The sequence below is a fragment of the Azospirillum sp. VT-I1 genome, from assembly GCF_055698305.1.
In genome coordinates this window covers 2370001-2484762 of sequence record NZ_CP168800.1, presented here as the reverse complement: position 1 = coordinate 2484762, position 114762 = coordinate 2370001, and the positions used below count along the sequence as shown (strand labels likewise).

The window sequence follows — 114762 nt, the reverse complement described above, 5'->3', positions numbered from 1 at the left end:
ATGTTCTCGGCGATGAGGCGAGCGTCGATCTCCGGCTTGCGGATCTCGACGATGTTCAGGCTCACCTCGCTGCCGGTCATCTTCGACAGCTCTTGACGCAGCTTCTCGATGTCCGCGCCCTTCTTGCCGATCACCACGCCCGGACGAGCCGAGTGGATGGTGACGCGGGCCTTCTTGGCCGGACGTTCGATCACGACGCGCGAGCAACCGGCCTGCTGCAGGCGGCCCTGCAGGTAGCCGCGCAGCTTCAGGTCCTGGTGCAGCAGGTTGGCGTAGTCGCGCTTGGCGAACCAACGGCTGTCCCAGGTCCGGTTGATGCCGAGGCGCAGCCCGATCGGATTGATTTTCTGACCCATTACTCGGCCCCCTCGGCAACGGCGGCGTCACGCTCGCGGACGATGATCGTCAGGTTGCTGAACAGCTTCTCGACCCGGGCGCCGCGACCGCGGGCACGGGCGTGGAAGCGCTTCATCACCAGAGCGCGACCGACCGTCGCCGACGACACGTACAGACGGTCGACGTCGAGCTGGTGGTTGTTCTCGGCGTTCGCGATCGCGGCCTGCAGGACCTTCTTCACCTCGCCGGCGATGCGGCGCTTGGAGAAGGTCAGCTCGGCCACGGCGCGGCTGGCATCCATGTTCCGGATGAGCTGGGCGACGAGGTTGAGCTTCCGCGGGCTGGTGCGGATCATCGGATTGCGGGCCAGAGCCTCGTTCTCCGCGACCCGGCTGGGGTTGGCAGGCTTGCCCATGGCTTACTTCCTCTTCGCCTTCTTGTCCGCCGCGTGGCCGTAGAAGGTGCGCGTCGGAGCGAACTCGCCGAACTTGTGACCGATCATGTGCTCGGTAACCAGAACCGGCAGGAACTTGTGGCCGTTGTAGACGCCGAACGTCAGACCGACGAACTGCGGCAGGATGGTCGAACGACGCGACCAGATCTTGATGATCTCGTTGCGGCCCGAAGCCCGGCTCTTGTCCGCCTTCTTCAGCAGATAGCCGTCGACGAACGGGCCCTTCCAAACGGAGCGTGCCATCGTTCGACCTCCTTACTTCGAATGACGGCGGCGCAGGATCAGGCCATCCGTCTTCTTGTTGTGACGAGTCTTCTTGCCCTTGGTCGGCTTGCCCCACGGCGTGACCGGATGACGGCCGCCCGAGGTGCGACCCTCACCACCACCGTGCGGGTGGTCGATCGGGTTCATGGCGACGCCACGGACCGACGGACGCTTGCCCAGCCAGCGGTTGCGGCCGGCCTTGCCCAGGTTGGTGTTCATCTGGTCCGGGTTGGACACGGCACCGAGGGTGGCCATGCACTCGCCACGGACCATGCGCAGCTCGCCCGAGGGGAGCTTCAGCTGGGCGTAGCCACCGTCGCGGCCGACCAGCTGCAGGTAGGTGCCGGCGGAACGAGCCACCTGACCACCCTTGCCGGCCTTCAGCTCGACGTTGTGCACGATCGAACCGACGGGGATGTTCTTCAGCGGCATGGCGTTGCCGGGCTTCACGTCGACGCGCTCGCCCGAGATCACCGTGTCGCCAACCTTCAGGCGCTGCGGCGCCAGGATGTAGGACAGGGTCCCATCCTGGTACTTGATCAGCGCGATGAAGGCCGTGCGGTTCGGATCATATTCCAGCCGCTCGACGGTGGCCGGAACGTCGAACTTGCGACGCTTGAAGTCCACCAGACGGTAGACGCGCTTGTGACCGCCACCCATGCGGCGCGCAGTGATGCGGCCGGTGTTGTTGCGGCCACCAGACTTGGTCAGGCCCTCGGTGAGGGTCTTGACCGGCTTGCCCTTCCACAGCTCCGAGCGGTCGACGATGACCAGCTGGCGGAGCGACGGCGTAATCGGGCGGTATTGCTTCAGAGCCATCGGATCACACTCCCGCTCAGATGCCCGTGGTCACGTCGATCTTGTTACCCTCGGCGAGGGTGACGACGGCCTTCTTGAAGTCCGAGCGACGGCCGATGGTGCCGCGGAACCGCTTGGTCTTGCCCTTGGAAACCAGGGTGTTGACCGCGGTCACCTTGACGTTGAAGAGGCCTTCAACGGCGGCCTTGATCTCCGGCTTGGAGGCCGTGAGCGGCACGCGGAACGTGACCTGGTTATGCTCCGACACCAACGTCGACTTCTCGGTGATGACGGGAGCGAGGATCAGGTCGTACATCCGCTCCTGGCTCACCGCAGGTTTCGACTGCTTGCTCATTTCAGGCGAGCCTCCAGTTGCTCGACCGCGTTGCGGGTCAGGACCAGCGTGTCGCGGCGGAGAATGTCGTAGACGTTGGCGCCCTGCTCCGGCAGCACGTCGATCAGCGGGATGTTGCGCGAAGCCTTGGCGAAGTTCTCGTCCAGGTTCGAGCCATCGATGATCAGCGCGGACGTCAGGCCGAGGGTGGCGAGGCGGGCCGCCAGCTCCTTGGTCTTGTGCGTCTCGGCAGCGGCAGCCTCGAGAACGATCAGCTTGCCCTCGGCGGCCTTGGCCGACAGGGCGGTCTTGAGCGCCAGCTTGCGGACCTTCTTCGTCAGCTCATGGGCGTGCGAACGCACGACCGGGCCGAAGATGGTCGCACCGCCGCGGAACTGCGGCGAACGGATGGAGCCCTGACGAGCGCGACCGGTGCCCTTCTGAGAGTAGGGCTTCTTGGTCGTGCCGCTGATCTCGCTGATGCCCTTGGTCTTGTGGTTACCGGAGCGGCGCTTGGCCAGCTGCCAGTTGACCATGCGGGCCAGCAGGTCGGTGCGGGTCGGCAGGCCGAACACGGCATCCGACAGCTCGATCTCGCCGACGGCTTCGTTGTTCAGGTTCTTGATCGTGGCCTTCATGGCGCTCACTCCTGCGTCTCGGCCGGGGCTTCCGCCGCCGGAGCAGACTTGATGCCGGCCGGGAAGGGCAGGCCTTCCGGAGCCTTCTTCTTGACGGCGTCACGGATGCGCAGCCAACCGCCCTCGGCGCCGGGGACGGCACCCTTGAGCATGATCAGACCACGGGCTTCGTCGACGGCAACGACCTGGAGGTTCAGGACCGTGACCTTCTCGTCACCGAGATGACCGGCCATCTTCTTGTTCTTGAAGACCTTGCCGGGGTCCTGACGGTTACCCGTCGAACCGTGCGAGCGGTGCGACACCGACACGCCGTGCGTGGCGCGCAGACCACCGAAGTTCCAGCGCTTCATCGGACCGGCGAAGCCCTTACCGATGGAGGTGCCGGTGACGTCGACGTACTGGCCGGCGACGAAGTGGGCGGCCGACAGCTCGGCGCCGACTTCGATCAGGGCATCGGCATCGACGCGGAACTCGACCAGCTTGCGCTTCGGTTCCACGCGCGCCTTGGCGAAATGCCCACGCTCAGGCTTGTTGACGTTCTTGACCTTGATGGCGCCCGCGCCGAGCTGGACGGCGGTGTAGCCATCCTTCTCCTCGGTGCGAACGGCGACGACCTGGCAGCTGTCGACTTTCAGCACAGTGACCGGAACATGCTGGCCGTCGTCCGTGAAGACGCGGGTCATGCCGACCTTCTGCGCGATCAAACCGGATCGCATTGTTCTTTATCTCCTGACCAGGGACATCCGTGATTGGAGAGGTCCCTTACCAACCAAAATCAGAGCTTGATCTCGACGTCGACGCCGGCGGCGAGGTCGAGCTTCATCAGCGCATCCACGGTCTGCGGCGTCGGATCGACGATGTCGAGCAGGCGCTTGTGGGTGCGGATCTCGAACTGCTCACGCGACTTCTTGTCGATGTGCGGCGAGCGGTTCACGGTGAACTTTTCGATGTGCGTCGGCAGGGGGATCGGGCCCCGCACGCGCGCGCCGGTCCGCTTGGCGGTGTTGACGATCTCGCTGGTCGACTGGTCGAGCACGCGATGATCGAACGCCTTCAGACGGATGCGGATGTTCTGGCTGTCCATGTCCAAACGTCCCTTGCACCTTCTAGCGATGACGCGGACGCGTCACCGGAACTCCACGAGCTGCTTTGGGGCTTCGCCGACAGCGCAAGGCCGCGCGCCGAACCACCGAAGCGGGGCCGACGGGCGACACTGTGACCGATGCGACGGGCCGATACGAAAAAGAACATCCCCCGCGCACAAGGCGCGAAGGGGATGTTCCGTTCAGCAGACGACGCGCCCCCCGTGGAGGCGCGCCGTGCCGTTCGTCTCGGGCTGCGTCTAGGCCGAAGCTGCCTACCACCAACCCAAAATCCAGAGGGCGTAATCTCTAGGCGTTCAGTGCCCGCGTGTCAATCCTGAATCGTCCCCCGGATCGGAGGAAGCCGGATCGACAGGCGGACGGTCCCGAACGCCGACGCCCGATGGCTAGAACCGGGCGGGCCGCCCTTCCTGCTTTCGCGGGGAAGACGGCCCGTCTCTTACAACCGGCGGCGGGATGCGTCCCGCCGCCCTACCCTTCCCTTCCGGCCTTCACCTTGCGGCGGCGGCCGGACCGGTCATCACTCGATGATCTTGGCAACGACGCCGGCGCCGACGGTGCGGCCGCCTTCGCGGATGGCGAAGCGCAGGCCTTCGTCCATGGCGATCGGGGCGATCAGAGCCACGTCCATGGCGACGTTGTCGCCCGGCATCACCATCTCGACGCCTTCCGGCAGCGAGACCATGCCCGTCACGTCCGTCGTACGGAAGTAGAACTGCGGACGGTAGTTGGTGAAGAACGGGGTGTGGCGGCCGCCCTCTTCCTTCGTCAGGATGTAGGCTTCGGCCTTGAACTTGGTGTGCGGGGTGATCGAACCCGGCTTGGCCAGAACCTGGCCGCGCTCGACGTCCTCGCGCTTCGTGCCGCGCAGCAGCGCGCCGATGTTGTCGCCGGCCTCACCCGAGTCGAGCAGCTTGCGGAACATCTCGACGCCGGTCACCGTGGTCTTCACCGTCGCCTTCAGGCCGACGATCTCGACTTCGTCACCAACCTTCACGATGCCGCGCTCGACACGGCCGGTCACCACGGTGCCGCGGCCCGAGATCGAGAACACGTCTTCGATCGGCATCAGGAACGGACGGTCCTTCGGACGCTCCGGCTGCGGGATGTAGGCGTCGACCTCGGCCATCAGCTTCAGAACGGCGTCACGGCCGATCTCCGGCTGACGGTCTTCCAGCGCGCACAGCGCCGAGCCCTTGACGATCGGAATGTCGTCGCCCGGGAACTGGTAGGAGGACAGCAGCTCGCGAACTTCCAGCTCGACCAGCTCCAGCAGCTCCGGATCGTCGACCATGTCGACCTTGTTCATGAACACCACCAGCGCCGGAACGCCGACCTGGCGAGCCAGCAGGATGTGCTCGCGGGTCTGCGGCATCGGGCCGTCGGCGGCCGACACGACCAGGATCGCGCCGTCCATCTGGGCGGCACCCGTGATCATGTTCTTCACGTAGTCGGCGTGGCCCGGGCAGTCGACGTGCGCGTAGTGGCGGTTGTTCGTCTCGTACTCCACGTGGGCGGTCGAGATCGTGATGCCGCGCGCCTTCTCTTCCGGCGCCTTGTCGATCTGGTCGTAAGCGGTGAAGGTGGCGCCGCCGGACTCCGCCAGCACCTTCGTGATCGCCGCCGTCAGCGACGTCTTGCCGTGGTCGACGTGGCCGATCGTGCCAACGTTGCAGTGCGGCTTGTTCCGCTCGAACTTTGCCTTGGCCATGGGTTGGTCTCTCCGTTTCTCAATCGTTCCAGCGGTCTTCAGGCCACCTTGGCGCGGACGCCGTCCGCGATGGCCTGTGGCACCGGCTCATAATGGTCGAACTGCATGCTGTACTGCGCGCGGCCCTGACTCATGGAGCGCAGGGAATTCACATAGCCGAACATGGCCGCCAAGGGAACCAGTCCCGTGACGATTCGCGCGTTGCCGCGCTGGTCCATGCCGGTGATCTGTCCACGGCGACCGTTCAGGTCGCCGATGACGTCGCCCATATAGTCGTCCGGCGTGATGATTTCGACCCGCATCAGCGGTTCCAACAGCGCCGGAGCGGCTTTTGTCATCGCCTCCCGGAAGGCGGTCCGCGCCGCCAGCTCGAATGCGAGCGGCGAGGAGTCGACGTCGTGGGTCTCGCCGCCGGCCAGCGTCACCTTGACGTCGACGACCGGGTAGCCGGCGACGACGCCGCTGTCCTTGGCGGCCTCCAGCCCGCGCTGCACACCGGCGACGAAGTCCCGCGGCAGGGCGGCCGCGCGGTTCTCGAACACGAAGCCGGCGCCGCGGTCCAGCGCCTCGACCTTCAGCGTCACCCGCGCGAACTGGGCGCGGTCGCCGGTCTGGCGGGCGTGGGTGTGATCCACCTCGGCGGCGCGCAGCACGGTCTCGCGATAGGCGACCTTCGGCGCGCCGACGGACGCGTCCACGCGGAACTCGCGCTTCATCCGGTCGACGACGATGTCCAGGTGCAGTTCGCCCATGCCGCGGATGACGGTCTGGCCGCTCTCGCGGTCGACTGACACGCGCATCGACGGGTCTTCGTGGCCCAACCGGTTCAGGGCCGCCGCCATCTTCTCCTGGTCGGCCTCGGTGCGCGGCTCGACCACGATCTCGATCACCGGTTCCGGAACGTCAAGCCGCTCCAGTACGATGGGCTTGGCGGGATCGCAGAGGGTATCGCCGGTCGCGGTGTGCTCCAGCCCAGCGAAAGCCACGATGTCGCCGGTGTGGGCGCGCTCGATGTCCTCGCGGCTGTTGGCATGCATCAGCAGCATGCGGCCGATCTTCTCGCGCTCACCCTTGACCGGGTTGAGCATCCAGTCGCCCACGGTGGCGGTGCCGGAATAGATGCGGCAGAAGGTGAGCGTCCCGACATAGGGATCATTCATCACCTTGAAGGCAAGACCCGAGAACGGCGCACTGTCGTTGGCCGCGCGCTCCTCCGAACGGTCGCCTCCGACCGCATGGCCCGTCACCGCGCCGATGTCGTTCGGCGCCGGCAGGTAGTGGACCACCGCGTCGAGCATCGGCTGGATGCCCTTGTTGCGGAAAGCGGAACCGCAGAGCACGGGCACGACGGCGCCGGCAATCGTGCCTTTGCGGATCAGTGCACGCAGGGCATCGGGCGCAGGCTCCTCGCCGCGCTCCAGATAGGCGGCCATCGCCGCCTCGTCGAGGTCCAGCACGGCTTCCAGCAGCGCCTGACGGGCGCTCGCTGCCGTATCGGCCAGTTCCTCGGGAATCTCAGTGTGTTCGAATTCGGCGCCGAGCGTCTCGGCCTTCCAGATCGTGGCGCGCATGGCGACCAGATCGACGATGCCGGAGAAGCCGGCTTCAACGCCGATGGGAAGCTGCAGGACCAGCGGCTTAACGCCCAGCCGGTCGGCCATCATGGACACGCAGCCAGCGAAATCCGCGCCGACGCGGTCCATCTTGTTGACGAAGGCCATGCGCGGCACGCCGTACTTGTCGGCCTGCCGCCACACGGTTTCCGTCTGGGGCTCGACCCCCGCAACAGCGTCAAAGATGGCGACGGCGCCATCCAGGACACGCAAGGACCGCTCGACCTCGATGGTGAAATCCACGTGGCCGGGCGTGTCGATGATGTTGATGCGGTGGTCGCGCCAGAAACAGGTCGTGGCTGCCGAGGTGATGGTGATGCCCCGCTCCTGCTCCTGCTCCATCCAGTCCATGACGGCGGTGCCGTCATTGACTTCGCCCATGCGATAGGACTTGCCGGTATAGAACAGGATGCGCTCGGTCGTCGTCGTCTTGCCGGCATCAATGTGAGCCATGATGCCGATGTTGCGGTAACGGTCGAGGGCGTGCGAACGGGGCATGCAAAATCACCAGGACAGGCGTGAACCTTACCAGCGGTAGTGCGAGAACGCCTTGTTGGCTTCCGCCATGCGGTGCGTGTCTTCGCGCTTCTTCACGGCGGTGCCGCGCTGGCTGGCGGCGTCGAGCAGCTCACCCGACAGACGCTCGGTCATGGTGTTTTCCGAGCGGGCGCGGGCGGCGCTGATCAGCCAGCGGATGGCGAGAGCCTGGGCGCGGTCCGAACGGACCTCGACCGGAACCTGGTAGGTCGCACCGCCGACACGGCGGCTGCGGACTTCCAGGTGCGGCTTCACGTTGGCGAGGGCATCGTGGAAGACCTGAACGGGATCGTTCTTGGTCTTGACCTCAATGCGGCCGAGCGCACCATAGACGATGCCTTCGGCGGCCGACTTCTTGCCGTCCAGCATCAGGCAGTTCATGAACTTCGTCAGGACGCGGTCGCCGTACTTGGCGTCCGGCAGGACTTCACGCTTCTCGGCGCGATGACGACGGGACATCGTGAGTTCTCCTTACTTCGGACGCTTCGCGCCGTACTTCGAACGACGCTGCTTACGATCCTTGACGCCCTGGGTATCCAGCGTGCCGCGAATGATGTGGTAGCGAACGCCGGGAAGATCCTTCACACGACCGCCGCGGATCATGACCACCGAGTGTTCCTGGAGGTTGTGGCCCTCACCAGGGATGTAGCTCGTCACCTCGAAGCCGTTCGTCAGACGAACGCGGGCAACCTTACGGAGCGCCGAGTTCGGCTTCTTCGGGGTGGTGGTGTAGACGCGAGTGCAGACGCCACGCTTCTGCGGGCAGGCCTCCATCGCGGGAACCTTGTTGCGCGCGGCCAACGGCTCGCGCGGCTTACGGATCAACTGGTTGATCGTCGGCATATCTGCCCTTCATCCCTTCAAGATCACTCGGCCGGACGAGCCGGACGAAGCAAAAGCCCGCCTGCGAAACGTCGCCGTTCCGAGCGGGCTGAATGAGCGAAAGCCGATCGGAGGACTCCGACCGGCGGGATCGGTGGATTCAAGCGGACGCACGGAGAGCCCCGAGGTCCTCTGAAGTGGCCGGACTTTAGGGAAAGGCCGCGGGAGAGTCAAGGACGGTATTTCACCCTGGAGACGGTGCCGCAGCGCCCCGGCAGGGCCGAAAGGAAAAGGGCGCGTCCCTCGCGGAACGCGCCCCTCCCCTACCCGATCGACCCGAAGGATCAGGCCGCGGAGCTTTCCTCGCCCGGGGTCGGCAGGGCCGGAGTTTCCTCCGGCGCGCCGGCTTCCAGGGCCGCCTCGCGGTCACGCTCGGCGGCGATCAGCTTCAGGCGGTTCACCACGGAGCCCGTGCCGGCCGGGATCAGACGGCCGACGATGACGTTCTCCTTCAGGCCTTCCAGGTTGTCGACCTTGCCGCCGACGGCCGCTTCCGTGAGGACGCGGGTGGTTTCCTGGAACGACGCGGCCGAGATGAAGGAACGCGTCTGCAGGCTGGCCTTGGTGATGCCCTGGAGAACCGGATGGCCGTGGGCCGGCTGCAGGCCCTCCGCAACGGTCTTCTCGTTCTCCTCATCGAACTCCTGACGGTCGACCTGCTCGCCCACCAGGAAGGTGGTCTCGCCGGCGTCGGTGATCTCGACCTTCTGCAGCATCTGGCGAACGATCACCTCGATGTGCTTGTCGTTGATCTTCACGCCCTGCAGTCGATAGACGTCCTGGATCTCGTTGATCAGGTAGTCGGCCAAGGCCTCCACACCCATCACCGCCAGGATGTCGTGCGGCACCGGGTTGCCGTCCATCAGCAGATCGCCGCGCTCGACGTAATCGCCTTCCTGCACGGAGATGTGCTTGCCCTTCGGGATCAGATACTCCTTCTCGTCGCCGGTCTCGTCGTTGCGGACGACGATGCGGCGCTTGGTCTTGTAGTCCTTACCGAATTCGACGCGGCCGCTCATCTCCGAGATGATGGCGAAGTCCTTCGGACGACGCGCCTCGAACAGTTCGGCCACGCGCGGCAGACCGCCGGTGATGTCGCGGGTCTTCGACGACTCGCGCGGGATACGCGCCAGCACGTCGCCGGCCTTCACCTCGGCACCGTTCTCCACCGACAGGATGGCGTCCACCGACATGAAGTAGCGGGCTTCCAGGCCATTCGGCAGGGTGATCAGGTCGCCCCGCTCGTCCACCAGCGCGATGCGCGGCTTCAGATCGGCACCGCGCGGCTGCTGGCGCCAGTCGACCACCACCTTGGAGCTGATGCCCGTCGCCTCGTCCATCACCTCGCGCATGGAGATGCCTTCCACGAGGTCGATGTAGCGGGCGGTACCGGCGCGCTCGGTGATGATCGGCAGGGTGTAGGGGTCCCACTCCGCCAGCTTGGCGCCGCGTTCGACCTTCACGCCCTCGTCGGCCAGCAGCTTGGCGCCGTACGGCACGCGGTGACGCGCACGCTCGCGGCCCTGGTCGTCGAGCAGGACGACTTCGGTGCTGCGGCCCATGACGACCGGGATGCCCGACGAGTTCATGACGACGTTGCGGTTGTTGATCCGCACCGTCGCGTCGAACGCCGCCTCGATCTGGCTCTGCTCGGCACCGCGCTGCGCCGCGCCGCCGATGTGGAAGGTACGCATCGTCAGCTGGGTGCCCGGCTCGCCGATCGACTGCGCCGCGATGACGCCGACCGCCTCGCCGGTGTTCACCAGCGTGCCGCGGGCCAGGTCACGGCCGTAGCACTTGGCGCAGACGCCGTCGCGGGTCTCGCAGGTCAGGACCGAGCGGATCTTGACCGAGTCGATGCCCGACCGCTCGATGCGGTCGACCGTCGGCTCGTCGATCAGGCCGCCGTCCTCAATGATCAGCTCGCCGTTCAGCGGGTCGATCACGTCGCCGACCGCGGTGCGGCCGAGGATGCGGTCGCCCAGCGGGCTGATGACCTCGCCGCCGTCGATCACGGCCTTCACCGTGATGCCGCGCTCGGTGCCGCAATCATGCTCGACGATGATGGCGTCCTGCGCCACGTCGACCAGACGGCGGGTGAGGTAACCCGAGTTGGCGGTCTTCAAGGCGGTGTCGGCCAGACCCTTGCGGGCGCCGTGGGTGGAGTTGAAGTACTCCAGCACGGTCAGGCCTTCCTTGAAGTTCGAGATGATCGGCGTCTCGATGATCTCGCCCGACGGCTTGGCCATCAGGCCGCGCATGCCGGCCAGCTGACGGATCTGCGCGGCGGAACCGCGCGCACCGGAGTGGGCCATCATGTACACGGAGTTGACCGGCTTGCCGGCCTCGGTGGTCGAGATCGACTTCATCATCTCGGAGGCGACCTTTTCGGTGCACTCCGACCACACGTCGACGACCTTGTTGTACTTCTCGCCCTGGGTGATCAGACCGTCGAGATACTGCTGCTCGAACTCCTTCACCCGCTCCTTCGACTCGTTGACCAGCTTCTCCTTGGCGGCGGGGATGACCATGTCGTCCTTGCCGAAGGAGATGCCTGCGCGGCAGGCGTGGCCGAAGCCCAGCTTCATCAGGCGGTCGGCGAAGATCACCGTCTCCTTCTGACCGCAATGGCGGTAGACGGCGTCGATGACGTTGCCGACGTCCTTCTTGGTCAGGACGCGGTTGATCAGCGAGAAGGGCACCTTCGGGTGACGCGGCAGGATCTCCGACAGGAGCATGCGGCCGGGCGTCGTCTCGACGATGGTGATCTTCTCGTTGCCCTCGTCGTCCACGCCGACGTAGCGCGCCTTGATCTTCGCATGGATCGACAGAACCTTGGCGTTCAGCGCCTGCTCGATCTCCGAGACGTTGGCGAACACCATGTTCTCGCCCTTCTCACCGGGGCGATCCATGGAGATGTAGTAGATGCCCAGCACGATGTCCTGCGACGGGACGATGATCGGCTTGCCGTTGGCGGGCGACAGGATGTTGTTGGTCGACATCATCAGGACGCGCGCTTCCAGCTGGGCCTCGAGGCTCAGGGGAACGTGCACGGCCATCTGGTCGCCGTCGAAGTCAGCGTTGAAGGCGGTGCAGACCAGCGGGTGCAGCTGGATCGCCTTGCCTTCGATCAGCGTCGGCTCGAACGCCTGGATGCCGAGACGGTGCAGCGTCGGCGCACGGTTCAGCATCACCGGATGCTCGCGGATGACCTCTTCCAGGATGTCCCACACCTCGGGACGCTCCTTTTCCACCATCCGCTTGGCGGCCTTGATGGTGGAGGCGAGGCCATACAGCTCCAGCTTGGCGTAGATGAAGGGCTTGAACAGCTCCAGCGCCATCTTCTTCGGCAGGCCGCACTGGTGCAGCTTCAGCTCCGGACCGACGACGATGACCGAACGGCCGGAATAGTCGACGCGCTTGCCGAGCAGGTTCTGACGGAAGCGGCCCTGCTTGCCCTTCAGCATGTCGGACAGCGACTTCAGCGGACGCTTGTTGGCGCCGGTGATGACGCGGCCGCGGCGGCCGTTGTCGAACAGGGCGTCGACGGCCTCCTGCAGCATGCGCTTCTCGTTGCGCACGATGATGTCCGGCGCCTTCAGCTCGATCAGCCGCTTCAGACGGTTGTTGCGGTTGATGACGCGGCGATACAGGTCGTTCAGGTCGGACGTGGCGAAGCGGCCGCCGTCCAGCGGGACCAGCGGACGCAGCTCGGGCGGGATCACCGGAATGACTTCCAGGATCATCCATTCGGGGCGCGACTGCGAGGCCAGGAAGGCGTCGATCAGCTTCAGGCGCTTGACCAGCTTCTTGCGCTTGGCTTCGGAGTTGGTGTCGCGCAGATCCTCACGGCAGCGCTTCTTCTCCTCGTCGAGGTCGAGCGCGGACAGCATGATGCGGAGCGCTTCGGCACCGATCGACGCGGTGAAGGCGTCCTCTCCGTACTCGTCCTGAGCGTTCATGTACTCTTCCTCGCTGAGCAGCGAATGCAGCTTCAGCGGGGTGAGGCCCGGCTCGATGACGACGTAGTTTTCGAAATAGAGGATGCGCTCCAGATCCTTGAGCGTCATGTCGAGCAGCAGGCCGATGCGGCTCGGCAGCGACTTCAGGAACCAGATGTGCGCGACCGGGGACGCCAGCTCGATATGGCCCATGCGCTCGCGCCGGACCTTCGACAGCGTGACCTCGACGCCGCACTTCTCGCAGATGATGCCGCGATACTTCATGCGCTTGTACTTGCCGCACAAGCACTCGTAATCCTTGATCGGGCCGAAGATGCGGGCGCAGAACAGGCCGTCGCGCTCCGGCTTGAAGGTGCGGTAGTTGATGGTTTCCGGCTTCTTGATCTCGCCGTAGGACCAGGACCGGATCCGCTCGGGGCTCGCGATCTGGATGCGGATCTGATCGAAGCTCTGCGGCCCCTGGACCTGGCCGAAAATGTTCATCAACTCATTCATGACCGTCTCCCGCTGGCATCGCCGCGTTGTCGGTTAAGGGCAGTGCATGACCCCGGACCGGTGCACGCACCGTTCCGGGGTTTGGTCACGTCAAATCGGCTCAGTAGGACCGCTGGTTCAGTTCGACGTTCAGGCCGAGCGAGCGCAGCTCCTTGACCAGCACGTTGAACGACTCCGGAATGCCGGCCTCGAAGTTGTCGTCGCCGCGGACGATGGCCTCGTAGACCTTGGTGCGGCCGGACACGTCGTCCGACTTCACCGTCAGCATTTCCTGCAGCGTGTAGGCGGCGCCGTAGGCTTCCAGCGCCCAGACCTCCATCTCACCGAAGCGCTGACCGCCGAACTGGGCCTTGCCGCCCAGCGGCTGCTGCGTGACCAGCGAGTAGGGGCCGATCGACCGGGCGTGGATCTTGTCGTCCACCAGGTGGTGCAGCTTCAGCATGTAGATGTAGCCGACGGTCACCTTGCGGTCGAAGGTCTCGCCGGTGCGGCCGTCGATCAGCGTCGACTGGCCCGACCGGTCGAAGCCGGCGCGTTCCAGATGGACGCAGATGTCCTCCTCGCGGGCGCCATCGAAGACCGGCGTCGCGAAGGGCACGCCCTTGCGCAGGTTGCCGCCCAGCTCCAGCAGCTCGCCGTCGGTCATGTCGGCGATGTCCTCGTTGTAGGTCACCTCGCCGTACGCCGACTTCAGCGTGCTGCGCAGGGCCTCCAGCTGGGGAGCGCCTTCGGCCTTCTGGCGGATCGCCAGACGGTACTGGTCGACCGCCCGCCCGATCTGCTTGCCGAGACCCGAGGCCGCCCAACCGAGGTGGGTTTCCAGGATCTGACCGACATTCATGCGCGACGGCACACCCAGCGGGTTCAGCACCAGATCGACCGGGGTGCCGTCCTCCAGGTAGGGCATGTCCTCCTGCGGGATAATGCGCGAGACGACACCCTTGTTGCCGTGACGGCCAGCCATCTTGTCGCCCGGCTGCAGCTTGCGCTTCACCGCGACGAAGACCTTGACCATCTTCATGACGCCCGGCGGCAGCTCGTCACCGCGCTGCAGCTTGTCGACCTTGTTCTCGAAGCGGTCCTGCAGGGCCTTGATCGAGTCGTCGAACACCTTGCCCAGGTTCTCGACGGTCTCCATCACCTGCTCGTCGGCGATGGCGATCTGGCGCCACAGGCCCTTCGACAGGCCGGCCAGCACCTCGTCGGTCAGGACCGTCCCGCCCTTCATGCCCTTCGGGCCGGACTGGGCGGTCTGACCGATCAGCACTTCCTTCAGGCGGGTGTAGAAGCTGCGCTCCAGGATGCCGCGCTCGTCGTCGCGGTCCTTGGCCAGCTTCTCGATCTCGGCCCGTTCGATGGCGAGCGCGCGCTCGTCCTTGTCGACGCCGCGGCGGCTGAACACGCGGACCTCGACGATGGTGCCGACGACGCCCGGCGGCAGGCGCAGCGAGGTATCGCGGACGTCCGACGCCTTTTCGCCGAAGATGGCGCGCAGCAGCTTCTCTTCCGGCGTCATCGGGCTTTCGCCCTTCGGCGTCACCTTGCCGACCAGGATGTCGCCCGGACGGACTTCGGCGCCGATATAGACGATGCCGGCCTCGTCGAGGTTCTTCAGAGCTTCCTCACCCACGTTCGGAATGTCGCGGGTGATTTCCTCCTGGCCCAGCTTGGTGTCACGGGCCATGACCTCGAACTCCTCGATGTGGATCGAGGTGAAGACGTCGTCCTTGACGATGCGCTCGTTGATGAGGATCGAATCCTCGAAGTTGTAGCCGTTCCACGGCATGAACGCGACGAGCACGTTCCGGCCGAGCGCCAGCTCGCCCAGGTCGGTCGACGGACCGTCGGCCACGATGTCGCCGGCGTTCACCCGGTCGCCCACCTTCACCAGCGGACGCTGGGTGATGCAGGTGTTCTGGTTGGACCGCTGGAACTTCAGCAGGTTGTAGATGTCGACGCCCGGCGCCGTGCTGTCGGAGCTGTCGGTGGCTCGGACGACGATGCGGGTGGCGTCGACCTGGTCGACGACGCCCGAGCGCTTGGCGACGATGGTCACACCGCTGTCGCGGGCGACGGTCGCCTCCATGCCCGTGCCGACCAGCGGCGCGTCCGCCTTCACCAGCGGCACCGCCTGACGCTGCATGTTCGAGCCCATCAGCGCGCGGTTGGCGTCGTCGTTCTCCAGGAACGGGATCAGCGCCGCGGCGACGGACACCAGCTGCTTCGGCGACACGTCGATCAGGTCGATCGCCTCGGGCCGGAACATCAGGTATTCACCGCCCTGTCGGCACGACACCAGATCGGCGGCGAAGCTGTTGTCCGGGTTCAGCTCGGCGTTCGCCTGGGCGACGACGTAGCGGCCCTCCTCCATCGCCGACAGATAGACAACTTCGTTGGTGACCTTGCCGTCGATGACCTTGCGGTAGGGGCTCTCGATGAAGCCGTACTGGTTGACGCGGGCGTAGGTCGCCAGCGAGTTGATCAGACCGATGTTCGGGCCTTCCGGGGTCTCAATCGGGCAGATGCGGCCATAGTGCGTCGGGTGCACGTCGCGCACCTCGAAGCCGGCGCGCTCGCGGGTCAGACCGCCCGGGCCGAGAGCCGAGAGACGACGCTTGTGCGTGATCTCGGACAGCGGGTTGGTCTGGTCCATGAACTGCGACAGCTGCGAAGACCCGAAGAACTCGCGCACGGCGGCGGCCGCCGGCTTGGCGTTGATCAGGTCGTGCGGCATCACCGTGTCGATCTCGACCGAGCTCATGCGCTCGCGGATCGCACGCTCCATGCGCAGCAGGCCGACGCGGTACTGGTTCTCCATCAGCTCGCCGACCGAGCGGACGCGGCGGTTGCCGAGATGGTCGATGTCGTCGATCTCGCCGCGGCCGTCCTTCAGGTTCACCAGAACCTTCAGGATCTCCAGGATGTCCTCCTTGCGGAGAACACGCATCTGGTCGTCGGTCTGGAAGTTCAGGCGCGCGTTCATCTTCACGCGGCCGACGGCCGACAGGTCGTAGCGCTCGCTGTCGAAGAACAGGCCCGAGAACAGCGCCTCGGCCGACTCAAGGGTCGGCGGCTCGCCCGGACGCATGACGCGGTAGATGTCGATCAGCGCGTCTTCGCGGCTGGCGTTGCGGTCGGCCGACATGGTGTTGCGGATGTAGGCGCCGACGTTCAGATGGTCGATCGCCAGCACCGGCAGCTCGTCGACGCCGGTCTTCTCCAGCTTCTCCAGGTCGCTCGCCGACAGCTCGTCACCGGCTTCGAACAGGACTTCGCCCGTGCGCTCGTTGATGATGTCGACGGCGAGATAGCGGCCGGTCAGCTCCTCGGTGGAGACCTGCTGCTCGGTCAGGCCGGCCTCGACCAGCTTCTTGATGACGCGCGGGGTCATCTTCGTGCCGGCCTCAGCGACGATGGCGCCGGTGGCGGCATCGACCAGGTCCGACGCCAGCTTGACGCCCTTCATGCGCTCGGCGCTGAACGGGGTCTTCCAGCCGCCGGCGGAGCGGCTGTAGGTGATGGTGTCGTAGAAGTAGTTGAGGATCTCTTCCTTCGACATGCCCTGCGCCTCGTAGGGCAGCAGGTCCTTGCGGTTCGCCTTGCGCTCGGCGCGCAGAGCCTCGGTCTCCGCGCTGTCCAGGGCGAACAGCAGCGTGGTGGCCGGCAGCTTGCGGCGGCGGTCGATGCGCACATAGACGAGGTCCTTGGCATCGAACTCGAAGTCCAGCCAGGAACCGCGGTAGGGGATGACGCGCGCGGCGAACAGATACTTGCCCGACGCGTGGGTCTTGCCCTTGTCATGGTCGAAGAAGACACCCGGGCTGCGGTGCATCTGGGAGACGATGACGCGCTCGGTGCCGTTGATGATGAAGGTGCCGTTGGCCGTCATCAGGGGCATGTCGCCCATGTAGACGTCCTGCTCCTTGATGTCGCGGATCGAACGGAGGCCGGTGTCCTCCTCGACGTCGAACACGGACAGGCGCAGGGTCACCTTCAGCGGGGCCGCGAAGGTCATGCCGCGCTGCTGGCACTCCTCGACGTCGTACTTCGGCTGCTCAAGCTCGTACTTGACGAAATCCAGCACCGCGCGGTCGGAGAAGTCCTTGATCGGGAAGACCGACTTGAAGACTTCCTGCAGGCCCAGGTTCGCCCGCTTTTCCGGGGCGACGTCCATTTGCAGGAAGTGGTCGTAGGAGCTGCGCTGCACCTCGATGAGGTTGGGCATCTGGGTGACTTCCGGGATGCGCCCGAAGCTCTTCCGAACACGTTTACGACCCGTAAAGGATTTGGCCATGGATGTCCCCAAACGTCTGTACGTGATGCGCGTTATACCGACCGTTCAACCGACCGTAGGATCGAGCCGACTGGTGTCGACCGGTCCCGAGGGCGCCCGCGCGGGCCATCCCCATGATGGGGACGGAAAGAGCCGGGCCGGGCGAGCCCGGTCCGGCGGAAGGCAGAAAACGCCGTGCGGCGGCCGGCTCCCTGGGGAACCGACCGCCGTCCGGCTTGGTACTGTGTGATCCGTACGCAACAAGGTCTTACTTAATATCGACCTTGGCGCCGGCTTCTTCAAGCTGCTTCTTGATCTTGGCGGCCTCGTCCTTCGTGGCGCCTTCCTTGACGGTCTTCGGAGCGCCCTCGACCAGGTCCTTGGCCTCCTTCAGGCCCAGGCCGGTGATCGCACGGACTTCCTTAATCACGTTGATCTTCTTGTCGCCGGCGTCGGCGAGGATCACCGTGAACTCGGTCTGCTCTTCGGCCGGAGCGGCGGCGGCAGCGGCCGGGCCGGCGGCGGCGACGGCCACCGGAGCGGCGGCGGAGACGCCCCACTTCTCTTCGAGGAGCTTGGACAGCTCGGCGGCTTCCAGGACGGTCAGGGCCGACAGATCGTCGACGAGCTTCTGCAGATCAGCCATTTTACTACTCCAACGACTTGGATTCTGGGTTCAGATAAAACTGTGACAGAGCGGCTCAGGCCGCCTCGTCCTTCTTCGCGTAGGCCGCCAGAACGCGGGCGACCTGGCCGCCCGGAGCCTGGAGGACACCGGCGATACGGGTCGCCGGGGTCTGGATCATGCCCACGAGCTTGGCGCGCAGTTCGTCCAGCGACGGCAGGGTCGCCAGGGCCTTGACGCCTTCGGCGTCGAGAACCTGGTTGCCGAGGCCGGCGCCGATGATCTGGAGCTTGTCGTTCGCCTTCGAGAACTCGGCGACGACCTTGGCGGCCGCAACCGGATCCTTCGAATAGGCGATCGCCGTCGGGCCCTTGAAGAGACCGTCCAGACCCTCGAACTGCGTGCCCTGAAGGGCGCGGCGGGCGAGCCGGTTCTTCGTCACCTTGAAGCCGGCACCCGCGGCCCGCACCTTCGCACGCAGATCGGTGACTTCCTTCACCGTCAGGCCCAGGTGGTGAGCTACCACCACCAGGCCCGTGTCCGCGAGCTTCGAATGCAGGTCCGCGATCGTCGCTTCTTTTTGTGTACGATCCACGGATCGCCTCCTTGCACAGAGGTGTACATGGACCCCCATCCCCGAAAGGCCGGGGGTCCGGCGAACCTGTCCCAGAAGTTCAAGCCGTTCCTGAACCGGACCGACCGCGGGAATGCGGCGGGCCGGAGGGGTAAACGGTTCAACTCCCGTCTGCGCGGGTGAATTTTAAGCCCTCCCCTTCCCTTGCGGTCAGAGTCGGGCACCAGCGGTCTCGGACAGGGGTGGGTGGGCGCCCTCGGGGCTTCCCCTTCGGACAATCCACCCGGACGCCGCCGCCGGCCTGGGGCCGGGCGGCGGCGAAACGGGTCGTCAGGCGGCGGCCGGAGCCGACACGCTGGCGAGGTCGAGCTTCAGGCCCGGGCCCATGGTCGACGACAGCGACACCTTGAGCACATACTGGCCCTTGGCGCCGGTCGGCTTGGCACGGGTGATGGCATCGACGAAGGCGCGGATGTTCTGGACCAGCGCCTCTTCCGAGAAGCTGACCTTGCCGACGCCGGCATGGACGATACCGGTCTTCTCCGCACGGAACTCCACCGCGCCGGCCTTGGCGGCCTTGACGGCGCCGGCGACGTCGGGGGTCACGGTGCCCAGCTTCGGGTTCGGCATCAGGCCGCGCGGGCCGAGAACCTTACCGAGCTTGCCGACCACGCCCATCATGTCGGGCGAGGCGATGCAGCGGTCGAAGTTGATGTTGCCGGCCAGGATCTGTTCGGCCAGATCGTCGCCGCCGACAACGTCGGCGCCGGCGGCCAGAGCCTCGTCGACCTTGGCGCCGCGGGCGAACACCGCCACGCGGACGGTCTTGCCGGTGCCGTTCGGCAGGTTCACGACGCCGCGGACCATCTGGTCGGCGTGGCGCGGATCGATGCCGAGGTTCATCGCGATCTCGATGGTCTCGTCGAACTTGGCCTTGGCGGCACCCTTCACCAGGGTGACGGCCTCTTCCAGCGAGTAGAAGGAGTCGCGGTTAACGGTCTTGTAGGCGTCGGTCAGACGCTTGCCCAGCTTCGCCATAGGATCAGCCCTCCACCACTTCGAGGCCCATCGAGCGGGCGGAACCGGCGATCATGGTCGCGGCGGCTTCGACGTCGTGCGCGTTCAGGTCGACCATCTTCTTCTGGGCGATCTCGCGGATCTGCGAGGTCGTGACCTGGCCGACGAAACCACCCTTGCCGGGGGTCGTCGAACCCTTGTCCTTGCCCGAAGCCTTCTTGAGGAAGTAGCTGACCGGCGGGGTCTTGGTCACGAAGGTGAAGGTGCGGTCGCCATAGGCGGTGATGACCACCGGAATCGGCATGCCGACTTCCAGGTCCGCCGTCTTGGCGTTGAACGCCTTGCAGAACTCCATGATGTTCAGGCCGCGCTGACCCAGCGCCGGGCCGATGGGCGGCGACGGGTTGGCCTTGCCGGCCGGAACCTGCAGCTTGATGTAACCGACGATTTTCTTCGCCATCTCACAACCTCCTGGGACGGCGCCTCACGCTCTCGACCGGCTGGTCCGGCGCGGCGCCGCGGGGTTTTGCGGTTCGGCCATGGCGAGCCTCCCGCAACAGAATGGAGCCACCGATGCAAGCACCGGCAGCTCCGACACGAAAAACTTGGAACCTTGCGCTCAGATCTTTTCGACCTGCGTGTATTCCAACTCGACCGGCGTGGAGCGGCCGAAGATCGAAACCGCCACCTTGAGGCGGGACTTCTCTTCGTCGACTTCCTCGACGACGCCATTGAACGAGGTGAAGGGGCCGTCGCTCACTCGAACCTGCTCGCCCACCTCGAAGGTGATCGAGGGCTTGGGGCGCTCAAAGCCTTCCTGCACCTGATGAATGATCCGCTCGGCCTCGCGCTGGGAGATCGGCTGCGGCTTGCCGCCGCCGCCCAGGAAGTCCGTGACCTTCGGCGTGTTCTTCACCAGCGACCAGGATTCGTCGGTCAGGTCCATCTTGACGAGGACATAGCCGGGGAAGAACTTGCGTTCCGTATTGATCTTGGAACCCCGGCGCACTTCGACCACCTCTTCGGTCGGGACCAGGATTTCCTCGAACTTGTCTTCCAGACCCTTCTGAGCCGCCTTTTCGCGGATGGCCTGGGCGACCTTCTTTTCGAAACCGGAATAGACGTGAACGACGTACCAGCGCGCAGCCATGTCTTAGCCTCCCAGCCCAAGGATCAAGCGAACGGCAAACGCCAGCACCTGATCGACGACGAGGAAGAACAGGGCGGCGAGCACGACCATGACGAACACCATGGCGGTCGTGATGCCGGTTTCCTTGCGGGTCGGCCAGGTGACCCTGGCTACCTCGCGGCGGACCTCGCGCGCGAATTCTGCGGGATTGACTTTAGCCATCGTGCGAACCGTGCGAGCTCCGGAGCGACTGTGAGGGCGCCGCTTTTACCCTAAACCGTTATTGGGACGGGATGGCAGGAGTGGAGGGGCTCGAACCCCCAACCCCCGGTTTTGGAGACCGGTGCTCTACCAATTGAGCTACACTCCTATCTCCGTCCGGCCACACCTTTCGGCGTGGGACGCCGCTTAAAGCATTCTTTAGGCGGCGGCGTCAAGGCCTTTCGACCTGACTTTCGGAAGATTTTTTCAGACCGGCTTTCCGGAAGCCCAACCGTACTCTTTACGCAGATAAAACTCCCCCGCCGAACCGTGGCCCGGCGGGGGAGGCAGGCTTATAGCATCACTCGATGATCTTGGCAACGACGCCGGCGCCGACGGTGCGGCCGCCTTCGCGGATGGCGAAGCGCAGGCCTTCGTCCATGGCGATCGGGGCGATCAGAGCCACGTCCATGGCGACGTTGTCGCCCGGCATCACCATCTCGACGCCTTCCGGCAGCGAGACCATGCCCGTCACGTCCGTCGTACGGAAGTAGAACTGCGGACGGTAGTTGGTGAAGAACGGGGTGTGGCGGCCGCCCTCTTCCTTCGTCAGGATGTAGGCTTCGGCCTTGAACTTGGTGTGCGGGGTGATCGAACCCGGCTTGGCCAGAACCTGGCCGCGCTCGACGTCCTCACGCTTCGTGCCGCGCAGCAGCGCGCCGATGTTGTCGCCGGCCTCACCCGAGTCGAGCAGCTTGCGGAACATCTCGACGCCGGTCACGGTGGTCTTCACCGTCGCCTTCAGGCCGACGATCTCGACTTCGTCACCAACCTTCACGATGCCACGTTCGACACGGCCGGTCACCACGGTGCCGCGGCCCGAGATCGAGAACACGTCTTCGATCGGCATCAGGAACGGACGGTCCTTCGGACGCTCCGGCTGCGGGATGTAGGCGTCGACCTCGGCCATCAGCTTCAGAACGGCGTCACGGCCGATCTCCGGCTGACGGTCTTCCAGAGCGCACAGCGCCGAGCCCTTGACGATCGGAATGTCGTCGCCCGGGAACTGGTAGGAGGACAGCAGCTCGCGAACTTCCAGTTCGACCAGCTCCAGCAGCTCCGGATCGTCGACCATGTCGACCTTGTTCATGAACACGACCAGCGCCGGAACGCCGACCTGGCGAGCCAGCAGGATGTGCTCGCGGGTCTGCGGCATCGGGCCGTCGGCGGCCGACACGACCAGGATCGCGCCGTCCATCTGGGCGGCACCCGTGATCATGTTCTTCACGTAGTCGGCGTGGCCCGGGCAGTCGACGTGCGCGTAGTGGCGGTTGTTCGTCTCGTACTCCACGTGGGCGGTCGAGATCGTGATGCCGCGCGCCTTCTCTTCCGGCGCCTTGTCGATCTGGTCGTAAGCGGTGAAGGTGGCGCCGCCGGACTCCGCCAGCACCTTCGTGATCGCCGCCGTCAGCGACGTCTTGCCGTGGTCGACGTGGCCGATCGTGCCAACGTTGCAGTGCGGCTTGTTCCGCTCAAACTTTGCCTTCGCCATCGCTTTGGTCTTTCGTTCCCGACGTTCCGGACGCACACAATGGCCCGGCCGAGATCCGTTTTCCGTGGCGCACGCGGGATTGGAGCGGGTGAGGGGAATCGAACCCCCGTCGTAAGCTTGGAAGGCTTCTGCTCTACCATTGAGCTACACCCGCCTAAGCATCCCGCCGGCGCGACCGTCCGGGGCAAACGAGATCACGGACAAGCCGTGGAAAGTAGTGGTGGAAGGGGCTGGATTCGAACCAGCGTACGCGTACGCGGGCAGATTTACAGTCTGCTGCCTTTAACCACTCGGCCACCCTTCCAATCCGCAGCCTGGCAGTGCCCGCCGCGGAGTTCGGCAATATGCGAATTTTTCAGACCTTGTCAACACGGGTTAAGCGGTTCACACCAGAAAAAATTCGGCCGTCGTTCCCGGCGGCCCCCTCCCCTTCTTCGTGGGTACCATGACGCGCTCCAGACACACCGGTTCCGGCCGCCGCTCCGACCAGCACTCCGACCTGCATGCCGGCCAATCCGCCGCCGGCAATCCGCGCGGCGGCGCCCCGCGGAGGGACCAGGCGGACGACGCCGCGCGCTCCCGCCGCGGCGCACCGAAGGGCAACCGCCCGTCACCGGCGCGCGGCGTCCTCCTGTATGGCCTGCATCCCGTCGCCGCTGCCTGGACCAACGCCGAACGGCGCATCCACCGGCTGCTGGCGACCGACTCCGGCCGCGCCGCGCTGGAGCCTGTGATCGCCGCGGCCCGCGCCCAGGGACTTCAGCGCCCCGAGGCGTCGATCGTCGACCGGACGGAGCTGGAGCGCATGCTGCCGGCCGGGGCCGTGCACCAGGGCATGGTGATCGACGCCTCGCCCCTGCCGGAACTGGGGATCGAGGATCTGTGCAACGAGCTGGCGGCGGAACCCTCGGCGGTGATCGTCGCGCTGGATCAGGTGACCGATCCGCACAATGTCGGCGCCATCCTGCGCTCCGCCGCCGCGTTCGGCGCCCGCGCCGTGGTGGTGACCGAACGCCATGCGCCGGAGACCACCGGCGTGCTCGCCAAGAGCGCCTCGGGCGCGCTGGAGGCGGTGCCGCTGGTCCGCGTCACCAATCTGGCCCGTGCGCTGACGGACCTGCAGCAGAACGGCTTCTGGGCGGTGGGGCTCGCCGAATCGGGCAGTTCGACTTTGGCCAAGCTCGACCTGACCGGCAAGACCGTGCTGGTGATGGGGGCGGAGGGCAGCGGGCTGCGCCGCCTGACCATGGACCGCTGCGACACCATCGCCCGCCTGCCAACGGGCGGCCCGGTCGGCAGCCTGAACGTGTCCAATGCTGCCGCCGTAGCGCTGTACGAGGTCGCCCGCCTGCGCGAGTGACCGGCATCGTCACCGCTGGCATGGGCAAGTGCTTGTTTGCGCGGAAAAGGGACGCTAAGGTGTGCGTCCCGCAAGCGGCGGGTGCGCCGGATTAGCTCAGCTGGTAGAGCAGCTGATTTGTAATCAGAAGGTCACGGGTTCGATTCCTGTATCCGGCACCACCGCGCGGGCTATTCCTCTCCGGCGCCCCCTACCCTGCGCCGGCCGCTGCAGGCAAGCCCCAACAGACCGAGCAGAGCGCCGCAACATCCGGCGACCGCCAGCGTCAACGCCACGCCGAAGGCCGGCGGCATTTCGGCGATGATCGCGCCGTCGGTCCCGGTCATGGCGGGTGCGCAGCAGATGACGCTCGCCGTGCCAGCGCTTCCGACACCGATGAAAATCGCGCAGGCGGTCCAGTAGAGCCGCCGCACCCCACGCCTGCGCACCGCCATGACCGCCGCCACGACGAACAGGGCGGCGGCCAGGGCAGGCGTTGCAAGGGCGAGCATTGTCAGGCCGGTGTCCGGCATCCGGCATCCCCATGGCTTTCGTTACCGGGCCGGGATCGGCTCCGCTGGGGAACCTCGGCCGGGGGCGGCGGTTGGAGTCGGCATACGAACACCCCTCCCAGCAGCTTGCGCGAAAGGCCGACCATGACCAAGCCCCAGCATCCCGAGTCGAGTCGCGACACGCCCACCACGCCCAGCGCGGAGGCCAACCGTATGCGTGCGGACATCGACCGCGGACTGACCGGCGACAAGGTTCCGGCCACCGATCCTGCCGCGGCACCGCTCGGCACCGACGACGAGGCCGCCGGCACCACCCCGCCGCACGGCATCTCGCGCGATCCGGTGGTACCGCCGAACCAGCGCATGCCGGCGGGACAGAAGAAGGGTGGCGACACGCTGGACACCTGATCGCCGCCACCGGCACTCACCGGACAGCGAAAAGCCCGGCCGGGACATCCTCCCGGCCGGGCTTTTCGATGGTCGCGGCGACTTGCGGCCCGTTGCTCAGAAATAGCGCTCCGGCACGCGGACCACGTCGTCCGGCATCACCGAGGTGGTAATCGGCGCCCGGCGGATTTCCTTCTTCGGATCGCTGCCGCGGGTGATGAGGACGTAGTCCTCCTTGGCGCGGTAGGTGTAGCCGCCGGCCATCGCCACCGCCGACAGGGCGGTCATGCCGTTGACATACTGGTACTGGCCGGGGTTGCGTACCTCGCCCAGAATGAAGAACGGGCGGTGGTTCAGCACCTCGACGCTGACCTTCGGGTCCTTCACATAGCCGGCGGCGAGGCGGGTGGAGATCTCCTTCTCCAGGTCGCGGGTGCTGCGGTCCTTGGCCGAAACCTCGCCGATCAGCGGCATGGCGACCTTGCCCGTGCCGTCGACGCGGAATTCGCCGGACAGCTGCTCCTCGCCGAAGACGATGACGCGCAGCGCGTCGCCGGCACCCAGACGATACTCGCTGATCTGGCCGACATTGGCGGTTTCCAACGGCGCGTCGTTGCCGGCGCAGCCGACCATGGCGACGGCGAGCGCAGCCAATCCGATCCCCTGGCCCAGCGCACGGATCACATGACGTCGATTCATCCCTAAACCCTTTCCCTGGCTGGTGGATGCCTGCCGCAGCGCCCGGTCCGGCCCGATGGAACAGCTTCGAGAACCCGTTCCATTCGCCGGTCGCCTCGCGGCGGCGCCCTTTGGTCACGCACCTGAATTCGGGTGGAGACTAGCAACTCGCAAGCGCTTGGGAAAAAGTGGAGAGGAATTACCGCCTTCGGATCTCTCCAGTACATCGCCCTCGATAATAAATGCAGGCATAAGAAAAGGGCGTCCGTCATAGAACGGACGCCCTGTACTGTTCAGCAGAACCTTTAGGCCCTTCGGCCGGACTTTCCCGGTCGGCGGGGCTAGGACCGCCGGATTACATCTGCGCGCCGAGGCGCAGATAGATCAGGTTGTCGCTGTATTCGGCGGCACTCACGTTGGAGCTGCGCTTCTCATAGGTGTAGCCGCCGGTCATGAACAGATAGCGGTTCATCTGGTAGGTGCCGCCGACGCCGGCCGTATAGACCTTGTCGTTGCGGTCGTTGCCGTTGAAGTCGTCCTGGCGGTATTGCAGGCGCCCGTTCAGCACCAGGGTGCGCAGCAGCTCGTGATCGACGCCCAGCGCGAGCACGGTGCGGGTATAGCTGGACGCGGTGCCGAAGCCGGGGCTGGCCGTGGTTTCGCGCACCTGACGGCTGGCGGTGGCGCTGACGGAGGTCAGCTGCGTGACCGCCCAGTTCAGGCGCCCGCCGAAGGACAGGCCGCTGAAGTCCTCCAGCCGCGAATCCTTGTAGTTGCGGACCAGATAGCCGGCGAAGACCTCGCCGGTGATCAGGCCGGTCAGGTCGGTGGCGAGACCGCCCACCACCTCGTAGCCGTCCGAGTCGCGGTCCAGGCCGAAGGCGTCGCGGTCGTTCTTGTGGCGGGTCCAGGAATAGGTGCCTTGGACGAAGGCCTCGTAGCCCTCGATGAACTCGTAACCGACGCGGCCGACCGTGGCGTATTCCCAGCGGTCGCGGTCCTCCTGGCGGGCAATGCCGCCGCCGACCAGGCCGACGTCGTCATACTCGCTGTACTGGGCCGAACCCGACAGGCGGGCGCGCAGGCGGTTGAAGCGCTGGGTGTAGCCGGCCTCGCCGCCGCTGGTGCGGTAGACCACCGGCTCGGTGTAGCCGGACAGGCTGTTGATGTCGCCGCGGCCTTCGTGGTTGCGGCGATGGAACAACTGGCCGTCCAGCGCGCCGCCCTTGTTCACGTCGAACCGGCCGGTCGCCTGCAAGGCGTAGTCGGTGTAGTTCTCGCTGGAATTGTCCCTGTAGCGGCCGGCATCGGCGGAGGCCGAGAAGCTCAGCGCGTGGACCGCGAAATCCGACCGGATGTCGACCCGCGGACGGACGGTCCAGATGATGTCATCCTGGTGGTTGTCGCGGGTGGCGTAGACGTTGGTGTCGTAGGTGGCGCCGGCCTCCACCCGCGGCAGGAACAGGAAGGAGCCCGCGCGCAGGCCGAGCTGCTCGACCTCCGGCCGGCGACGCTCCAGCACGGTTTCGCCACGCTGCAGGTCGTCCTGGGCGGCGGCGGGAAGCGACGTCAGCCCGGTCGAGGCGAGAGCGAGGGCGAGAAGGGAAAGGGTGCTGGTCTTCATGGAGTCACCGCGCTTGGCTGGGTTCGGTCGGCTCACTGGGCCGGGGTTCCGGCTCCTTCGTGGGAGGCGCCCGGCCGCCGGCCCCACTGGGACCGGTTGCGGACACATCCTCGGCAAAGACACAACAAGGCGTGCTTGCCATGCAACAGTGAAGCCTGCGCCACCCCGCTTTTGCGGCGTCCTGTGGTGTGGCCGCAACAAAAGCTCGCAGTCCGCAGAGAAGTGCATTGGCAATGACCCGCTTGATTTCCCCGCCTTTTTCAAATCGTCCTAAGATGAAAGTCATAGATGGCGGCAGCTGGACTGGTCATACCGTGGCCCGCCTGTTTGGAACCCACCGCCCGGCGTCGGGTTGTTCATGGCGTTTCCTGATCAAGAATGGTGACCCATGACACGCCGACTCGACAGCCCGCCGCCGCCACGGCCGACCAGGCGCCCGCCCGACGCCACCACCCCGCCCTACACGCCGGGCGGCGTGACGCCCCCGACCGGCGAGGGCGCGGAGAGCCCCGACGAGAAGACCGCTCCCCCCGACAGCTATCCGCCCAAGCGGAAGCCCTGAGGAAGACAAACCCTCGATAAGACGAGGCTGTCGACGCCCTTCGCGGCGCCGAGGGCATGTTCCGGCATCGCAGCGGCCGGACATTGCCGCGTCATTGCCGTCAGGCTTCTTTTCGAACTGTTAGGCCTTGTTTTGTTGCTAACGTGGCAACGGCCGCATCACTGTGGCTCTATGCCGCATCCGCGAAGGTTGCTCTGCGGTCGTTGTCTTCCCTACGCTTTTCATGAGGAACGCATAATGGACGCAACGGGTGGCAACAGGCGGCAAACGCCGGGCCATCCCTGCCCACGCAGCCGGGAGCGGCGGTCCGTGCCCGCCCCAGCCTTCGCCCCGGACCGAAGGCGGGCGAGAACCACGGGCCCGCTGCCATGGACGACTTCGGACGACTGCCTCCCGACGACTACCAGTTGGCCGGCCAGGTTCACCACCGCCTGCGGCGTGCGCACCAGCGCGCGTCGGCCATCTTCATCGACCTGATCGGCGATGCGCTGCTGACCCCCACCCAATGGGCGGCGCTGGCCACCCTGCACGCCGAAGGCCCCTTGTCGCAGAATCAGCTCGGCCGGCTGACCTACATGGATCCGGCCACCACCCAGGGCGTGATCCTGCGGCTGGTGGAGCGCAATCTGGTTGAACGCCACCCGGACCCGCAGGACCGCCGCCGCACCAGCGTCAGCCTGACCCGGATCGGCCAGGCGCTGGTCATCGACCTGATGGCGAACGCCGCCGCCGCCCATGAACGCACGCTGGAGCCGTTGACGGAAGAGGAACGGGTGCAGTTCATGGCGCTGCTGGCGCGGCTGATGTAGGGCGGCGTCACCGGTCCGTTGCGGGTCGGCGCACCGGGAAAACGGCGGACCGGGAAAATCCCGATCAGGCGGTGACTTTTGCGCGGGGTTTGCTATGAACGCGGTGTGTTGCGTCGCGCCGCGATTCGGACACGCCGCTGGTCTCTCACGAACCGGGGTCCCCGCAGGATGAAGCACCGCCACCCGACCGCCTCGCCGCCGGCGAAGGCCCATTTCCCGGCCGCTCTCTTCGTTGCCGCGTTCGCCGCCCTGTCCGTCGCAACCCTGTCCGCCGCCGGCCCCGCCGCGGCACAGTCGGCGAAGGAACCGGTGAAATTCTCCGGCGCGCCGGTGCGGGTGGGCGAGATCAACAGCTACACCGGACTGCCCGCCTTCACCATCCCCTACCGCCAGGGCTGGCAGCTGGCGCTGGAGGAGATCAACGCCCAGGGCGGCGTGATCGGTTGCTGCGAGCTGCAGGTCGTCTCCCGCGACGATGCCGGCAAGCCCGACGACGCGGTGCGCGTCGCGCAGGAGCTGGTGACGAACGAGGCGGTGGACGTGCTGGCCGGCACCTATTTCTCCCACATCGGGCTGGCCGTCGCCGATTTCGCCGCGCGCAACAAGATGCCCTTCGTCGCGGCGGAACCGCTGACCGACGCCATCACCTGGTCGAAGGGCAACCGCTACACCTTCCGCCTGCGCCCCAGCACCTACATGCAGGCGGCCATGCTGGTGGAGGAGGCGGCAAAACTGCCGGCCAAGCGCTGGGCCACCGTGGCCCCCAACTACGAATACGGCCAGTCCGCGGTGGCGTGGTTCAAGCAGCTGCTGAAGGAAAAGCGCCCGGACGTGGAGTTCGTGGCCGAGCAATGGCCGGCGCAGGGCAAGCTGGAGGCCGGACCGACCGTGCAGGCGCTGGCAGCCGCCAAGCCCGACGCGATCTTCAACGTCACCTTCGGCGCCGATCTCGCCAAGCTGGTGCGTGAGGGCGAGGGGCGCGGCCTGTTCCGCAACCGCAAGGTCGTCAGCCTGCTGACCGGCGAGCCGGAGTATCTTGAGCCGATGAAGGACGAGGCGCCGGAAGGCTGGATCGTCACCGGCTATCCCTGGGACCAGATCGACACTCCCGCCCACAAGGCGTTCGTCGCCGCCTACACCGCGCGCTTCAAGGAAACGCCCAAGGCGGGTTCCATCGTCGGCTACATCACCATGAAGGCTGTCGCCGCTGCGATCACCAAGGCCGGGTCCGCCAATGCGGAGCCGATCGTCGATGCGCTGGCCGGCCTGACCATCGACAGCCCGGTCGGCCCGGTGACTTTCCGAGCGTCCGACCATCAGGCGACCATGGGCGCCTATGTCGGCACCACCACGGTGAAGGACGGCCGCGGCACCATGAAGGACTGGCGCTACGCCGACGGCGCCAACTACCTGCCGCCGGACGACGTCGTGCGCAAGATGCGGCCGGCGGAGTAAGGCGCCGGGCTTCGAGCGTCCCCTCCTTTGATTGCTCCCTCCCTAACCCTCCCCCACCTTCGGTGGGAGAGGGGACTGCCGCCGCCCTGCAACTGACTCCCTCTCCCTCGAAGAGGGGAGGGTTGGGGAGGGGGCAAGAGTCCGCACCGAAACGACGAATCCATGTCCTTCCTCCTCGTCCAGGCCCTCAGCGGGCTCGCGACCGCGGCGACGCTGTTCCTGGTGTCGTCGGGGCTGACCATCGTGTTCGGTGTGACGCGGATCGTGAATTTCGCGCACGGCTCCTTCTACATGGTCGGCGCCTATGCCGGCTGGTCGCTGATCGAGCGGTTCGGCGGCACGCCGGCCGGCTTCTGGGGCTCGGTCGCCGCCGCGGCCCTGATGATGGGCGTGCTCGGCGCCGCCATGGAGATCGGGCTGCTGCGCCGCCTCTACCGCTCGCCGGAGCTGTTCCAGCTTCTCGGCACCTTCGGCGTCGTTCTGGTGGTGCAGGATTTGACCGCCTGGGCCTGGGGGCCGGAGGATCTGCTAGGCCGCCGCGCGCCGGGGTTGAGAGGGTCCGTCGACATATTGGGCCAGCCTTTCCCGCTCTACGACCTCGTGCTGGTCGGGCTCGGGCCGCTGGTGCTGGGGCTGCTGTGGCTGCTGTTCAACCGCACCCGCTGGGGCACGCTGGTGCGCGCGGCGACGCAGGACCGCGAGATGACCAGCGCGCTCGGCGTCGATCCGTCGCGGCTGTTCACCGGGGTGCTGTTCCTCGGCTGCGCGCTGGCCGGGCTGGGCGGCGCCCTGCAGGTCCCGCGCGAGGCGGTGACCCTGCACATGGACATGGCCATCGTGGTGGAGGCCTTCGTCGTCGTCGTGGTCGGCGGCATGGGCAGCCTGACCGGCGCCTTCCTCGCCTCGCTGCTGATCGGGCAGTTGCAGGCCTTCGGCATCCTGGTCTTCCCGCAGATCACGCTGGTCCTGGTCTTCCTGTTCATGGCGGTGGTTCTGGTCCTGCGTCCGCACGGACTGCTCGGCCGGGCGGAGGAGGCGCCGCCGACGGCACCCGCCGCAGTGACCGTGCCGCTGTCCGCCGGGCGTCACTCCCGGGCCTGGGCGCTGTCCCTGCTGGCGGTTCTCGCCACCGCACCGCTGGTGGCCGGCGACTACGCCCTGATCCTGTTGACCGAGGTGGTGATCCTCGCCCTGTTCGCCGCCAGCCTGCATCTGCTGATCGGGCTGGGCGGGCTGGTGTCCTTCGGCCATGCGGCGTGGTTCGGGCTGGGCGCCTACGGCTCCGCCCTGCTGGTCAAGCATCTGGGCGCGCCGATGCCGCTGGCGCTGGCCGGCGCGCCGGTTCTGGCCGGGCTGGGAGCCCTGGTGGCGGGATGGTTCTGCGTCCGGCGATCGGGGCTCTATTTCGCCATGCTGACGCTGGCCTTCGCCCAGATCGTCTGGTCCATCGCCTTCCAATGGTACGCGGTGACCGGCGGCGACAACGGCATCCTCGGCGTCTGGCCGTCGGCCTGGGCGGCGGGCAAGGCGGTCTATTACTGGCTGACGCTGGCCCTATGCGCCGGTGCACTGTGGCTGCTGCGCCGGGCGGCCTTCGCCCCCTTCGGCTATGCGCTGCGGGCCGGGCGCGACTCAGGCCTGCGCGCCGAATCGGTGGGCATCGACGTGCGCCGCTTCCAATGGATGGCTTTCGTGCTGGCCGGCAGCGCGGCGGGATTGGCCGGCGGGCTCTATGCCTTCACCAAGGGCAGCGTCTTCCCCACCCTGCTGGCGGTGCCGCAGTCGGTCGACGCGCTGGTGATGGTGCTGATGGGCGGCATCCAGACCGTCGCCGGGCCGCTGGCCGGCGCCGTGGCCTTCCATCTGCTGGAAGCCAAGGTGATGAGCATGACCGACTGGTGGCGGCTGGTGCTTGGCCTCATCATCGTCGCGCTGGTGCTGGTCTTCCCCAAAGGGATCGTCGGCTTCCTGTCCGGTCTCAGGAGGCGGGCATGAGCGAACTGGTGGTACGCGACCTGCAGCGCTCCTTCGGCGGGGTGCAGGCGGTGGGCGGCGTGTCCTTCACCCTGCGCTCCGGTGACCTGCTGGCGCTGATCGGCCCGAACGGCGCCGGCAAGAGCACCTGTTTCAACCTGCTGAACGGCCAGCTGCGCCCAGATTCGGGATCGGTCAGGCTGGACGGCACCGAGCTGGTCGGGCTGCCGCCGCGACGCATCTGGGCGCTGGGGGTCGGCCGCACCTTCCAGATCACTGCGACCTTCGCCTCGATGACGGTGGCGGAGAATGTGCAGATGGTGCTGCTGTCGCGCGCCCGCCGGCTGTTCGGCCTGTGGCGCCCGGCCGCCGCCCAGTTCCGCGAGCCGGCGCTGGCCCTGCTGGAGCGGGTCGGCATGGCGGCACAAGCCGACCGTCCCTGCGGCGTGCTGGCCTATGGCGACGTGAAGCGGGTCGAGCTGGCCATGGCGCTGGCCAGCGAGCCCACCGTCCTGCTGATGGACGAACCCACCGCCGGCATGGCCCCCGCCGAACGCCTCGCCCTGATGGCGCTGACGGCGGAACTGGTGCGCGAGCGCGGCCTCGCCGTTCTGTTCACCGAGCATGACATGGACGCCGTCTTCGGCCACGCCACCCGCGTGCTGGTGCTCGACCGCGGGCGGCTGATCGCGGAGGGCTCGCCGGATCAGGTGCGCGCCGATCCCCGCGTGCAGTCCGTCTATCTGGGAGGCGAGGCGTGAGCGAAGCTCTGCTGACGGTGGACGGCCTTCAGGCCTGGTACGGCCGCGCCCATATCCTCGATGGCATTGCCCTGACCGTCGGCCGCGGCGAGGTGGTGGCGCTGATGGGCCGCAACGGCGCCGGCAAGACCACCACGCTGAAGGCGATCATGGGGCTGGTGGAGCGGCGCGCCACCACCCTGCGCTTCGACGGCCACGACCTGTCCGCCCTGCCCGCCCACCGCATCGCCCGGCTCGGCGTGGGGTACGTGCCGGAGGACCGCCGTATCTTTGCCGACCTGACGGTGGAGGAGAATCTGGAGGTCGGCCGCCAGCCGCCCCGCCCCGGCGCCCCCGCCTGGACGCCGGAGAAGCTGTTCGCCCTGTTCCCCAACCTTGCGGAGATGCGCGGCCGCCGCGGCACGCGGATGAGCGGCGGCGAGCAACAGATGCTGACGCTGGCCCGCACCCTGATGGGCAACCCGTCGCTGCTTCTGCTCGACGAGCCGTCGGAGGGGCTGGCGCCGCTGATCGTCAGGCAGATGGCCGACGCGGTGCGACGCCTGAAAGCGGAGGGGCTGTCGGTGCTGCTGTCCGAACAGAGCCTGTCCTTCGCCTCCGCGGTCGCCGACCGTGCTTGCGTCATCGAAACCGGCCGCCTGCGCTGGACCGGCACGATGACGGAGCTGATGGCGGACGATGGGGTGAGGGCGGCCTATCTGGCCCTATAAAGCCCTCTCCCGCCCCGGGAGAGGGAGGGGACCCGCGCCGCAAGGCGTGGGGAGGGTGAGGGTGAGGCAAAAATCCCGAACCGCATGGTTTCTTGGATCACCCCTCACCCTTCCCATGCTCCGCATGGGCCCCGAGGTCGCTCGCAAGTCTCGCGACCGCACTCCGCCTACGACTGCGTTGCAGTCGTCCGGCCTACGGCCGGCGGCTCCATGCCCTCTCCCGGGGCGGGAGAGGGAGAATCACTGCCCGGCGACGCTGAGGTCCATCACCGACTTCGGGTCCAGCGCCTTGTCGACCTGCCCTTCCGACTGCCAGAACTTCACCTGGTTGACGATGTCGTCCACCAGCAGGCGGGCCTGCGGGTCGACATAGGGCAGGCCGGCGGCGACGATTTCCGGCTTCTGCTTGGTGGCGTCGGCGATGATGGCCAGCAGCTCGCCATAGCCGGGACCCTTCACCAGAGCGCCCGAGGCGTCCTTGCCGTTGAAGGCGGCGTGGTATTCGACCAAGGCCGTCTTGTAGGCGCGGACGAACTTTTCCACCAGCGGACGGCGGTCCTTCATCGTCTTCGGCGCGGTGAACAGGGCGCCCAGCTGCCAGGGTGTCTCGTCGCCGACCCAGCCCAGGATCTTGCCGGCGCCGTCGGCCACCAGCTGCCGCGACACGGTGGACGGCGCGATGACGGCGTCGACCTGCCCGCCCTTGAAGGCGGCGACCATCTTCGGCACTTCCTGCAAGGGCACCATGGTCACGTCCTTGACCGTGAAGCCGTGCTTCTGCGCCAGCAGCCCGATCATGTAGTGGAAGGTGGAGCCGATGGTGGTGATGGCGACCCGCTTGCCCTTCAGGTCGGCCGGCGCCTTCAGCCCGGCGTCATAGGCGGCGTTCGTCGCCACATAGGCGCTGAGGGGGAAGCCCGGCTCGTCGCGGCTCTGCGCGGCGATGATGGTGACCGCACCCTTGGAGGCGAGATTGTAGAAGCCGGCGGTCAGGCCGGTGACGCCGAAATCGGCATCGCCCGAGGTCACCGCGACCGGCACCTGCTGGGCCGAGGTGAACATCTTCAGCTCGACGTCCAGCCCTTCCTTCTCGAAATAGCCCTTGGCCTTGGCGATGAAGATCGGCCCGGAGGAGGACAGCGCCAGCACGCCGACCGTCGCCTTCTCCAAGGGCTGCGCCAGTGCTGCGGACATCAGGGTACCGGCGGCGAAGGCGGCTCCGGCAGTGGCGATCACGGCGCGCCGGGTGAGGCGGGCCACGGTCATGGCGGCGGTCATGGACGCAAATCCTCCCGATGGATGGTTCAGGTTTCTTGGAATGATGCGGTCAGCGCCAGTTCAGCAGGCGCCGTTCAAGCTGCGACAGCACGGTGCCGATGGCGAGCCCCAGCAGCGACAGCACCAGCACGCCGGCCAGCAGCGTGTCGGTCTGCATCAGGTTGCCGGCCATCAGCACGAAGGCGCCGATGCCGTATTCGGCCCCGATCATCTCCGCCGCCACCACCAGGATCAGCGCGATGGAGGCGGTGATGCGGAAGCCGGCCAGGATGCCCGGCAGGGCGCCGGGCAGAACGATGGAGCGCAGGATCGACCGCCAGGGCAGGCCGAAGCTCTGCGCCATGCGGATCAGGTTGCGCGGCACCGAATCGATGGCGCTGTAGGTGGCGATGACGGTGGGAAAGAAGACGCCGAAGCCGATGGTGGCGAATTTCGACGGCTCGCCGATGCCGAACCACAGGATGAACAGCGGCAGCAGCGCGATCTTCGGGATCGGGAAGAAGGCCGACACCAGCGGCACCCCCACCGCGCGGGCGGTGGAGAAGATGCCCATGGCGAAACCGACCAGCATGCCGCCCGCCGTGCCCAGCACCCAGCCGACGGCGATGCGCGCCAGCGACGCCTTCAGGTTCAGCCACAGCGAGCCGTCCGACACCATGCCGGCCAGCGCGCGGCCGACCGCGCTCGGCGGCGGCAGGAACAGCGGGCTGGCAAGGCCGAGGCGGCTAGCCCCCTCCCAAACCGCGATCAGCAGGGCAAAGGCGGCCAGCGCCGCCCAGGGATGGCGTTTTACGGTGAAGCCGCCGCCGCGGAAGCGGACGGGCTGGCCCATTGCAGGCGTGACGGGCGCAGGCGTGACGGGCGCAGCGGTCGGGTTCAGGCTGTCAGGCACGGGCGATCTCCCGGTCGGCCATCTGGGCTTCGGCCTTCATCAGGTGCCACAGCCGGTCGCGCACTTCGGCCAGATGGGCTTGGGCCGACGGCTCCTGCCGGCGCTCCCGCGGCTCCTCGATGGTGACCAGTTCGCGGATGCGGCCGGGGCGGCGGCTCAGCACGCAGACACGGTCGGCCAGCCGCAGCGCCTCGTCCAGATTGTGGGTGACGTAGAGGGCGGTGGTCTTCTCCCGCCGCCACAGCTCCAGGAAATCGTCCATCAGCAGCTCGCGCGTCTGGGCGTCGAGCGCCGACAGCGGCTCGTCCAGCAGAAGCATCGCCGGACGCACCGCCAGCGCGCGGGCGATGCCGACGCGCTGGCGCATGCCGCCGGACAGCTGCTTGGGCAGCGCCTTGCGGAACTCCCACAGCCCCATGCGGCGCAGGCCGCTGTCGATCCGCTCCTGCCGCTCGGCGGATGAAAGCGGGTGATGCTCCAGCACCAGGGCGACGTTGTCCTCCACCGTGCGCCAGGGCAGCAGGGCGAAATCCTGGAAGATGAAGGTGATGGGGTTCAGGCAGCCGTCCGGCACCTCCCCCTCCACCCGGACGGAACCGGAGGTCGGGGCGACGATGCCGCCGGCGATGCCGAGCAGCGTCGATTTCCCGCAGCCGCTGGGGCCGATCACCGCCAGGATTTCGCCCTCCGCCAGCGTCAGGTCAATGCCGTCCAGGACGGTCAGATCCTCATAACGGTGGGTCAGATCGGAAACGAGAAGTCTCATCGCGCCCTTTTTGAAGCCTGCAGCCTTGTCGGCCGGGTCCGACTGTTCGTTGGGCCCGCCACTATAGCGCGGCGTTCCGGCGGCGGAGAGGGGAAAGCTTTTCCGCATCCCAGCCATACGGCAGTATGGCCTTGGCCGGAAGGCGTCAAGACGCTGTCGGCTTCGCGACAGTCTTCGTCAGGCGATTCCGCTGACCGGCCCGGAACCCGCCGGCATATCCAGCACCCGCAACGCGGCGGCACAGCGGCCAACCGCGGCCTCCGCCAGCGCATGACGCTCGCCGAGCCCCGCCTCGTCCACTTCGTCGGGGGTCATCGCCTGCAGCAGGACACGCAAGGTCCGGACATAGGTGCGCAGGAGCGTGGCCTCCTCGGCATAGTCGCCCAGCAGGCCGGCCTGCCCTGCCGTGCGCAAGGCCGCCAATTCGCCGTCCAGCGACGCCGCGGCCATCTCGATTGCCAGAAGCGCCCGCGTCAGGCGGACATGCTTGAGAACGACGATGTCGGCCATGCCCACCTCCCTTGCCAGCCGGAATGGCAGGGAGAAAGCAATGGCCGTGCCAGTGGGGTTGCTCAGCGCCGCCGCATCGACGGATGCCAGGCCGTCGTCGCACGCTCCAGCAGCGCCAGAGCGCCGTAGAGGCCGGAGCCGGTCAGTGCCGCCACGGCGATGGTCGCCCAGACGATGTCCAGGTTCATCCGCGCCACCTCCGTGGAGATGCGGAACCCCATGCCGACGACCGGCGTCCCGAAGAACTCCGCCACGATGGCGCCGATCAGCGCCAGGGTGGAGTTGATCTTCAAGCCGTTGAACAGGAAGGGAAGCGCGTTCGGCAGACGCAGCTTGACCAGCGTCCGGCCATATCCGGCGCCGTAGGACCGCATCAGGTCCAGCTGGATGCGCTCCGAATTGCCGAGGCCGGCCAGCGTGTTGATGAGCATCGGGAAGAAGGTCATGACGACGATCACCGCCGCCTTGGACTGCCAGTCGAAGCCGAACCACATCACCATGATCGGGGCGATGCCCACCACCGGAATGGCGCTGGCGAGATTGCCGAGCGGCAGCAATCCGCGGGCAAGAAAGGGCACGCGGTCGGCAAGGATTGCCACGAGGAAACCGGCGCCGCAGCCCATGACATAGCCGCGCAGGACGGAGGTCAGAACGGTCTGCCGGAAATCGTCCCACAGCACGGGCGCATGGGCGGCCAGCGCCGCGGCGATGCGGCTGGGCGGCGGCAGCAGGATCGCCGGCACCTGGAAGCCGCGGACCAGCACCTCCCACCCCACCAGCAGGCCGAGCCCGAACAGGCCGGGCACGACGACCGAACGGGTCCAGCCCGGTACCCCGGCCAGCACCCCCATCACCCGCCACAACAGCAGCGTCGCCGCCACCAGGAACAGCCACAGCCCCCAGCCGGCCGACAGGTCCAGCCCCTCGTTCATCAGATGCAGCGGCAGCAGCAAGGCCAGAGCCACGCCGGCCAGTTCGGCCCAGGCGCCCCAGACCCGCTTCGGCGCGGAGCGGCCGGCGGCAACCGCCAGCACCACCCCGATCAGGAACAGCGGCGCCAGCGTTCCGCCCGTCATGCCGCTGAACCAGCCGATGGAGGCGCCGTTCTGCGACCCGAGCGGCAGGACCAGCGCCGCCAGCGCCGGCAGCGCGATGGCGACCAAGCCCCAATCGGCGGCCGTGCGCAGGCTGGTGCGGTAGGTGTCCGTCGCCGTGTCGCTCATCGCGCACCCGCCCGGCCCAGCAGGACCAGTTCCAGCCCGCGCACCATGGCGATCAGCGCCACCGACAGCAGCGAGGCCATGACCAGCGCCGCCCAGATCTGCACGGTCTGGCCGTAATAGGACCCCGACAGCAGCCGCGCGCCCAGCCCGGCCTGCCCGCCGGTCGGCAACTCGCCGACGATGGCGCCGACCACGCTGATGGCGACCGACACCTTCAGGCTGGCGAACAGGAAGGGCATGGAGGCCGGAAGCCGCAACGACCAGAAGGCGCGCATCCCGCTCGCCGAATAGGTCCGCATCAGGTCGAGCCACAGCGGATCGGCGGAGCGCAACCCCTTCACCATGCCGACCGTGATGGGAAAGAAGCAGAGATACATGCAGATCACCGCCTTCGGCAGCAGACCGGTCAGCCCGATGTTGCCGAGGATGACGACGATCATGGGCGCGATGGCCAGGATCGGGATGGTCTGCGACGCGATCACCCAGGGCAGCAGGCTGGCCTCCAGCGTGCGGGTATAGACGATGCCGGCCGCCAGCAGGATGCCGAGCCCCAGCCCCATCGCCAGCCCGGTCAGCGCCGCTTCCGCCGTCACCCAGGCGTGGAACAGCAGGTTGCGCGGGCTGGTCGGCGCATAGCCGGTCAGGGAGTTCCACAGCTCCGCCACCACCTGATCGGGGGTGGGCAGGATCGGCCGCTTCATCGCATAGGCCTGGACCAGCACGTCGCCGAAGCCGGCGGGCTTGCCGGCGCGCGCCAGCGTCTCCGCCGCCTGCGGCCAGTTCAGCCACGCGGCACCCACGTACCAGGCCGCCAGCAACAGCAGCGTCATCACGGTGACGGGAAGCGCACGGTTAATCATCGTAGCTGTGCCCTTCCTTCAGCCCCTCGCGCACGCGGTGGGCGATGGCGGCGAATTCCGGCGATTCGCGGATGTCCAACGTGCGCTCGCGCGGCAGGCTGTTGCAGTCGATGACGTCCAGGATGCGTCCGGGCCGCGGGCTCATCACCACGATGCGGGTGGACAGGAACACCGCCTCGGCGATCGAATGGGTGACGAAGACGCAGGTCTTGCCGGTGGCCCGCCACAGCTGGGTCAGGTGCAGGTTCAGATGGTCGCGGGTGATCTCGTCCAGCGCGCCGAACGGCTCGTCCATCAGCAGAAGATCGGGCTGCAGCGCCAGCGCGCGGGCGATGGAGACGCGCTGCTGCATGCCGCCGGACAGCTGCCAGGGAAACTTGCGCTCGAAGCCGACCAAGCCGACGCGTTCCAGCTGCTCGCGGGCGCGGGCCTGCCGTTCGGCCTTCGGCAGCCCCATGATCTCCAGCGGCAGCATCACGTTGCGCTCCACCGTGCGCCAGGGATAGAGCGCCGGGGCCTGGAAGACATAGCCGTAGAGCCGCTTCAGCCGCGCCTGTTCCGGCGTCATGCCTTCGATGGCGATATGGCCGGAGGTCGGGCGCTCCAGGTCGGCGATGACGCGCAGAAGCGTGGTCTTGCCGCAGCCGCTGGGACCGATCAGCGAGACGAAGTCCCCCTTGGCGATGGAAAGATCCACCTCGCTCAACGCCGTCACCGGCTTGTCGGCGGTTGGATAGACCAGCGAGAGCTTCCGCGCCTCCACCACCACAGGCGGGACGGACTGTTCCGGGCCTTGCCGGGAAGCGGTCGCCTCCCCGGCGTCGAGTGGATTTGGGAAGGTCACTGGCGACGGTCCTTCGCAGCGCGGATTTTGGGGGCGGTCCTGTCGAATCGGCCAGAAATCACCGCATCCGCAGGCTAACACCGCGCCGGGTGCCACACCAGGGTTGCAAAAGCCCGGCCCTCTCCCCCGAGGAAACCCGAACGCAACTTTGAAGGAAATTTTCGCCGAAGCGACATTGGCATGCGGATGCATGTCCCTTATTCTCGCGCCGCCGGATGCGCATCACGCGCTAACGGCAACCGAAAGGAGGTGACGCGAGTGAAAAAATTCCTGAAGTGGTTCAATCACTTCTGGTTCAAGCTGAAGTTCGAGTTCGAAGCCGGCTTCAACAGGGACCAGGATAGGTAGAACCGGACGTGGCGGGGCCGGGAAACCGGTCCCGTCATTCAGGAAAGCGGCTCGCGTCACCTCCTGCCCCCGAGAGTACCATGCCTCCCGCCATTTTCAAGGTGGGGGCGAACGGCACCCCCGACCTCGGCACGCTCCGCGAGCAGGCACCTCCGGTTGGGGAGACGAGCGAAAGGACTGGACGGCCAAGGTTCCGGCGGAACAGGATCACGCCCCCTTCCCTGCTCCGATCCTGCCGACATGCCAGCCGCCAAGCCGCCGCCAAGCCTGGAGATCACCCGCGAAGACGGTGCGGCCGGCGCCGTCTTCGTGGCAAGGCCGGTGCTGACGCCGGTGATCCGCACGCGCTACCTGCTGATCGCCGGGCTGCTGGCAACGGGCTTCATCGCCGGAGCCGGGCTGGCGCCGGAACAGCTGTCGGACATGCTGCAGTGGATCGCCGTCTTCTGCGCAGTGCCGGTGCTGCTGCTGTGGGTGGTGACTCTGACCGACACGGTGCAGCGCCGGGCGGTGCGGCTGGGCGTAACGGCACGCGGCCTGACGGTGGACGGCGCCCGCATCCATCCGCACGAGACGATCCGGGATCTGGCGCTCTACCCCATGGTCGGCGGCAAGCCGCTGTTCGTCGCCTGGATCGATCCGGCGCACGATTACGGGCACAAGGCGGAATTGAAGCTGGTCGGCGGCGACGTGGCGCCCAACGACGCCGTCAGGGCGGAGCTGAAGGCCGCCGGCAGCCGCAACGTGCGGCTGGTCATGCACCGGCGCGGCGGGCGCAAGGCCATCGTCCTGGTGCGCGGACTGACCTTGTCGGGCGGGCAGACCCTGCTGGCCGCCCTGGCGGCGGAGCTTCGCGCTCACAGCCGCTAAGGCGCCAGTGGGAACCGTCAGGAAAAGACCGGGGATCAGCGGCGCGGAATGGCCGGCGGCTCCGGCAGGTCCTCTTCCAGGATGACGACGTTCAGGGCGTAGGACACCTCGCCCTCGTCCTCGTCACGGTTCAGCGTGCCGAAGAACTCGCCATCCACCGTCACCTCGGCCGACTGGCCGGCCTTGGCCGGCGGCTCGATCACGATCTTCTGATTGCCCAGCGTCTTGCGCAGGTACATCTGCACGCGGGCGATTTCGGTGTCGGACATCCGGACGGCGGACGGCTTTGCGGGCGGCATGGCGAACCTCGTTGTCTGCGAAGGAGCGTCATATAGGCGGCTTCGCGGCGAAGGGAAAGCGATACCTCGCGCCTGCGGCGAGCTTGTTCGGCGCGTCGGCCCCGGTCCCGCAACGCCGGTGCGGCGTCCGGCCCTCGTCCGCGCGGGGTAATGCCGCCACCGCCCGACGCCCCGAAAGAGCGGGGTTCCGCAACGGCGGAAAAGGCTATGCTCCCGGCGGCGGTACGCAGCCCGGCGGGCGGCGGCCTGAATGGCCGCGCCCTGCGGGAGGCCGCCGCGAAGACGGAGGACGGAACGCCTTGACCATGATCGCCCGACCGTGCAGCGCCGCATGCCTCACCACCCGGCCATGGAGACGGACCCTTGCGGCGACCGTCCTCACCTCGGCGCTGCTGGCCGCCCTGCCCTTCGGCGGTGCTGCGGCCGACAGCGGCAAGCGGGTGGCGCTGGTCATCGACAACGGCCGCTACGGCGGGCTCGACAGCCGGTCGGAACAGGCCGCCGCCAATGCCGGGGCGATGGTGTCCGCGCTGCGCAAGGCCGGCTTTTCGGTGACGCGGGCCGACAATGTCGGCCGGGTGGCGATGGAATCGGCGCTGGAGCGCTTCCGCGAGGCGCTGTCCGGCGCCGATCTGGGCTTTGTCTATTACACCGGCCTCGCCGTCGGACTGGGGGAGCGGGAGTATCTGCTGCCCGCCGATGCGGCACCCGCGGGGGCGGAGGATCTGCCGCGCACGGCGCTGGACCTTGACTCGGTGCTGGGCGACCTGCGGGACAGCGGGCGCAAGGCGGTGGTGGTGATCGATCCCGGCACCGCCGACGCCTTGGCCCAGCGGGTCGGCGGCGGCGCGCTGGGGACGCCGATGGAGGCGGACGGCCTGTTCGTCGTCTATGCCCACCGCCCGGGCGTGCCGCCGGTGCCGCCGCAATCGGCGAAAGGACCTGCCCCTTTCACCGCCGCGCTGGCGCGCGAGATGGTCAGGCCCGGCGTCACCTTCCGCGATTCGCTGGCCGAGGTGGCCCGCTCCGTCGCCGAGCGCAGCGGCGGACGCCAGCTGCCCTGGCTGCAGGACCGGCTCGGCACCACGCTGGTCCTGGTGCCGGCCGTCGCCGCGGCGCCCAAACCGCCGGCCGCCCCGCCTTCCCCCGAAGCCCCACCGCAGGATCAGGCCGCCCAGGCGAAGAAGGAACCGCCTTCAAAGGAGCCCCCCAGGGAGACGCCCGCGGTGACCACCCCCAGCCTGCCACCGGGCGAATATGAGATGGCCAGGACCGGCGTGCTGTTCGACCGTCCGGCGGTCGGCGCCCACGGCATCGCGCAGTTGCCGGCCGGCACGGTGGTGACGGTCCTGGAGGCGGTGCCGGAAGGAAGCTGGCTGCGCGTGCGCGATTCGGCGGGGCGGAACGGTTATGTCACCGCTGGGGTCCTCGCCGCCCGCTGGGCCGATCCGTCGCCGCTGGCCGCCGCGCGCGGAACCGTGGAGACCGGCCCCTCCTTCGGCGATCCGGCCGCAGCACCGCCGGCCACCGGCAGTTCCGACCCGATCCGGACGGAAGAGCCGCGCAGCTTCCCCACGCCGCCGCCCGGCACCGCATCGGCGCAACCCGACGGCCCGGCGGTGGCGGCGGAACAGCAGGCGATGCGCGCGCTGGGTGATGCCCGGACGGCGGCGGAGCGGGCCCGCAGCCGGCCGGACAGCCGCTACTGGGGCTACGGATTCTCGGCCGGCGACCGCTATGAAGGCGCGTGGGCACAGCCGTCGTCCGGCTCCGGGCTGGGCCGTCCGATCCGCCAGGGGGCGGGCGTCTACCGCTTCGCCAACGGGCAGACCTATGAGGGCGAGTGGTCCGGCGACCTGATGTCCGGCTATGGCGTGATGACCTTCACCGACGGCAGCCGCTTCGCCGGGCGTTTCAGCAACGGCCAGCCGGACGGGCCGGGGGTGTTCCACTACGCCAACGGCGGGCAGAGCGCCGGGATGTGGCGCGGCTCCGTCCGCCTCGACCAGTGACCGGCACGCCGGAGCCGCCCTGAAACCGTCCCGAAACCGCGCCGTTCAGCGCGGTTTCAGCGCCTCCACCACCTGCACATGGCCCTGCAGCGCGCCCAGCGTCAGGGCGGAGTTGCCGTTGGCGTCCATGCGGTAGGGGTTGGCGCCGTTGTCGAGCAGCAGCTTGGCAACGGCCTCGTGCCCGTTGTTGGCGGCATACATCAGCGCCGACCAGCCATAAGCGGTGGTGCGGTCCACCATCACCCCGCGCTGGATCAGCGTGCGCGCCACCTCCTGGTGGCCGCGGGCGGCGGCGGCCATCAGCGCAGTCTTGCCGTCGCTGTTGGTGGTGTCGAGATCCGCCCCGCCGTCGGCCAGCGCCCTGACCACCGCGTCATGACCGCCCCAGGCGGCATACATCACGGCGGTGGCGCCGTCGGAGGTGCGCAGGTCGCTGCGGGCGCGCCGCTCCAGCAGGACGCGCACCGCATCGGTCAGCCCCTGCTCGGCGGCGACCATCAGCAGGGTCTTTCCGCTGTCGAGCCGGGTGTCGGGGCTGGCGCCGCCCTGCAGGGTGCGCGACAGCTCCGCCGGATTGCGCAGCAGGGCCAGCACCGATTCGCGGTCCTGCAGGCCAGGAACGGCCTTGACCGGCGCCGCCGTGCTGCCGCCCGCCGTTCCGGTCGCAGGGCCTCCGGTGGCCGGACCGGTATAGGCGCGCTGCTCGCCCGCCGCGCGGATGCGCTCCGCAAGGTCCGTGCTGCCGGGAGAGACCATCTGCGCCCGTTCGTAGAAGCGCTTGGTTTCTGACCAGTCGCCGTCGCGCTCGGCCAGCATCGCCCAGCGGCGATAGATGTCCTCCATGCTGGTCAGCAGTTCGGTCGCCTCCGGCGCCGCGGGAGCGATCTGGCGGATGCGCTGGACCGTCTCGTAGGCATTGTCGCCGGGCGGCGTGGTCAGGCGCTTGCCGGCGATCTGCCGGCGGGCCTGATCGACCATCATGCGCACGCGTTGCGCGGCCTCCGCGTCGGGGATGGCCGACTGCGGCACCGGCGGGATCGGCGTGGCCGAAGGCTCCTCCAGCGGCGGCAGCGACGCGGCACCCGGCGCCGCTTCCGCATTGCCCGCGGCCGGGGCAGCTGCGGAGGGCGCGGCGGAAGGCGGCTGGATTTGGGGCTGGATCTGGGGCTGGGTCTGGGCCGGCGGCAAGGCAGCCGTCTGCACCGGAGCAGAGGCCGAAGGCTGGGCAACCGCCTGCTTGGTCACCGTCAGGGTGCCGGCCGGCTGGGTCGCGGCGGGTGGAGCGGCGTGGTTCTGCGCGGCCTGGACATCAGGCGGCAGGGCGGGCGAAACGGACGGTGCTGCGGCAGGCGGCGACGCGGGTGCGGCGGGCGGCAGGTCGGCGGCGGCATTCTGCCCGCCGGACGTCGGGACGTCATTGCCGATCAGCCCCTGCACGGTGCGCTCCACCGCATCGCGCGCACGGGTCCAGCTCTCGCCGATCATCGCCATCGCCCGGTCGGGAGAGGCGCCGGGCACGGCGGTGGCGATGGCCGCGCCGGCGGCACCCAGCAGCACCAGCGTGGTCAGCGCCGCCCCGGCATAGAGCCCGGTCCGGCGCGGCGCCCGCATCGCCCCGATGGGCATGCCGTCCGCCGGCATCGCTCCGCCCGGCATCGCGTCTGGACCGCGGGCGCTCCAGTCATGGTCGCCCGACCAGTCGTTCGCCGGCGGCGTGGCCGCGGGCGGGACCGGCGCCTGCTGTGCTGCGCGGCGGTCCATCCTGGGTAGATCGGGCCGGGCCAGATCGGAACGGGGCAGATCGGGCCAGCCGGCATCGGGTTCCGCCACCTGGGGCGGCACCGCCAGCATCGGCGCCGGGCGCGGAGCCGGCGGAACGGCGGAGATGGCCGGCATGTCGTCGGGAACGCCGCCGCCCGGCGCCATCCGGTAGATCACGCCCATGTCGCGCAGTTCGTCGGCCAGCCCGGCGCGCGCCAGCGTCCCTTCCAGCTCCGGCGTTCCGCAGAGAAGGACCTGGAGGAAGCGGCCGGCCGGCGTCTCCGCCCGCGTCAGATCGACCAGATCGGCCAGGACCGGCGGCGCCAGCACGGTGGCGTTGTCGACCGCCAGCAGGCCGGACCCGGCCAGCTCCAGCCGGTCTTCCAGCGCGGCGATGAGCGCGTCGAAATCGCCTTCGCCATCCTCGCCCGGCATCGCCAGATCGGGCAGCGCCCCGGCACCGGCGGCGGCGACCAGATCCTCCACCTCGGCGCCGACCGACGCCGTCACCGGCAGCGCCATGGCGCCGTCGGCCTCCACATGCTCCACAAGCTGCCGGAACAGAGCGGGACGCCCCGATCCGGCGTCGCCGACCAGCACCAGAAGCCTTTTGCGGGCCAGGAAGGCCAAAACCAGTCCATCGCGGATTTCGGCGGCCGATGCCGCGGCACCGGCGGAATCGTGAACGGGATCGTGGTGGCCCGGAGCGGCGCGCCGGGCGCGCGAGGTGTGTTTCGGGGCAGAACGGTCCATGGACATCTCGAAACGCCGATCAGTGAAGGAAGCGCTGATGAGACTCTAGTGATGCGCCCCCCAAGCCCCGACAGTGCAAAGGGCGGTAGCCCCTCTCTTCCGGGGTGGGTGGACTGACCCTTCCGGCGCGAACGCGCCGCTGGTCCGCCGGACGGGGGAGGGGTATAGGGTTGCCCACGGAATCCTCGACTGAATCCCCATCTGGACGGCGACAGCCATGCGAGTCGGAATCGATTTGGGCGGCACCAAGATCGCGGCCGTGGCGCTCGGCGCCGACGGCATCGAACTGGCCCGCCACCGCCGCCCCACCCCGCGCGATTACGACGCCACGCTGGACGCCCTGGCGGAGACGGTGGCTGCACTCGACCCGCCCGGCAGCGGCGGCATCGGCGGCGGCGTCGGCATCAGCCTGCCCGGCATCGTCGATCCCGCCGCCGGCCGGGTGCGCGCGGTGAACCTGCCCTGGCTGGCCGGCCGTCCCTTTGCCGAGGACGCGGCGCGGCGGATCGGCCGACCGGTGCGGATCGCCAACGACGCCAACTGCTTCACCCTATCGGAGGCGACGGACGGCGCCGCGGTCGGGGCGGCGGTGGTGTTCGGAGTCATCCTGGGCACCGGCGTCGGCGGCGGGATCGTGGTGGACGGGCGCATCCTGCCGGGAGCCAACGGGCTGGCCGGCGAATGGGGGCACGCCCCGCTGCCCTGGCGCGAGGCGGCCGACGGCCCGCCGGTTCCCTGCGGCTGCGGCAAGGCCGGCTGTTTGGAGACCGTGCTGTGCGGCGCCGGGCTGTCGCGCCTGCACCGGCACCTGACCGGCGGGAGCGGGGATGGCGAGGCGGCGGACCCGCAGGAGATCGCCGCCCGCGCCCTGGCCGGCGATCCGGCCGCGGCGGCGACGCTGGCGCGCCATGCCGATGCGCTGGCCCGCGCGCTGGCGCCGGTGCTGAACCTGCTGGACCCCGACATGGTGGTGGTCGGCGGCGGCCTGTCCGCCCTGCCCGGCCTCTGCGAAGCGGTGACGCGGCGCTGGGGCGTCTGGGCGTTGTCGGCCGCGCCGCGGACCCGGATGGCGGTCGCCCGCCATGGCGGGGAAAGCGGCATGCGCGGCGCCGCCCGTCTGTGGTCGGAATAGAGGCTCACCATTTTTGCGGGGGCGACCGCAACCAACGGTCACGCTGTGGCACGGGACTTGCGCATTCTCCGTTCAGACCGAACGGGGGTACGCCCATGATGCGGAAGAAATTTGGGACGCGGGCCATGGGGGCCGGTGTCCATTTGCATTTTGCAAACCGGAACGCGACGCGGGCCGGGAAACCGGCGGCGCGTTTGCATTTTGCGAATGATCCTGGGATCGGCCAGGGCACCGGCCGTCATCTGGAACATGCCTGCGCCAGCCTGCAGGACGCGGCGGTGGAGTTGGAGGCGGTGCTTGCCACGCTGCCCGGCGACGAGCAGGCCGACCTGCATGAGGCCATCGGCTCGATCATGGAGACGCTGCAGTTGATCGCGTCGGCCCATGCACGGCTGGAGCCGCCGATCGCTGCCGACTGAGAGGGCGGCCGGTCTCGAACCCCGGTCTCCAGGCAGCGACATGAAAAAGGCGGCCCGCCGGGACCGCCCTTTTTCCGTTCGTCGACTTTTGATTCGCCGACTCTTCGCCCACCAAGCTGTCTGCCCGGTCGGGTCGAAGCCGGCTCAGTCGGAGATGGTCTGCCAGAAGAAGAAAGCGACGGCGAGGACCATGATGGCGATGTCCATGGGAACGGCTCCTGTGGATTGCGGCGGATGGGCGTGTCGTCGGATTCTATACGACAGTTCCCGCCGCCGGTGCAGTGCTTCCGTGCGCCTGCGGCGGTTTTTCACCCCCGCGCCGCAGCAATGACGGCACCTGGCAGAAAAAAGCAGGAAAAATTCTCAGGCCCGGCAACCTCCCGCCATGCCGCCCGCGGCCTTCGCCCGGTCGGTTTCCTGGTTGGGCGCCCGATGGAACAAGGGCCCCGGGATCATGGCCGATACGGGAGATGCCCGCAACAATCCATTGTATTCAAATGGTTATCTGAGACCTTGCGACGCCCGACATCCTCCCGGAGCGGGGCGATGGATGCGGATCCGGCGGCGGAAATCGCCGCGGAAACCCTCCCTGTGCCCGTCCATCCCCCAAGGAAATCGCAGCGCTATGACTTTTGTCAGGGGTTGCCTTACCAGGGGGCTTTCTGGCAAGAAAAAGGCCGCTGAATGCAGCGGCCTTGAGTTTAGGGAGGAAACGCCCAAGAAGGGCGAAGCAGCAATCGCTTGCTGCACTGCAACAGTACCAGAACCCGGGGGCACCGCAACCCCCAAAGCCGGCCCCTGCGCGGGGCCGCAGCTTTTAGAGGGTTCTGTTGCAGATGGGCCACATTCAACCGGCCCTTTTGCCGGACCGCAAGCCGTCCAGCGATTCCGGCCGTTACCACAACAGTGGCGTGCCGGCCCCGGTCAGCCGCCGCATCCCTCAGGCAGCGGCGCGAGGTTCGTCCCTTGACCCCCTTTCCACCATCTGCATTGTCGGAATTCGATGCCTTCGCCTCGGCGATCGGCGACCGTACCCCTGCCCTGTTCCTGGATTACGACGGCACGCTCGCCGCGATTGCGCCGCGGCCGGAACTGGCGGTGATGCCGGAGGAGGCGCGCGCGGTGGTGCGGCGGCTGTCGGCCCTGTGTCCTGTCGCCTTCGTCAGCGGCCGCGACCTGGACGATCTGGCGGCGATGGTGGCACTGGACGATCTGGTCTATGCCGGCAGCCACGGTTTCGACCTGCGCGGACCGGACCTGCGCCGGCAGGTGGGGGTCGAGTATGTCCCCGATCTCGACGCCGCCGAACAGGCTCTGCACGACCGGCTGGGCGGAATCGCCGGCGCACTGGTGGAGCGCAAGCGCTTCGCCATCGCCATCCACACCCGTCAGGTCGCCCCGTCCGAAAAGCCCGTGGTGGCCGACACCGTCCGCGCGGTGGCGCAGGAGCAGGCGCGGCTGCGCGTGACCGGCGGTAAGGAACTGTTCGAGCTTCGCCCCAACCTGCCCTGGGACAAGGGCCGCGCCGTCCTTGCCCTGCTGGAGACGCTGGGGCTGGAGGGGGACGGCAGCGTGCCGGTCTATCTCGGCGACGACGAAACCGACGAGGACGCCTTCCGGGCGCTGGCCGGGCGCGGGATCGGCATCCGGGTGATGGACGGCCCGGCCGAGACGGCGGCGACCTGGAGCCTGCACGACCCGGCGGAGGCCGCGGCGTTCCTGGGCCGGCTGGCGGACTGGCTGGCGGCGAGGTGAGGTAGTTTCAGCGGGGGAGGTTAGGTGGGGGTCTGACTTTGCAAAGCCACCGACCCCATTCACCAACCCTAAACCCCCGCCGTCATATCCTGACCGCTCAACCAGCCGGACAGCCCGCCATGGATATCGGATCGGCCACCGCCGCCACGCCATACCGGCCGCAAGCCAGCGCCGTCGACGGCCTGCAGGACGCCCAGGCCCGCAGCGAGGCGGCGTCGGCGCAGATCGCGGCGGGCAACCTGGACCCGGCGGTGGTGCTGGACCTGACCGCCGCCCAGGTGGATTTCGCCGCGAACGCCAAGGTCCTGCAGGCGACGCAGGAGAACAGCAAAAGGCTGCTCGACATGCTGGCCTGAGGTCAGCGGCGCGCGCCGGGGCCGTAGATCTTCGGCTGGCTGAAGTTCAGATGGTCGAGAAGCCCCTGGGTGGCGCAGCCGTCCACCGGCAGCTTGGCGGCGCGCTGGTAGGCGCGGATCGCGGTGCGGGTGCGCGTTCCCATCTTGCCGTCCACCGGCCCGGCGTTGAAGCCGTGCTCGTTCAACGCCTCCTGCGCGCCGGAGATGAAGGCCAGACGCATCTCGTCCGGCAGATTGTCCGTTTCGCAGGCGGCAAAGGCCGGCGTCGCCAGCAGCATCGCGGCACCCATCACGGCGCCGCCCAGGGCCGGAAGAAGACGTCTGGTCATGGATCGGTTGCTCCAGTTCGTTGGAATGGCAGCCTGTTGAAACAGCCGCGCCCGGATTTCCATTCCAGGCCGGCCGTCCTGAAAACACCGCGATCGAAAAGGGCGGCCGCAAGCGACCGCCCTTCCCATGTTCCGACCCGTCAGCCGCCGGCGGCGTGCGCATCGTCGCTCTGCCCCTTGATCCGGGAGGCGAGCGCCGCCTCCAGGAAGGGATCGAGCGCGCCGTCCAGAACCGCCTGGCTCTGCGAGGTCTCCACCTCCGTCCGCAAATCCTTCACCATCTGGTAGGGGTGCAGGACATAGGAGCGGATCTGGTGGCCCCAGCCGATGTCGGTCTTTGTGGCTTCCAGCGCGGCCGCGGCATCCTCGCGGATCTTCAGCTCGCGTTCGTACAAGCGGGCGCGCAGCATGTCCCACGCCTTGGCGCGGTTCTTGTGCTGCGACCGTTCCTGCTGGCAGCTCACCACGATGTTCGTCGGGATGTGCGTGATGCGCACCGCCGAGTCGGTCTTGTTGATGTGCTGGCCGCCGGCGCCCGACGCCCGGTAGGTGTCGATGCGGCAGTCCTTCTCGTTGATCTCGATGTCGATCTTGTCGTCGATCACCGGAGAAATCGAGACAGCGGCGAAGCTGGTCTGGCGCCGCGCCTGGCTGTCGAACGGGCTGATGCGCACCAGACGGTGCACGCCGGCCTCGGTCTTCAGCCAGCCATAGGCGTTGTGGCCCTTGATCTGCACGGTGGCCGACTTGATGCCGGCCTCTTCGCCCGGCGTCTCGTCCAGCCATTCGGTCTTGTAGCCGTGTTGCTCCGCCCAGCGGGTGTACATGCGCATCAGCATCAGCGCCCAGTCCTGGGCCTCCGTGCCGCCGGCGCCGGCATTCACCTCGACGAAGCAGTCGTTGGCATCGGCCTCGCCCGACAGCAGGCTTTCGATCTGCAGCTTGTTGGCGCGGTCGCGCAGGCTGTAGAGCTGGGCCTCCGCGTCGGCGACGACGGTGGCGTCACCCTCCGCCTCGCCCATCTCGATCAGTTCCAGGCTGTCGGACAGGTCGCGTTCCAGCGCGCGGTAGCCGGACACGGAGGCGTCCAGCTGGGTGCGCTCGCGCATGATGGTCTGGGCCCGCGTCGGATCGTCCCAAAGCTTGGGATCCTCGGCGAGGTTGTTCAGTTCGTCGAGACGCCGCAGTGCATTGTCCCAGTCAAAGATGCCTCCTCAGCAGCGCCAGCGATTCTCTGATCTCGCCGGCGGCCGCTTCGATCTCGGCCCGCATGGCGGTGCCTCCTCGTCAGCCAGAGTTGAAAGGTATGTCGGCTGCATATGTAGCGGCTCGCTCCCCGGCTTGCACCCCCTTAATGACCGCGACGCGGCCGGCAACCGCCCCATCCGGGCGTCACGAACGGTACGGGCTTGCCACTTTGGTGTATGGCCCAGTCCCGGCTTGGCGGTCCTAACCGTTTGGAATCATCCGCCCGGCTCATTTCAGAGTACGTCCCATATCCGGGGGCACAACCCTACCGCGGCTGCGGGAAATCCCCGAAATCGTGGTTATCTTCGCCTCCGAACTTCGCCTTTCTTGCGCGGTTGCGCAAACGCGCGAGCATCTCTGCCGGGGGCACGATGAGCTTCACCAGCCTGAACTTCCTGCTGTTCATCACCGTGTTCAGCGCCGGCTTCATGGCGCTGGCGCGCACGCGCGCCTTCACGCCCTTCCTGCTTGTCGCCAGCTACGTCTTCTACGGCTACTGGGACTACCGGTTCTGCGCGCTGCTGGCGCTCAGCACCTTCATCGACTTCTACTGCGGATTGAAGATCGCCGACTCACCGGACCGCCAGACCAAGAAGCTGTACCTGTTCATCAGCCTGGGCGCCAATCTGGGCATGCTGTTCTTCTTCAAATACTTCAACTTCTTCGTCGACAGCGCGGAGATCGCGCTCGCGACCCTGGGCGTCGAGGTGGGACGGCGGACGCTGGACATCCTGCTGCCGGTCGGCATCTCCTTCTACACCTTCCAGAATCTCAGCTACGGCATCGACCTCTACACCGGCGAGGTGAAGCAGCCGGAACGGTCGCTGATGCGCTATGCCACCTTCGTCGCCTTCTTCCCGCAGCTGGTGGCCGGCCCGATCGTGCGGGCGCGCGACCTGTTGCCGCAAATCCAGCAGCGCCCGCGCGACATCCCGTTCGAGGAGCGCTTCGCCGGCCTGGAGAAGGTGATCTGGGGCTATTTCCTGAAGATCGGACTGGCCGATAACGCCGCCGTGGTGGTCGACGCCCGCTTCCACCAGCCGGAGTTCTTCAACGCGCTGCAGCATGTGATCGGGTTGGTCTGCTTCTCGTTGCAGATCTACGGCGACTTCGCAGGCTATTCGCTGATCGCCATCGGGTTGGCGCAGATCTTCGGCTACACCATGTGCGAGAATTTCGCCCGGCCCTATTTCGCCAGCGGCATGCGCGATTTCTGGCGGCGCTGGCACATCTCGCTGTCCACTTGGTTCCGCGACTACGTCTATGTGCCGATGGGCGGCAGCCGGACGCGCTGGCTGCGCATCCGCAACGTCGTCATCACCATGCTGATCTCCGGCCTGTGGCACGGCGCCAACTGGACCTTCGTCCTGTGGGGGGCGCTGCATGGCGGGCTGATGCTGGTCGAGGACGGGCTGCGCCGGCTGGCCGCCGTCAGCCCGGTGCGCCTCAGCGGCCCGGCCCTGGCCGCCGGGCGGCTGGTGATGGTTGGGCTGGTCTTCGCCGTGGTGACGCTGACCTGGCTGCCCTTCCGCGCCGACAGCCTGCAGACGGTCTGGACCATCCTGGGCATCATCGCCCACGGCGATTTCGGCCTCCAGCAGGGCAATTCGCAGGCGAGCGCGCTGCTGCGCGTCGCCGTCACCGGCCTGATCGTGCTGATGGTCGATGCGCTGGTCGAACGCGGGGCGGGCCGCCGCTATGCCGGGACCAACGTGGTGGCGCGGTCGATGGCCTGTTCCGCCCTGATCCTGGTGATGCTGCTGTTCGGCAGCTTCGCCAACCACGCCTTCATCTACTTCCAGTTCTGAAGACCGGACGGAGATCCTACCATGTACCGCCTTCTGGCTTGCATCGTGCTGATCCTCGCCACCGTCACGGCGATGGACCGGGTCCTGGCCTCGGCGCTGGGCGACCTGCTCCTGCGTTCCAGCGACCGCTTCATGGCGATCTACCGTCCCGCCGAGCCGGAGGAGGCGCCGGCCGCCAAGTCCGACCGGCAGCCGGAAGACCGGACACCGGACAACCGCATGGAGGAGAAGCCCGGCGTCCTGATGGTCAAGGCGACACTCGCCTCCGGCGCCGGTCAGGCCGTCCGTCCCGCCCACGGGCCGGCGGACGTGCTGGTGCTCGGCAACTCGCGGGCGGACAACCACTTCCCCGTCTCCACCCTGCAGGACATGACCTGCGGCCGGGCGCTGAACCTGGGCATGGGCGGGGCGCCGACCGTGCTGTCGGCCTTGCTGTGGGAGGATTACGTCGAGCGGCACGGCGCACCCCGCCTGCTGATCCTGGAGCCGACCGGTCTGGTGGACAACCCGCACGACCTGGCCGACCTGCCGCTGCTGGCCCATTACTCGCCACGCATCGACGCCTTCGTCCGGCAGGAAAACCAGGAACTGTGGATAGCCAACCACGCCTTCCACCTGATGACCTTCAACAACAACCAGACCATGCGGCTGATCGCCGGCCTGCTGAAGCCCGCTGCCGACCGCACGCTGGTGGGCGCCATCCCGGAACCGATGAAGGCCCAACTCGCCGCCGCACCGGAAGAGACGATGACCGCCGACGACGCCAACTGGCAGGCGATGGACCGCATCATCCGCAGCGCCCAGGCGCAGGGCACCCGGGTTGCGGTGGTCATCACCCCCTATTTCCCGACCTATGCCGGGAAGCTGAAGAATTTCGACGCCTTCTTCGCCGAGATGAAGAGCCGCCTGCCCGCCGGCGTGACCATGATCGACGCCCGCCGCGCGGTGGACAAGGACGAGCTGTTCATGGACGCCCTGCACGTCAACGAAGACGGCGTGCGCGCGATGTTCACGGCGCTGGAGCCGGAGCTTCGCCAACTCGGCAGCTGCCCGGTGGACGCCATCGCCTCGCTGACGGCGGCCGGCACCGCGACTGGGGCGGGGTCCACCCATTAAAAAGTGGGCCCATTGAAAAACGGACCCATTGAAAAAGGGGGCGCCCGCAAGGACGCCCCCTTCTTCTTTCCGCTTAGTAAAGCCCGCCGGTCCCCAGCGTCGCCGCGGACGGCGGCGCCGGGACGCCCGGCTGGGCGCCGTCGAAGCCCGCGTTCGGGTCGCCCATCATCGCGCCGGCCCCCTGGACCGAGCCGTCCAGCACCATCTGCGGCTGGTCCGGGTTGGGTTCGGTGCCGGGGAGGAAGGCTTCCCAGATGGCGCGGTTGTCGCCGGGCTGGGCCAGCTGGCCGTTGGCCGGGTTCACGCGGACGAGGCGCAGGCCGGGCGGGACGCGGAAGGGCGTCGCCGGCTTGTCCTTCAACGCCACCTGCATGACGTCCTTGAACACCGGCACCGCGGCGGAACCGCCTGTCTCGCGGCTGCCCAGCGAGCGCGGCTGGTCGAAGCCGATGTAGGTGCCGACCACCAGATCGGGCGAGAAGCCGACGAACCACGCGTCGTGGCTGTCGTTGGTGGTGCCGGTCTTGCCGGCCAGCGGCTTGCCCAGGGATTTCAGCGTGGCCGCCGTGCCGCGCTGGACCACGCCTTCCAGGATCGAGACGATCTGGTAGGTGGTGCGCGGGTCGTTCACCTGCTCGCGGGTGTCAGGCACCGCCGGCACGGCCAGCCCGTCCTTCCATGCGACGTTGGTGCAGCCTTCACAGGCGCGGTTGTCGTGACGGAACACGGTCTTGCCGTTGCGGTCCTGGACGCGGTCGATGAAGGTCGGCACCACCCGCTTGCCGCCATTGTCCAGCATGGCATAGGCGGTGGAGAGCCGCAGGACCGTCGTCTCGCCGGCACCCAGCGACATCGGCAGGTAGGGCTGCAGGTTGTCGACGATGCCGAACTTCTCCGACAGCGCCTTGACCTTGTCCATGCCGATCTGCTGGGCGAGGCGGACGGTCATGACGTTGCGCGACTTCTCGATGCCGACGCGCAGCGGGGTCGGACCATAGAATTCATGGCTGTAGTTTTCCGGCCGCCAGATCGGCTGCCCGCCGCCCGGATCGAAGGCGAAGGGCGCGTCCATCACCAGCGACGACGGGGTGAAGCCCTGGTTCAGCGCCGTCAGATAGACGAACGGCTTGAAGGAGGAGCCGGGCTGGCGCAGCGCCTGGGTGGCGCGGTTGAACACGCTCATGGCGGGGGAGAAGCCGCCGACCATCGCCAGCACGCGGCCGGTGTGCGGATCGAGCGCCACCAGCCCGCCCTGCACCTGCGGGATCTGGCGCAGCGCGTAGCTGCCCGGCGGCAATTCCTTGGCCGCGGCCTGGGCGCCCTTCTTCGCCGGCTTCTCGTCCTCATCCTTCGCCGCCGGGCCGCTGATCGCCTCCACCAGCAGGATGTCGCCCAGCTTGGCGACGTCGGACGGCTTGCGGATCGCCGGCCCCGCGGCCTCGCCCTCCTTCGCCGCGCGGGCCCAGCGCAGTTCCGACAGCGGGATGCGGCCGCGGCTGCCGTCGGCCAGCCCGATGTCCAGCCCGTCGGCCTGGTCGTCCTTCAGCACCACGGCCAGCTTCCAGCCCTCGGAGCCCGCGGGCGGCGGCATGGCGGCCAGCTTCTTCGACCAGTTGTCGAAATTCTCCATCTTGGCCACCGGCCCGCGCCAGCCATGGCGGCGGTCGTAGGCGACCAGCCCGTCGCGCAGCGCCTTGGTCGCCGCCGCCTGCAGCTGCGGGTTCATCGAGGCGCGCACCGACAGGCCGCCCTCGTACAAGGCCCGCTCGCCATAGAGCTTCACCAGTTCGCGCCGGATCTCCTCGGAGAAATACTCCGCGGTCACCACCTCCTGCTCGTCGCGCCTGCGGGTCTGCAGCGGCCGGCCCTGGGCGGCCTTCGCCTCCTCGGGCGTGACGTAGCCGTCTTCCGACATGCGGCCGATCACCCAGTTGCGGCGGGCGACGGCGGCATCGTGCTGGCGGTCGGGGTTGTAGTTGGACGGCGCCTTGGGCAAGGCCGCCAGGAAGGCGACCTCCTCGATGCTCAGCTCGTCCAGCGCCTTGTTGAAATAGTTCAGCGCCGCCGCAGCCACGCCGTAGGAGCGGTTCCCCAGGAAGATCTCGTTGAGGTACAGCTCCATGATGCGGTCCTTGGTGAAGGCCCGCTCGATGCGGACCGCCAGGATCGCCTCCTTGATCTTGCGGGCGAAGGACACCTCGTTCGTCAGCAGCATGTTCTTGGCGACCTGCTGCGTGATCGTGCTGGCGCCGACCGGACGGCGGTCGCGGCCGAAATTCTCGATGTTGGTCAGGACCGCGCGCAGGATGCCGAGCGGGTCGACGCCCTGGTGGGCGTAGAAATTCTTGTCCTCGGCCGCCATGAAGGCGTTGATGACCTGCCGCGGCATGGCGTCGATCGGCACGAAGATGCGCCGCTCGGACGCGAACTCCGCCATCAGGCGCCCGTCGCCGGCATAGATGCGGGTGGTCACCGGCGGCTCGTAATTGGCCAGCTTGGTGTAGTCGGGCAGGTCCTGGTCGTAGTGGTCCAACAGGAAGACCAGCCCCCCGGCACCGGCAAGAGCCAGCATCACGAAGGCCATCAGCAAGGACAGAAGAAGGCGCATGACCGATCCTGCAAGAAACGACGAACGGCGCGACCGGCCCCAGCCCGTTTCCGGGATGCGGACCGCAAGGCGCGCCTGACTGTGCGGCGCATCCTACACCGCCGCGATGCGAAGCGCCGCCCCCGTTCCCGTCATGTCAGGAAAATGTGACGCGCAGAGGGCATGCGCGAAATTGCGCCCGCGCGGAAGGGGTAAGCCTGCCGGCGAAGCCTCGGCTTGGCGGCTCGACCCCGCGGATCAGCTCTTCTGCGCGCCGTGCAGCCAGCGGAAATAGGCGTCGATGGTGCGGGCGAGCCCCTGCCCAGCCGTTCCCGGTGCGCCGCGGAGGACAGCAGCCCGGCATCCTTGCGGTTCGACAGGTAGCCCATTTCGACCAGCACCGACGGCACGTCGGGCGCCGTCAGCACGGCGAAGCCGGCCTGCCGGTGCGGCTTGCTGGGGATCAGCGGCACCTCGCGCCCCAGACTCTGCAGGGCAAGCGTCGCGAAACGCTTGGAATGGTTCTTCGTATCGCGCTGGGCCAGGTCGATCAGGATGTTGGCGACCAGTTGGTTCTCGCCGGACAGGTCAAGCCCGACCAGCGCGTCGGCCCGGTTCTCCTTGGCGGCCAGCATCTCCGCCTCGCGATCCGACGCCTTGTCCGACAGGGTGTAGATCGACAGGCCCCGCATGTCGCCGCTGCTGATGCTGTCGGCATGCAGCGAGATGAACAGGTCGGCCCCGGCCTCGCGCCCGATGGCGACACGGTCGCGCAGGCGGATGAACACATCGCTGTCGCGGGTCAGCTTCACGCGGTAACGGCCGGTCGCCTCCAGTTGGCGCTTCACCTCCCTGGCGGCGGCGAGCGTGATGTCCTTCTCATAGATGCCGCCGACGCCGACGGCGCCGGGGTCCTGGCCGCCATGGCCGGGGTCGATCACGATCAGCGGCTTTTCCGCCACGGTCGAGGGCTTGTTGTCGGGCAGCGGCGGGGCGGACGGCAGCGAGGCTGGCATCAGCTGCGCCGGCGGGATCGGCGGCAGCGGCGCGAAGGGCGGCGGCGCGGAGACGAGCCCGCTCGCGGCCGGATCGTCCTGGGGGGACGGCACCGGAGCGGGAACGGGCATCGGCACGGCCATCGCCGACGCCACCACCGTGCCCATCGTCAGCTGGCCCTTGCCCGGCGCGGTGCCGGCACCCGTCTTGGCACCGGATGCGGCGGCGAGCTGGCGGAACTCCGCCGCCGTCGTCTTTTCCAGGTCGAGGACGAGGCGGGGCTGGCGGCCGTCGCGCGGCGGGATCATGTAGCCTTCCCGCAGCTTGGCCGGACCGACCGTCTCGAAGGTCAGTCGTGTGCCGCGCGTGCCGCCCGCCGCATGGTAATAGCGCGCGACCACCCCCTTGCCCTCCACCGGCAGCGATCCGCCGGGCCAGACCAGATCGGGCAGATCGACGATGACGCGGTAGGGATCGGCGGCCAGCGACACGCTGAAGGACACCGGGTCGCTGACCTCCAGCACGAAGCGGGTCTTGTCGGGATGGATGCCCAGCCGGGCGTCGACCACCGCCGTGCGCGGCGGCGGGGACGGCAGCGCCGCCGTGGTCTGCGCGACTGCCAGGGGGACGGCCGGGGGCGGCCAGAAGCACCAGCGCCAGCAGGACCGGCAGCAGCGCGGCCAGCGCGCGCGCAGCCCTGCCCATCCCGGCCCCACGATTCTCGGCGCCGCGCCCGGTACGGGCAGCGGTCGGCGGACGGTCGGGCTGGGCGGCGGTCGGCGGGCTGGGCTGCCGTTGCATCGTGTCTCCCCGGTGGCGCACGGAGGGCGGACGATCAGCTATAGCCCGGCCAATTCAACGCCCTCAACGCGGATCGTCATGCCCGGTCCCAATTCCAAACCGGGGTGCCGTTCCTGCAACAGTGATCCCCCACCCCACCCCACCCCACCCCGCCGGAGCCCCCGCGACACCCCGGGCGGCACCCCGGGCGGCAAGTCGAATCGCCGTCGCGGGAGAAAGACGCGCTCACGCTTCCCCGCAGCGAACTTGTTCGCCGAATCGGCGCATTTCCGCGTTGTGCAAGAGGGATCGCTTGTCTATGGTATCTTTGCGACAGACCGCAATTCGCCAGACCAGGGTCGGAAACCCGAAATGGGCGCCGATTCGCTGATCCCGAGACATCGATCCAATCGATCCGAAGGTCAGCAGATCGCCGGTCACGGGGCCGACCGGGGGCTGCGGCGTCGCCTCCGACACCGCCTGTCCGGCCATCCGCGCCGGAGGGACGTCGCGGGGTGGCGCGTTCGGATTGGCGGTGAGAGGACGAAACCTCGAAGCTGGCTGTGGCCGCAAGGCGGCAGCCCGGCGCGTGTCGACCGGGCCGTCCTGGCTGCTCTCGTCAGCGCCGTTCGGCGGTTCCGGTCCGTCGTGCCGTATGCTTCGCCCACAACAGACGCTGCGTCCAGGCGGCCCGACCGGTCGCGCGGGTTCCCTGGGTCGCGCCGTTGAGGACCGTATATGGCCAAGCGCATGCTGGTGGACGCCACGCACCCGGAAGAAACCCGGGTCGCCGTGGTCAATGGGAACCGGCTGGAAGAACTCGACTTCGAGATCGCCAGCCGCAAGCAGCTGAAGGGCAACATCTACCTGGCGAAGGTGACTCGGGTCGAGCCCTCCCTCCAGGCGGCCTTCGTGGAATATGGCGGGAACCGCCACGGCTTCCTGGCCTTCTCCGAAATCCATCCCGACTATTACCGCATCCCCGTCGCCGACCGCGAGGCCCTGCTGGCCGAGGAACGCCGGCTGGAGGAACAGGCGGAAGCCCGCGCCGAGGCCGCCGCCGACGGCGCCGTGATGGGCGAGCCGATCCGGCCCGAGCAGGTGGTGGAGGAATGGTCGCCGATGCCCTCCCCCATCGCGCCGGAGGCGTCGGATGAGGACGAGGACGACAACGGCGCCGAGGACGCGGACCCCGGCGAGGAGCAGGCCGCTCCGGCCGAAGGCGCCGCCCAGGATGCCATCCAGGCCGCCGATGCGCCGGACATGGTCGGCGGCGACGAGGACGAGGAGGCGGAAACCCAGCGCCGCCGGTCGCGCCCGCTGCGCTCCTACAAGATCCAGGAAGTGGTGAAGCGCCGGCAGGTAATGCTGGTGCAGGTGACGAAGGAGGAGCGCGGCAACAAGGGTGCCGCCCTGACCACCTACCTGTCGCTGCCCGGCCGCTACTGCGTCCTGATGCCCAACACCGGCCGCGGCGGCGGGATTTCCCGCAAGATCACCAACCCGGCCGACCGCAAGCGCCTGAAGGAAATCCTGTCCGATCTGGACATTCCCGACGGCATGGCGGTCATCCTGCGCACCGCCGGGCTGGAGCGCTCCAAGCCCGAGATCAAGCGCGACCTCGAATATCTCCTGCGCCTGTGGGACGACATCCGCGAACAGACGCTGAAGTCGTCGGCGCCCTGCCTCATCTATGAAGAGGCGAACCTGATCAAGCGGTCGATCCGCGATCTCTACGCCAACGACATCGACGAGATCTGGGTCGAGGGCGAGGCCGGCTTCCGCACGGCGCGCGAGTTCATGGACATGCTGATGCCGGGCCATTCCCAGCGCGTCCAGCTGTACCGCGACAGCCAGATCCCGCTGTTCCACCGCTATCAGGTGGAAACGCAGATCGACGCCATCCACAGCCCGGTGGTGCAGCTGCGCTCCGGCGGCTACATCGTCATCAACCCGACCGAGGCGCTGGTCTCCATCGACGTCAACTCCGGCAAGTCGACCCGCGAGCGCAACATCGAGGAAACCGCCTACAAGACCAACCTGGAGGCCGCCGACGAGGTGGCGCGCCAGCTGCGTCTGCGCGATCTGGCCGGCCTGATCGTCATCGACTTCATCGACATGGAGGAGCCGCGGAACAACGCCGCCGTCGAGCGCCGCATGAAGGAGGCGATGAAGAACGACCGGGCACGCATCCAGCTCGGCCGCATCTCCGCCTTCGGCCTGCTGGAACTGTCGCGCCAGCGTCTGCGCCCCTCCCTGCTGGAAACCAACTTCGAGCGCTGCCCGCACTGCTCGGGCACCGGCGTCGTCCGCTCGGTCGAATCCGCCTCGCTGCACGTCCTGCGCGCCATCGAGGAGGAGGGCATCCGCAAGCGGTCGTCGGAGATCACCATCTACGTCCCGACCTCCATCGCGCTCTACATCCTCAACCAGAAGCGCGGTGAACTGGCCAAGATCGAGGAGCGTCACAGCTTCCACGTCATGGTCCAGGCCGACGACAGCCTGATCGCCCCGGACCACCGCCTGGAGCGCAACAAGGCCCGCCTGCCCGACGAGGACGGTCCGCTGGTCAGCGCCGACCGCGTCATGGCCGAGACCGACCGCGCGCTGGCCGCCGAGCCGGTCGCCGAACCGGTCGAGGAGGAAGCCGACGTCGAGGCCGTCCAGTCCGAGGAAGCCGGCGAGCGCGCCGAGGCCAATGGCGCCAATGGCGAGGGCAACGGCGAGGACCGCCGCCGCCGCCGCCGCCGCCGCCGTGGCCGCGGCCGTGACCGCGAGGAAGGCCGCGTCGAAGGCGAGACCGCCGGCATGGGCGAGGACGCCGAGGAGTCCGACGAGACGGGCGACGAGGCCGCCGAGACCAGCCTGCCGGTTGCCGCCGAGGCGATCCCCGGCGCCGCCGTCTCCGAGCCGGCCGAAGGCGACGACTCGGACCAAGACGAGGACGACAGCGAGGGCGACGAGGAGACCGGCGCCGACGCCGGCGAGCGCAACGGCGAAGGCCGCAAGAAGCGTCGCCGCGGCAAGCGCGGCGGTCGCCGCCGGTCCCGCCGCGAGGGTGCGGAAGGTCTGGAGGGCGGCGAGGAGATCGTTGCCGACCAGCCGCCGGCCGCTCCGGTCCAGGCGCCCGCACAGTCTTCGGCCGAGGCGTCCGACCTCGACTGGATCCTGGCCGGCGACACGGCTCCGGCGGTCGAGGAAACCCCGGTTCCGGTGCCTGCGACCGAGCCGCCGGTGACCGCTCCGGCCCCGGCCCCGATCGACGCTGCCGCCGCCGGGAAGGCTCCGGCCAAGAAGGCGTCGCGCAAGCGCAAGGCCGCCGCCGAGGCTCCGGCCGAGGCCGCTCCGGCGGTCGCCGAAGAACCGGCCAAGAAGCCGTCGCGCAAGCGCAAGGCCGCTGCCGAGGCTCCGGCCGAAGCCGCTCCGGCGGTCGCCGAAGAACCGGCCAAGAAGGCGTCGCGCAAGCGCAAGGCTGCCGCCGAGGCTCCGGCCGAAGCCGCTCCCGCCGCAGCACCCGCGGTTGCCGAAGCGCCGGCCAAGGGCCGCAAGCGCAAGGCCGCTGCCGCCGCGGAAGCTCCGGCGGAGGTCGCGACCGAGAAGGCTCCGGCCAAGAAGGCGTCGCGCAAGCGCAAGGCTGCCGCCGAGGCTCCGGCCGAAGCCGCTCCCGCCGCCGCCCCGGTGGTGTCCGAGCCGGCTCCGACCCCCGCGCCGGACGCTGCTCCGGAGCCGGCTCCGGCTGCCGCCAACGGCGACGGCGGTGCCTCCGCCAAGCCGCGCCGTGGCTGGTGGAAGCGGTAAGCCGAACGGCCCGTCTAAAGCTCTGGAACGGGAAAAGGCGCCGCAAGGCGCCTTTTCCTTTTCCCGGACGTTATCTCCCTGCCACAGGACAGGTCGGACCATGAGCAAGGCCTTCACCCGCGAGAACGACACGCCGGACGACGACGATCTGGACGATCCGGCACCGCTGCCGCAGGGCTTCAAGAACTACATGACCCCGCCCGGCTTCCAGCGCATGCAGGAGGAGCTGCGCCACCTGCTGCGGGTGGAGCGGCCGAAGGTGGTGGAGGTGGTGTCCTGGGCCGCCGGCAACGGCGACCGGTCGGAGAACGGCGATTATCTCTACGGCAAGAAGCGCCTGCGCGAGATCGACCGGCGCATCCGCTTCCTCAACAAGCGGCTGGAATCGGCGGTGGTGGTCAATCCGCAGGACCAGAAGAACCGCGAACAGGTCTTCTTCGGCGCCACCGTCACCTATGCCCGCGAGGACGGGGCGGAGAACACCATCACCATCGTCGGCGCCGACGAGGTCGATCCCGACCGCGGTCATGTCAGCTGGATCTCCCCATCGCCCGCGCCCTGCTGAAGGCGCGGGAGGGCGATCTGGTGGACGTGCGCACGCCGGCGGGGATGGAGCAGGTGGAGGTGCTGGAGATCAGGTACGCGGGGTGAGGGGTGGTTGCTTTGGGTGCCCCCTCCCCATCCCTCCCCGCTCTCGGCGGACCAAAGGTCCGCCTGCCGCGTCAGCACAAACCACAGGTTGGTGCGAGAGCTTCGCGGGAGAGGGGGCAGGAAGCTTGTCGGCGTGACTTGATCGCGAAGCGGCGGAGTTCCCTCTCCCGCGAAGCGGGGAGGGTTAGGGAGGGGGCATCACTGCCAACCCCTCACTCACCCCGCCGGCTGGTAAATCTCCCCGCCCGACTCGCGGAACTTCTGCGACATCTCGGCCATGCCGGACTCCGCGGCGTCGCGGATCTCCTGCGTGATCTTCATCGAACAGAATTTCGGCCCGCACATCGAACAGAAATGCGCGGTCTTGGCCCCTTCGGCCGGCAGGGTCTCGTCGTGGTAGGCCATCGCCGTGTCGGGGTCGAGCGACAGGGCGAACTGGTCGCGCCAGCGGAAGGAGAAGCGGGCACGCGACATGGCGTCGTCGCGCAGCCGGGCCGCCGGGTGGCCCTTCGCGAGGTCGGCGGCATGGGCGGCGATCTTGTAGGCGATGACGCCGGCCTTCACGTCGTCGCGGTCGGGCAGGCCCAGATGCTCCTTCGGCGTGACGTAGCAGAGCATCGCCGTGCCGAACCAGCCGATCATCGCCGCACCGATGGCGCTGGTGATGTGGTCGTAGCCCGGCGCGATGTCGGTCACCAGCGGCCCCAGCGTGTAGAAGGGCGCTTCGCCGCACAGCGCCAGCTGCTTCTCGACATTGTGCTTGATCTTGTGCATCGGCACATGGCCCGGCCCCTCGATCATCACCTGCACGTCGCGCGCCCAGGCAATCTTCGTCAGTTCGCCCAGCGTCTCCAGTTCGGCGAACTGGGCGGCGTCGTTGGCGTCGGCCTGGCTGCCCGGCCGCAGACCATCACCCATCGACAGCGCCACGTCATAGGCGCGGCAGATCTCGACGATGTCGGCGAAATGGTCGTAGAGGAAGTTCTCGCGGTGATGGGCCAGACACCATTTGGCGATGATCGAGCCGCCGCGGGAGACGATGCCGGTCACCCGCTTCGCGGTCAGCGGGATGTGGGCCAGCCGCAGCCCGGCATGGATGGTGAAGTAATCGACGCCCTGCTCCGCCTGTTCGATCAGCGTGTCGCGGAACAGCTCCCAGGTCAGATCCTCGGCCCTGCCCTTCACCTTCTCCAAAGCCTGATAGATCGGCACCGTGCCGATGGGCACCGGGGAGTTGCGCAGGATCCATTCGCGGGTCTGGTGGATGTCGGCGCCGGTGGACAGGTCCATCACCGTGTCGGCCCCCCAGCGGATCGCCCAGACCATCTTCTCCACCTCCTCCTCGATGGAGGAGGTCACGGCGGAGTTGCCGATGTTGGCGTTGATCTTGGTCAGGAAGTTGCGGCCGATGATCATCGGCTCCGACTCGGGGTGGTTGACGTTGGACGGGATGATCGCCCGCCCGCGCGCCACCTCGTCGCGAACGAACTCCGGCGTGATGAAGTCGGGGATGTCGGCGCCGAAATCCTCACCGTCGCGGGCAGCGGGCAGCGCCGCGGCACGGCCGAGATTCTCGCGGACGGCGATGTATTCCATCTCCGCGGTGACGATGCCGGCGCGGGCATACGCCATCTGCGTGACGGTCCCGCCGCCCTTGGCGCGCAGCACGCCGCTTTCTGTCGTCTCCACGTCGCCACGGGCCAGGATCCAGTCGCGGCGGTGCTTGGCCAGCCCGGCGCGCACGTCGATGGTCACCGTCTCGTCGGTGTAGGGTCCGGAGGCATCATAGACGGTCAGCGGCGGCTCGCCGCCGGACAGGGCGATTTCGCGCATGGCGACGCGCAGGTCGGGATAGCGCGTGCCCGGCACATGGGTTTTCCGCGACGACGGCAGCGGGCCGGTCGAAATGCGGATGGCGGTCTCGTTGAAGTCCTTGGGCATTGGGTTTCTCCGTCGGAGTTGGGCGGACAAACCCGGGACTGCGGACGGAGGTGCGGTGTCTTCGTGCGGGCCGTATCCCTGCATGAGTCCCCGGCACGGCGGGGGCCGATACGGCCGGACGGGGCGAGAATCGGCCCGTCACGAGGTCCCTCCCTTCGCCGGTATGACCCGGATCAGGTTCGAAGGGTCACCACGCTGCCGGCTGCGCTTAGCGCCGTCCGGCCGTTGGTATCTCAGCCCCCTGTCGGGACCCCCTGGAATGGCGCCCATCCTGCCGGGACGGGCCGCCCCTGTCAAAAGGAAAGAACAGCGGACGATCCGCCCACCTCATTGTGTGGATGCGGCGCTACAGCCAGCGCTTCAGACGGACATAGATCATCGGCAGCAGCGCCGACAGCAGCATCAGGCCCAGGGCACTGGGATAGCCGAAGGGCGAGTCGGTCCCCGGCATCTCGTGGAAATTCATGCCGCCGATGCTGGCGACCAGGGTCGGCGGGAACAAGAGGACGGTCAGGACCGACACGATCTTGACGATCTCGTTCTGCTCCACGTTGATCTGGCCCAGTGCGGTGTCCAGCGCCAGCGCGACCTTGCCGGCCAGGAAGCGGGCATACTGGTCCAGCCCGCGCAGATCCTGCAGCGTCGTCTTGGCCCAGCGCCGTGTCGCCTTGCCGGAGTTCCAGCCGTCGCCGCGCGCCAGGAACGCCGTCATGCGGGACAGGCTGGCCAGGCTGATGCGGGCCTTGCCGATCAGGTGGCCGGCATGGCCGATGCGCTTCAGCGTCTGGGCGTCGTCCAGCGTTTCGCCGCGCGAGCGCAGCTTGCGTCCACGGAAGTGGCGGCGGTTCAGCACGTCCAATTCCACCCCGGTCCGCCGCAGCACGGCGGAGGTGCGGTCGACCATCCCGTCGACCAGCGCCGCCAGAACCAGCTCCCCGCGGGAGGCCGGCACCTGCCCATGGGTGGCGCGGCGCCGGAAGGCCAGCAACGGCTGGGGATCGATGTCGTGGATGGTGACCAGCCGGCGCCCGGCCAGCACGAAGCTGACGGTGGCGATGCGCGGTTCGTCGGTGTCGGCCCAGACCAGGGCGGTGACGGTCATGGTCAGGGCGCCACCGGCGATGCGCAGGCGACTCGATTCCTCGATCTCCGCCATCTGCTCGCGGGTCGGCAGGCTGGCGCCGATCAGCGCCTCGGCCCGCGCCAGTTCCTCGGCGGTCGGGTTGATCAGGTCGAGCCAGACGGTCGCCTCGGGCAGCGGCTCCGCCCCCTCCGCGGCTTCCCTGGCCCAGCGCAGCAGACCGCCGTCATTGACGAAGACATGCAGCAAGGCAATGCTCCTTGCGTGGTTCGAGGCGGCTCCTGGAGCGCCTAGGTCATCCGCCCGCCACGCCGCGGCTTAACCGGCGATGGTGCCTTCCCTTCGGTGTCGAGGTCCAGCGTCCCGCCTTCCGCCTTCAGCGCCTGTTCCAGCTTGCGGCGGAAGGCGCCGCCATCCCGCTTGGCGTCCAGGAAATGGCCGACCGCCTCCTTCGCCGCGTCGCTGTCGTAGGGGACCTTGCCCAAGGCCGCCAGCTTGGCACGCTCCACCAGCTTCGGGTCCATCCGGTCTCGGATGGCCTTCATCTGGCGGAGCAGATCCTTGCGCAGGTCGGACATCGGTCCCCCCGTTGTTGCGTCAGGCCTTGCCGATCAGGGTGCCGGCGCCGCCCTCGGTGAAGATCTCCAGCAGCAGCGCGTGCGGCACGCGGCCATCCAGGATAACAGCGGCGTCGACGCCCTGCTCCACCGCGCTGATGCAGGTTTCGATCTTCGGGATCATGCCGCCGGACGCGGTGCCGTCGGCGATGGCCTTGTGGGCATCCTCCAGCGACATCTTCTCGATCAGCTTCTTGTCCTTGTCGAGGACGCCGGCGACGTCGGTCAGCAGGAAAAAGCGCGCCGCCTTCACCGCCGCCGCGACCGCGCCGGCCGCCGTGTCGGCGTTGATGTTGTAGGTATCGCCATTCACGTCGAAGCCGACCGGCGCGATGACCGGGATGATGTCCGACTGGGCCAGCGCATGCAGGATCTGCGGGTTGACCTTGTACGGCTCGCCGACGAAGCCCAGGTCCAGCACCTTCTCGATGTTGCTGTCGGGGTCGCGCTGCACACGCTCCAGACGGCGGGCGGTGATCAGGTTGCTGTCCTTGCCCGACAGGCCGACGGCACGGCCGCCGGCGCCGTTGATGGCGGCGACGATCTGCTTGTTGATGGAGCCGGCCAGCACCATCTCGACCACCTCGACCGTCTCCTTGTCGGTGACGCGCAGGCCGTCGATGAAGCTGGACTTGATCTTCAGACGCTCCAGCATCTGGCCGATCTGCGGACCGCCGCCATGGACGACCACCGGATTGATGCCGACCTGCTTCAGCAGGACGATGTCGCGCGCGAACAGCTCCGCCAGGCTGGCGTCGCCCATGGCGTGGCCGCCGTACTTGATGACGAAGGTGCTCCCGGCATAACGGCGCATGTAGGGCAGCGCTTCGGACAGGGTACGGGCCTTGGCGAGCCACTCGTCACGGGTGGGAGTCTGCACGGGAGGATGCCCTTTGTCGGGGTGAACGGTCGGGTTTCTTTAACGGAAAGGCCGGCCGGTTGCCTAGGGGGCAATTTAACGGTCACATGCCCCCGTTCCGCCCGCCCGCGGCTGCGGCCGATGCGGCGCCGGCCGGGCGCCACCATCCGGCCAGCCGGGTCATCGGCTGGGTCAGCGCGGTCACCGCCACCGCCATCAGCACCATCGCCGAGAAGCAGGCGCCGGACAGCACCCCCGCCTCCAGCAGGACGGTCAGAACGATCACCTCCATCAGCCCCTTGCAGGGCATCAGCGTGCCCAGCCGCAGCGCGTCCGGCCAGCTCTCCCCGGTCAGGCGCGCCGGCAAGGTCGTGCCGACCATCTTGCCGACGAGCGTCACCAGGGTGGCAAGCCCGAAGACCGTCCACTGCGCCGCATCGTCCAGCGTCAGGGTCACCTTCAGCCCGGTCAGCGTGAAGAAGAAGGGCAGCAGGATCAGGGTGGAGAAATGCTCCAGCCGGTCGAGGATCGCGGCGGCGTAGCGACGCGGCATGGCGGTGCCGGCGACGAAGGCGCCCAGGATGTAATGCAGCCCGATCAGCTCGGTCACAGCGGCCGACGACAGCAGCGCGGCACAGGTCACCACCACCGCGGTGTCGCCCATCCGCCCGTCGGGCGCCACCCGCTCAAGCAGGCGGTCCAGCAGCGGGCGGACGACCAGCACGGTCACCCCGACATAGGCGAAGCCCAGCAGCCCGACCCTGGCGACCGCCCAGCCGCCTCCTTCCGCCGACGCCCAGGCCAGCACGGCGGTGATCAGAAGCCACAGCAGCGCATCGTTCACCGCGGCATAGCCCAGCGCCAGCCGTCCGACCCGATCGCCCAGCAACCCCATCTCGCGCAGGATGGCGCCCAGCACCGGCAGAGCGGTGACGCCGACGCAGATGCCGAAACCGGCGGCGAACAGGCCCGGCGTGGCGTGCGTTCCAGTCATCTCGGGAAAGGCGCCGGCCAGCCACCAGCCCAGCGCCCCGCCCAGCAGCGTCGGCACCACCATGCTGGACAGCGCCACCGTGGCGAAGGCCCCGCCCCGCCCGCGGAAATCGGCGGGGTCGAGATGCAGCCCGGTCAGGAAGGCGAAGAAGACGACGGCCATCAGCGCGAGGCCAGACAGCGGCGCCAGGGCCGCGGGCGCGAACAGCACGCCCCACAGGTCCGGCACCAACCGGCCGAGCAGCGATGGTCCCAGCGCCACGCCGAACAGGATCTGGATCACCACCATCGGGGCGATGTGGCGCCCGCCGCCCAGCCGCCACAGCAGGAACGGCCCGGCGATCAGCAGCAGGGCCTGCATCAGGAACAGCAGCGCGGGGGAGGTGGCACCCATCGCCGTCGCTCCGTGCTATTCGGCGGCCAGGGCGAGTGCCGCGAGGCTGGCGCGCAGTTCCGCGATGCCGGTGCCCTTTTCCGAGCTGGTGACGTGGATATCCGGGAAGGCGGCGGGGTGCTTCTTCAGCCCCAGCTCGGTATCACGCCGCACCTTGTCCAGATCCGCGGCCTTCACCTTGTCGGCCTTGGTCAGCACGACGACGTAGGGCACGGCGGTGCGGTCCAGCATGTCCATGATCTCATGGTCGTTGGGCTTCAGCCCATGGCGCGAATCGATCAGCACCAGCGCCCGGCGCAGCGTCACCCGCCCGCGCAGGAAGCGGCGGACCATGTCGTTCCACGCCTCCACCTTCTCCTTCGATTCCTTGGCATAGCCGTAGCCGGGCATGTCCACCAGCTTCAGCCGGTTGCCGAGGTTGAAGAAGTTCAGCTGCTGCGTGCGCCCCGGCGTGTTGGAGGTGCGGGCCAGCGTCTTGCGCCCAGTCAGCGCGTTCACCAGGCTCGACTTGCCGACATTCGACCGCCCGGCGAAGGCGACCTCCGGCAGGTCAGCCTCCGGCAGCTGGTTCAGCGCGTTGGCGCCCCAGACGAAGTCGCACTCCTTGGCGAACAGCAGCCGGCCGGCCTCCAGCGCAGCCTCGTCGAAGCCGGAAACGATGCTGGGGGTGTTGGGGGTCGGCGTGTCGGGGGTGGTCATGACGGGCGCTTTCGTTGGTGCGGGCTAAAAAACATACCGCCGGCAAAGTCCCGTCAAGGGTCTTTGCCGGCGGCAGGTCTCAGACGATGGGCAGAGGGGGTGACGATCCGAGGATCAGACCTTCACGCCCATGCGGCGCATGATGGTCCACTGCTGGGCGACGGACAGCAGGTTGTTCCAGGCCCAGTAGATCACCAGACCGGCAGGGAAGCCGGCGAGCATGAAGGTGAAGACGATGGGCAGGAACTGGAACACCTTCTGCTGGACCGGGTCCGGCGGAGCCGGGTTCATCTTCTGCTGCAGCCACATGGTGACGCCCATGATCAGCGGCCAGGCACCGAGATGCAGCATGGCGGGGGGATCCCAGGGGATCAGGCCAAACAGGTTGAAGATGGTCGTCGGGTCCGGCGAGGACAGGTCGTGGATCCAGCCGAAGAAGGGCGCGTGCCGCATCTCGATGGTCACGAACAACACCTTGTAGAGCGCGAAGAACACCGGGATCTGGATCAGGATCGGCAGGCAGCCCGACACGGGCGAGACCTTCTCGCGCTTGTAGAGCGCCATCAGCTCCTGGTTCATGCGCGCCTGATCGTCGCTGAACTTCTCCCGCAGCTCCTGCATCTTCGGCTGCAGGGCCTTCATCTTGCTCATCGCCTGATAGGACTTGTTGGCGAGCGGGAAGAAGACGGCCTTGACGCAGACGGTCAGCAGCAGGATGGCGAGGCCGAAGTTGCCCAGCACCTGCCCGAAGAAGTCGAGCGCGTAGAAGAAGGGCTTGGTCAGGAAGTAGAACCAGCCGAAGTCGATCGCGAGGTCGAAATTCTTGATGTTCAGCTTTTCGGAATAGGCGTCCAGCAGCTTCACCTGCTTGGCGCCGGCGAACAGGCGGCCGGTGGTCTCGGCCGAAGCGCCGGGCGCCACCGTGACCGCATCGCCCATGAAGTCCGCCTGATAGCGGTCGGCATTGGCGACGGTGCTGTGGACGAAGCGCGCGGTGACCTTCTGCGCCGGGTCGGGGATGACCGACACCAGCCAGTACTTGTCGGTGATGCCGAGCCAGCCGCCGGTGGTCTCGATCGGCTCGGTGCCCTTCTTGCGCAGGTCGTCGTAGGACCGCTCGGTCAGCGTGCCGTTGAAGACGCCCAGCGGGCCCTCATGCAGGATGTAGTAGCCCGAAGTCTGCGGCGTGCCTGTACGCGACACCAGGCTGTAGGGCAGCAGGGTGACCGGGTTGGCGCCGGTGTTGCGGACCGTCTGCGTCACCGTGAACATGAAGTCCGGGTCGACCGCGATCTTGCGCTCGAACACCAGACCCTGGCCGTTGTCCCAGGTCAGGGTCAGCGGCTTCTCGGGCGTCAGCGCGGTGCCGTCGGCGGTCCAGCGGGTGGTCGCGGTCGGAGCGACGATGCCGGCGCCCTGCGGGACCCAGCCGAACTCGGCGTAATAGGCGGCGGGCGTGCCGGCCGGCGCCAGCAGCACGATCTCCGGGCTCTTGGGGTCCGGGGTCTCGTGGTACTGGGCCAGCGTCAGGTCGTCGATGCGGCCGCCGACGAGGTTGACGGAGCCATGCAGGGCCGGCGTGTCGATCTTCACGCGGGTGCCGGCCGCCAGCTGCTCGGCGAGCAGCGCGGGGCGGTCCTTCGCGACCTCTGCCGTGGCGGGGGGCTGCTGGGCGGGCACGCCGGGGGCCGGCACCGGCACCGACTGCTCCGTCTGGGCGGCCTGCTGGGCGGCGAGTTGCTTCTGCTGCTCCACCCGCGGCTTTTCGTAGAAATACTGGAAGCCCAGAAGGATGGCGATCGACAGGGCAATCGCGATGATGAGGTTGCGTTGGTCGGTCATGGCGTCCCGGTTGCCGTGGGGCCTTTGCTAGAAGGGCGGCGTGTGCGCGGCCTTGTTACGGGTTTTCGCCGGGCTGAGCAACCGCCGCATGCCCTTTTCCCGATCCGCCGCGTCGAAGCGATGACGGCGCAGTCCGCCACCCGACGAAGAACGGGCGGCAGCATCGGGCACGGGATCCCAGCCCGACCCGCCCCAGGGATGACATCGCCCAAGCCGGCGCAGCGTCAGCCATCCCCCCGGATGGCGCCGTGCTTTTCCAGCGATTCGATGGCATAGCAGGAGCAGGTCGGCTGGAAACGGCAATGCCAGCCCACGAAGGGCGACAAGGTCCAGCGATAGAGATATACCAGCGCGCGGAGAAGATGCGCGAGCGGGCTGAGGCCGGCGATGCGAAACATGACGTCGCGGGCCCCCTACCCTTCCGCCTCGCGCCAAAGGCCGAGGCGTTTCAGCCCGGCCGTCAGGTCGCCTAGCAGGTCGGTCCACGGCCGCTCGGCCGTGTCGCCGCGCGCGACCAGGACGAAATCGTGGCCGGGGGCGGCATGCTTGGGCAGAATCTGCCGCGCGGCCTCACGCAAACGGCGGCGGGCGCGATTACGCACCACCGCGTTGCCGACCTTGCGGCTCGCCGTCAGACCGAGACGGATCGGCGGACCGCCATCGGCGGGCCGCTGTTTGTCGTCGTGCCGGCGCACCTGGAGGATCAGGCCGGGAGCCACATGCTTGCGCCGTGTCCCGGCCACGGCCAGAAATTCCGGCCGCCGCATCAGGCGCCCGACCTTGTGGTCCGGCGCCGCCATCGCGGGGATCAGGCGCTCAGAACCTTGCGGCCGCGGGCGCGGCGGCGGGCGATCACCTTGCGGCCGCCAACGGTGGCCATACGGGCGCGGAAGCCATGACGACGCTTACGCACGATTTTGGAGGGCTGGAACGTGCGCTTCATGGCGCCTACTCCTTAAGCTTTGCTGATGGTGACGGGACGAAGACGCCCAGCCTGACGGCCGGGCGCCGAACCTATGAACCTGGAAACGACCGGAAGGCGCCTTACTCGGCGGCCTTGCGACCGTTGACCATGCCGCGGCCGGTGGTGCGCTCGGCGATGCGGGCGGCCTTGCCGCGCAGATCGCGCAGATAGTACAGCTTGGCGCGGCGGACGGCGCCCTTGCGGACCAGCTCGATCGAGTCGATGCGCGGGGAGTACAGCGGGAACACGCGCTCCACGCCCTCGCCGTAGCTGATCTTGCGGACGGTGAAGGAGCTGTTCAGACCGGCGTTCTTGCGGGCGATCACGACGCCCTCATAGGCCTGGACACGCTCGCGCGTGCCTTCGACGACCTTCACGTTCACGCGGACGGTGTCGCCCGACGAGAACTCCGGGATCGTCTTGCCGCCGAGGGCCTTCTCGATCTGCTCCTGCTCGAGCTGCTGCAACAGGTTCATAGCACTACCCCTTTTCTATCGGCGCGCCTCGCGGCGGACCGTCACTCCGGTTTCGGGTCGCGCCGGCGAGCCTGCCGTCGACCCTTGTTCGTAACAGTTACTGCCGGGCGGCTCGCCTGGTAGAGCGACCACAGGTCCGGCCGTCGGGCCTCCGTGATCTTCTCCGCCTCGGCCAGCCGCCAGGCCTTGACCTTTCCGTGGTGACCGGACAGCAGAACCTCCGGCACCGCGCGCTCCACACCCTGCCCGTCGGTCCAGACCGCCGGCCGGGTGTAGTGGGGGTATTCGAGCAACCCCCGTTCGAAACTCTCTTCCCCCGCCGTCTCCACGTTGCCCATGACACCGGGGAGCAAGCGCACCACGGCATCCATCAGGCTCAGCGCGGCGAGTTCCCCGCCGGACAGCACGAAATCCCCGAGGCTGACCTCTTCGAGGCCGTGCGCATCGAGGACCCGCTGGTCCACCCCTTCGTACCGGCCGCAGAGCAGCGTCACCACCGGGGTGGCGGCCAACTCCTTGACCAGTTCCTGGTCCAGCACCCGTCCGCGAGGCGACAGATAGATCGCCCGGCCGCGTCCCGGTGCCCCCACAGGTCCCGCCGTCGCGGTCAAAGCCGCGTCCAGCACGTCGGGCCGCATGACCATGCCGGCCCCTCCGCCGAAGGGGGTGTCGTCGACGGAGCGGTGTTTATCGCGCGCGAACGAGCGAATGTCCACCGATTCCAGCGCCCAGACTCCATTTTCCAACGCCTTGCCGGCCAGCGAGTGGCCGAGCGGCCCCGGAAACATTTCCGGGAACAGCGTCAGAACCTTGGCGGTCCAGACCCGCGGGCCTTCGGCGCCGTGGTTCACGGCCCCTCCTTCCCGCTTCCGTCCTCACCCCCGTCTTCCGCCTCGTCCTCGGACGCCTCATCCTCGGAGCCCTCGCGGGCTTCGATCACGGCCGGAAGATCGACGACGATGCGGCCGCCCCGGACATCCACCACCGGCACGCAGGCCTTGGAGAAGGGAAGCATCTCCAGCGGCCCGCCGGCGGTCCTGACCTCGAGCACGTCGCCGGCTCCGAAGTCGTAGATCGCCTTCACCGTGCCGTAGACGGTTCCGTCGGCGAGTTCCGCCCGCAGGCCGATCAGGTCGGCATGGTAGAACTCGTCCTCGTCCTCCGTCGCCGGCAGGGCGTCGCGGTCCACGTAGAGCCGCACGCCTGCCAGCGCCTGCGCCTGTTCGCGGCTCGTCACCCCGTCGACCTTGGCCAGGAAGTTGTCCTTGACCATGCCCTGGAGCGTCACCGTGAAGCGGCGGGCGCCGGCTTCGTCCGACAGCGGGCCGTAGGTCATGATGTCGGCGGGTTCGGCGGTGAAGCTGCGCAGCTTCACCAGCCCCCGCACGCCGTGCGATCCCGCGAACTGGCCGACACAGATTCTGGCGGTCATCGGAGGAACACCCGGCACGTCGTCACGACCCCAACCTCAGGCACCAGCCTTACGCCTCGGCGGCGGCCGCGGCAGCGGCGGCCTCGGCCTTCAGACGCTCCTGCGCCTTGGCCTTCGGAGCCGACTTCTTCGGGGTCTCGCGGACGGCGGGCTTCTCGACCAGGCCGGCGTTGGCCAGGAAGAGGACCACGCGGTCCGTCGGCTGGGCACCGACCGACAGCCAGTGCTTGGCGCGCTCGGCGTTCAGGACGATGCGCTGCTCGTGCTCGCGCGGCAGCATCGGGTTGTAGGTGCCGATCTTCTCGATGAAGCGGCCGTCACGCGGGCTGCGGGCGTCCGCGATGACGATCGAGTAGAACGGACGCTTCTTCGCACCACCGCGAGCCAGACGAATCTTCAGAGCCATTGGTCGAAACTTTCTCTTCTCAAGTCAAACAGGTATCAGGTGATTTCGATTGGCGGTCAGGTCAGCCGAAAGGCCCCTTCCCGCCGAAGCCGCCGAGTCCCTTCGGCAGCAGGTTTCCGAGGCCGCCGCGCAGCATCCCCTTCTTCCCAAGCTTCTGCACCTGCTTCATCATTCCGCGCATGGTCTCGAACTGCTTCAGCAGCTTGTTGACCTCCTGCACCGAGGTGCCGGAACCGGCGGCGATGCGCTTGCGGCGCGAAGCCTTGATGATGTCGGGGTTCTTGCGTTCCGCCTTGGTCATCGAGGAGATGATCGCCTCCTGGCGCTTGATCATCCCGTCGTCGACGTTGGCGTCCTTCAGCTGGTCCTTGATCTTGCCGATGCCCGGCAGCATTCCCATCAGGCCGGACATGCCGCCCATCTTGCGGAGCTGCTTCAGCTGCATCGCCATGTCGTCGAGGTCGAAGCCCTGGCCCTTCTCCATCTTGCGGGCGAGCTTTTCGGCCTCGTCCTTGTCGATGGTCTCGACGGCCTTCTCCACCAGCGACACCACGTCGCCCATGCCGAGGATGCGGCCGGCGATGCGGTCGGGGTGGAAGGGCTCCAGCGCGTCGATCTTTTCGCCCACACCCAGCAGCTTGATCGGCTTGCCGGTGATCTGGCGCATCGACAGGGCGGCACCGCCGCGCGCGTCGCCGTCGATGCGGGTCAGCACGATGCCGGTGATGCCGACCTTGTCGTTGAAATTGGTGGCGACGGTGACAGCGTCCTGACCGGTCATCGCGTCGGCGACCAGCAGCGTTTCCGCCGGCTTGGTCGCGTCGCGGACGGCCGCGACCTCTGCCATCAGCTCCTCGTCGATGGCGAGGCGGCCGGCGGTGTCGAGCATGACGACGTCATAGCCTTCGAGACGGCCCGTCTCGATGGCGCGCCTGGCGATGGCGACCGGGTCCTGGCCCGGAACGATGGGCAGCGTGGCGACGCCGGTCTGCTCGCCGAGAACCTTCAGCTGCTCCTGGGCGGCCGGACGGCGGACGTCCAGCGAGGCCATCAGGACCTTCTTGCGCTCCTTCGTCTTCAGGCGGAGCGCGATCTTGGCGGTGCTGGTGGTCTTGCCCGAGCCCTGCAGGCCGACCATCAGGATCGGCACCGGGGCGGCGGCGTTCAGGTTGATGTCGGCGCCTTCGCCCAGCATCTCCACGAGGTTGTCGTGGACGATCTTGATGACCTGCTGGCCGGGGGTGACGGACTTCAGCACCTCCTGCCCGACGGCGCGTTCCTTCACCTGGGTGACGAACTGCTTGACGACGGGCAGAGCGACGTCAGCCTCCAGCAACGCCACGCGAACTTCGCGCAGTGCTGCGGAGACGTCCTCCTCGGTCAGCGCGCCGCGGCGGCGCAGCTTGTCGAAGATGTCGCCCAGGCGTCCGGTCAGGCCTTCGAACATGCGATACTCGTTCCCCAGTTCCGGGTCCAGCGTCAGGGCCGCCACCCGCACAAGCACGAAAGCGCCAGTGCGCGACACTCGCGGACTGGCGGAGATACCCGGCATGTGGCCGGGGTACCCGGTCTATCGGCTTTGCGGAAGACAGGTCGGCGGACCATAGAGAAGCCGGCACCCCGAGTCAACCGTTTGAAGGAGCCTTGCACCGTCGGCCGAAGGTCGTCCTTGCCGCAGACCGGTTATCCGTCCGACACTTGTCACAAATCTTCGAGCCTTAACGATTTTTTGGCGACTCTTGCGCATTGTGAGTAACCAAATAGAGAAGGTAACCCGGCGATGTCGTCCGCCCAGGGCTTTGGTTCCAACAGCCCGCGAACCAAGCTGACCCAGAGCCAGCTGAACGCGATCCTGTTGCGACACCAGGCTTTCCGCAAGAGCCAGCCGGGCGGCGTGCGCGCCAACCTGAAGATGCGCGACCTATCGCATCTCGATCTCTCCGGCATCGATCTGTCGGACGCCGACCTGTCGGGCGCCAAGCTGTTCAGCGCGCGGCTGACCAACGCCAACCTCGCCAACGCCAACCTCTATGCCGCGGACCTGCGGCTGGCCAACCTGGAGAAGGCCGACCTGCGGCGGGCCGACCTGCGCGGCGCCTGCCTGCGCGGCGCTGTGCTGAGCGAGGCCACGCTGGTCGAGGTGGACCTGCGCGACGGCACCCTGCTGCACTATGATTCCAGCGGCGAGATGTTCGCCCACCAGTATGAGGACAGCGTCCTGACGTCGGAGCTGACGGCGGCGACCATCCGCGGCGCCGACCTGTCGCGGGCCAAGGTCGCCAACGCCTTCGTCATGCAGACCGACCTGACCGACGCCATCCTGCGCGGCACCAAGTTCATGCGCGCCAACCTGACCGGCTCCAACCTGACCGGCTGCGACCTGACCGATGCCGACCTGACGGAGGCGAACCTGTCGGGCGCCCGGCTGTCGGGGGCGGTGATGACCGGCTGCGCCATCAACCGGACCAACTTCAGCGGCGCCACCCTGATCGGCGCCATCCTGGACGCGGCCCAGCTGCGCTCGCCCAACATCCAGGCGGCGGTTCTGGCGAAGACGCTGGAAAACCCGGAAGACGACCTGCGCGAGATGCTGATGGAGCATCTGTCCTGGATCGACAGCGGTGGCAAGGCGGGCAAGCGCGCCGACCTGTCTGCGCTCGATCTGTCGGGGCGGAAGCTGGACGGCATCAACCTGTCGGCGGCGATCCTGCAATGCATCGCTTTGCGCGGCGCCACGCTAGCCGGTGCGGCGATGGCGATAGCCGACCTGTCGCTGGCCGACCTGCGCAAGGCCGACCTGTCGAACGCCGACCTGCGCGGCGTGAATTTCGAGCGGGCCACCCTGACCGGCGCCAACCTGACCGGGGCCCAGCTCGGTCCCGTCCATATACAGACCATGAGCGGCCACATCTGGCGCGCCAACCTGCAGCGCGCCCGGCTGGGCATGGCGCTGCTGTGCAAGGCCGACCTGCGCAAGGCGAACCTCGCCGGCGCCAACCTGGCGGGCGCCGACCTGTCCGGGGCCGATCTCAGCGAAGCCGACCTGACCGGGGCGGACCTGACCGGCGCGGTCCTGGACGGCGCCACGCTGGACCAGGCGATCGTCGAGGAGGCGATCGGGCTGGAGGGCTGAATCGGGATCGAGGCCGGCTCAGGCGGACGGTCCGCCCCGTCTCGCCATCCAGTCGCCGGAACCGTAGACGCTGCGGACATGGTGGACCAGCAGGTTGCGGGCATCGATGAGCTGGCCCATCCGCTCGCGGCAGGCGACGATCCCGGTATCCGGGTGATAGACCGGCGCCAGTTCGCGGAAGCGCCGCCGCACCTGATCCTCGTCGAAACACCATTCGTTGACGAAGCCGAACAGCTGCGCGGCATCGCGCACCTCGGTGATGCGGCCGTCTAGCGGCTGGAAGGACAGCCGGCGCAGCGCATGGGCCAGCGTCTTGTTGCGGTAGCCCAGCGTCTCCACCGCCGCCTCCAGCCGGCGGACATCCTCGCCCGGCAGGATGCGGGCACCGGGATCGGCCAGCGCCAGTGCGGCGGAAAGCGCTTTGCGGATCACGGCGTCGGGAGCGTCGGTTTCCCCCACCTCGAGAACCGCTTCCCCGTCGGCATCCCGCGGGCCCGGATCGGCGGCTCCCTCCGGCGCCAGCAGCAGGGCGGCGGTCAAAAGCATCGGCACCCCGACCCCACGCGCGGCGGCAAGCTCCAGAACGGCGGCATGGAAGCGGGCGCCGCAGGGCACGGCCCGGCCGGGGGCTGGTGACGGACTGGTCTCTTCCGGTGCGGTCATCGTCGGCGCCAACACTTGGTGGAAGCGGGCGCGACTCTACGCAATTGCTGGAGTCGCCGCAATCGCGCGGATGGACGCGGCCGGACGGGGTATCCGCTTTCCGTTCAGCGCGTCTTCATCGTCCCCGGCTTGGCCGGCAGCCTGTTCAGCAGATCGTCGATGTAGGCGGTCTCGTCCTTGCCGGACATGGCGGCAAAGCCCTTCAGCATCTGGCTGCCGAAGGTGAAGACGCTGGCGAGGTCGATGCGCCATGCCCCGCCTTCGCGCACGAAATCGGCAGGAACCAGCGCCGGCCGGTTGTCGACCATCAGCAGGCCAGAGGCACGGTCGCCCTTCACCCGCACCGGCCCCAGCGAACTGCGGGAGATGACGTTGGGGCCGAGCCAGCCGGCCTTCAGCCCATGGTTGGCGATGTCGCCGACCGACATGCGGCGCAGTTCGGCCGGCGTGAGATAGCGGCGCAGCCCCATGGCGGCGAAACGCTCCGCCGGCTCCAGCCGCTGCAGCGGCGCATCGCCGGGCTGGCGGGCGGCATCGCGCACCGACTCCAGCGTCTTGACCGAATTGCGGGTGAGCAGCGGGATCACCGCCGATCCACGCTGTTCGGACAGCGCGGCCCGCGCCGCATCGAAGGTGGCGGCGACCGCCCGCTCCTCCGGCGTTTCGCGCGGCGGGGCGGCGAAGCTGGTGGCGGCGGCGATCAGGATGACGAAGAAGGCGAGGAAGGCGACACGCATACGAGCAAGAACCGGAAAGGGAGCGGAACGTCACGCCTTCGCCTCGACGCCGAAGAATTCGAGCTGCCAGCGCATCTCTTCATCGGTCATCGGATAGTGCGTGCCGTCGCGAGCATTAAGCGCCGTTTTCGGCGGAATTTGGGCGAGCCGCAGCTGGACCTGCCGGGCGAAGCGCATGGTCAGCCCGGCGCGCCACACCAGGGCGGTGACGGCGCGCGGCGCATGGGTGGCGACGATGCGGTCGACCACCGCCAACTCGATCTGAGACAGCTCCGCCAGCGCCGCCATGACGAAGGCGCGGTCGCCCTCCACCATCGCCCCTTCGATCAGCTTCTCGGTGAGCTTGCCTTCCTTGTTCAGGCGCGCCGCCTTGTCGCTGGGACGTTCCACCGGCTTTTCCGGCCCGGCGGCCGCACCGCCGACCGCCTCCTCGCCGAAATCGACCGGGCCGAGCGGCAGGCCGGGCCCGGTGCCGGCCGCCTGCCCCACCCGCCGGCGCACCGCCTCCACCAGACCGCGGGCGGCGGCGGGGTCGAGGTCGTCGCGGTCCTGCAGGACCTTCAGCAGATTGTCGGCGACGAAGCTGGCCAGCCGCGCCACCGCGCGCGCCGGCAGGCGCGGACGGCGGACCAGCGGCGAATGCCAGGGCTCGTGCTGCGGCGCCTGATCGAGGATGCGGTCGAGCGTCTCCTCGCGGATCTGGGCCGACGGGTTGCCGAGCAGCGCCGTCACCGCCGCCTCGTCGTCCGACCGGGCGATGGCGTCGGCGACCGACGCCGTGACGTTCTGCCGGCTGGCGATGGCGGTCATCGCGCCCCGCACCGGCCCCTTCATGATGATGTCGGTCAGATCCTCTTCGGTGAGGATCGGCGAATGCTGCAGCACCGGGCCGCAGACCGACAACTCCACGTCGCGGGCCAGCCGGTTGATGACGCCGTGCGGGGCGTTGGGCAGGTCCTTCAGCGCTTCGGCCAGGATGCCGCGCACCTCCGTCGCCTGATCACGGGCCAGCGTCTCCAGGCATTCCACCGTCAGCCGCTCGATCTGGATCGCCTGATCGGCCGACAGTTCGGGCAGCAGGCGGGCGATCTTCTGAGCCACCGCCTGCCGCACCATGACCTCGCGGTCCTTGGCCAGCAGCAGGTCGGCCTGACGCGGGGTGCCTGCATTGGTGGCGATGGCGCGCCGCACCTCCGCCGCCGCGTCGGCGGCGAGGAAATACAGCAGCTCCGGCCTGGTCTTGGGATGTTCGGCGACCTTCCGGCGGACCGCCGGATCCTCGCTCTGCACCATCCGCTTGGCGGATTCGTAGTCGGCGGGGTCGAGCGTTTCGGGACGCTGTGTGGCAGGCGGGGTCACGGTGCGGGCTCCGCGGCGGGAACGTCGGAAGAAGACACCTCGGGGGCCGCCTGATAGGCGGGGGCCAGGGCGTAATGGCCCTTGCCGCTCTTCTTGGCGTCGTACATGGCGGCGTCGGCGCGGTCGGTCAACTCCCGCACCGTTTCACCGCGGCCTGGGCTGTGGACGGCGATGCCGATCGACAGGCCCAGCGGCTTCTCGTGGCTGGCCGACAGGTGGGCCAGATCGCGCATTCCCCGCAGCAGCCGTTCAGCGACGACGCGGGCCTTCGCCTCGTCGGTGCGGCCCAGCCACAGGACGAACTCGTCGCCGCCGAGGCGCCCCGGCAGGTCGCCCGGCCGCACCCCGGTGGTCAGCAGCGTGCCGATGGCCTTCAGCACCGTGTCGCCCTGCTGGTGGCCGTGCAGGTCGTTGACCGCCTTGAAGTTGTCGAGGTCGACATAGAGCAGGGCCGACGGCCCGCTGTCCGGCCGCGAGATCGATTCCTCCAGCCGCTCGAAGAAGGTGCGGCGGTTGAACAGGCCGGTCAGCCCGTCGCGCTCCGACAGGCGGCGCAGCCGCTCCTGGTAGGCGAGATGGGCATGGGCGATGCCGATATGGTCGGCCACGCCCGACATCAGCTGGCGGTCGTCGTCGTCCCATGGCTCCGAATCGCCGGCGCGCCAGACCAGCAGCGCGCCGTTCACATCCTGCCGGTACTCCGTCCGCTCGCCGATCAGCTGGACCTTGCCCAACCGGTCGGCCACCAGCCCTTCACCGTTGGCAATGCGGTCGAGCAGGGCGGTGCCGACCTCGGGCAACTCCGCCCCGAATTCCGCCACCAGCGACAGGGAGACGCGGCCGCCCTCTCCACTCCCCTCCTCCGCCCGGTAGATGCGGCAGCCGTCGGCGCTGAGCGCCCGCGCCGTCTCGGTCGCCGCCACCGCCAGCGCCTCCGCAGCGTCCAGACGGTCGCGCAGGGTATGGACGATATGGCCCAGCAGCCTTTCGCGGTTCCGGATGCGCGCCAGCTCGTTGGAGCGCAGCACCTGCTCCGTCACGTCGCGGCAGACGCCGCGGGCGCCGATCCAGTCGCCCTGCGGTCCGAACAGCGGCAAGGCCGAGGCCACGATGCAGGCCGGCGTGCCGTCGGCGCCCTTCAGCCAAAGCTCCGTCTGGTCGACCGGGCGGCGGCAGTCGAAGGGCATCGGCAGGTCTTCCGCCTCCTCCAACGCGAGGCTGCGCGGGTCGCGGCCGATCAGCGCGTCGGCCGGATAACCCAATGCGCCCTTGTGGCTGACGAAGACGAAGGTGCCGTCGGGACCCGTCTCCCACGCGAAGTCGGAGGAGACCTCCACCAGATCCTTGTAGCGGCGGCGCGACTCGGTCAGCGTGTGGCGCAGCTGGCGCTCCAGCGTGTCGTCGCGGCCCAGCAACAGGAAACCGCCGTCCGGCAGCGGCACGCCGGCCCATTCGACGATCATGATCCCGCGCAGCGACTCCACCGGCACCGACCGCAGCCCCGGAGCCACGCTGGAGGCCGACAGCCAGCCGCGGAGATCGGGCAGCCAGCGCGGATCGCTGTCCATCATGTCCTCCGCCTCCGCATTCGCTTCGGCGACGGCCAGCGCCGCATCCAGCCGCAGGGCCGGTCCGGGATACAGCGCGACCAGAGTCGCGGGACCGGTCTGGCCGCCGGCGGGGGCGGAGTCGGGGGCGGAGGTACCGGTGGTCAGGAGGAGGTCCACGGCGATCCCAGATGGGCAGTCCACAAGGCGGGCGGAAAAACACGAGGCAGGCAAAACTATAGACTGCAAAGGTTGCAGACTTCCGCCCATGCTACCCCTTTAGGGGTTAATCTTCAATCAACCAACGAGGAGGACGACTCCCCATGGCGCCGGACGGCGGAAGGGAGCAGCATGCGGCTGCGACCTTGTGAAGCGGCTTGCGGCCGGCCGCCCCCGGCCCCATTCTTCGGGAATGACCGTCCCGACCTCTCCCGCCGCACCGGCGCCCGCCCCCGCCACCAAGCTTCCCGCCGCGCTGCGGGACCGCGCGGTGTGGATCTTCGACCTCGACAACACGCTCTATCCGGCGTCCTGCAACCTGTTCGCCCAGGTCGACCGCCGGATCAACGAGTTCATCGCCGCGCATTTCAACATCGGCATGGACGAGGCCAGGGTGCGGCAGAAGCAGTTCTTCCGCGACTACGGCACCACGCTGCGCGGCCTGATGAGCGAGCACGACGTCGATCCCGTGGCCTACATGGACTATGTCCACGACATCGACGTCACCGGCGTCCAGCCGTCGGCCCAGCTGGCGGACGCGCTCGACCGGCTTCCCGGCCGCAAGATCATCTACACCAACGGCTCGGTCCGCCATGCGGAGAACGTCGCCGGCCGCCTCGGCATCATCGACCGGTTCGAAGCGGTGTTCGACATCACCGCTGCCGGCTATGTGCCGAAGCCGGACCCCCGCCCCTATGCCACGCTGGTGGAACGCCACGGCGTGAACCCCGCCGACGCCTGCATGGTGGAGGACATCGCCCGCAACCTCGCCCCTGCGCACGCGCTGGGCATGACCACGGTCTGGGTCCGCGGCGAGCAGGAGTACGAGAAGGCCGGCGTCGGCGCCGGGGTCCACATCGACCACACCGTGGACGACCTGCCCTCCTGGCTGGCGGCGGTGGCGGGCGCATAGGGCTTTGTCGCAAACCGGCCATTGCCGGCCGCGGGTACGGTTGACAGCGGGCGCGATGCGGCTCCATGGTGCCGTCCCTTGGACAATCGACAGCAGAACGACCGCGCCATGAGCCACGCCAGCCTGCAAGCCACCATCGACGCCGCCTGGGAAAACCGCGCCGATCTCACCACCGCCACCACCGGCCCCGTCCGCGACGCCGTGAATGCGGCGCTGGACGCGCTGGACGCCGGCGACCTGCGCGTCGCGGAGAAGACCGCCGACGGCTGGAAGGTCAACCAGTGGCTGAAGAAGGCGGTGCTGCTGTCCTTCCGCCTGAACGCCAACGAGATGATCCCCGGCGGCCCCGGCGGCTCCTCCTGGTACGACAAGGTGCCGCCGAAGTTCGAGGGATGGAGCGAAGGCCAGTTCCAGAACGCCGGCTTCCGCGCCCTGCCCGGCGCCATCGCCCGCAAGTCGTCCTACGTCGCCCCCGGCGTCATCCTGATGCCGAGCTTCGTCAATGTCGGCGCCTATGTCGACAGCGGCACCATGGTCGACACCTGGGTCACCGTCGGTTCCTGCGCCCAGATCGGCAAGAACGTCCACCTGTCGGGCGGCGTCGGCATCGGCGGCGTGCTGGAGCCGCTGCAGGCCGACCCGGTCATCATCGAGGACAACTGCTTCATCGGCGCGCGCTCGGAGATCGTCGAGGGCGTGATCGTCGAGGAAGGTGCGGTCATCTCCATGGGCTGCTACATCGGCGCCTCGACCAAGATCATCGACCGCCACACCGGCGAGGTCTTCATGGGCCGCGTGCCGGCCTATTCGGTCGTCGTCCCCGGCTCCCTGCCCGGCAAGCCGCTGCCGGACGGCACCCCGGGCCCGAGCCTGTACTGCTGCGTCATCATCAAGCGCGTCGACGAGAAGACCCGCTCGAAGACCGCGATCAACGACCTGCTGCGGGATTGATCCGACAGCCGTTCCACCGTCACCCCCGCGAAGGCGGGGGTCCAGGCGTCGCATACAGCACTCCGGCCCCTGCACCTGGATCCCCGCCTTCGCGGGGATGACGACCGGCGGAGGCCGAGCCGGTTGGAAAAGATCCGCATGACCATCGACCCCGTCGCCCTCGCCCAGGACCTGATCCGCTGCCCCAGCGTCACCCCGCGCGACGATGGTGCGCTGGGCGTGCTGGAGGCGGCGCTGGCGCCGATGGGCTTCACCTGCCACCGCCTGCGCTTCCAGCAGGAGGGCACGGAGCCGGTGGAGAACCTCTATGCGCGGCTCGGCACCGGCGGCCCCAATTTCTGCTTCGCCGGCCACACCGACGTGGTGCCGCCGGGGGACAAGGGCTGGACGGTCGATCCCTTCGCCGGCGAGGTGATGGGCGGGCGCCTGTTCGGCCGCGGTGCGGTCGACATGAAGGGCGCCATCGCCGCCTTCGTCGCCGCCGTGTCCCGCCGGCTGCAGGACGGCCCACCCGCCGGCTCGATCAGCCTGCTCATCACCGGCGACGAGGAAGGGGTGGCGATCAACGGCACTCGCAAGGTCCTGGACTGGATGGCCGAGCGCGGCGAGCGCATCGACGCCTGCGTGGTGGGGGAGCCGACCAACCCCAAGGCCCTGGGCGACATGATCAAGATCGGCCGGCGCGGCAGCCTGACCGGCTTCCTGACCGTTTTCGGCGCGCAAGGCCATGTCGCCTATCCCCATCTGGCCGACAACCCGCTGCCGCGGCTGGTCCGCATGCTGGCCGCCATCACCGAACACCCGATGGACGAGGGCACGGCGCATTTCCAGCCCTCCACCCTGGCGCTGACCACCATCGACGTCGACAACACGGCGACCAACGTCATCCCGGCGCAGGGCAAGGCGACCTTCAACATCCGCTTCAACGACGCCCACACCCCGGCCGGCATCGAGGCGTGGCTGCGCCGGACCTTCGATGCGGTCGGCGGCGCCTATGAGCTGGAGGTCTACTGCTCCGGCGACAGCTTCGTCACCCCGCCCGGTCCGCTGACCGAACTGGTGGCAGAGGCGGTGGAGGGGGTGACCGGGCGCCGTCCGGAATACTCGACCACCGGCGGCACATCGGACGCCCGCTTCATCAAGAATGTCTGCCCGGTGGTGGAGTTCGGGCTGGTCGGCCAGACCATGCACAAGGTCGACGAATATTGCTCGGTGGAGGATCTTCGCCGGCTGACGGACATCTACGAGGCCATCCTGAAGGGCGTGTTCACGCGCCTTGCCGGGTGAGTCCTCCAACCGGGACATCATGATGCCGCTGACCACCCCCGCCATCCTGTCCGCGCTGACCGGCGCCTGGCGGCTGGCCCGCTTCGACCGGACGGGGATGGAGTTCTTCGACCGCACGCCGGAAGGGGCGCTGAACTCCTTCTACGCGGCGCTTGTGGTGCTGCCGGCCTATGCGCTGCTTCTGGCGATCCGGCTGTGGGACCGGCTGGACGGCACCCCGGTGCTGCAGCTGGTGACGGTGGAGGGCATCGCCTATGTCGTCAGCTGGACGGCCTTCCCGCTCGCCCTGTTCCGCATTTCGGCGCTGATGGGCAAGGAGCAGCTCTATCCCGGCGCGCTGACCGCCTACAACTGGTCGGCGGTGGTGCAGATGGCGATCTACCTGCCGGCCATCGTGCTGTCGGCCAGCGGCCTGCTGCCGTCGGGAGTGTCCGAGGCGCTGGTCTTCGGCGTGATGATGGCGATGCTGACCTACCAGTGGTTCGTGCTGCGCACCGCCCTGTCGCTGTCGGGGCTGGCCGCCGCGGCGCTGGTGATGCTGGACCTGTTCCTGTCGGCGGCGATCAGCGATCTGGCGGACGGGATGTTGTGAGGTCCTGCTGAATTGCCCCCACCCTAACCCTCCCCGCTGGGCGGGGGAGGGGACAAGCGCTTTATCGGGAGAGAGGCGGCAGTCCCTCCCCGCCCAGCGGGGGAGGTTAGGTGGGGGTTTAACTTCCCACCCCCCCATCACCCCTGCGTGCTGACGCCCGCGTCGGCGAAGGTCGCCATGCCGGCGTGGCAGGCGACGGCGGACTTCACGATGTTGATCGCCAGCGCCGCACCGGAGCCCTCGCCCAGGCGCATGCCCAGGTCCAGCAGCGGCTCCTTGCCGATGGCCTGCATCAGGCGGGTGTGGCCCGGCTCGACCGAGCGGTGGGCGACCATGCAGTGGTCGAGCGCGCGGCGGTCGGCCTTGTAGAGCACGGCGGCGGCGGCGGTACAGGCGAAGCCGTCGAGCAGAACCGGCACGCGGGCGACGCGGGCGGCCAGGATGGCGCCGGCGATGGCGGCGAACTCATAGCCGCCGAGGCAGCGCAGCGCCTCGAACGGGTCGTCCTTGGCCTGCGGGTTGGCGGCGACACCGGCCTCCACCGCGGCGATCTTGCGAGCCAGCCCGGCGTCGTCGATGCCGGTGCCGCGGCCGGTCCAGTCGGCCGCCTCGCCGCCGAACATGGCGAGGCACATCGCCGCGGCCGAGGTCGAGTTGGCGATGCCCATCTCGCCCAGCGCCAGCAGCTGGACGCCCATCTCCACCGCCATCATGCCGTAGGCCATGGTGCGGCAGCATTCCTCCTCGCCCATGGCCGGGCCCTGGGTGAAGTCGGCGGTCGGGTTCTCCAGGTCCAGCTCGTAGACGCGCAGGTCGGCGTCGGCCACCTCGCACAACTGGTTGACCGCGGCGCCGCCGTTCTGGAAGTTGGCGACCATCTGCGCCGTCACCTCGGCCGGGAAGGCCGAGACGCCGCGGGCGGCCACGCCGTGGTTGCCGGCGAAGACGGCGACGCGCGGGCGGCGGACATCGGCCGGGTGCTCGCCCTGCCAGGTCGCCATCCACTGCGCGATCTCCTCCAGCCGGCCGAGCGAGCCCGCCGGCTTGGTCAGCTGCCGTTCGCGCTGGAGGGCCGCGGTGCCGGCCTCCAGGTCGGGGCCGGGCAGGTTGCGCACGAGCGCGCGGATTTCCTCGAAGGTGACGGCGGGCTGCTGGTTGCTCATGATCGGTCCTGAGGGGTGAGCGCCAAAAACGGCGCGACCTTGCACCCATCCGGCCGTCAAGTCAAAGCGCCAGCGTAGGGCATTTTGCCCCTCCGGCCGCCGGGCAGCCCCGCTCAGGCTGCCTTGGTGACGGCATCCGTTCCGGCGGCGCCCGCGCTGGCGGCGGCGACCGGCGTCGCCGATTCCGACCCGACGATCCGGCCGAGCCCCAGGCCGAAGCCCATGGCGACGCCGTTGCCCGCGGTCTGGTCGGTCCGCACCGGCTCCTCGCGCATGCGGCGGTTCTCCTTGTCGCGCAGGCGGGCCGGACGGCCGCTGATGCTGTCGACCTCGTCCGGCGTCTCCAGCGCGTTCAGCGCCAGCACCTGATAGATCGACAGCGGCGTGCCGTTCAGCGACTTGGCCGGGGCCATCGGCACCTGGGTGGTGAAGCCGTCCGGCATGTCCTGCTTGCGCACCGCGTCGGTCGCCGCCTGGGCCGGGGCGAAGCTGGCCAGCGGGTTCTCCGAGAATTTGGTGGCGAAGCGGTCGTAGATCTCCTTCAGCGTCTTCGCCTTGCCGGTGGCCTTGTCGTAGAAGACGTTCTTGTTGGCCGCCGCCGCCTCGGGGAAGACGTCGCGGGCGGTTCGGCCGGGATTCTCCTGCATCGCATTCAGGAACTTCGAGGCACCGCCGGCCCCCAGGAAATGGGCCATGTACAGCTCGGTCGAGCCGATCCTGCCGCGCACGGTCTCCTCCAGATACTCCTTGTTACCGCGGGTGTATTCCGCCGCCATCAGGGCCGACGCGGTCGGATCCTTGCGCAGCTCCAGGATCTCCTTCTTCATCTCCGGATCGGCGACATAGGGGCGGCCGTCGCTGCGGGTCTGGATGGCGTTGGCGTATTTGCCATAGCCGTGGTCGGCGCCATGCTCCTTCATCGTCTGCAGCCATGTGCTGTCGATGAACTGGTAGAGCCCGGTCGCCGACGAGGAGGAGGACTTTATGTCCGTGCGATAGCCGCTCTCCACGGCAGCTTTTTCCATGAGGTAGGAAAAATCGACCCCCGTCCTGGCGCTGGCATTGCGGACGGCAGCCTCCACATTGGCCGGGCCGCGGGATGCGCGGGCCTGCTGGGCGGCGGTGTCGCTGGGATTGCCGAGGGCGGATGCGTAGGTCATGGGTCGATCCCCGTGTGAAGGCCCCGATGGGAGGCGGACACAGCTATGCAGACGCCGTGCCAATCAGGCAGACGCCGTGCCAATCGGCTGGAGGCTTGATGCGGCCGCATGGCGGGCCTAGCCTTTTCCGACGCGGCATCCCGCCCTCTCGCCAAGCGCCATTCGATGCTGTATGTTAACCTATAGGTAAACCAAACAATCTTTCCCTGGGAGAACCGCCCCGCCATGACCTACACCGCTCCGGTCGACGATCTGCGCTTCGTCCTGAACGAGGTGGTGGGCCTCGACGCCATCGCCGCCCTGCCCCATTGCGACAGCGCCGCCCCCGATCTGGTCGACGCCATCCTGGAGGAAGCCGGCAAATTCGCCTCCGGCGTGCTCGCCCCGCTGAACCGGGTGGGCGACAAGGAAGGGGCGAAGCTGGAGAACGGCGTCGTCCGCACCGCCACCGGCTGGAAGGAGGCCTACGGCCAGTTCACCGAGGCCGGCTGGAACAGCCTGCCCTTCGAGCCGGACTATGGCGGGCAGGGCCTGCCCTGGACCGTCGCCTTCGCGGTGAACGAGATGTGGCAGGCCGCCAACCTGTCCTTCGGCCTGTGCCCGCTGCTGACCCAGGGTGCCGTCGACCTGCTGACCGAGCATGCGAGCGACGAGCAGAAGGCGGTCTATCTGTCGAAGATGATCTCCGGTGAATGGACCGGGACGATGAACCTGACCGAACCGCAGGCGGGCAGCGACCTTGCCGCGGTGCGGACCAAGGCGGTGCGGGCCGGCGACGGCAGCTATCGCATCACCGGCCAGAAGATCTTCATCACCTATGGCGAGCATGACCTGACGGAGAACATCGTCCATCTGGTTCTGGCCCGCCTGCCCGACGCCCCGGCCGGCATCAAGGGCATCAGCCTGTTCATCGTGCCGAAGTTCCTGCCCAACCCCGACGGCACGCCGGGTAAGCGCAACGACCTGCGCTGCGCCAGCCTGGAGCACAAGCTGGGCATCATGGCCAGCCCGACCGCTGTCATGGCCTATGGCGACGACGAGGGCGCCATCGGCTATCTCGTCGGCGAGGAGAACCGCGGCATCGAATACATGTTCACCATGATGAACAACGCCCGGCTCGGCGTCGGCATCCAGGGCGTGGCGATTGCCGAGCGCGCCTACCAGCAGGCCCGCGACTACGCCCGGAGCCGCGTGCAGAGCAAGGATCTGGCCGATCCCAAGGGCTCCGGCGTCGCCATCATCAAGCATCCCGACGTGCGCCGCATGCTGCTGGACATGCGCGCCAAGACGGAGGCGGCGCGGGCGCTGGCGCTCTATGCCGGCACGCAGTTGGACATCTCCCGCCACCACGAGGATCCGGCGGTGCGCGCTGCCGCCACGGCGCGGGTCGATGTGCTGACCCCCATCGTCAAGGCATGGTCGACCGACATCGGCTGCGAGGTAGCGTCCACCGGCGTGCAGATCCATGGCGGCATGGGCTTCATCGAGGAGACGGGTGCGGCCCAGCATTACCGCGACGCCCGCATCACCCCGATCTATGAGGGCACCAACGGCATCCACGGCAACGACCTGACCTTCCGCAAGACCGGCCGCGACAAGGGTGCGGCTGCCCGGGCCTTCGTCGCCGACATGCGGGCGACGGTGGAGGAGCTGGGTGCGGCCCCCGGCGACGACCTCGCGGTGATCCGGACCGAGCTGTCGGCCGGTCTGGACGCGCTGGACAAGGCCATCGACTGGATGGTCGCCACCCAGGCGGAGGGCGACCTGCAGGGGGCCGCGGCCGGTGCGGTGGCGTATCTGAAGCTGTGGGGCAGTGTGGCCGGCGGCTGGATGCTGGCGCGTTCGGCGATGAAGGCGATGGAGGGCATGCGCCAGCCGGGCGCCAACGCCTCCTTCCTGGAAAGCAAGCTGATCGTCGCGCGCTTCTACGCCGAGCAGGTGTTGGCGACCGCCCCCGCCCTGCTGCCGACCATCGCCAGCGCTCGCAACACGGTGATGGCGCTGAGCGAGGAACAGTTCTGAGGTTGGCACCCCGGTTTCGCGGGGGTGGATGGAACGTTTGAAACACCGTGAAACGGTTTTCCGGGCCCTGTTCACCTGTTCAACGCCGGCCGCGCGAGGGCGGAGGGGAACGGTGAACAGGGAGGAAGACCAGGCAACGGGGGACATGGGGACTCCGCACGGGCATAGGTTGTTATTCCTATAACGGCGTGGTGTTCCGGGCAACGTTTCACGGAAAATACGGCTGTCTCCCTCTCCCGCCCCGGGAGAGGGAAGGGGCCCGCCGCAAAGCGGTGGGAAGGGTGAGGGGTTAGGCACGAAGCCGTGCGGTTCGGGTTCCTTGCCCTACCCCTCACCCTCCCCACTTCGTGGGTCCCCTCCCTCTCCCGGGACGGGAGAGGGCGTTTGTCAGCGCGCCTGCACGCACGCAACACGCCTCGCTTGCGGGACGCTCCACTCACATGACACAATGCGCGCAATCCTCCCCCTGACTGCGCGCTGACATGACCGATACGCTTTCCATATTCGCCGGAACGATCTGGGCATGGCTCAATGCCGAGCAGAATGCGGGAGCCCTGTCCGCAGTGCTGTCCGTTCTGACGCTCACGGGCGGTGCGGGTGGCTGGCTTTGGCAGCGCAAGTCCAAGGCGCCCGCACCGGACCGGACTGGCGGTATCCACGTCAGCGCAAGCACCGGCGAAACGATGACCGGTAACACCATCACTATCAACATTGGCCTGACGCCGGAGCAGATCGCCGCCATCTTCGCGGGCGTGCGCGACCTGTCCCAAAGCTCCGAAGCGAAGGCCATCGCCGCCGCCGACCAGTTCGGCACGATCAGCCGGGAGGCGCTGACCTCTTTCTTCACCATCGTGCGGCATGAACCGGTTCCCCCCGAACAGCTCACTGCCAAACTGACCACCATCGCCCTGCAATACCGCGAGATAGTGGACCGTCTCATCGCGCTGGAGCAGGCAACAGAATCGGATGACCATCCTGTTCTCGCAAACGCTCGCGCTGCCGTTGTAAATGGCCAATACAACTGCGCAGAGGAACTCCTTGCCTCCTTCGAAGAAGAACAAGGCGCTGCACCCGCCAAGCCACAGGCCGATTCCCACGAAGTTGCCCGCCGCCAAGCTGCTATTCGCGCCGCGCGTGCCGTCCTAAGCGCCATGCGCTTGGATTACCGAACCGCCGCTGACCATCTTCTCGCCGCCGCAAACCTCTTGCCCGTTGGAGACATAGAGCAGCGTACCAGCTACCTCGCTGACTCCGCTGATTGCCTTCAACAATATGGGGAGGAACGGGGCAACAACAGCGCCCTGTATGCCGCGATTGCTCGTTACCGCGAAGCTCTACCGCCACGCAATAATTACCCTGCTCTTTGGACGCGCATTCAGAACAGTCTCGGATCTTCCCTTTCAATCCTCGGGAAACGTCAAGGGAACTCTACCAAATTGCAGGAGGCTGTAGATGCTTATTCTAACGCCCTATCCGAAATCACCCGCGACCACGCCCCCCTCGATTGGGCCGGAACTTTAAACAATCTGGCCGGCACTCTACTAGAGCTTGGGAAATACGAGAAGAACAATGCACGGATATTAGAAGCCATAAATATATACGATAAAGCGCTGCATGGAATTTCTCGCGATCACGATCCGCTACTTTGGGCAAAAATACAGAACAACCTTGGAAATTCACTCCAGATTCTTGGAAAACAAGAAGGTGATAACTCATTATTACGACGATCTGCGGACGCCTACGCCAATGCCTTGCTCGAAATCACCCGCAAGCGCGCTCCTCACGACTGGGCCATAACACAGAGTAACCTTGGGAGTGTCCTAACCACCCTCGGAAAGCGTGATGAGAATATTGGGCAGTTACAGGAGGCTGTGGGTGCTTTTGAAAATGCCTTGCTTGAACAGTCCCGCGACAAAGCGCCCCTTAAATGGGCCAGCACTCAAAACAATCTAGGAAACGCACTCCAAAGCCTCGGAACATATGAGGGCAACATTTCACAATTGCGACAAGCACTGGCCGCATACCGGAACGCTTTACTTGAGGTAACCCGTGACCGCGCGCCCCTCGCGTGGGCTGAGATAAAGAACAATATCGGCCAGTGCCTGCAAACTTTGGCCGCCTTGACTCATGACATGGACGCTGCCGAGCAGGCAATTGTCTCCCATGAAGCCGCACTTGAAGTGTTCACCGAGCTAAACTTATCTGATCGCATCGCCAATACGAACAAAAATCTTGCCGTGATCCGTGTGGTGCTTGCCACAATTACCGTCGTTACTAACCTCAAAAATCATTTGGACCCCGCCCCTCACCAGTAGCGCATCGCATCCGCGTACAGCCCGCGCAGGTCGTCCTCCGACACCGGGCGGGGGGCGATGGTCAGCAGGCGTTGCTGGGCGGCGGCACCCTTGACCAGCCCCGGAATGTCGGCCTCGCCATAGCCCAGCGCCGACAAGCCATTCGGCAACCCGGTTGCCCGCATCATCCCAATCAGCCGGGTCGCCAGCAGCTCGCCGCCATCCTCCGGCACAGCGCCGCGCATGTCCGCCCCCAGCGCCTCGGCGGCGCGCAGATGGGCTTCCGGCGCGGCGGAGCCGGTGAAGCGGAAGGCGGCGGGGGCGTTCAGGACCACCGAGATGCCGTGCGGCACCATCGGGTCCACCGTCTCGTAGCCCGTCGCGGTGAAGCTGTGGTTCATCCCCGCCACCGAATAGGACATGGCGTGCGGGATGTGGACGCCAGCGTTGCCGAAGGCGAGACCCGCCAGCGTCGCCGCGAACATCAGGGCGTCGCGGGCCTCGGCGCAGTCGGGGTCGTTGACCGCCCGTTCCAGCCATTGCCCGCCCAGCCGGATCGCCTGCAGGCTGCCGATGTCCGACCACGGGTTGGCGCCCTGGTAGGGCGGGCGGGCCGTCGGCGACTCAGGGCGCGGGCGCGAGCGGAAGGGGCGCGCGGTGTGGCTCTCGATGGCGTGGGTCAGCACGTCGAAGCCGGTGGCGGCGATGGCGCCGGGCGGCAGGCTGTCGATGGTGCGCGGATCGACGACGGCGAGGCTCGGCCGCAGGAAGCGCGACGAGATGCCGGTCTTCACCTGCTTTTCCACATGGTCGAAGATCGCCACGCCGGTGGTCTCGCTGCCGGTGCCGCAGGTGGTCGGGCAGGCGATGTGCGGCTTGACCGGGCCGGGCACCGGGATGCCCTCCCCCAGCGGCTTGTTGACGTAGGCGAGGAAGTCGGCCGGGTAGGTCGCGTAGAGATTCGCCGCCTTGGCGGTGTCGATCACCGATCCGCCGCCGATGGAGACATAGCCGTCGAAGCCGCCATCCCGCGCGAAATCGGCGGCGTCGAGGAAGGAGGCGCTGCTCGGCTCCACCCGGCAGCGGTCATAGACCACCGGATCGACGCCCGCCCGCTTCAGCGACTCCAGCGCCATCGCGAAGGGTGCGGTTGCAGCAACCCGCGGGTCGGTGAACAGCGCCACCCGCGTCATGCCCAGCGACAGCGCGTCACCGCCCAGCTCGGCCAGCATGCCGGGACCGAACTTCATCCGCGCCGCCTCGACGGTGAAGCCCTCCTCGCCGTCGGGAAGGATGGGATAGGCGTTGCCGTGCGTCTCGCGGTCCATCTGGCGCTGCTCCTCCGGTGGCGGGGGCCGGGTTCAGTCCCGGCCCATCCTTCACCGTATGGGAGCGTTCCCAGCCCGGCCTGTCAACGAGTCCGTTGGTCCAACAGATCATCCGTGGGCAGATCGTCGGCAGAGGAAGGCGGTTCCGGCTTCGGCTGCGGCGGGGTACCGGCGGCGGGGGGCGCAGAAGCCGCTGGTACAGCCAGCCGATGCCGACCAGCGAGACGCCGAGGCCGAGGAAGGAGGCGACGCGATACATCCCCTCCAGGTCCGACATGTCGCTGAGGAACACCTTGGCGACCACCGCCAGCACCAGCACCAGCCCGGCATGGCGCATCCAGCCCCAGCCGAAACGGATGCCCGCCACCAGCATCGCCACCGCGAACAGCAGGAAGCCGACCGAATAGGCGTACCATTCGGCGTCCGAGGTCTCGTAGCCGTTCAGGATCGGCCCCTGGAAGGCGCGGCGGATCTCCAGCGCAAGGTTGGTGGCGATCAGCAGCATCGGCAGGACCGGCGCGGCGCTCCGCAGGCTGCGCGACGGCGGCGGGTCGTACCAGAGATAGAGCAGCAGCAGGACGGCCGGCGCGCCATAGGCCAGAAGCAGCCGGTTGACCACCGGCCAGGTGCCGACCCATTCGAAGCTCCACAGCGGGTTCAGCGCCAGCAGATGCAGGAAGAAGGCGGTCGCGGCGGCCAGCAGGACCAGCAGGCGCCGGCCCCACACCGCCACCGGCCGCGCGCTCCACCGCCGGTCGGCGGCCAGCAGCAGGGCAAGCCCCAGCCAGGACAGGGTGTGCAGCGCCACCTCCGTCAGGCCGGACGGTTCCGCCTCCAGGCTGCCGGCCATCCAGCGATGGATGCCCAGCGACAGCATCAGGGTGGTGAAGATCAGGGCGCCGGCCTCCAGCACCATCACCACCAGATCGTCGCCTCTCCCGTCAGGCGCCGTCCGCATCAGGCGCGCCGCCACCAGGAAGCCCAGCGCCGGCAGGCCATAGCCGTAGGCGATCCAGGCATAGCCCTCGTAATCCAGCACATAGGGGTTGATCGCCAGCCGCACCAGCACGGCGACGGCCACCAGCAGGGCGACGCCGCGCAACTCGCGCAGGGTCATCCGCCGCTCCAGCCATGCCAGCACCGGCACCTGCATCGCCAGCGCCACGGTCAGCCATGCCTCCTGCAGGGTCATGGTGGCACCGAGCGCGATGGCGCCGCTCGCCCCGGCGGCGAAGGCGGCGAGGCCCAGCGCGGCTCCCGGCCGGTGGCGGTGGCGGGCCAGCGGCGTGGTGCCGGCGACCAGCAGGGCCGCCAGCCCCAGCGCCGCGGCCGGCCAGCCGATGGCGGTCTCCGGCGGCGTCACCAGGGCATAGGCCAGCGTCAGCAGCGCGAGCGGCACCAGCGCCGACAGGGAGGCCCACAGCGCCGCCCGCCGGGCGCCCCACAGGGCGGCGAAACCGCCGATGCCGAACAGCGCCGCGAAGCCGCCCGCCACCCACAGGAAGCGCGTGACCGCCGCCGGGTAGCCGGCCGGGTCGGCGACGATCAGCGGCTGCCCCTCTGCAGTCAGCGGCGGCGGGCTGGACGGGACATAGGGCAGGCTCCAGGGCGCCAGCGACAGCAGCACGGTCAATGCGGCGATCCAGGCGACGCCGGCGATCCGCTCGGTCCGCCGGCCGGCGGCCATGGCGAGAAGCGCGAACAGGGTCAGCACGGTCAGCGACACCGCGTCATGCCCGGCGCGCCAGGTGACGGCGGCGACCAGCAGGCCGAACAGCCGCATCGCCATCATCGCCAGCCGGTCGGCGGGATGGCGCTGCTTGCGCCGGATCCAGTCGGGCAGCGCCCTGCGCCAGCCGGTGGCGGGCGCCGGCTCAGCCAGCCGGTCCTCCGCGGTTCCGGGAACCACGCCGAGCACGGCCGGAACCAGGAACAGGGCGGAGGTCAGCAGCAGGTAGAGGCCGGTCGGCAGCGCGTCGCCGCGGCTCCACGGGTCGATCATCCACACCAGCGGCCAGAGCGCCGCACCGGCCAGCGCCCCCCAGCCGAGCCAGCGCCAGCGGCGATAGAGCACCACCGCCATGCCGGCCCCGTTCAGCGCCAGCAGATAGGCGAACAGGCCCCAGGCGTCCGGATTGTCGGACGGTATCAGAAGCGGGGTGACATAGCCGGCCAGCAGCCCCAGCGCAGCGATGAACGGCCCCTGCAGCAGCGACAGCCCGATGCCGACCAGCGACAAGGCCGCCAGCAGCGCGAAGGCGACCAGCGGAGCGAACAGGTCGAACAGGGCGAAGCCGCCATAGACGCTGGCGAAGGCGGTGAACAGGCCGGCGGCGGTCAGGGCCGGCGGCACGTAATCGGGGCGGAGCGCCGCGACGGCGCGCTGGGCCGGACGGCGGCGCAGCCATTCGCCGCCCACCATCAGGCCGAAACCGGCGAGCAGCCCAAGCGCCACCCGCACGCCGGGCCCGAGCCAGCCATGCTCCACCGACAGCTTGATGAAGAAGGCCGCGGCCAGCGCCATGGTGCCGCCGCCGAGCCAGATCAGCCAGCGCGAAGCCAGCGATTCCTCCAGCTCGCGCCAGCCCGCCCGCGGCGGGGCGGCGGGTTCCGGTGCCGCAGGCGGCGGGATCTCGTCCGGCGGGGGAGCGGCCTCGGCGGCAAGGACGGGTTCGGCGGCCTCCTGCGGCGGCGGTTCCTCCGTCGCCGCGGCCTCCGCCTCGACGGACGGGGATGCCTGCAGAGGGGCGGCGCCGGCCAATGCCTTGTCCAACCGGCCGCGCAGCGTGGCGATCTCCGCCTCCTGCGCCTTCAGCCGCCGGTCCAGCCGGTGGGTGATGAAGCCGAAGATCAGCAGTAGGACGACGAACTCCATAACCACACCACCTGCACGCAACCGCCCCGCCTGTCGGAGGCCTTTCGCGGCAGGATAGCCCTGCAACAATGCACTGTCTCGGGCGTGCCGGGGGGCCTCCGATAGGGAAATGCGCCTATGACCGGTCCCGCAGCCGCGCCATCGTCGCCAGCGCGTCGTCCAGGGCGTGGAAATCGGCGGTGTTGTCGAAGACGCACCAGACCGGCCGCAGCGCCGCCTCGGCCAGGAACCGCTCGGCCAGCATATCGAGAACAGCCGGCTCGTAGGCCGAGCGGTAGATCACCGGCGAGCCGTGCAGCCGCCAGTAGCGCAGCCCGTCCCAGCCGCCGGGCTCCCCCGCCCCCGGCACCGGCGCCGGATCGGCGGCGACGCGGGCGACGCGGTGGGCGACCAGCAGGGACTCGGCACCATCGGTGAACCAGGAGGCATGGCGCGGCTCGCACACCACGTCGCCGTCGAAGCGGGCGCGCAGGATCGCGAAGAACTCCTCCGCCACCGCACGGTCGAAGCGCAGGCTGGGCGGCAGTTGCACCAGCAGCGGGCCGAAGCGGTCGCCCAGCATCCCGGCCTCCGCCAGGAAGCGCTCCAGCGCGGCGTCGGCGCCCGCAAGCCGGGCCTCGTGGCTGATCGCCTTGGGCAGTTTCACCGCGAAGCGGAAGCCGGACGGGGTGGAGGCGGCCCAGCGCGCCCAGGTCTCCGGCTTGTGCGGACGGTAGAAGCTGCTGTTCACCTCCGTCATCGCCATGACGCGGGCGGTGCGCTCCAGATGCGTGCCGTCGGCGGGAAAGGCCGGGGCGGACAGCTTGGGAATGCTCCAGCCGGCGGTGCCGATCCGGATCGGATGAGCCGTGGCCAAGGCGGGATCCCCTCTGCTGCGCCGGACTTGCCCTTCTGGCAACGCCCGTCACGCACAGCGGTTCCCCGCCGCCCGGCCCACCTTCAGGATGTCAGGCGATCAGGGACCGCGCAGGGTCCGCCAGGCGCAGACGGCGGCGTAGTAGACGGAGGTCGCCAGCCACAGGCCGAACAGCCAGCCCGGACGCGCCGGCTCCAGCACCACCAGCGCGATGCAGCAGAGCAGCCACACCGTGGTCACGGCGATGTTCAGCGGCATCAGTGCCTTGACCCGGAACGGGTGCAGGAACTTGGCCGTGGTGAAGGTCAGCAGCCCCAGCGCAATCACCACCGCGGCATTGATCCAGGGGTTGAGGTCGAGCAGCCAGAGATAGAGGGCGACCACGTTCCAGATCGCCGGGAAGCCGACGAAATAATTGTCGCCGCTCTTCATCCCGACATTGGCGAAGCAATAGAGCGCGGTCAGCAGGATCCAGGCGGCGAGAGCGATGCTGACCAACCCGTCCGGCAGCAGGCCGAAGCGGTGGATGAACACCGCCGGCACCACGACGTAGGTCAGGTAGTCGATGACGAGGTCCAGCGCCGAGCCGTCGATGCCCGGCAGCACCTGCTTGACCGAGACGCGGCGGGCCAGCGTGCCGTCGACGCCGTCGACGACCAGCGCAATGCCCAGCCACATCAGGCACAGCTTGGCATCGCCCGCCGCCGCCGCCAGCAGGCCGAGCAGCCCCAGCACGGCGCCGCTGGCCGTGAAGATGTGCACGCCCCAGGCCGACAGGCGATGGGTGATTCCATAGCCGGCGCTCATGCCGATGTTTTCCGTGGGTGGCGAGGAGGACGGTGGCAAGGACAAGGCGATGACCTGAACGGAATGGGGGCTGGGACGGAAGGCGGTGAGGCGGCGGATCTTCTGACACAGATGGACGCAGATAAACACAGAATTGTGGGGGTACGAAACCCCCGGCTCCGCCCGCGCCGTCCGGCACCGCCGTCCCTGCCCCGCCTCTCAGGCCGCCCGCGCGCCGCCCTGCCGGAAAGCCGCCCGGCCGGCGAGCGCGTCGGGCATCGGTCCGCCGGTCGCCCAGTCCAGCAACTCCACCGTGTGGACCACCGGCAGGCCGGTGCCGGATGCGATCTGGGTGATGCAGCCGAGATTGCCGGCCGCCACCGCCTGCGGCTGGGTGCTTTCAATGGCCGCGACCTTGCGCGCGCGCAGTTCCCCCGCCAGTTCGGGCTGCAGCATGTTGTAGGTGCCGGCCGATCCGCAGCAGAGATGCGCGTCGGGGATCTCCTTCACTTTGAATCCGGCGGCGCGCAGCAGGGCGCGCGGCGGCTCCTTGATGCGCTGGCCGTGCTGCATGGAACAGGCGGAGTGGTAGGCGATGGCCTGCCCCGTCTCCACCACCGGGCGGGCCAGCCCGATCCCGTCCATCAGCTCGGTCACGTCCTTGGCGAGATCCGCCACCCGCGCCGCTTTGGCGGCATAGGCGGCGTCCTCGCGGAACATGTGGCCGTAATCCTTCACGCTGGTGCCGCAGCCCGACGCGTTGATGACGATGGCGTCCAGCCCCTCCCCCTCGATCTCCCTGGTCCAGGCGTCGATGGTCTTCTTCGCGGCGGCATGGGCGAGATCCTCCTTGCCCATGTGGTGCGTCAAGGCGCCGCAGCAGTCGGCACCCTTCGACACCACGACCTCGACGCCATGCCGGGTCAGCAGGCGGATGGTCGCCTCGTTGATCTGCGGGGCCAGCACCTGCTGGGCGCAGCCGATCAGCAGGGCGACGCGCTTCTTCCGAGGCCCCTCGGCCCGGTGTACGCCGGGCCGGTCGCTGTAGCTCGGCGCCGGGACGCTGGCCGGGGTCAGCGACAGCATGGCGGACAGCCGCTTGGGCAGCATGCCGCGGAAGGGCCGGCCGAGCGATGCGCCCAGCAAGGCCAGCCGGAACAGCCGCGGGTTGGGCAGAACCCGCGCGATCAGGTCGCGCACAGCCCGGTCGGCCGGCGGGCGGGTGTGGGTCGCCTCGATATGGGCGCGGGCGTGATCGACCAGATGCATGTAATGGACGCCCGACGGGCAGGTCGTCATGCAGGACAGGCAGGACAGGCAGCGGTCGATGTGCTTGACCGTGGTTTCGGGCGGCGGCCCGCCCTTCTCCAGCATGTCCTTGATCTGGTAGATGCGGCCGCGCGGGCTGTCCAGCTCGTCACCCAGGATGGTGTAGGTCGGACAGGTCGCGGTGCAGAAGCCGCAATGCACGCATTTGCGCAGGATCTGTTCCGAGTCGCGGATCGCGGCGTCGGCCAGCTGGGCCAGCGAGAAGTTCGTTTGCATCGAGATCGGTCTTCCCGTTACAGCCCCGCATACATGCGGCCGGGGTTGAGGATGCCCTTGGGATCGAAGCTCTCCTTGACCCGGCGGCTGAGCGCCATCAGCGGCTCGGGCAAGGGCTGGAACACGTCCGAAACGGCGCGCACCGCCTCCGGCGCCCGCACCAGCGTGGCATGGCCGCCAGCGGAGAGCGCCGCGCGGATGGTTGCGCCCGAGTCGGGTGGCGCCGCCAGCCAGACCAGCCCGCCGCCCCAGTCGTAGAACACCTCGACGTCGAGCGTGCGGCGGATGGCCTCGACGGTGGACGGGCCGGTCGAGGGGGGACGGAGAGTTTCCAGAGGTGGGTGTCGCTGCGGGTGCCCCCACCCCGACCCTCCCCCGCTGGGCGGGGAGGGAGTTGGGTGCAAGCGCGGCGGAGTCCCCTCCCCGCCCAGCTCTCGCACAAAGCTTTGCTTTGTGCTGACGCGGCAGGCGGACCGTAGGTCCGCTGAGAGCGGGGAGGGTTAGGGTGGGGGCAATCAGCGACCACCTCCCCGAACCCAACCCCATCCCTCACCTCGCGCCAGATCGCCAGCGACTCGTCGCGCCCCAGCACCGCGTCGGCCCGCAGCTCCTCGCGCAGCATGGTCACGCGCGCGGCGACCGACGGGCCGAAGCCCTCCAACCGCACCAGCGTCACCGCCCCGCCCGCCCCTGCCACGGCCGACACACCCGACCGCGCGGCAATCCCCGCCGGCAGATGGGCGGCGCCCGACACCTCGTAAGGGCTGCGCAGCGCCCGGTCGAGCATCGCCACCGCCGCCGAATCGTCCAGCCCGAACAGCAGCAGCGTCGCGGTGTCCTCGGGAGCCGGCAGCACCTTCACCGTGATCTCGGTCAGCGCGGTCAAAGTGCCGAAGGAGCCGGCCATCAGCTTGGGCACGTCATAGCCGGTGACGTTCTTCACCACCTTGCCGCCGCCCTTGTAGGCCTCGGCCCGGCCGCTGACCCCGGCGATCCCCAGCGTGTGGTCGCGGGCCGACCCCGCCGAGATGCGCCGCGGCCCGGCCAGCCCGCTGGCGACCAGGCCGCCGAGCGTCCCGCCCTCCGGCGGCTCGAAAGCCAGATGCTGTCCGCGTTCGGCCAACATGCTGCGGATCAGGCCCATCGGCGTGCCGGCAAGTGCTGTCAGCACCAGTTCCTCCGGCTCGTAGGCGATGATGCCGGACAGGCCGGACAGGTCGAGCGCGTGGCCGGCCTGCACCGGCCGCCCCAGCCCGCGGCGGCTGCCGCTGCCAAGAATTTCAAGTGGTTCGCCGGCCGACAGCGCCCAGCGCACCGCGTCGGCCGCCTGCACGGCGTTTTCCGGCTTCAAGGTGGTGATGGTCATGGCGGACGGCGACCCTTCAGAAGCGCGGGATGTCGGGGAAGCGCAGTTCCCCCTGGTGGACATGCAGCCGGCCAAGCTCGGCGCAGCGGTGCAGCGTGGGGAAGACCTTGCCCGGGTTCAGCAGACCGTCGGGGTCGAAGGCGCATTTCAGCCGCTGCTGCTGCTGAAGATCGGCCTCGTCGAACTGGTCGGTCATCAGGTCGCGCTTTTCCACCCCTACCCCATGCTCGCCGGTCAGCACGCCGCCGACCTCGACGCACAGGCGCAGGATGTCGTTGCCAAAGGCTTCCGCCGCCTCCAGCTCGCCCGGCTTGTTGGCGTCGTAGAGGATCAGCGGGTGCAGGTTGCCGTCGCCGGCATGGAAGACGTTGGCGACGCGCAGGCCGCAGCGGTCCGACATCTCCTGCATCCGCTGCAGCACCAGCGGCAGCGCCTTGCGCGGGATGGTGCCGTCCATGCAGTAGTAATCGGGGCTGATCCGCCCCACCGCCGGGAAGGCGGCCTTGCGCCCGGCCCAGAAGGCCAGCCGCTCCTCCTCGCTCTTCGACACGCGGGCATAGCAGGCGCCACGCTCGCGGGCGATGGCCTCCACCCGGTCGATCAGGTGGTCGACCTCCGCCGCCGGGCCGTCCAGCTCGACGATCAGCAGCGCCTCGACGTCCAACGGATAGCCGGCATGGACGAAGGCTTCGGCCGCGTGGATGGCGGGACGGTCCATCATCTCCATGCCGCCGGGGATGATGCCGGCGGCGATGATCGCCGCCACGCAGTCGCCGCCCTGCTCGCTGCTGGGGAAGCCCAGCAGAACCGCGCGGGCGGTCGCCGGCTTCTTCAATATGCGCACCGTGACCTCGGTCACCACGCCCAGCAGCCCTTCGGACCCGGTGACGATGCCCATCAGGTCGTAGCCACCGGCATCCAGATGCTTGCCGCCCAGCCGGATGACGGTGCCGTCCATCAGCACCATCTCCAGCCCCAGCACATTGTTGGTGGTCAGCCCATATTTCAGGCAGTGCACGCCGCCGGAATTCTCGGCGATGTTGCCGCCGATGGTGCAGGCGATCTGGCTGGACGGATCGGGGGCGTAATAGAAGCCCTCATGCGCGACCGCGTTGGAGATGCCGAGGTTGGTCACCCCCGGCTGGACGGTGACGCAGCGGTTGGCATAGTCGATGTCGAGAATGCGCTTGAACTTGCCCATGCCGAGCAGCACGCCGTCGGCCAGCGGCAGGGCGCCACCCGACAGCGAGGTGCCGGCCCCGCGCGGCACCACCTTCACCCCCATCGCCTTGCAGGTCTTCAGGACCTGCGACACCTGCTCCACCGTGCTGGGCAGAACGGCGACCATCGGCAGCTGGCGGTAGGCGGTCAGACCGTCGCATTCATAGGCGCGCAGTTCGTTCTCGTCGACGATCACGCCTTCGCCGGGGACGATGGCGCGCAGCGCCTCCACGATCTCCCGGCGGCGGGCGATCACCCCGCTGTCCGGCACCGGCATCTTCATGGCGGGCGGTCCTTATCCCGTTGCGGCGAACTCGTCCGCCACACGTACCATCCGCCGGGATCCTAATACAAGACACCCAACTCAAGACGATGCCGCTCCCGATGCGGGAGCCCCAAAACGCAAGAGCCGCACCCGAAGGCGCGGCTCTTGCGTAAACACCCGATGACGGAGAGGCAGGGCGCGATGCCCGGCCTCGCAGTCGATCGATCCTTGCGGATCGATCAGCCCTGGCGGGCCTTGAAACGGGGGTTCTGCTTGTTGATGACGTAGACGCGGCCCTTGCGGCGGATCACGCGGCAGGCCTTGTGGCGCGTCTTCATCGACTTCAGGGAGTTGACGATTTTCATGATGCTGTTCCTGAACGCTCGGCGGCTCGATTGAAGGCGCGCACCATAGTGCGGTGCCCACCGACTGTCAACGCTCCGCTGCCGGACTCCGCAAGCGACCGCAAGAGCCTCCCGCGGCGCGGTTTCCGGGCGGCGGCAGCCCCTCCCGGCAAGGGGGAGAGCCCCCTGCTCGACGGACACGGGAGAGCAGCCGCAGAGCGCCTACCGAAAAGGCGACAGAGTGCGGACGCATTCGCGAGTAAAGGGAAAACCCGCGCCACCCCTGTGGAGCCGGCTTGAAGTTCCACAACTTGCCGTTCCGCATCTCGGGAGCCCGGCACAAGCGCGACGACTGCGGGCGAGTGATTCTAGACTTTCTCTCCCTCGGTATCTTTCAACAAAACGCGACGGAACCATCGCCTTATACACAGTACTTATTTGAACCATACCGAACACTCATCCAATGTTCCGCAATATTCTGCGGTGTATTGACGCGACGATCCAGAATCGTATGCTGCGCGGTTGAAGGGATGTTCTTGCTGGTGTAGGAGCATCCTCAGATATTCAGCGGCGTTGGCGCCGGCGCTCCACGCGATTACAGCCAGACCTGCCGGGATGGTTGCCGATTCGTGTCGTGCCGGCTCGGCGCAGCCCTAGTTCCGCGCGTGGCATGCCGACTCCGGTCCGCCATGCGGGGCGCATCATCAAAGGGGGGACCATGAAGTTCTGGAAGTCTCTGACTCTGGCGGCCGCGGCCGGCGCGATGTTCATGTCGGCCTCGAACGCCGAGGCGGCCTATCCGGAGAAGCCGGTCACGATGATCGTGGCCTTCGGCTCCGGCGGCGGCACCGACCTGCTGATCCGCGCCCTGGCCCCCTTCCTGGAAAAGCAGTTGGGTGACGGCGCCCGGGTCGAGGTGGTGAACAAGCCCGGCGCCGGCGGCGAGATCGGCTTCGCCGCCATCGCCGATTCGGCGCCCGACGGCTACACCATCGGCGCGATCAACTCGCCCAACGTCAACGCCATTCCGATCGAACGTCAGGCCCGCTATTCGCTGGACCGGCTCGACCCGCTCTACAATCTGGTCGACGACCCCAGCTCCTTCGCGGTCCACAACGAAGGGCAGTTCAAGACGCTGGCCGACGTGGTGACCTTCGCCAAGGCCAACCCGAACGGCGTCACCGTCGGCACCACCGGCATCGGTTCCGACGACCATCTGGCGATGCTGGTGTTCCAGCGTCAGGCCGGCGTGACCTTCACCCATGTGCCCTTCCAGGGCTCCGCCGCCAACGAAGCGGCGCTGGCGAACAAGAAGATCATGCTGAGCGCCGTGAACATCGGCGAAGCGATGCAGTACAAGCAGAAGGATCCGATCACCGTCCTCGGCGTGATGGCCGAGAAGAAGGTGGAGCAGGCTCCCGACGTGGCGACCTTCAAGGACCAGGGCTTCAACGCGCTGATGTCGTCGCTGCGCGGCATCGCCGCCCCGAAGGGGCTGCCGCCGGACGTCCGCGCCAAGCTGGTCGACGCGCTGGACAAGGCCGCCAACGACCCGGGCTTCCAGGCCAAGGCGAAGGAGCTGTATCAGCCGATCCGCCTGCTGCCGCCGGAGAAGTATGCCGCCGAACTGGCCGACTCGACCAAGGAACTGCGCGAGCTGTGGGCCACGAACCCCTGGCTGAAGTAAGACCTGCGCAGGGTTGATCGAAAAGAAAGGGCGCCGGCGATCTGCCGGCGCCCTTTTTTCATGTCCGCATCACCGTATCGCGGTCGACGGGAACGCCGTCACTTCAGCCAGGGCGTCTCCTTCCACATGCTGCGGAAGGTCGCCTCCTGGGTCTTCAGCTCCGCCGCATACTGGTCGGGGGGCAGCAGGCGCAGCGGCTGGTACGCCTTGCGGGCGATGTCCTGGAACTCCGGATGCTGCACCGCCTTGGCGATGGCGTCCACCAGCTTGGCCCGGATGTCCGGCGGCAGGCCGACGGGCGCCGCCAGACCGCGCAGCGACGACATCTTCACGTCGAACCCCAGTTCCTTGAAGGTCGGCACGTCTGCGGCCTGTTCCGACCGCTGCTCCGTCATCACGCCCAGCACACGGATCGGGTCGCCTTCGCGGGCCCGCGCCGATTCGCCGATGTTCATCGACGTCACCTGGATGTGCCGGCCCAGAAGCGCGCGGTGGGCGTCGGCGCTGCCCGGGAAGGGAACGTGGGTCAGCCGGGTCTGGGTCAGGCGCTGGAACATCAGCATGGCCAGATGGTCGTCCGATCCGATGCCGGTGGTGCCGACCGTCACGCTGTTGGGGTTGGACTTGGCGAAGGCGGCGACATCGGCCAGCGTCTGGTAGGGGCTGTCCTTGTGGACGACGAAGGAGCCGGGATCGTCGACGAGGTTGTAGAGCGGGTCGAGCCGGTCCAGCGTGAAGCGCGCCTGGCGTTCGATCGGGATCGTCACGACGTTGGGCGAGTTGATGAGGCCGATGGTGTAGCCGTCGGGGGCGGCGTCGGCGATGGCGGCGAAGCCGATCTCCCCGCCGGCGCCGGGACGGTTCATCACGATGACGCGGGTGCCGCCGCCCAGTTCCTTCTCGATGAAGGGGGCGAGCGACCGGACGATGAAATCGGATCCGCCGCCGGCCGCATAGCCGACGATCAGGGTGATCGGCTTCTCCGGATAGGCGGCCCAAGCCGCACCCGGCCCCGCCAGCCCGAAGGCCGCGGCCAGCGTGGAGGCAACCAGCCCGGCGGCACCGGCCAGCCGGGCGGCACGTCGCAGCAGCACGTCCGAAAGGGCACCGAACCGCCCGGCTCCGGCCGGACCGCCGGCCGTTCCTGTCGATTCACCCCGCACGGCGGGACGCGCGTTCGTATCCATACATCGCCTCCTTCGGTTCGCATCCGCTGAACAGCCGGGACCAACCCGGGATCGTTGCGCAGCCGGATGCGGCATCTTTCAATTGCTTTTTATCGATCGCCAGACGCCAAGCCGGCGCCTTCTTGCGGCACGCCCATCGTAGAGGCGATTTTCCGCCGATCAACCACCGTTTGGATATTTTCAGCTACCACCAAATATTCTATTACTTGTTCATCTATCGCGTTTCACCCGCACCAAGGCGTATTCGGCACGGAAGCGTCCGTTTGCCGCTCATTCCCGAAAGGCTGTTCCCGGCATGACCGTTCACAAGGATTTCGTCCGCCCCGACGCCGCGACGGTGGAGGCCCTGCGCGCCCAATCCCCCGCCACCTTGCATGAGGCGATGGGCAAGAAGGGCGCCATGGGCCACCCGATCAAGCCGCTGTTCCCCGGAATGCGGCTGTGCGGACCGGCGCTGACCGTGTCCTGCGGGCCGACCGACAACCTGATGATCCACATCGCGGTCGCCCTGGCGAAGCCGGGCGACATCCTGGTCGTCGACTTCAAGGGCATGACCGACGCCGGCCCCTGGGGCGACGTGCTGACCGCGTCGGCCATCGCCCGCGGCCTGGGCGGGCTGGTGATCGACGGCTGCGTGCGCGACGCCGTCGCCATCCGCGACATGGGCTTCCCCGTCTTCTGCCGCGGCACCAACATGAAGGGCACCAACAAGACCGACGCCAAGGGCGACATCAACACGACCATCGTCTGCGGCGGCGTGATGGTGTCGGCCGGCGACATCGTGGTCGCCGACGACGACGGCGTGGTGGTGGTGCCCCGCGATCTGGCCGCCGACACGCTGGACAAGGCCGCCGCCCGCGAGGCCGCGGAAGAGGCCTACCGCCACAAGCTGGAGGCTGGCGAGACGACGATCGAGCTTCTGAACCTGAAGCCCTATCTGGACGCCGCCGGCATCACGCTCTGACCCCCGCCCCCTCACCGAAGTCCCCCGCCATGCCCGACATCATCATTTCCGAATTCATGCAGCCCAGCGCCGTGGACGAGCTGCGCCGCGACTTCGACGTCCATTACGACGAGACGCTCTACAAGCGCCTGGACGAGCTGTATGCGATGGGCCGTGACGCCCGCGCCATCTGCATCCGCAACGAGACGGAGATCCGCGGCGCCTTCTTCGACGCCTTCCCCAACCTGAAGGCGGTCGGCCGGCTGGGCGTCGGTCTGGACAACATCGACGTGCCCGCCTGCCGGGAACGCGGCATCGCCGTCCTGCCCGCCACCGGCGCCAACGAGGTGTCGGTGGCCGAACTGGCCATCGCCGGCCTGATGATGCTGGTGCGCGGCACCACCTATTTCGCCACGCCCGACGTGGTCGCCGGCAAATGGCCGCGCGGCCGGCTGATCGGGCGCGAGGTGTCGGGCAAGACGCTCGGCATCGTCGGCTTCGGCCGCATCGGCCGCCATGTCGCCCGCCGCGCCCAGGGGCTGGACATGACCGTGATCGCCGCCGATCCCCATGTGCCGGCCGACGATCCGGTCTGGGCCCGCATGGGCGTGGAGAAGGTGTCGTTCGAGCGCATCTGGGATACGGCCGACGCGCTGTCGCTCCACCTGCCCTACACGCCGGAGACCCACAATCTGGTCAGCGCCGAGGTGATCGCCCGGCTGAAGCCCGGCACCATCGTGGTCAACGTCGCCCGCGGCGGCATCGTCGACGAGGCGGCGCTGGCCGCAGCACTGAAGGACGGCCATCTCGGCGGCGCCCTGCTTGACGTCTTCGCGACGGAGCCGCTGCCGGCCGACAACCCGTTCCAGGGCGTGCCGAACCTGATCCTGACCCCGCACATCGGCGCCACCACCGACGAGGCGCGGGTCCGCACCGGCCATATGATCGCCGACAATGTCCGCGCTGTGCTGACCGGCACCATTCCGGACACCGCGATCGTCTGAGAACCGTCACCGGATCGGACAGCTATCTCCGGATGCGCGAGCACACCCCCTGTGCGCTCGCGCATTCAGACGCTATAGTCGGTGCCATACATAGGAATGGCGCTGATCGATGGCAGGACGCAAAACGACGGAACGCGGCAGGAAAGCCGGAGGCGTGGGAGGCGGAGCGGAATTGGACGATGCCGGCCTGACCGCCGGCCTCCTGCCATTTCCCGAGATCCTGGCCTCGACCGCCGATGCCGGGGCGCCCGCGTCGTCGCCGGCTCCCGACGACGGGCAGGCCGAAGAGGCCGACGATGGCGATCCCCACTATCTTGACCACCGCAACCGCCTGCGCCGCCGCTTCCTCGACCGCGGACCCGACGCGCTGGAGGATTACGAGCTGCTGGAGATGGTGCTGTTCGCCGCCAGTCCGCGGCGCGACGTGAAGCCGCTCGCCAAGCTGCTGATCCGGACCTTCGGCGACCTGTGGGGCGTGGTCAACGCGCCGCCGGAGCGGTTGCGCGGGCTGAAGGCGGAGGGCGTGTCGCTCGGCACCGACAACGCCATCGCCACCGTCCGCATCGTCGGCGCCGCCGCCCTGCGCGCCTTGCAGCAGCGGGTGATCGACCGGCCGGTGCTGGCCTCCTGGCAGGCGCTGATCGACTATTGCTCCGCCGCCATGGCGCATGAGCCGACCGAGCAGTTCCGCCTGCTGTTCCTTGACCGCAAGAACACGCTGATCGCCGACGAGGTGCAGCAGCGCGGCACCGTCGACCACACACCCGTCTATCCGCGCGAGGTGGTGAAGCGGGCGCTGGAGCTGTCGGCGAGCGCGGTGATCCTGGTCCACAACCATCCCTCCGGCGACCCCACCCCCAGCCGGGCCGACATCGAGATGACCAAGGAGATCGTGCGCGCCGCCAACGCCATCGGGCTGGTGGTGCACGACCATCTGGTGATCGGCAAGGGCGGGCGCCACACCAGCTTCAAGGCCCAGCGCCTGCTGTGAGCGACGGCGACGCCTGCTTTCCCTGCAGCCGCGCCATGCTCCGCCACTTTGCAATTGCGAATCGCTCTCCATTTTGTTGACGTGACGGAGCCCTGCCGAAAGACCCGCCCCCCTCATGTCCTCCTCGCCCCTCTCCCTGAAGCGCCGCAGCCTGCTGATCGGCTGCGGAGCGCTTGTCCTGATGTCGGACCGCGCGCTGGCCGCGCCGGCGGCACCGCGCCGCCTCAGCCTCAGGAACCAGCACACCGGCGAGACGTTCGAGGGGCCCTACCGCGACGCCTCCGGTCCGCTGCCCGACGCCATGGCCGACCTCTCCAAGCTGCTGCGCGACCACCGCGCCAACAAGGAGGGGCCGATCGACGTCGGCACGCTCGATTTCCTCGCCGACATCATGGAAACGGTCGGACAGAGCAAGGCGACCATCCTGTCGGCCTTCCGCACGCCGGAAACCAACGCCATGCTGGCCGCGCGCAGCCTGGGCGTGGCGGAACACAGCCAGCATCTGCTGGGCCGCGCCCTGGACATCACCCTCCCCTCCCGCCTGCCCGACGCGCACCGCAGCGCGCTGGAACTGAAGCGCGGCGGCGTCGGCTGGTATCCGCGCTCGCATTTCCTGCACATCGACACCGGGCCGTTGCGCAGCTGGGAGATGTTCGGCCAGAACCTGGACGGGCTGTTCGCCCCCGGCGTCCGCGGCGCCCGTCCCCGCACCGTGTCCCAACGCATGCAGCTTCACCGCGCGCTCGCCCGCCGTCAGCTGCTTGGCCGGCGTTGAGCGGGTGGCAGCATTGACCTGCCGGGGGTGGATCTATCCGGCAACCCGGTGTAGGGATAGCGCCATGACCGACCGCATCGCCCTCACCGCCCCGATGTATTATCCGCCGCTCTCATAGCGCGGCGTCGATCGGTCATACCCGAAACCATGCCGTCGCAAGTCCGGCGGCCATGGTCCTCTCCCCGACAGAGACAGTCTCCGGACGGCCCGGCCAACCGTAGAGACGTCCCGATGCCTACCCGATCGAACGCCGCCGAATTCCTGCACATCCTGCGCGAGCGCGGCTTCCTCCATCAATGCAGCGACCCGGCCGACGACCTGTCGGGCCTCGCCGGCGCGGCGCCCGGCGGCGTGCTGACCGCCTATGTCGGCTTCGACGCCACGGCGGCCAGCCTGCATGTCGGCCATCTGCTGTCGATCATGGCCTTGCGCTGGCTGCAGCGCACCGGCAACCGCCCCATTGTGCTGATCGGCGGCGGCACCACCAAGATCGGCGACCCCAGCTTCCGCGACACCACGCGGCCGATGCTGGACGATGCGCAGATCGCCGCCAACGCCGCCGGGCTGCGCCGCGTCTTCGGCCAGTACATGACCTTCGGCGACGGGCCAGCCGACGCCATGATGGTGGACAATGCCGACTGGCTGGACGGGCTGGATTACGTGCCCTTCCTGCGCGACGTCGGCCGCCATTTCACCATCAACCGCATGCTGAGCTTCGAGTCGGTGCGGCAGAGGATGGAGCGCGAGCAGCCGCTGACCTTCCTGGAGTTCAACTACATGATCCTCCAGGCCTATGATTTCCTGGAGCTGTCGCGGCGGCACGGCTGCCTGCTGCAGATGGGCGGGTCGGACCAGTGGGGCAACATCGTCAACGGCATCGAGTTGGCCCGCCGGGTGGAGCGGCGCGAGCTGTTCGGCCTGACCACGCCGCTGCTGACCACCGCGTCGGGCACCAAGATGGGCAAGACCGCCGGTGGGGCGGTGTGGCTGAACGCCGACGCGCGCAGCCCCTTCGACTTCTGGCAGTTCTGGCGCAACACCGAGGATGCCGATGTCGGCCGCTTCCTGCGCCTGTTCACCGAACTGCCGCTGGAGGAGATCGCCCGGCTGGAACGGCTGCAGGGGGCGGAGATCAACGAGGCGAAGATCGTCCTGGCGACCGAGGCCACCCGCCTGTGTCACGGGACGGAGGAGGCGGAAAAGGCGGCTGCGGCGGCCGGCTCCCCCTTCGCCGCAGGCGGCGACGGCCTGCCGGAAATCGCCCTGCATCGTGAGGGGGTCGACAGTGTGCCGCTGGTCGATGCGCTGGTCGCGGCCGGCCTGTGCGCCTCGAAAGGCGCGGCGCGCCGCCTGATCCGCGAGGGCGGCGCCCGGCTGGACGGCGAGCCGGTGACCGACGAGGCGGCGGCGCTCACGGCCACCGCGGTCCTGTCGGCCGGCCGCAAGCGCCATGTCCGCGTGGTTGTGGCCCCCTGATGGAGCCGGTGGCGTCAGCCCTCCAGCTGGCGCCACATCTCCAGGTCGCGCTCGGCGGTCCAGATGCGGGGATCGGGATACTGCGTCGCCTCGTCATAGGCGCGGGTGACGTTGAAGGGCATGCAGTGGTCGAAGATCACCCAATGGCTGAACTTCGGCTTCAGCGCGGCGTAAGTGTCCTGGTAGATCGTCCGCAGGTCCTTGCCGGCGGCGACACCCTGCTTGACCAGTTCGAACAGTTCGCTGGTGAAGGCGCGGGTGCCGCGCAGCCCCTCCTCCACCTGGTCCGGCGTGGTCAGGGCGGCGCCGCGGCCGGGCACCAGCTTCTCCGGCTTCAGTGCGGAAATGGCGTCGAGCGTCGTCGGCCAATGGGTGAAATAGGCGTCGCCGCAATAGGGGGTGGCGCCATATTCGACGAGGTCGCCGGAGAAGAGGATCTTCTGCTGCGGCAGCCACACCACGGTGTCGCCCTTGCTGTGGCCACGGCCGAGTTGCAGCAACTGCACCTCCAGCGATCCCAGCCACATCGTCATCGTGCCGCGGAAGGTGATGGTCGGCCAGGTGAGGCCGGGCACCGATTCTACGGCGCGGAACAGGCGGGGGAAGCGTCCGATCTCGCTCGCCATGTCGGCTTCGCCGCGCTCGACGATCAGGTCGCGGGTGTCCTCGCTGGCGATGATCTGCTCCGGCGCATAGCCGGACGCGCCCAGCACGCGCACCGCATGGTAATGCGACAGCACGACATGGCGGATCGGCTTGTCGGTGACCTCGCGGATGCGGCGGATGACGTCCTGCGCCATCACCGGCGTCGCCTGGGTGTCGATCACCATCACCGCATCGTCGCCGATGACGATGCCGGTGTTGGGATCGCCCTCCGCCGTATAGGCATAGGCGTTGTCGGACAGCTTGTCGAAGCTGACCGTCTTTTCCTCCAGATCGGCGTGCGAGGCGAAGTTCTTGGACATCCCGTTTCTCCCCAGGCGCGGCCTGTATCAAGCGTCGATGGATATGGCCGCCATTGATCGGTTGACCCAACCATATCGTTTCACTTGAAACCATGCAACGCGTTTACGGGCAATGGACGGAGAGGAATTCGGGTTTGAAACAACAAAAAGCCCGCCGAGCGTTAGCTTGGCGGGCTTTTCTTGATTTGGTTGCGGGGGCAGGATTTGAACCTGCGGCCTTCAGGTTATGAGCCTGACGAGCTACCGGGCTGCTCCACCCCGCGGATGTCTCGGTATGGGATGATGGATCGTGACGATGCCAGCGTTTATGCTTCGGAGTTTAGCGTCTCTTGAGCCTGAGTGACCTGGCGGCGACCTACTCTCCCACGTCTTAAGACGCAGTACCATTGGCGCGGAGGCTTTTCACGGCCGAGTTCGGGATGGGATCGGGTGTTTGACACCTCGCCATGACCACCAGGTCACCAAGGCTCAAGACCGACGCTATCCGAAGCGTGTCGCTGTTCAGTGCAAGTGATGTGAGGATGTATCGAACTGCGGTGTGTGCGTCAAGCAGGCTTGCTGCTGCGCATGGCGCGGTTGTGTGGGGGTGAGATCAAGCCGATCGAGCGATTAGTAAGGCTTAGCTTCAGACATTGCTGCCCGTCCACATGCCTCCTATCGACGTGATGGTCTGTCACGGCTCTCAAGGGAGCTCTGGTTTAGAGGTGGGTTTCCCGCTTAGATGCTTTCAGCGGTTATCCCGTCCATACTTAGCTACCCGGCCATGCCACTGGCGTGACAACCGGTGCACCAGAGGTATGTCCATCCCGGTCCTCTCGTACTAGGGACAGATCCTCGCAAAACTCCGACACCCACGGCAGATAGGGACCGAACTGTCTCACGACGTTCTAAACCCAGCTCACGTACCACTTTAATCGGCGAACAGCCGAACCCTTGGGACCTGCTCCAGCCCCAGGATGTGATGAGCCGACATCGAGGTGCCAAACGACTCCGTCGATATGGACTCTTGGGAGTCATCAGCCTGTTATCCCCGGCGTACCTTTTATCCGTTGAGCGATGGCCCGTCCACGTGGAGCCACCGGATCACTATGGCCGACTTTCGTCTCTGCTCGACTTGTCAGTCTTGCAGTCAGGCGGGCTTATGCCATTGCACTCGACGAGCGATTTCCGACCGCTCTGAGCCCACCATCGCGCGCCTCCGTTACACTTTGGGAGGCGACCGCCCCAGTCAAACTACCCGCCATGCAGGGTCCCGGACCCGGATCACGGGCCACGGTTAGATGCCAGAGACTTCAAGGGTGGTATTTCAAGGATGGCTCCACACGAGCTGGCGCCCATGCTTCCAAGCCTCCCACCTATCCTACACATGAAGTCCCTAGCACCACTGCAAAGCTGTAGTAAAGGTGCACGGGGTCTTTCCGTCTGACCGCGGGAACTCCGCATCTTCACGGAGAGTTCAATTTCGCTGAGTTGGTGTTGGAGACAGCGGGGAAGTCGTTACGCCATTCGTGCAGGTCGGAACTTACCCGACAAGGAATTTCGCTACCTTAGGACCGTTATAGTTACGGCCGCCGTTTACCGGGGCTTCAATTCAAGGCTTGCACCTCTCCTCTTAACCTTCCGGCACCGGGCAGGCGTCAGACCCTATACGTCGCCTTGTGTGGCTTCGCAGAGCCCTGTGTTTTTAGTAAACAGTCGCTACCCCCTGGTCTGTGCCCCCCGCCATGGCTTGCGCCACAACGGGGCCCTCTTCTTCCGAAGTTACGAGGGCAATTTGCCGAGTTCCTTCAACACCATTCTCTCAAGCGCCTGGGTATACTCTACCAGTCCACCTGTGTCGGTTTGGGGTACGGTCTATACGGCGGGGCTATTTCCTGGAACCGGTCCACAGCACGATCAATCCGATAAGATCGTACACGCTTTCCAATCCGTCACCTCCGCCAGGCCCACGACTATTAACGTGGTTCCCATCGACTACGCCTTTCGGCCTCGCCTTAGGGGCCGGCTCACCCTGCGTGGATTAACCTTGCGCAGGAACCCTTGGACTTTCGGCGACAGTGTTTCTCACACTGTTTGTCGCTACTCATGTCAGCATTCTCACTTCCGATACCTCCAGGCGGCCTCACGGACACCCTTCGCAGGCTTACGGAACGCTCCGCTACCACGCGATCATAAGATCGCATCCGCAGCTTCGGTACACGGCTTGAGCCCCGATACATTTTCGGCGCAGGCCGGCTTAACTAGACCAGTGAGCTATTACGCTTTCTTTAAAGGATGGCTGCTTCTAAGCCAACCTCCTGGTTGTCATGGCCTTCCCACATCCTTTCCCACTTAGCCGTGATTTGGGGACCTTAGCTGGCGGTCTGGGCTGTTTCCCTCTCGACGATGGACCTTAGCACCCACCGTCTGTCTGCCGGACTGTGCTCTGCGGTATTCGGAGTTTGGTTAGGTTTGGTAAGGCTCGCGCCCCCTAGCCCATCCAGTGCTCTACCCCCGCAGGCAATATCCGACGCGCTACCTAAATAGCTTTCGCGGAGAACCAGCTATTTCCTGATTTGATTGGCCTTTCACCCCTAGCCACAGGTCATCTCCGACTTTTTCAACAGGCGTGAGTTCGGTCCTCCAGTGCGTGTTACCGCACCTTCAACCTGCCCATGGCTAGATCATCAGGTTTCGGGTCTAAAGCATGCAACTCGGTCGCCCT

99 protein-coding genes, 5 tRNA genes, 2 rRNA genes, 1 pseudogene and 1 riboswitch (2 of these 108 cut by a window edge) are annotated in these 114762 nt (G+C 68.0%); of the genes and pseudogenes, 32 read left to right on the top strand and 75 right to left on the bottom strand.

What is annotated here, in order from left to right; all coding sequences use genetic code 11:
- From rpsC to AB8P05_RS11815, 24 genes are all read right to left on the bottom strand, one after another.
- Positions 1-356 carry the start of a 30S ribosomal protein S3 gene (gene rpsC / locus AB8P05_RS11930; RefSeq protein WP_455170994.1) on the bottom strand. 394 nt of this gene lie to the left of the window's left edge, so 356 of the gene's 750 nt are visible here — the first part of the coding sequence; it begins with the start codon at positions 354-356; its stop codon lies off the left edge, out of view.
- On the bottom strand, positions 356-751 hold the full coding sequence (rplV, locus tag AB8P05_RS11925; protein ID WP_042694102.1) for a 50S ribosomal protein L22: 396 nt from the start codon (positions 749-751) through the stop codon (positions 356-358). Before rplV ends, rpsC begins: the two co-directional genes overlap by 1 nt.
- 3 nt (positions 752-754) lie before the next feature.
- On the bottom strand, positions 755-1033 hold the full coding sequence (rpsS, locus tag AB8P05_RS11920) for a 30S ribosomal protein S19 (RefSeq protein ID WP_012973209.1): 279 nt from the start codon (positions 1031-1033) through the stop codon (positions 755-757).
- 12 nt (positions 1034-1045) lie between these two features.
- A complete protein-coding gene (gene rplB / locus AB8P05_RS11915; protein WP_455170993.1) occupies positions 1046-1873 on the bottom strand; it encodes a 50S ribosomal protein L2 in 828 nt (275 codons plus the stop codon).
- Positions 1874-1889: 16 nt separating this feature from the next.
- A complete protein-coding gene (locus AB8P05_RS11910) occupies positions 1890-2207 on the bottom strand; it encodes a 50S ribosomal protein L23 (protein ID WP_012973207.1) in 318 nt (105 codons plus the stop codon).
- Complete coding sequence (rplD, locus tag AB8P05_RS11905; RefSeq protein ID WP_063633868.1) at positions 2204-2824, bottom strand: 50S ribosomal protein L4; 621 nt, start codon at positions 2822-2824, stop codon at positions 2204-2206. Before rplD ends, AB8P05_RS11910 begins: the two co-directional genes overlap by 4 nt.
- A gap of 5 nt (positions 2825-2829) precedes the next feature.
- The gene (rplC, locus tag AB8P05_RS11900; protein ID WP_472758082.1) at positions 2830-3540 is read right to left on the bottom strand and encodes a 50S ribosomal protein L3; all 711 of its coding nucleotides are present in this window, start codon (positions 3538-3540) and stop codon (positions 2830-2832) included.
- Positions 3541-3599: 59 nt separating this feature from the next.
- The gene (gene rpsJ / locus AB8P05_RS11895) at positions 3600-3908 is read right to left on the bottom strand and encodes a 30S ribosomal protein S10 (protein ID WP_012973204.1); all 309 of its coding nucleotides are present in this window, start codon (positions 3906-3908) and stop codon (positions 3600-3602) included.
- A gap of 539 nt (positions 3909-4447) precedes the next feature.
- Positions 4448-5638: an elongation factor Tu gene (gene tuf / locus AB8P05_RS11890; RefSeq protein ID WP_455170986.1), complete on the bottom strand. Its 1191-nt coding sequence runs from the start codon at positions 5636-5638 to the stop codon at positions 4448-4450.
- A gap of 38 nt (positions 5639-5676) precedes the next feature.
- On the bottom strand, positions 5677-7749 hold the full coding sequence (gene fusA / locus AB8P05_RS11885; RefSeq protein ID WP_472758081.1) for an elongation factor G: 2073 nt from the start codon (positions 7747-7749) through the stop codon (positions 5677-5679).
- 27 nt (positions 7750-7776) lie between these two features.
- Positions 7777-8247, bottom strand: a complete 471-nt coding sequence (rpsG, locus tag AB8P05_RS11880) for a 30S ribosomal protein S7 (protein WP_012973202.1) — start codon at positions 8245-8247, stop codon at positions 7777-7779.
- 12 nt (positions 8248-8259) lie between these two features.
- Positions 8260-8631, bottom strand: coding sequence for a 30S ribosomal protein S12 (gene rpsL, locus AB8P05_RS11875; protein ID WP_012973201.1), 372 nt, complete (start codon positions 8629-8631; stop codon positions 8260-8262).
- A 323-nt stretch (positions 8632-8954) separates the two neighbouring features.
- Positions 8955-13127, bottom strand: coding sequence for a DNA-directed RNA polymerase subunit beta' (rpoC, locus tag AB8P05_RS11870; RefSeq protein ID WP_472758080.1), 4173 nt, complete (start codon positions 13125-13127; stop codon positions 8955-8957).
- A 100-nt stretch (positions 13128-13227) separates the two neighbouring features.
- A complete protein-coding gene (rpoB, locus tag AB8P05_RS11865) occupies positions 13228-17421 on the bottom strand; it encodes a DNA-directed RNA polymerase subunit beta (RefSeq protein WP_472758079.1) in 4194 nt (1397 codons plus the stop codon).
- 247 nt (positions 17422-17668) lie between these two features.
- Positions 17669-18046 carry a 50S ribosomal protein L7/L12 gene (gene rplL / locus AB8P05_RS11860; RefSeq protein ID WP_472758078.1) on the bottom strand — a complete coding sequence of 126 codons (378 nt, stop codon included), beginning with the start codon at positions 18044-18046 and terminating at the stop codon, positions 17669-17671.
- 55 nt (positions 18047-18101) lie between these two features.
- On the bottom strand, positions 18102-18620 hold the full coding sequence (rplJ, locus tag AB8P05_RS11855; protein WP_455170988.1) for a 50S ribosomal protein L10: 519 nt from the start codon (positions 18618-18620) through the stop codon (positions 18102-18104).
- A 309-nt stretch (positions 18621-18929) separates the two neighbouring features.
- Positions 18930-19637, bottom strand: a complete 708-nt coding sequence (gene rplA, locus AB8P05_RS11850) for a 50S ribosomal protein L1 (protein WP_455170987.1) — start codon at positions 19635-19637, stop codon at positions 18930-18932.
- Positions 19638-19641: 4 nt separating this feature from the next.
- Entirely contained in the window at positions 19642-20076 is a 435-nt protein-coding gene (rplK, locus tag AB8P05_RS11845) for a 50S ribosomal protein L11 (RefSeq protein ID WP_109150179.1), read from the bottom strand.
- Between the two features lie 159 nt (positions 20077-20235).
- Positions 20236-20766: a transcription termination/antitermination protein NusG gene (nusG, locus tag AB8P05_RS11840; protein WP_014246877.1), complete on the bottom strand. Its 531-nt coding sequence runs from the start codon at positions 20764-20766 to the stop codon at positions 20236-20238.
- Between the two features lie 3 nt (positions 20767-20769).
- Entirely contained in the window at positions 20770-20967 is a 198-nt protein-coding gene (gene secE, locus AB8P05_RS11835; RefSeq protein ID WP_085555147.1) for a preprotein translocase subunit SecE, read from the bottom strand.
- Positions 20968-21039: 72 nt separating this feature from the next.
- A tRNA-Trp gene (locus AB8P05_RS11830) sits at positions 21040-21115 on the bottom strand.
- 192 nt (positions 21116-21307) lie between these two features.
- Entirely contained in the window at positions 21308-22498 is a 1191-nt protein-coding gene (gene tuf, locus AB8P05_RS11825) for an elongation factor Tu (RefSeq protein ID WP_455170986.1), read from the bottom strand.
- 80 nt (positions 22499-22578) lie between these two features.
- A tRNA-Gly gene (locus AB8P05_RS11820) sits at positions 22579-22652 on the bottom strand.
- A 64-nt stretch (positions 22653-22716) separates the two neighbouring features.
- A tRNA-Tyr gene (locus AB8P05_RS11815) sits at positions 22717-22802 on the bottom strand.
- A gap of 141 nt (positions 22803-22943) precedes the next feature.
- On the opposite strand from AB8P05_RS11815, the gene rlmB reads away from it, so the two are divergent.
- A complete protein-coding gene (gene rlmB, locus AB8P05_RS11810) occupies positions 22944-23858 on the top strand; it encodes a 23S rRNA (guanosine(2251)-2'-O)-methyltransferase RlmB (RefSeq protein WP_472758077.1) in 915 nt (304 codons plus the stop codon).
- Positions 23859-23943: 85 nt separating this feature from the next.
- A tRNA-Thr gene (locus AB8P05_RS11805) sits at positions 23944-24019 on the top strand.
- A gap of 9 nt (positions 24020-24028) precedes the next feature.
- Here AB8P05_RS11805 and AB8P05_RS11800 read toward each other — a convergent pair.
- Positions 24029-24370: a hypothetical protein gene (locus AB8P05_RS11800; protein WP_472758076.1), complete on the bottom strand. Its 342-nt coding sequence runs from the start codon at positions 24368-24370 to the stop codon at positions 24029-24031.
- A 123-nt stretch (positions 24371-24493) separates the two neighbouring features.
- On the opposite strand from AB8P05_RS11800, the gene AB8P05_RS11795 reads away from it, so the two are divergent.
- Complete coding sequence (locus tag AB8P05_RS11795) at positions 24494-24757, top strand: hypothetical protein (RefSeq protein WP_472758075.1); 264 nt, start codon at positions 24494-24496, stop codon at positions 24755-24757.
- A gap of 96 nt (positions 24758-24853) precedes the next feature.
- On the opposite strand, the gene AB8P05_RS11790 is transcribed toward AB8P05_RS11795, so the two are convergent.
- The gene (locus tag AB8P05_RS11790) at positions 24854-25435 is read right to left on the bottom strand and encodes a polysaccharide biosynthesis/export family protein (protein ID WP_455170982.1); all 582 of its coding nucleotides are present in this window, start codon (positions 25433-25435) and stop codon (positions 24854-24856) included.
- A gap of 334 nt (positions 25436-25769) precedes the next feature.
- Positions 25770-27038 carry an outer membrane beta-barrel protein gene (locus tag AB8P05_RS11785; protein ID WP_472758074.1) on the bottom strand — a complete coding sequence of 423 codons (1269 nt, stop codon included), beginning with the start codon at positions 27036-27038 and terminating at the stop codon, positions 25770-25772.
- A gap of 388 nt (positions 27039-27426) precedes the next feature.
- Between AB8P05_RS11785 and AB8P05_RS11780 the strand changes: the two genes are divergently transcribed.
- The 6 genes from AB8P05_RS11780 to AB8P05_RS11755 all read left to right on the top strand — a co-directional run bounded on the left by AB8P05_RS11780 (position 27427) and on the right by AB8P05_RS11755 (position 33309).
- Positions 27427-27600 (top strand): hypothetical protein, encoded by a 174-nt coding sequence (locus AB8P05_RS11780; RefSeq protein ID WP_472758073.1) that lies wholly within the window; start codon positions 27427-27429, stop codon positions 27598-27600.
- A gap of 368 nt (positions 27601-27968) precedes the next feature.
- Positions 27969-28409, top strand: a complete 441-nt coding sequence (locus AB8P05_RS11775) for a MarR family winged helix-turn-helix transcriptional regulator (protein ID WP_472758072.1) — start codon at positions 27969-27971, stop codon at positions 28407-28409.
- A gap of 168 nt (positions 28410-28577) precedes the next feature.
- A complete protein-coding gene (locus tag AB8P05_RS11770) occupies positions 28578-29864 on the top strand; it encodes an ABC transporter substrate-binding protein (RefSeq protein ID WP_472758071.1) in 1287 nt (428 codons plus the stop codon).
- Positions 29865-30026: 162 nt separating this feature from the next.
- A complete protein-coding gene (locus AB8P05_RS11765; protein ID WP_472758070.1) occupies positions 30027-31859 on the top strand; it encodes an ABC transporter permease in 1833 nt (610 codons plus the stop codon).
- The gene (locus AB8P05_RS11760) at positions 31856-32599 is read left to right on the top strand and encodes an ABC transporter ATP-binding protein (RefSeq protein WP_472758069.1); all 744 of its coding nucleotides are present in this window, start codon (positions 31856-31858) and stop codon (positions 32597-32599) included. The genes AB8P05_RS11765 and AB8P05_RS11760 overlap by 4 nt, the downstream gene beginning before the upstream one ends.
- Positions 32596-33309: an ABC transporter ATP-binding protein gene (locus tag AB8P05_RS11755; RefSeq protein ID WP_472758068.1), complete on the top strand. Its 714-nt coding sequence runs from the start codon at positions 32596-32598 to the stop codon at positions 33307-33309. The genes AB8P05_RS11760 and AB8P05_RS11755 overlap by 4 nt, the downstream gene beginning before the upstream one ends.
- A gap of 240 nt (positions 33310-33549) precedes the next feature.
- Here the strand turns inward: AB8P05_RS11755 and AB8P05_RS11750 are convergent, their stop codons facing one another.
- The 7 genes from AB8P05_RS11750 to AB8P05_RS11720 all read right to left on the bottom strand — a co-directional run bounded on the left by AB8P05_RS11750 (position 33550) and on the right by AB8P05_RS11720 (position 39604).
- Complete coding sequence (locus AB8P05_RS11750) at positions 33550-34587, bottom strand: ABC transporter substrate-binding protein (RefSeq protein ID WP_472758067.1); 1038 nt, start codon at positions 34585-34587, stop codon at positions 33550-33552.
- A gap of 49 nt (positions 34588-34636) precedes the next feature.
- Positions 34637-35479, bottom strand: coding sequence for an ABC transporter permease (locus AB8P05_RS11745; RefSeq protein WP_472758066.1), 843 nt, complete (start codon positions 35477-35479; stop codon positions 34637-34639).
- Positions 35472-36245, bottom strand: a complete 774-nt coding sequence (locus AB8P05_RS11740) for an ABC transporter ATP-binding protein (RefSeq protein WP_455170973.1) — start codon at positions 36243-36245, stop codon at positions 35472-35474. The genes AB8P05_RS11745 and AB8P05_RS11740 overlap by 8 nt, the downstream gene beginning before the upstream one ends.
- A gap of 177 nt (positions 36246-36422) precedes the next feature.
- Positions 36423-36755 carry a hypothetical protein gene (locus tag AB8P05_RS11735; protein WP_472758065.1) on the bottom strand — a complete coding sequence of 111 codons (333 nt, stop codon included), beginning with the start codon at positions 36753-36755 and terminating at the stop codon, positions 36423-36425.
- Positions 36756-36817: 62 nt separating this feature from the next.
- Positions 36818-37978 carry an ABC transporter permease gene (locus tag AB8P05_RS11730; protein ID WP_472758064.1) on the bottom strand — a complete coding sequence of 387 codons (1161 nt, stop codon included), beginning with the start codon at positions 37976-37978 and terminating at the stop codon, positions 36818-36820.
- Positions 37975-38838, bottom strand: a complete 864-nt coding sequence (locus tag AB8P05_RS11725; RefSeq protein ID WP_472758063.1) for an ABC transporter permease — start codon at positions 38836-38838, stop codon at positions 37975-37977. Before AB8P05_RS11725 ends, AB8P05_RS11730 begins: the two co-directional genes overlap by 4 nt.
- Positions 38831-39604 carry an ABC transporter ATP-binding protein gene (locus AB8P05_RS11720; RefSeq protein WP_455173036.1) on the bottom strand — a complete coding sequence of 258 codons (774 nt, stop codon included), beginning with the start codon at positions 39602-39604 and terminating at the stop codon, positions 38831-38833. The genes AB8P05_RS11725 and AB8P05_RS11720 overlap by 8 nt, the downstream gene beginning before the upstream one ends.
- Positions 39605-40270: 666 nt before the next feature.
- Between AB8P05_RS11720 and AB8P05_RS11715 the strand changes: the two genes are divergently transcribed.
- A complete protein-coding gene (locus tag AB8P05_RS11715; protein ID WP_455170969.1) occupies positions 40271-40900 on the top strand; it encodes a hypothetical protein in 630 nt (209 codons plus the stop codon).
- 35 nt (positions 40901-40935) lie between these two features.
- Here the strand turns inward: AB8P05_RS11715 and AB8P05_RS11710 are convergent, their stop codons facing one another.
- Entirely contained in the window at positions 40936-41199 is a 264-nt protein-coding gene (locus AB8P05_RS11710) for a DUF3126 family protein (RefSeq protein WP_324867165.1), read from the bottom strand.
- Positions 41200-41504: 305 nt separating this feature from the next.
- Between AB8P05_RS11710 and AB8P05_RS11705 the strand changes: the two genes are divergently transcribed.
- Complete coding sequence (locus tag AB8P05_RS11705; protein WP_472758062.1) at positions 41505-43211, top strand: caspase family protein; 1707 nt, start codon at positions 41505-41507, stop codon at positions 43209-43211.
- 45 nt (positions 43212-43256) lie between these two features.
- Here the strand turns inward: AB8P05_RS11705 and AB8P05_RS11700 are convergent, their stop codons facing one another.
- On the bottom strand, positions 43257-45725 hold the full coding sequence (locus AB8P05_RS11700; protein ID WP_472758061.1) for an ankyrin repeat domain-containing protein: 2469 nt from the start codon (positions 45723-45725) through the stop codon (positions 43257-43259).
- Between the two features lie 217 nt (positions 45726-45942).
- Here AB8P05_RS11700 and AB8P05_RS11695 point away from each other — a divergent pair, with 217 nt between their 5' ends.
- The 4 genes from AB8P05_RS11695 to AB8P05_RS11680 all read left to right on the top strand — a co-directional run bounded on the left by AB8P05_RS11695 (position 45943) and on the right by AB8P05_RS11680 (position 49387).
- On the top strand, positions 45943-46857 hold the full coding sequence (locus AB8P05_RS11695) for an ROK family protein (RefSeq protein WP_472758060.1): 915 nt from the start codon (positions 45943-45945) through the stop codon (positions 46855-46857).
- Between the two features lie 194 nt (positions 46858-47051).
- Positions 47052-47276, top strand: a complete 225-nt coding sequence (locus tag AB8P05_RS11690) for a hypothetical protein (protein WP_455170965.1) — start codon at positions 47052-47054, stop codon at positions 47274-47276.
- 966 nt (positions 47277-48242) lie between these two features.
- The gene (otsB, locus tag AB8P05_RS11685) at positions 48243-49031 is read left to right on the top strand and encodes a trehalose-phosphatase (RefSeq protein WP_472758059.1); all 789 of its coding nucleotides are present in this window, start codon (positions 48243-48245) and stop codon (positions 49029-49031) included.
- Positions 49032-49150: 119 nt separating this feature from the next.
- Entirely contained in the window at positions 49151-49387 is a 237-nt protein-coding gene (locus tag AB8P05_RS11680) for a hypothetical protein (protein WP_455170963.1), read from the top strand.
- A 2-nt stretch (positions 49388-49389) separates the two neighbouring features.
- Here AB8P05_RS11680 and AB8P05_RS11675 read toward each other — a convergent pair whose 3' ends face one another.
- Positions 49390-49716, bottom strand: coding sequence for a peptidoglycan-binding domain-containing protein (locus AB8P05_RS11675; RefSeq protein WP_455170962.1), 327 nt, complete (start codon positions 49714-49716; stop codon positions 49390-49392).
- Positions 49717-49856: 140 nt separating this feature from the next.
- A protein-coding gene (gene prfB / locus AB8P05_RS11670) for a peptide chain release factor 2 (RefSeq protein WP_143266723.1) occupies positions 49857-50988 on the bottom strand; the annotation gives its coding sequence in 2 pieces (ribosomal slippage) (positions 49857-50918 and positions 50920-50988; 1131 coding nt in all).
- 347 nt (positions 50989-51335) lie between these two features.
- Here prfB and AB8P05_RS11665 point away from each other — a divergent pair.
- Together AB8P05_RS11665 and AB8P05_RS11660 are read left to right on the top strand one after the other, a co-directional pair.
- Positions 51336-52772 (top strand): MBOAT family O-acyltransferase, encoded by a 1437-nt coding sequence (locus AB8P05_RS11665; protein ID WP_472758058.1) that lies wholly within the window; start codon positions 51336-51338, stop codon positions 52770-52772.
- A gap of 21 nt (positions 52773-52793) precedes the next feature.
- On the top strand, positions 52794-53888 hold the full coding sequence (locus AB8P05_RS11660; RefSeq protein ID WP_472758057.1) for a hypothetical protein: 1095 nt from the start codon (positions 52794-52796) through the stop codon (positions 53886-53888).
- A gap of 73 nt (positions 53889-53961) precedes the next feature.
- Here AB8P05_RS11660 and AB8P05_RS11655 read toward each other — a convergent pair whose 3' ends face one another.
- Together AB8P05_RS11655 and AB8P05_RS11650 are read right to left on the bottom strand one after the other, a co-directional pair.
- Positions 53962-56496 carry a penicillin-binding protein 1A gene (locus AB8P05_RS11655; RefSeq protein ID WP_472758056.1) on the bottom strand — a complete coding sequence of 845 codons (2535 nt, stop codon included), beginning with the start codon at positions 56494-56496 and terminating at the stop codon, positions 53962-53964.
- A 131-nt stretch (positions 56497-56627) separates the two neighbouring features.
- On the bottom strand, positions 56628-58187 hold the full coding sequence (locus AB8P05_RS11650) for an N-acetylmuramoyl-L-alanine amidase (RefSeq protein ID WP_472758055.1): 1560 nt from the start codon (positions 58185-58187) through the stop codon (positions 56628-56630).
- 802 nt (positions 58188-58989) lie between these two features.
- Here AB8P05_RS11650 and AB8P05_RS11645 point away from each other — a divergent pair.
- Both AB8P05_RS11645 and greB read left to right on the top strand, forming a co-directional pair.
- Positions 58990-62049, top strand: coding sequence for an Rne/Rng family ribonuclease (locus AB8P05_RS11645; protein ID WP_472758054.1), 3060 nt, complete (start codon positions 58990-58992; stop codon positions 62047-62049).
- 100 nt (positions 62050-62149) lie between these two features.
- Positions 62150-62700: pseudogene (greB, locus tag AB8P05_RS11640) on the top strand (transcription elongation factor GreB).
- A gap of 216 nt (positions 62701-62916) precedes the next feature.
- Here the strand turns inward: greB and thiC are convergent.
- The 15 genes from thiC to ffh all read right to left on the bottom strand — a co-directional run bounded on the left by thiC (position 62917) and on the right by ffh (position 75851).
- Positions 62917-64641 (bottom strand): phosphomethylpyrimidine synthase ThiC, encoded by a 1725-nt coding sequence (gene thiC, locus AB8P05_RS11635; protein WP_472758053.1) that lies wholly within the window; start codon positions 64639-64641, stop codon positions 62917-62919.
- Positions 64642-64774: 133 nt separating this feature from the next.
- A riboswitch (TPP riboswitch) is annotated at positions 64775-64907 on the bottom strand.
- Positions 64908-64987: 80 nt separating this feature from the next.
- Entirely contained in the window at positions 64988-65971 is a 984-nt protein-coding gene (locus tag AB8P05_RS11630; protein WP_472758052.1) for a magnesium transporter CorA family protein, read from the bottom strand.
- Between the two features lie 41 nt (positions 65972-66012).
- Positions 66013-66300, bottom strand: coding sequence for a hypothetical protein (locus AB8P05_RS11625; protein ID WP_472758051.1), 288 nt, complete (start codon positions 66298-66300; stop codon positions 66013-66015).
- A gap of 19 nt (positions 66301-66319) precedes the next feature.
- Entirely contained in the window at positions 66320-67219 is a 900-nt protein-coding gene (gene argB, locus AB8P05_RS11620) for an acetylglutamate kinase (RefSeq protein ID WP_472758050.1), read from the bottom strand.
- An 82-nt stretch (positions 67220-67301) separates the two neighbouring features.
- Positions 67302-68585, bottom strand: coding sequence for a cation:proton antiporter domain-containing protein (locus tag AB8P05_RS11615; protein WP_472758049.1), 1284 nt, complete (start codon positions 68583-68585; stop codon positions 67302-67304).
- Between the two features lie 15 nt (positions 68586-68600).
- Positions 68601-69284: a ribosome biogenesis GTP-binding protein YihA/YsxC gene (gene yihA, locus AB8P05_RS11610; RefSeq protein ID WP_472758048.1), complete on the bottom strand. Its 684-nt coding sequence runs from the start codon at positions 69282-69284 to the stop codon at positions 68601-68603.
- A 114-nt stretch (positions 69285-69398) separates the two neighbouring features.
- Positions 69399-71126 (bottom strand): membrane protein insertase YidC, encoded by a 1728-nt coding sequence (yidC, locus tag AB8P05_RS11605; protein WP_472758047.1) that lies wholly within the window; start codon positions 71124-71126, stop codon positions 69399-69401.
- A gap of 224 nt (positions 71127-71350) precedes the next feature.
- Positions 71351-71524 (bottom strand): membrane protein insertion efficiency factor YidD, encoded by a 174-nt coding sequence (yidD, locus tag AB8P05_RS11600; RefSeq protein WP_472758046.1) that lies wholly within the window; start codon positions 71522-71524, stop codon positions 71351-71353.
- A gap of 15 nt (positions 71525-71539) precedes the next feature.
- Positions 71540-71926, bottom strand: coding sequence for a ribonuclease P protein component (gene rnpA, locus AB8P05_RS11595; protein WP_472758045.1), 387 nt, complete (start codon positions 71924-71926; stop codon positions 71540-71542).
- Positions 71927-71934: 8 nt separating this feature from the next.
- On the bottom strand, positions 71935-72069 hold the full coding sequence (gene rpmH / locus AB8P05_RS11590; protein WP_012973146.1) for a 50S ribosomal protein L34: 135 nt from the start codon (positions 72067-72069) through the stop codon (positions 71935-71937).
- Between the two features lie 101 nt (positions 72070-72170).
- The gene (rplS, locus tag AB8P05_RS11585) at positions 72171-72566 is read right to left on the bottom strand and encodes a 50S ribosomal protein L19 (RefSeq protein ID WP_042704824.1); all 396 of its coding nucleotides are present in this window, start codon (positions 72564-72566) and stop codon (positions 72171-72173) included.
- A gap of 41 nt (positions 72567-72607) precedes the next feature.
- The gene (gene trmD / locus AB8P05_RS11580) at positions 72608-73354 is read right to left on the bottom strand and encodes a tRNA (guanosine(37)-N1)-methyltransferase TrmD (RefSeq protein WP_472759340.1); all 747 of its coding nucleotides are present in this window, start codon (positions 73352-73354) and stop codon (positions 72608-72610) included.
- Between the two features lie 59 nt (positions 73355-73413).
- Positions 73414-73998 carry a ribosome maturation factor RimM gene (rimM, locus tag AB8P05_RS11575; RefSeq protein ID WP_472758044.1) on the bottom strand — a complete coding sequence of 195 codons (585 nt, stop codon included), beginning with the start codon at positions 73996-73998 and terminating at the stop codon, positions 73414-73416.
- Positions 73999-74047: 49 nt separating this feature from the next.
- Positions 74048-74404 carry a 30S ribosomal protein S16 gene (gene rpsP, locus AB8P05_RS11570; RefSeq protein ID WP_472758043.1) on the bottom strand — a complete coding sequence of 119 codons (357 nt, stop codon included), beginning with the start codon at positions 74402-74404 and terminating at the stop codon, positions 74048-74050.
- Between the two features lie 61 nt (positions 74405-74465).
- Positions 74466-75851 (bottom strand): signal recognition particle protein, encoded by a 1386-nt coding sequence (gene ffh, locus AB8P05_RS11565; RefSeq protein WP_455173034.1) that lies wholly within the window; start codon positions 75849-75851, stop codon positions 74466-74468.
- Between the two features lie 333 nt (positions 75852-76184).
- On the opposite strand from ffh, the gene AB8P05_RS11560 reads away from it, so the two are divergent.
- The gene (locus AB8P05_RS11560) at positions 76185-77537 is read left to right on the top strand and encodes a pentapeptide repeat-containing protein (RefSeq protein ID WP_472758042.1); all 1353 of its coding nucleotides are present in this window, start codon (positions 76185-76187) and stop codon (positions 77535-77537) included.
- Between the two features lie 18 nt (positions 77538-77555).
- Here the strand turns inward: AB8P05_RS11560 and AB8P05_RS11555 are convergent, their stop codons facing one another.
- The 4 genes from AB8P05_RS11555 to AB8P05_RS11540 form a co-directional block, all read right to left on the bottom strand.
- Positions 77556-78200, bottom strand: coding sequence for a hypothetical protein (locus AB8P05_RS11555; protein ID WP_472758041.1), 645 nt, complete (start codon positions 78198-78200; stop codon positions 77556-77558).
- Between the two features lie 104 nt (positions 78201-78304).
- Positions 78305-78937 (bottom strand): hypothetical protein, encoded by a 633-nt coding sequence (locus AB8P05_RS11550; RefSeq protein WP_472758040.1) that lies wholly within the window; start codon positions 78935-78937, stop codon positions 78305-78307.
- A gap of 30 nt (positions 78938-78967) precedes the next feature.
- On the bottom strand, positions 78968-80296 hold the full coding sequence (locus AB8P05_RS11545; RefSeq protein WP_472758039.1) for a DUF2336 domain-containing protein: 1329 nt from the start codon (positions 80294-80296) through the stop codon (positions 78968-78970).
- Positions 80293-82023 (bottom strand): sensor domain-containing diguanylate cyclase, encoded by a 1731-nt coding sequence (locus AB8P05_RS11540; RefSeq protein ID WP_472758038.1) that lies wholly within the window; start codon positions 82021-82023, stop codon positions 80293-80295. Before AB8P05_RS11540 ends, AB8P05_RS11545 begins: the two co-directional genes overlap by 4 nt.
- Positions 82024-82255: 232 nt before the next feature.
- Here AB8P05_RS11540 and AB8P05_RS11535 point away from each other — a divergent pair, with 232 nt between their 5' ends.
- The 4 genes from AB8P05_RS11535 to AB8P05_RS11520 all read left to right on the top strand — a co-directional run bounded on the left by AB8P05_RS11535 (position 82256) and on the right by AB8P05_RS11520 (position 85805).
- The gene (locus tag AB8P05_RS11535; protein WP_472758037.1) at positions 82256-82975 is read left to right on the top strand and encodes a pyrimidine 5'-nucleotidase; all 720 of its coding nucleotides are present in this window, start codon (positions 82256-82258) and stop codon (positions 82973-82975) included.
- Positions 82976-83083: 108 nt separating this feature from the next.
- Complete coding sequence (gene dapD, locus AB8P05_RS11530) at positions 83084-83926, top strand: 2,3,4,5-tetrahydropyridine-2,6-dicarboxylate N-succinyltransferase (protein ID WP_109443751.1); 843 nt, start codon at positions 83084-83086, stop codon at positions 83924-83926.
- A 138-nt stretch (positions 83927-84064) separates the two neighbouring features.
- Positions 84065-85213, top strand: coding sequence for a succinyl-diaminopimelate desuccinylase (gene dapE, locus AB8P05_RS11525; RefSeq protein ID WP_472758036.1), 1149 nt, complete (start codon positions 84065-84067; stop codon positions 85211-85213).
- Positions 85214-85232: 19 nt separating this feature from the next.
- Complete coding sequence (locus AB8P05_RS11520) at positions 85233-85805, top strand: hypothetical protein (RefSeq protein WP_455170938.1); 573 nt, start codon at positions 85233-85235, stop codon at positions 85803-85805.
- A gap of 137 nt (positions 85806-85942) precedes the next feature.
- Here the strand turns inward: AB8P05_RS11520 and cobT are convergent, their stop codons facing one another.
- Together cobT and AB8P05_RS11510 are read right to left on the bottom strand one after the other, a co-directional pair.
- Entirely contained in the window at positions 85943-86968 is a 1026-nt protein-coding gene (gene cobT, locus AB8P05_RS11515; RefSeq protein ID WP_472758035.1) for a nicotinate-nucleotide--dimethylbenzimidazole phosphoribosyltransferase, read from the bottom strand.
- Between the two features lie 113 nt (positions 86969-87081).
- Positions 87082-88128 (bottom strand): hypothetical protein, encoded by a 1047-nt coding sequence (locus AB8P05_RS11510; protein WP_472758034.1) that lies wholly within the window; start codon positions 88126-88128, stop codon positions 87082-87084.
- A gap of 225 nt (positions 88129-88353) precedes the next feature.
- Between AB8P05_RS11510 and AB8P05_RS11505 the strand changes: the two genes are divergently transcribed.
- Both AB8P05_RS11505 and AB8P05_RS11500 read left to right on the top strand, forming a co-directional pair.
- Positions 88354-90150 carry an acyl-CoA dehydrogenase gene (locus AB8P05_RS11505; protein WP_472758033.1) on the top strand — a complete coding sequence of 599 codons (1797 nt, stop codon included), beginning with the start codon at positions 88354-88356 and terminating at the stop codon, positions 90148-90150.
- Positions 90151-90632: 482 nt separating this feature from the next.
- On the top strand, positions 90633-92465 hold the full coding sequence (locus AB8P05_RS11500) for a tetratricopeptide repeat protein (protein WP_472758032.1): 1833 nt from the start codon (positions 90633-90635) through the stop codon (positions 92463-92465).
- Here AB8P05_RS11500 and AB8P05_RS11495 read toward each other — a convergent pair.
- From AB8P05_RS11495 to ykgO, 9 genes are all read right to left on the bottom strand, one after another.
- The gene (locus AB8P05_RS11495) at positions 92456-93772 is read right to left on the bottom strand and encodes a hydroxyacid-oxoacid transhydrogenase (protein ID WP_472758031.1); all 1317 of its coding nucleotides are present in this window, start codon (positions 93770-93772) and stop codon (positions 92456-92458) included. The genes AB8P05_RS11500 and AB8P05_RS11495 overlap by 10 nt on opposite strands.
- Positions 93654-96647 carry a DUF2339 domain-containing protein gene (locus AB8P05_RS11490; protein ID WP_472758030.1) on the bottom strand — a complete coding sequence of 998 codons (2994 nt, stop codon included), beginning with the start codon at positions 96645-96647 and terminating at the stop codon, positions 93654-93656. Before AB8P05_RS11490 ends, AB8P05_RS11495 begins: the two co-directional genes overlap by 119 nt.
- A 115-nt stretch (positions 96648-96762) precedes the next feature.
- Positions 96763-97503, bottom strand: a complete 741-nt coding sequence (locus tag AB8P05_RS11485; RefSeq protein ID WP_472758029.1) for a DUF72 domain-containing protein — start codon at positions 97501-97503, stop codon at positions 96763-96765.
- 99 nt (positions 97504-97602) lie between these two features.
- Positions 97603-98310, bottom strand: a complete 708-nt coding sequence (pcsA, locus tag AB8P05_RS11480; protein ID WP_455170931.1) for a phosphatidylcholine synthase — start codon at positions 98308-98310, stop codon at positions 97603-97605.
- Between the two features lie 198 nt (positions 98311-98508).
- Positions 98509-99834 carry a glycolate oxidase subunit GlcF gene (glcF, locus tag AB8P05_RS11475; RefSeq protein WP_472758028.1) on the bottom strand — a complete coding sequence of 442 codons (1326 nt, stop codon included), beginning with the start codon at positions 99832-99834 and terminating at the stop codon, positions 98509-98511.
- A 17-nt stretch (positions 99835-99851) separates the two neighbouring features.
- Positions 99852-99947: an FAD-linked oxidase C-terminal domain-containing protein gene (locus AB8P05_RS11470; protein WP_472758027.1), complete on the bottom strand. Its 96-nt coding sequence runs from the start codon at positions 99945-99947 to the stop codon at positions 99852-99854.
- The gene (locus AB8P05_RS11465) at positions 99932-101200 is read right to left on the bottom strand and encodes an FAD-binding protein (protein ID WP_472758026.1); all 1269 of its coding nucleotides are present in this window, start codon (positions 101198-101200) and stop codon (positions 99932-99934) included. Before AB8P05_RS11465 ends, AB8P05_RS11470 begins: the two co-directional genes overlap by 16 nt.
- 16 nt (positions 101201-101216) lie before the next feature.
- The gene (locus AB8P05_RS11460; RefSeq protein ID WP_472758025.1) at positions 101217-102704 is read right to left on the bottom strand and encodes an FAD-linked oxidase C-terminal domain-containing protein; all 1488 of its coding nucleotides are present in this window, start codon (positions 102702-102704) and stop codon (positions 101217-101219) included.
- A 221-nt stretch (positions 102705-102925) separates the two neighbouring features.
- Entirely contained in the window at positions 102926-103051 is a 126-nt protein-coding gene (ykgO, locus tag AB8P05_RS11455) for a type B 50S ribosomal protein L36 (protein WP_012973122.1), read from the bottom strand.
- 697 nt (positions 103052-103748) lie between these two features.
- On the opposite strand from ykgO, the gene AB8P05_RS11450 reads away from it, so the two are divergent.
- Positions 103749-104717, top strand: coding sequence for a tripartite tricarboxylate transporter substrate binding protein (locus tag AB8P05_RS11450; protein ID WP_472758024.1), 969 nt, complete (start codon positions 103749-103751; stop codon positions 104715-104717).
- Between the two features lie 98 nt (positions 104718-104815).
- Here the strand turns inward: AB8P05_RS11450 and AB8P05_RS11445 are convergent, their stop codons facing one another.
- Positions 104816-105904: a tripartite tricarboxylate transporter substrate binding protein gene (locus AB8P05_RS11445; RefSeq protein ID WP_472758023.1), complete on the bottom strand. Its 1089-nt coding sequence runs from the start codon at positions 105902-105904 to the stop codon at positions 104816-104818.
- A 295-nt stretch (positions 105905-106199) separates the two neighbouring features.
- Here AB8P05_RS11445 and AB8P05_RS11440 point away from each other — a divergent pair, with 295 nt between their 5' ends.
- The 5 genes from AB8P05_RS11440 to tyrS all read left to right on the top strand — a co-directional run bounded on the left by AB8P05_RS11440 (position 106200) and on the right by tyrS (position 111093).
- Positions 106200-106868 (top strand): 4-carboxy-4-hydroxy-2-oxoadipate aldolase/oxaloacetate decarboxylase, encoded by a 669-nt coding sequence (locus AB8P05_RS11440; protein ID WP_472758022.1) that lies wholly within the window; start codon positions 106200-106202, stop codon positions 106866-106868.
- Positions 106869-106897: 29 nt separating this feature from the next.
- A complete protein-coding gene (locus AB8P05_RS11435) occupies positions 106898-107851 on the top strand; it encodes a hydroxyacid dehydrogenase (RefSeq protein WP_472758021.1) in 954 nt (317 codons plus the stop codon).
- A gap of 109 nt (positions 107852-107960) precedes the next feature.
- Positions 107961-108842 (top strand): RadC family protein, encoded by an 882-nt coding sequence (gene radC / locus AB8P05_RS11430; protein WP_472758020.1) that lies wholly within the window; start codon positions 107961-107963, stop codon positions 108840-108842.
- A gap of 115 nt (positions 108843-108957) precedes the next feature.
- A complete protein-coding gene (locus tag AB8P05_RS11425; protein WP_472758019.1) occupies positions 108958-109617 on the top strand; it encodes a YcbK family protein in 660 nt (219 codons plus the stop codon).
- 231 nt (positions 109618-109848) lie between these two features.
- Positions 109849-111093: a tyrosine--tRNA ligase gene (gene tyrS / locus AB8P05_RS11420; RefSeq protein WP_472758018.1), complete on the top strand. Its 1245-nt coding sequence runs from the start codon at positions 109849-109851 to the stop codon at positions 111091-111093.
- A 14-nt stretch (positions 111094-111107) separates the two neighbouring features.
- Here the strand turns inward: tyrS and AB8P05_RS11415 are convergent, their stop codons facing one another.
- From AB8P05_RS11415 to AB8P05_RS11400, 4 genes are all read right to left on the bottom strand, one after another.
- Entirely contained in the window at positions 111108-112058 is a 951-nt protein-coding gene (locus AB8P05_RS11415; RefSeq protein WP_472758017.1) for an MBL fold metallo-hydrolase, read from the bottom strand.
- A gap of 186 nt (positions 112059-112244) precedes the next feature.
- Positions 112245-112321 (bottom strand) — tRNA-Met (locus tag AB8P05_RS11410).
- Between the two features lie 79 nt (positions 112322-112400).
- Positions 112401-112516 (bottom strand): 5S ribosomal RNA (gene rrf / locus AB8P05_RS11405).
- A 130-nt stretch (positions 112517-112646) separates the two neighbouring features.
- Positions 112647-114762, bottom strand: a 23S ribosomal RNA gene (locus AB8P05_RS11400) (it continues 629 nt past the right edge of the window).

Bases quoted from the DNA above. Each gene is read 5' to 3' on its own strand.
- AB8P05_RS11450 (WP_472758024.1), top strand. From the start codon at position 103,749: ATGAAGTTCTGGAAGTCTCTGACTCTGGCGGCCGCGGCCGGCGCGATG.
- AB8P05_RS11435 (WP_472758021.1), top strand. From the start codon at position 106,898: ATGCCCGACATCATCATTTCCGAATTCATGCAGCCCAGCGCCGTGGAC.
- AB8P05_RS11665 (WP_472758058.1), top strand. From the start codon at position 51,336: ATGAGCTTCACCAGCCTGAACTTCCTGCTGTTCATCACCGTGTTCAGC.
- rlmB (WP_472758077.1), top strand. From the start codon at position 22,944: ATGACGCGCTCCAGACACACCGGTTCCGGCCGCCGCTCCGACCAGCAC.
- rpsJ (WP_012973204.1), bottom strand. From the start codon at position 3,908: ATGGACAGCCAGAACATCCGCATCCGTCTGAAGGCGTTCGATCATCGC.
- glcF (WP_472758028.1), bottom strand. From the start codon at position 99,834: ATGCAAACGAACTTCTCGCTGGCCCAGCTGGCCGACGCCGCGATCCGC.
- trmD (WP_472759340.1), bottom strand. From the start codon at position 73,354: ATGTTTCCGGGGCCGCTCGGCCACTCGCTGGCCGGCAAGGCGTTGGAA.
- AB8P05_RS11790 (WP_455170982.1), bottom strand. From the start codon at position 25,435: ATGAATCGACGTCATGTGATCCGTGCGCTGGGCCAGGGGATCGGATTG.
- AB8P05_RS11490 (WP_472758030.1), bottom strand. From the start codon at position 96,647: ATGGAGTTCGTCGTCCTACTGCTGATCTTCGGCTTCATCACCCACCGG.
- AB8P05_RS11660 (WP_472758057.1), top strand. From the start codon at position 52,794: ATGTACCGCCTTCTGGCTTGCATCGTGCTGATCCTCGCCACCGTCACG.
- AB8P05_RS11675 (WP_455170962.1), bottom strand. From the start codon at position 49,716: ATGACCAGACGTCTTCTTCCGGCCCTGGGCGGCGCCGTGATGGGTGCC.
- AB8P05_RS11795 (WP_472758075.1), top strand. From the start codon at position 24,494: ATGACCAAGCCCCAGCATCCCGAGTCGAGTCGCGACACGCCCACCACG.
- rpsG (WP_012973202.1), bottom strand. From the start codon at position 8,247: ATGTCCCGTCGTCATCGCGCCGAGAAGCGTGAAGTCCTGCCGGACGCC.
- AB8P05_RS11550 (WP_472758040.1), bottom strand. From the start codon at position 78,937: ATGCGTGTCGCCTTCCTCGCCTTCTTCGTCATCCTGATCGCCGCCGCC.
- AB8P05_RS11500 (WP_472758032.1), top strand. From the start codon at position 90,633: ATGACCGATACGCTTTCCATATTCGCCGGAACGATCTGGGCATGGCTC.
- yihA (WP_472758048.1), bottom strand. From the start codon at position 69,284: ATGACCACCCCCGACACGCCGACCCCCAACACCCCCAGCATCGTTTCC.
- AB8P05_RS11715 (WP_455170969.1), top strand. From the start codon at position 40,271: ATGCCAGCCGCCAAGCCGCCGCCAAGCCTGGAGATCACCCGCGAAGAC.
- rpsP (WP_472758043.1), bottom strand. From the start codon at position 74,404: ATGGCTCTGAAGATTCGTCTGGCTCGCGGTGGTGCGAAGAAGCGTCCG.
- AB8P05_RS11780 (WP_472758073.1), top strand. From the start codon at position 27,427: ATGACACGCCGACTCGACAGCCCGCCGCCGCCACGGCCGACCAGGCGC.
- dapE (WP_472758036.1), top strand. From the start codon at position 84,065: ATGACCATCGACCCCGTCGCCCTCGCCCAGGACCTGATCCGCTGCCCC.
- tyrS (WP_472758018.1), top strand. From the start codon at position 109,849: ATGCCTACCCGATCGAACGCCGCCGAATTCCTGCACATCCTGCGCGAG.
- AB8P05_RS11560 (WP_472758042.1), top strand. From the start codon at position 76,185: ATGTCGTCCGCCCAGGGCTTTGGTTCCAACAGCCCGCGAACCAAGCTG.
- AB8P05_RS11785 (WP_472758074.1), bottom strand. From the start codon at position 27,038: ATGAAGACCAGCACCCTTTCCCTTCTCGCCCTCGCTCTCGCCTCGACC.
- rpsS (WP_012973209.1), bottom strand. From the start codon at position 1,033: ATGGCACGCTCCGTTTGGAAGGGCCCGTTCGTCGACGGCTATCTGCTG.
- rpsL (WP_012973201.1), bottom strand. From the start codon at position 8,631: ATGCCGACGATCAACCAGTTGATCCGTAAGCCGCGCGAGCCGTTGGCC.
- tuf (WP_455170986.1), bottom strand. From the start codon at position 22,498: ATGGCGAAGGCAAAGTTTGAGCGGAACAAGCCGCACTGCAACGTTGGC.
- AB8P05_RS11800 (WP_472758076.1), bottom strand. From the start codon at position 24,370: ATGCCGGACACCGGCCTGACAATGCTCGCCCTTGCAACGCCTGCCCTG.
- AB8P05_RS11445 (WP_472758023.1), bottom strand. From the start codon at position 105,904: ATGGATACGAACGCGCGTCCCGCCGTGCGGGGTGAATCGACAGGAACG.
- AB8P05_RS11495 (WP_472758031.1), bottom strand. From the start codon at position 93,772: ATGGACCGCGAGACGCACGGCAACGCCTATCCCATCCTTCCCGACGGC.
- rpoB (WP_472758079.1), bottom strand. From the start codon at position 17,421: ATGGCCAAATCCTTTACGGGTCGTAAACGTGTTCGGAAGAGCTTCGGG.
- AB8P05_RS11770 (WP_472758071.1), top strand. From the start codon at position 28,578: ATGAAGCACCGCCACCCGACCGCCTCGCCGCCGGCGAAGGCCCATTTC.
- AB8P05_RS11555 (WP_472758041.1), bottom strand. From the start codon at position 78,200: ATGACCGCACCGGAAGAGACCAGTCCGTCACCAGCCCCCGGCCGGGCC.
- AB8P05_RS11730 (WP_472758064.1), bottom strand. From the start codon at position 37,978: ATGAGCGACACGGCGACGGACACCTACCGCACCAGCCTGCGCACGGCC.
- thiC (WP_472758053.1), bottom strand. From the start codon at position 64,641: ATGCCCAAGGACTTCAACGAGACCGCCATCCGCATTTCGACCGGCCCG.
- AB8P05_RS11760 (WP_472758069.1), top strand. From the start codon at position 31,856: ATGAGCGAACTGGTGGTACGCGACCTGCAGCGCTCCTTCGGCGGGGTG.
- dapD (WP_109443751.1), top strand. From the start codon at position 83,084: ATGAGCCACGCCAGCCTGCAAGCCACCATCGACGCCGCCTGGGAAAAC.
- rnpA (WP_472758045.1), bottom strand. From the start codon at position 71,926: ATGGCGGCGCCGGACCACAAGGTCGGGCGCCTGATGCGGCGGCCGGAA.
- radC (WP_472758020.1), top strand. From the start codon at position 107,961: ATGGCAGGACGCAAAACGACGGAACGCGGCAGGAAAGCCGGAGGCGTG.
- ffh (WP_455173034.1), bottom strand. From the start codon at position 75,851: ATGTTCGAAGGCCTGACCGGACGCCTGGGCGACATCTTCGACAAGCTG.
- rplS (WP_042704824.1), bottom strand. From the start codon at position 72,566: ATGAACCTGTTGCAGCAGCTCGAGCAGGAGCAGATCGAGAAGGCCCTC.
- AB8P05_RS11910 (WP_012973207.1), bottom strand. From the start codon at position 2,207: ATGAGCAAGCAGTCGAAACCTGCGGTGAGCCAGGAGCGGATGTACGAC.
- AB8P05_RS11740 (WP_455170973.1), bottom strand. From the start codon at position 36,245: ATGAGACTTCTCGTTTCCGATCTGACCCACCGTTATGAGGATCTGACC.
- AB8P05_RS11750 (WP_472758067.1), bottom strand. From the start codon at position 34,587: ATGACCGCCGCCATGACCGTGGCCCGCCTCACCCGGCGCGCCGTGATC.
- AB8P05_RS11695 (WP_472758060.1), top strand. From the start codon at position 45,943: ATGCGAGTCGGAATCGATTTGGGCGGCACCAAGATCGCGGCCGTGGCG.
- yidD (WP_472758046.1), bottom strand. From the start codon at position 71,524: ATGTTTCGCATCGCCGGCCTCAGCCCGCTCGCGCATCTTCTCCGCGCG.
- yidC (WP_472758047.1), bottom strand. From the start codon at position 71,126: ATGACCGACCAACGCAACCTCATCATCGCGATTGCCCTGTCGATCGCC.
- rplA (WP_455170987.1), bottom strand. From the start codon at position 19,637: ATGGCGAAGCTGGGCAAGCGTCTGACCGACGCCTACAAGACCGTTAAC.
- AB8P05_RS11700 (WP_472758061.1), bottom strand. From the start codon at position 45,725: ATGGACCGTTCTGCCCCGAAACACACCTCGCGCGCCCGGCGCGCCGCT.
- AB8P05_RS11535 (WP_472758037.1), top strand. From the start codon at position 82,256: ATGACCGTCCCGACCTCTCCCGCCGCACCGGCGCCCGCCCCCGCCACC.
- cobT (WP_472758035.1), bottom strand. From the start codon at position 86,968: ATGAGCAACCAGCAGCCCGCCGTCACCTTCGAGGAAATCCGCGCGCTC.
- AB8P05_RS11705 (WP_472758062.1), top strand. From the start codon at position 41,505: ATGATCGCCCGACCGTGCAGCGCCGCATGCCTCACCACCCGGCCATGG.
- rplB (WP_455170993.1), bottom strand. From the start codon at position 1,873: ATGGCTCTGAAGCAATACCGCCCGATTACGCCGTCGCTCCGCCAGCTG.
- AB8P05_RS11645 (WP_472758054.1), top strand. From the start codon at position 58,990: ATGGCCAAGCGCATGCTGGTGGACGCCACGCACCCGGAAGAAACCCGG.
- rpmH (WP_012973146.1), bottom strand. From the start codon at position 72,069: ATGAAGCGCACGTTCCAGCCCTCCAAAATCGTGCGTAAGCGTCGTCAT.
- AB8P05_RS11465 (WP_472758026.1), bottom strand. From the start codon at position 101,200: ATGACCATCACCACCTTGAAGCCGGAAAACGCCGTGCAGGCGGCCGAC.
- AB8P05_RS11415 (WP_472758017.1), bottom strand. From the start codon at position 112,058: ATGTCCAAGAACTTCGCCTCGCACGCCGATCTGGAGGAAAAGACGGTC.
- AB8P05_RS11440 (WP_472758022.1), top strand. From the start codon at position 106,200: ATGACCGTTCACAAGGATTTCGTCCGCCCCGACGCCGCGACGGTGGAG.
- AB8P05_RS11510 (WP_472758034.1), bottom strand. From the start codon at position 88,128: ATGACCTACGCATCCGCCCTCGGCAATCCCAGCGACACCGCCGCCCAG.
- AB8P05_RS11735 (WP_472758065.1), bottom strand. From the start codon at position 36,755: ATGGCCGACATCGTCGTTCTCAAGCATGTCCGCCTGACGCGGGCGCTT.
- AB8P05_RS11425 (WP_472758019.1), top strand. From the start codon at position 108,958: ATGTCCTCCTCGCCCCTCTCCCTGAAGCGCCGCAGCCTGCTGATCGGC.
- AB8P05_RS11725 (WP_472758063.1), bottom strand. From the start codon at position 38,838: ATGATTAACCGTGCGCTTCCCGTCACCGTGATGACGCTGCTGTTGCTG.
- rplV (WP_042694102.1), bottom strand. From the start codon at position 751: ATGGGCAAGCCTGCCAACCCCAGCCGGGTCGCGGAGAACGAGGCTCTG.
- AB8P05_RS11680 (WP_455170963.1), top strand. From the start codon at position 49,151: ATGGATATCGGATCGGCCACCGCCGCCACGCCATACCGGCCGCAAGCC.
- AB8P05_RS11710 (WP_324867165.1), bottom strand. From the start codon at position 41,199: ATGCCGCCCGCAAAGCCGTCCGCCGTCCGGATGTCCGACACCGAAATC.
- AB8P05_RS11765 (WP_472758070.1), top strand. From the start codon at position 30,027: ATGTCCTTCCTCCTCGTCCAGGCCCTCAGCGGGCTCGCGACCGCGGCG.
- AB8P05_RS11775 (WP_472758072.1), top strand. From the start codon at position 27,969: ATGGACGACTTCGGACGACTGCCTCCCGACGACTACCAGTTGGCCGGC.
- rplD (WP_063633868.1), bottom strand. From the start codon at position 2,824: ATGAAGGCCACGATCAAGAACCTGAACAACGAAGCCGTCGGCGAGATC.
- tuf (WP_455170986.1), bottom strand. From the start codon at position 5,638: ATGGCCAAGGCAAAGTTCGAGCGGAACAAGCCGCACTGCAACGTTGGC.
- fusA (WP_472758081.1), bottom strand. From the start codon at position 7,749: ATGCCCCGTTCGCACGCCCTCGACCGTTACCGCAACATCGGCATCATG.
- ykgO (WP_012973122.1), bottom strand. From the start codon at position 103,051: ATGAAAATCGTCAACTCCCTGAAGTCGATGAAGACGCGCCACAAGGCC.
- rimM (WP_472758044.1), bottom strand. From the start codon at position 73,998: ATGACCGCCAGAATCTGTGTCGGCCAGTTCGCGGGATCGCACGGCGTG.
- nusG (WP_014246877.1), bottom strand. From the start codon at position 20,766: ATGGCTGCGCGCTGGTACGTCGTTCACGTCTATTCCGGTTTCGAAAAG.
- AB8P05_RS11520 (WP_455170938.1), top strand. From the start codon at position 85,233: ATGATGCCGCTGACCACCCCCGCCATCCTGTCCGCGCTGACCGGCGCC.
- AB8P05_RS11615 (WP_472758049.1), bottom strand. From the start codon at position 68,585: ATGGGTGCCACCTCCCCCGCGCTGCTGTTCCTGATGCAGGCCCTGCTG.
- rplK (WP_109150179.1), bottom strand. From the start codon at position 20,076: ATGGCGAAGAAAATCGTCGGTTACATCAAGCTGCAGGTTCCGGCCGGC.
- rplC (WP_472758082.1), bottom strand. From the start codon at position 3,540: ATGCGATCCGGTTTGATCGCGCAGAAGGTCGGCATGACCCGCGTCTTC.
- AB8P05_RS11505 (WP_472758033.1), top strand. From the start codon at position 88,354: ATGACCTACACCGCTCCGGTCGACGATCTGCGCTTCGTCCTGAACGAG.
- AB8P05_RS11625 (WP_472758051.1), bottom strand. From the start codon at position 66,300: ATGTCCGACCTGCGCAAGGATCTGCTCCGCCAGATGAAGGCCATCCGA.
- rpoC (WP_472758080.1), bottom strand. From the start codon at position 13,127: ATGAATGAGTTGATGAACATTTTCGGCCAGGTCCAGGGGCCGCAGAGC.
- secE (WP_085555147.1), bottom strand. From the start codon at position 20,967: ATGGCTAAAGTCAATCCCGCAGAATTCGCGCGCGAGGTCCGCCGCGAG.
- AB8P05_RS11655 (WP_472758056.1), bottom strand. From the start codon at position 56,496: ATGCGCCTTCTTCTGTCCTTGCTGATGGCCTTCGTGATGCTGGCTCTT.
- AB8P05_RS11460 (WP_472758025.1), bottom strand. From the start codon at position 102,704: ATGAAGATGCCGGTGCCGGACAGCGGGGTGATCGCCCGCCGCCGGGAG.
- rplL (WP_472758078.1), bottom strand. From the start codon at position 18,046: ATGGCTGATCTGCAGAAGCTCGTCGACGATCTGTCGGCCCTGACCGTC.
- pcsA (WP_455170931.1), bottom strand. From the start codon at position 98,310: ATGAGCGCCGGCTATGGAATCACCCATCGCCTGTCGGCCTGGGGCGTG.